The following is a 115,343-nucleotide window of genomic DNA, read 5'->3' on the forward strand; positions in this document are numbered from 1 at the left end:
GCCGCAGAAGCTACCGACCGGGCAAGCCGTAGGCAATATGGTCGCTGTCGAGCAGCTTCTCGACTTAGCCCAGCAGGCTCAAGCCCACGGAGACAAACGCTAGGATAACGCCGACGATGGACTCGCCGCCGAGCAGGCCGCTGGCGACAACCAGGCCCTGCTCCTGGAAGGCGGCGTCCTTGGCAGCCCTCTCCTCGTCAGAAAGACCAGCGGTGGCGTCGCGGTGGGCGGACCACTTGTCGTAGGCGAGCTTGACGCAGGAGCCCAGGAATGCCGTGAGTGACATGTAGAACGGCAGGTACACGCCCAGGCCGATCATCATGGCCGGAATGCCGAGCCAGTACATGACGATGCCGGCGATAAAGCCGCCGGCAAACCATGGCACGCTCGGAATGCCCGAGACCATGGTGGCGACCACGCTTGCCTGTGCGGCCACGAAGCTCTTGTCGGGACCAAAGGCGTCCGGACCATAGGCGGTAACCAGCGCGACCATGACGGCTGCGGCGACCAGGGCGCCCACGATGCCGCCGATGGCCTGGCCGATCCACTGCGCACGCGGGTTGGTGCCCAGCACGGCGCCGGCCTTAAAGTCGTTCATGACGTCGCCCGCAAGGCCGCACGCCACGGCCACGATGCCGGCGATAAAGAACAGCTTGACCTGAGCGATCTGAGCGAAGGCGGCCACGATGAGCATGACGATGAGGCCAAAGATTTCCATGGGGTCGATGCCCGTCTGGCCGCAGCTCTGTGCGCTCATGATGGTAGTGACAAAGGTGAACAGCGTCACGATGACGGCCGGGACGGGACCAAGGTCGAGCGCGATGGCGATGATCACGGCGATGGCGGCGGCGCCCAGGCCGATGATGCCGGCGTCGAGCTTAAGGGAGCCCGAGATGAGCGACTGCTCGTCGGTGTCGGTGGAGCTGTCGGCGGCGAGGCCGCGGACGATACCGGCGACCTGCGGCAGGATGTCCTTGAGGACGACGGCGACGCCAAAGCCCATCATGAGGCCCATGCCCAGGGACTTGACGATGCCCTGCGCGGTCACAACATCGAACAGACCGGCAGCGGTGCCGCCCACGATGATGCCAAAGTTGCCCAGCAGGGCGCCGGCAAACCAGAAGGCGACCGGGGCGAAGCCCACGAGGAAGCCGACGGAGAGCAGCATGGGCGAGTTGTAGATGCCAAAGGTCACGCCGGGGATGTTGAGCGTGCATAGCATGCTGGGCACCACGCCCAGGGCGTCGCGCAGCACGCTATAGATGCCGGCGATGGCCATGGAGCCAAAGAGCTGCTTGCCGGTCTTGCCGCCGGCCTCGGTCGCGCGCAAGGTCTGAGCTGCGGCGTTGCCGGTGGGGAACTCCAGCGCGGCGTCCACGATAAAGTGACGGTGGATGAGCGCGGTGGCCAGCAGGCCCAGGATGGTGCCGGCGAGCGCCACGATAAACATGTCGAGCCAGCTGATCTGGTCGGCATAGCCCAGCATCCAGGCGCCCGGGATGGTAAACGCCAGACCGCCGGCGACCATGGCGCCCGCGGACATGATGGTGTGGGTGACGTTTGCCTCGTTGAGGCTGGCGTTGCCCATGAGCTTAAGGAAGAACAGCGAGATGACGGCAGCGAAGACGATTGGCCAGGGGAGTGCGCCCATCTTGAGGGCGGTGTAGGCCGAGCTTGCCGTGATGATCACGCAGCCAAGGACGCCGATGACGACGCCGCGCAGCGTGAGTTGCCCGCGCATCGAAGCGCGGTTCGAGGGATTGCTCATATAAAACTCCTTTGCGTATATCCGCTTCCCCCGGGAGCGCCGTTACGGATACGGCGCGGGAAGTCGGGTTACCAAGGGCCGCCGCGTGAGCTCGCGCGCGGCCGCGCATCAGTATAACCGCAAGCCAGTCATTTTGGGATGACTGGTTTAGGTAGGCGATATACTGCTGGACAGACGAAAGGAGCGCCGACGATGCTTAATGGGTGCGCATATATATTGACGGTCGACGTGGGCAACACGTTCATTCGCTTTGGCCTGTTTGCCGAGGATTCGGCCGCGGCACAGGAATGCCCGCTTGCGACGTGCGAGATCACGACGCCGTCGAGCATTACGGCCGACGAAGCGCGTATGCGTCTCGCTCAAGTCATGGCCGCGCTGGCGGCCGATGCGGGCATGCCCGGCGCGCTCGTTCCCGCAGCTGCAGTCCTGAGTTGCGTGGTGCCGGCGCTCGAGCGTCCGTGGAAGGCGGCACTTTTTCGCACCTGCACGGGGCGCGTGCTCACCGTGGGGCCGGGCCTCAAGACCGGCATGCCCGTCCGCTACGACGACCCGGCCGAGATCGGCCCCGACCGCATCGCCGACGCCGTGGCGGCCCGTGCCGTCTACGGCTCTCCGTGCATCGTGATCGACTTGGGTACCACGACCAATATCGAGGTCATCGACGCGCGCGGCACCTTTGTGGGCGGCGTCATCGCGCCGGGTCTGGCGCTTGGCGCCCGCTCGCTTTCGGCTGCTGCGGCGCGTCTGCCGCAGGTCGAGCCCTCGGCACCCACGCATGTGATCGGCCGCAACACGCGCGAGGCCATGCGTTCGGGCGTGGTTCTGGGCGAGGTGGCCCGCATCGACGGCATGCTCGACATGGTGCTCGCCGAGATGCGCGCGACCAAGGCCGCGGGGGAGGGCGACGTGCCCATCGTCATTACCGGCGACGACGCCGAGGCGCTCGCGTCGCTGGTCGGTCACAGTCTGACGGTCGACGACGCGCTGACGTTGCGGGGTCTCGCCGAGCTCTACCGCATCAACCAAAAACCCCGCCGCGTGTAAAAGTGAGGGCGCCGGTGGGACAAACGCCCCCACCTTTCACCTGCTACAATGGGTCAAACTATTGCGATTACGGAGGTGTCTGCCATGTCGGACGATCTTCATCAAACTTCGTCAGGCAAGCGCCTGGACGTCATTAGCTGGGACGAGTTCTTTATGAGCGTGGCCATCGCCGCACAGCGCCGCAGCAAGGACCCCAACACGCAGGTGGGTGCGTGCATCGCCAGCACCAACCACCGTATCCTTTCGGTGGGCTACAACGGTACGCCCTCGGCGCTCAACGACGACTTTTTCCCGTGGGGTACGAGCGACGATCCGCTGCAGGACAAGCACAACTACGTGGTCCATGCCGAGGCCAACGCCGTGCTCAACTACCGTGGCTCGCTCAAGGACCTCGAGGGTTCCACGGTCTACGTCACGCTGTTCCCGTGCCACGACTGCGCCAAGATTTTGGCGCAGGTGGGTGTGGGCGAGGTTGTCTACCTGGACAACAAGTACGCCGACACCGACGACGGCCGCATCAGCCGCCGCATTCTCGACTCCTGCGGTATTAGCTACCGCCAGGTTATCGTCGATGTCCAGATTGGTACCGGGGGACAGGCTCGGCAGTAATATGCGTTGTCACTATCTGACGACGAACGCAGCTAAAAGAGCCCCGTCCCAAATTGGCTGCTCGTGAAAGTCGTGTCCGCGCGCATGGATGGCTCGTGAGCGGGTACATGGCTGTAGTAACATAGCCCCTGTCCGCGGGCGCGCCCGCGTTATTGTGAGAAAGGAGCCCCTGTGGCTGTTAACGAAGAGCTGCTTAAGAAGGTTCTTGAAGAGATTCGCCCCAACCTGCAGGCCGACGGCGGCGATATGGAGTATGTGGGCGTTGACGACGAAGGCGTCGTCAAGCTGGAGCTGCAGGGCGCTTGCGCCGGCTGCCCCATGAGCTCGCTGACCCTGTCCATGGGTATTGAGCGCATCCTGAAGGAGCATGTGCCCGGCGTTACCCGTGTCGAGCAGGTCAATGCCTCCGGCGAGACCGACGACCTGTACGACGAGTACGCGCCGTTCTAAGATGCGAAAGTTGCGGACGGCATACTCCGCATAGACGTTACGCCCAAATATGCGGCTGCGAGCGCAAGGCCCGCGGCCGCATTTGTATGTAGGGAGTAGGAGGGTCGACATGCTCAACGACTTCTACCATATGCTTGATCCCGTCGCCATTTCGGCGGGGCCCATCACCATCTACTGGTACGGCTTGGCCTATGTGGTCGGCGCCCTGCTCACGGCGGTCGTCATGTACCGCACGCAGCGTCGCTGGGGCTTTAACATCACGATTGACGACCTGACGAGTGTCGTGGTCGGCGTGGTCTTTGGCCTTATCATTGGCGCCCGTCTGTTCTACGTCATCTTTTACGGCGACGGCTACTACTGGGCGCATCCGCTCGAGATCTTTGCCACCAACGAGGGCGGCATGAGCTTCCATGGCGGTTTGGTGGGCGGCATTATCGGCGGCATCATCGTGTGCCGCATGTATAAACTCGACGCATGGACGTTGGCCGATCTTGCCGTCATTGGCGCTCCGCTGGCCCTGTGCCTGGGACGCTGCGCCAACTTTGTCAACGGCGAGCTGTGGGGCAAGCCGACCGATCTGCCCTGGGGTGTGGTCTTTGGCGGGACTGCGGGCGATATGCCGCGTCACCCCTCCCAACTCTACGAGGCATTTCTTGAGGGCATTGTGCTCTTCTGCATCCTGCAGGTGCTCAGCCGCAAAAAGCCGCTGCTGCCCCAGGGCACGTTTATGGGCGTGTTTGTGATGGGTTACGGCATCGTCCGCTTCCTCGTCGAGTTCGTGCGCGTGCCCGATGCCCAGCTGGGTTATCTGCTGGGCGGCGTCATCACGATGGGTCAGCTGCTGAGCCTTCCGCTCGTTATTGCGGGCCTGGCGCTCATCATCTTCGCCCGACACCGCAATCGCCCCCAGCGCATCTACCTCGACGCTTAACCACCACATACGACCACAAAGGGGGCAGGCACCTTTGTGGTGGTTTGCTGGGCAATGATGACAGAACCGTAACGTTTCCCCAGATAAAACCTGCCAAAATAAACCTGTCCCTTTTTGGCAGGTTTCTAGAAAGGCTTTCGGACTGTGAAGGATTCCGATCTCTCTACAACGGCTGCGCGCGACGCGGCCCGCATCGTCTGGTTTAAGCGCTACCCCGCCAAGCAGACGCTCATCGCATTTCTGCTCGCGCTGTTGGCGACCACGGCGTTTTCCATCGATCCCGCCCCGGTGTCGAGCAACGCAGTCTTGGCGATTGACCCCAAAGCCTCGGGCGTGCTGTACGTGTGCTACGAGGTGCTCCTCTCGTTTGCCGGCCATACCGACGCGGTCATGCTGCTTGCGCTTGCCTGCCTGCTCACGCTGCCGTTACGCTACGTGTTCTTTGGCCGTGGCGACACCTGGCGTCCATCGATCATTCTGCCGTCGCTGTTTTTCGCCATCTGCATGGTGTTCGGCCGCAGCTACGACCTCACCGACTCGGCCGAGATTGTTCTTGGCGACAAGGCCCGCATCATCTGCGCCTGGATTGGCGGCGCGGGCTGGATGCTCCTAGCGATTGTGGCCTTCTATCTGGCTTTTGAGTGTCTGGATTGGCTGAGCTCCCGACGCATCCCGTTTTCCGAGGCGCACTTTGGCCGCATATGGCGTGTGGCTCACGCCGTGCTCTCGGTCCATCCCTTTGCCGGGCCCTTCCTGGTGCTTATGATCGCCTGGGCGCCCACGCTCATCGCTTCGCTGCCCGGCCTTTTTATGGGAGATACGGGTGCGCAGATTCGCCAGTGGTTCAACTATCCCAACGGCACGAGCGACTACCTGCGCCTACTCAACCCCAACGTGCTGCTCAACGGGCATCATCCCGTAGTGCACACGGCCATTATCGGCTCGTGCGTTCAACTGGGGCTTTCGCTGTTCAACAGCGCTAACGCGGGCCTCATCATCTATACCTGCGCTCAATTTGTCATCACGGCTGCCTGCATGGCCTATTCCATTTCGTCGCTGCGCAAACTGGGCGTGAGCCTGCCGGTTCGCGGTGCGATCCTGCTGTTCTTTGCGTTTATGCCGATGTTCTCTAACTACGCGGCGTTGCTCACCAAAGACGTGCTCTTTGCCGACGCGTTTTTGGTGCTGCTGGTACAGACCGTCAAGCTCGTGGCATGTGGCTTGCCCCGTCGTGATGCCAATGCTGAGCGTGCGGGCGAACAGAGGCCCGTGCTCTTTGCGCGCCACGACTGGCTGTTGCTTGCGCTGGCTGCCATGGGTTCCACGTTTTTGCGCAATGGCGGTCTGGTCTTTCCGTTGGCGGCCTGCGTGATTGCGGCGGCGTTTTGCGCATGGGATGTACATGTCGCCCGTCGTGCGGCTAAGCAGACGGGCACCGCGGTCTCATGCGCCACGCCGCGCTTCCGCTGGGTTGGCGTCCTCGCGGTGCTCGCACTCTGCCTTGCCTCTAATATGTACTTCACCAAGGTCTTTATGCCGGCGCACGACATCACGCCTGGTTCCAAGCGCGAAATCCTCTCGATTCCGTTCCAACAGACGGCTCGTTTCGTCCAAAAGCACGACGGCCTCAACTCGGGCGTCAACCCCACGGTAAAGGAGGACGGCACCATCGTGGAGGCTCCTTGCGACGGCTTGGTGACCGACGAGGAGCGCGCCGTGATCGACCGGGTGCTCAAGTACGAGAATCTGGGCCGCCGTTACAACCCGGATAAGTCGGATGCCGTCAAGAACTGCTTTAACGAGTACGCCTCGCAGGAGGACATCAAGGCCTATTTTGAGGTCTGGGCGCAGATGTTCAAAAAGGATCCCGAGTGCTTTATCTCGGCGCTCATCAATAACTATTACGGCTACTTTTATCCGAGCGCGCGCGATGCCTGGGTCTACAGCACGGCGCGTAGTGCCGAGATCATGGCGCGTCCCGACAACCTCAAGTACTTCGACTTCCATCCGGTTGACAGCAACGTGGTGCGCTGGTGCGACCACCTGATCAATCTGTACCGTGTGGCGGTGCAGCGCATCCCGTTTATTTCGCTCACCATGAGCTCGGCCACCTATGTGTGGATTATGATCGCCGTGGTGGTCTACCTGCTGCGTCGTCATTCATGGCGTGCGCTGGCGATCTGGGTGCCGCTGTTGGGCGTGCTCGCCGTGTGCCTGATTGGTCCGTGCAACGGCTCGACCTACATGCGCTACCTGTATCCGGTCATCGCCTGCATGCCCTTCGCCATCGGCGCCACCGTCACCCGCAGTGACTTCCTCTGGTTCTAACCTGGTGCATTGGGGTCAGGTTTCTTTGCTGCACCAAAGGGGCCATCATCACGACGCCTTCATTTTGGGGTTTATCTTGCAGGCCAGTAGGTATATCATAACGACGTTTGTTTATATTGCCCGAGCATCTGCGCTGGGCTTTAGGTCGAAACCGATAGGAGACACGTATGTCCGGACACTCTAAGTGGGCCACAACCAAGCATCGTAAGGGCGCGCAGGACGCCAAGCGTTCCGCCCTCTTCTCCAAGCTCAGCCGCAACATCACCGTTGCTGCCCGTCTCGGCGGTGACCCGCTGCCCGAGAACAACGCCAGCCTCGCCGCTGCCGTTGCCAAGGCCAAGGCTCAGTCCATGCCTAAGGACAAGATCAAGTCCGCTATCGACAAGGCTTTTGGTTCGGGTGCTGACGCCGCCGTCTACGAGAACATCGTGTACGAGGGCTACGGTCCCGCCGGTGTCGCCGTCTACGTCGACTGCCTGACCGACAACCGCAACCGTACCGCCGCTGATGTCCGTTCCGCCTTCTCCCACGCTGGTGGCAACCTGGGCACCTCCGGCTCCGTCGCCTTCCAGTTTGAGCGCAAGGGCCAGATCGTCGTCGCCAAGGAGATCCTGGACGAGAACGCCAAGAAGGAGACCATGATCGCCAACGGTGCTGCCGGTGACGAGGATGAGTTCATGATGGCCATCGCCGAGGCCGGTGGCGAGGACTACGAGGATGCCGGCGAGGAGTGGATCGTCTGGACTGCTGCCAACGACGTCATGGCTGTCTCCAAGGCGCTCGAGGAGCAGGGCGTCCAGGTCAAGGGCTCCGAGACCACCATGGTCCCGACTACCCCGACCGAGGTCTCCGGCGCCGACGCCAAGAAGGTTCAGCGCCTCATCGACCGTCTTGAGGAGCTCGACGACGTCCAGGACGTCTACAGCACCATGGACATGACCGACGAGGTCATCGCTGCCCTCGAGGAGGAGTAGCGCCAGCACGGATTGAGCCGTGCATATCTGGGCATAATGAAGCGAGCATGCAAGCCTCGTGGAATAGATGAGCCGGATCCGCGTGCGTAGAGCACCGGACCCGGCTCTTTTATAATGATGCGAACCGTTCTGCATTTCGAGAGCCGAGATTTGAAAGGAGCGCCGCGTGCGCGTACTCAAACGAGCCCTAGCGATCGTGTATCTTGCCGCCACCATCGTGGCGCTGGGTACGCTTGTCTGCCAGTTTTGGGGGCCGTATACGTATCGCTTTATGCTGCTGATGCGCGACCCCATGCCGCGCATCGTCGTGACGGTGTGCGCCGGCGTCGTGGCGATCGGCGTACTGCTGAGCTTTTTCCGCCTGATGTTCGCCCGTCGCGAACCGTCCTGCGTGCATCCGGCGGGGGAGCGCAATATCGAGGTTACCCTTGCGGCGCTTTCTTCGTGCGCCAGGGCTGCTGCCGAGCGTGACGACCGCGTGATGGTCGAGCATGTCGAGGCCCGCGTCCAAGGCTCCGACGATTCGCACGTCCGTTTTAAGGTCGAGGCTATCGCGCTTGACGATAAGGACGTGACATCTCTGGCTACCGCGATGCAGCAGCGCATCGAGGAAGCTTGCGGCACCATGCTCGGCACGCCGGGTACGACCGCGCGTGTCCGTTTTTTGCCGTCCAAGACTACCGTCCAGACCGTGGAGGTTTCCGGTGAGTGATACCAATCAAGATAAGACCGCTCGTACGCCGCGCCTGACGATTGACCAGAGCGCCACGCCGGCGAGCGAACCTGTTGATTCCAAAGCAGAGGCAACCGAGTTACAAGAAGCGGCAGCCGCGGATTTTGACGAGGCTGTGGGTCTCATCAAGGGTACGGGCGCTGCCATCTGGAGCTATGCGGTGCGTCATCCCAACACCACACTCGGCGCCGTCGCCGGCTTTATCCTCGCCGTGTTGGTGCTCACGTTGGGCCTATGGGACACGCTCGTCATTGCATTCTTCGTGCTGATCGGCGCTGTGATCGGCCAAATTCGCGACGGCGAGAACGGGATCGTCAACTTCTTCGGCCGTTTGTTTAGCGGCCGCTAATATGTATTCGACTGTCGCATCCGCGGCAGGCATAAGGAGGAACCATGGCTTTTAATACGAAGGTCGATGTAGCCGATACCGAGCTCGAGGAGAACGAGGCGGTCGTCGCCGAAGCTGAGGATGTGACGCTCGAGGACGAGGCTCTCGTCGAGGCCGAGTCCGATACGGATGAGGACGACGAGGAAGCAGACGAGTCCGAGGACTCGCTGACCTATTCCAACGGCGTGATCGAGAAAATCGTCGCCATGGCCACCCGCGAGGTGCCGCACGTTCTGGGCATGAAGGGTAACCTCATGCACTTTGTGCAGGAGCAGTTTGGTGCCGAGAACCTGACCAAGGGCGTGACGGTCGAGGTCACCGACGACAACCGCGTGGTCGTCAACATCTCGGTCATCATCGAGTACGGCGCCTATGCGCCTGCGATCTTTGACGACGTTAAGGCGCGCGTCACCGAGCGTCTTGCCGCGATGACCGGCCTTGAGGTGGCAGGCGTCAACCTGCGCATCGAGGATGTCATCACTCCCGAGGAGTACGAGCACCGTACCAGCCAGCACGAATAACCTTCCAAAAAGGGACAGGTTTGTTTTGGCAGGTTTTATCTGCGAAAACGTTAAACGGCCGACCGCGCAAGCAAAAGCGTGGCCGGCCGTTTTTGTACGCTCCCGATGTAGTCATACCGCTCGTCTAACTAGGGGTTGCAATCCCCACGTTCCGCGTTACTCTAATGGGCGCATTGTTTCCAAATTGTTAACGAGGGGTTGCCGTAATGGCCGACGAGCACGAAACAGAAAGCAAGGCATGGGCAATTGAGGCCGCTGCGGCAGAGGCGGCGTCGCGTGCTGCCGAGGAGGTGCATCGTCCTCCCGTAGTGCCGATGGAGCGCGTGGTCGATCGCGATGTTATCGAGCGGGGCGAGCGCGCTGGTCGCAAGCGCAGCCAGGAGCCGGGCTTTCCGCGCTTTTTTGCCGAGCTCAATTTGGGCCTGATCCTCACGGCCTTTGCCATCGTCGCGTTTAAAACCCCTAATCACTTTGCTTTTGGCGGCACCTCGGGCGTGTCGGTCATTCTGTCCACGCTGTTCCCGACCCTGCCCGTCGGCGTCTTTATGTGGATTATCAATGCGGTCCTGGTCGTTCTGGGCTTTATCTTTTTGGAGCGCAAGGCAATCCTGTGGAGTGTCTTTGCCTCGTTTGCGCTGTCCGCCTATGTTTCGCTGTTTGAGCTCTTTATTCCGACCGATGTCTCGATGACGGGCGATATGTGGCTCGACCTGTGCTTTGCCGTGATTCTGCCGGCGCTCGGCAGCGCCATCGTCTTTGATATTGGTGCCTCGACGGGCGGCACGGACATCCTCGCCATGATTCTCAAACGCCGCACGACGCTTGAGATCGGCCGTGCGCTGCTGCTGGTCGATATCGGCATCGTGACCATCGCGGCCTTCTTGTACGGCCCGCGCGTCGGTCTGTATTGCGTGCTCGGCCTGTTTGCCAAGACGCTTGTGGTCGACAAAGCCATCGAGAGCATCCACCTGCGTAAAGTCTGCACGGTCATTTGCTCCGAGCCCCTTAAAGTCGAGGAGTTTATCGTCAAGCATCTCAACCGTACGGCGACTATCAGCCGCGGCTACGGTGCTTTCTCGGGCAAGTGCGTGACGGTGATTATGAGCGTGCTGAGTCGTCGCGAGGCCGTGCAACTGCGTCGCTACGCGCGCGAGATCGATCCGGGTGCCTTTATCACGATTGTCGACAGCTCCGAGATCGTCGGCAAGGGTTTCCGCGGAACGAACTAACGCGGTCGAGCTCATCAAACAATCGAATAGCGCCCTGCGCATTGCAAATGCGTCATGTTGGAGTATTTGTCCCCACATTGGGTGATAATGATGCCAAAGACATCGTTTGCGATCCAGATGATTCGCTCAAGATACGAAGGGATGATCTCGATGTTCTGTTCGCAGTGTGGTGCCCCCATGGGCGACAACGATAAGTTCTGTGGTGCGTGTGGTGCCCCCAATGCCGGTGCCGCAGCCTCTGCCCCTCAGGGTCAGCCCCAGCAGTTTGTTCCGCAACCGCCCGTGGCGAATGCGTCCAAGGGCTGTGTGGCTCAGGCGTTTGAGGACATGACCAAGACGCCGGGCGTGCTGCAGCGCGTGTGCCAGATCGCCTTTTTGCCGGCGCTCATCTGTGTCGTGTCAGTGCTCGTGCTGTTCATTCCCGTTATTGGCGGCATTGCGGCTGCCATCGGCTTTTTGGCAGCTTGCATTGCGAGCGTGTGCGGTTCCGGCTTTGGTATCGAGTGGGGCCGTGATCTTTCGCTCAAGGTCGATGACGGCATGGACCGTCCACTCATGCGTTCCACGTCGTTTGGCCTCGGAGTCTTTTCGAGCGTTATCTCGGTCGTGCTCGAGGTTATCGCTGCCATTCCCGTTATCGGTGTAGTGCTTTCGCTGGTGGAGAGCGTGGTAATTGGCGCCGCGGGCTCGTATTCGTATTACGGCTCCTATGCACTCGAGGCAGCGCTGTTTGGCTCGCTTGGCCTGCTTGTCCTGGCTATGATTGCCACGGCGGTCTTGGGGGTCTTCTTTAAGATGTTCGCCGACATTGCCGTGATGCACTTTGCGGTGACCGGTCGTGTCGAGAGCGCGTTTTCGCTCGACAAGGTCTGGGCGGCGTTTAAGCACAACAAGACCAAGCTGTTCTGCGCTTCGTTCCTTCCCGAGTTTTTGACGGGTCTGGTCGCCAACGTTGTCACATGGATCCTGACGCTCATCTTCGGCGCCATTGCCTCTGTCGGTATGTATAGCTACTACTACCGTCCTTCGGCTATTGAGGCGCTTGTTACCGGCGGTGGCATCACGCTCGTATTGTTCTTGGTGCTGACGGCGTTTGTCACGGTATTCCTTACGGTCTTTGGCAAGATGCTCAAGCATCGTGCCGTTGGCTATTGGGTAGCGCGTTATGCAGCTGAATGGGCTGATGAGGATAAGGATGACGTCCTGACCTTTGTGCTGCCGTTTGAGAAGAAGTCTGCTCCGGCTGGTTTTAGCACCGACGCAGCGCCCGTATCCGATTCCGCTGCGGCGCCGGCGCCTGCGCCCGAGCCCGAGCCCGAGCCCGTGCCTGAGCCTGAGCCTGTGCCCGCGCCCGTGCCCGTGCCTGAGCCCGACCCCGCGCCCATGTCGGAACCGGAGCCCGAGCCTGCGCCTGAGCCCGACCCCGCGCCAAGCTCCGACGAGGACCCGCAGGACGAGTAACCCTGCCACCTGCCATTTGGGGACGGGGTAGAAACGGTAGAAATAGCGCTTGACAAATAAGCGGGGGCGGACGCGTCGAAACGTCCGCCCCCGCTTTGATATCGCGATGTGGCTATGACTGCGAGATGGTCGTGGATCGACTACTCGTCGTGCTTCTCCTCGCGGCGGGCGGCGGCGCGAGCGTCGTGGATGCCCTTGATTGCGGCGTGTCGGGCGGTGCGGGCATCGTGCATGGCGTCGCGGGCCTCGGCGGCCGTGGCCTTGGCAGAGCGCAGTTTGGCTGCCAGGTCGGGATTGGTCTCGGCGACCGCGGCAATCGTGGGGCCGTCGAGCTCTTCTTGTGTGGGCTCGGCCAAAAAGTCGATGGCATATTGGGCGGCCACCATGGAGCCCTTGGCCAGTACCGACTCGTCAATCTTGTAGAAGCAAGAATGTTGGGCGTACGTGGCGCCAATCTGGGGGTTGCGCGTGCCAACAAAGGCGAGCACGCCCGGTACGCGGCGCAGGTACTCCGAAAAATCCTCACCCGAGAGTGTGCCGCGATAATGGCCTTGGCCGGTGGGGCCCAGGCATTTGATTACTGCCTGGCGGCAGCGCTCGCTCGAGGCGGCATCGTTTTCGACCTTGTAATTGGCGATGGTGTAGTCGGTGAGCTCTGCCTCGGCGCCCAAGGCGGCCGCGGTATGCTCCACGATGCGGCGCATGAGCTCCGGCATTTCCTCGTGGGTCGAATCTCCGTAGGTGCGCACCGTGCCGGCGAGGTAGGCCGTGCCGGCGATAACGTTGCGCGCGGTGCCGCCGTGCAGCTCGCCGACGGTAATGACGGCCGGCTCGTAGGGACTGATCTCGCGCGAAACGATGGTCTGCAGAGCGTTGACGATCTCGGCGGCAACCATAACGGCGTCGTGACCGCGCTGGGGCATGGCGCCGTGGCACGAGGTGCCGCGGACGTCGATGCGGAACCAGTCGGTATTGGCCATGCGCGGTCCGGGCTCGCAGCTCACGGTGCCGGCGTCGACCTCACTCCAGATGTGCGCGGCGTAGGCGCCATCGACGCCGTCGAGCACGCCCGTGCCGATCATGAGTTTGGCGCCCTGGCCGTTTTCCTCACTGGGCTGGAAGACGATGCGGACTTCGCCGTGGATGTCGTCGGTCATATGGCGCAGGATCTGCAGCGTGCCGAGCATCATGGCGATGTGGCAGTCGTGGCCGCAGGCGTGCATGCAGCCCTCGTTGACGCTGGCAAACTCCTCGCCGGTCTGCTCGGTGACGGGCAGGGCGTCGATATCCGCGCGCAGCAGGATGCGGCGGCGCGGCGTGCCGTCCTCGTGGTAGGCATCCGACGCGGTACCGCGAAGCGTTGCCACCAAGCCGGTCTTGAGCGGACGCTCGTAGGGGATATTCATGGCGTCGAGCTGGTTGGCGATGTCGGAGGTCGTGCGCTCCTCGGCAAGGCTCAGCTCCGGGTGCTTATGGAAGTGCCGGCGCTGCTTGATGATATAGGGTTCAAACTCGGTAGCGATATCTTTGATGGCTGCGGTGACGTCGTCAGCCGCGCGAGCCTCGGTCGCCGCCATAATCTGCTGTGCCTTGGTCTTCGTCATGGTCGATTTGCTCCTTGCTGGGTTGATCGCAAAATCGTACAGGCTCTCTCCAGTATGCCACCTGCCGCTAGGGCTGGTAAAGTTGCCGTTTGCCGCTTGGGGTTTTGTTACAAGGGCGGGGGAGTACACTCGGGGGTGTTGAATTTCCTGCCAGAGATGGGGATGCCCATGCAACATATCGATCGGATTATCCGCTCCAAGAACGTCTTTAACGCGCAAGACGGTATCGATACCGCCCGCGAGCTGGCGATTGCCATCGCAGGCGACCGTATCGTCGCAGTCGGTGCGCCCGATGACGTGATTGCCGCCGCTCCTGCCGCCACGTTGGTTATCGACTACGGCGAGCAGTTTGTCTGCCCCGGTTTCCACGATGCTCATCTGCATTTCTTCCATACCTCGGTCGGTTCCTCGCCGTACATGCTCATGGATATGGGCACGTCCGAGGCGGCGCTGGTGCAACATGCGCTCGAGTTTTCCCAGGACCTGCCCGACGACGCTTGGGTTGTGACGCAGGGCTGGCGCGATTACCGTTGGGACCCGCCCGAGCATCCAACCAAGGCGTCGCTCGATGCGGCTTTTCCTGATCGACCCTGTGTTATGTACTCGGGCGACGGGCATACGTTGTGGCTCAACAGCCGCGCGCTCGAGGCACTCGGCGTGACGCGTGACAGCGAGCCGCCGGCGGGTGGCAGCTACGACAAAGATGCAAATGGCGAGCTCACGGGTATTGCTCATGAGGCTGCGGCCATGCAGCTGCTGCCGCGCTGTCTTGAGTGGCTGGGTGAGGACCGTATCGCGAGCGCGTATGCCGACCAAATGAAACGCATGGCCGAGCAAGGCATTACCTCGATTTGCGACATGTCGCTCATGCCCATGCCGGGCTGCGATTTTATCCGCGATGATGTCTACGACAAGCTACAGGCAGCCGGCAAGCTGGGCATCCGAGCCCATCTGTTCCCCACGTTGCTGGATGACCAATCGCGCTTAGAAGAACTGCAGACCCGCTACGCGAACAACGCGCTGCTCTCGGCACCGGGCTTTAAGCAGTTCTTCGACGGCGTGTCGAGCGAACACACGGCGTATCTCACCGAGCCCTATACCAATCCGCGCTTCCCGGGCGACCAGGGCCGTCTGACGGTTCCCGCCGAGCGCATGCGCAAGCTAGTTCTGGCGGCCGCGGAGCGCGGCCACACCGTGCGCATCCACGTCATCGGCGACGGTGCCATCCATGCCGCGCTCGATATCTTTGAGGAGGCGGCAGAGCTCTACGGCCTGCCCCAACACGGCCATAATACGCTTGAGCATCTGGAGAATCTCCTGCCCCAGGACATCGATCGCCTGCGCAAGCTCAACGTGATTGCCTCGAGCCAGCCCTGTCACATTACGCTCGACCCGGGCGGCCCCGAGCGCGATTTGGGCATGGAGCGCAGCCGCATCATGTGGCCGTTTGCAACCTATAAGCAGCGCGGCATTCGCCAAGCCTTCGGTACCGACAGCCCCATCACGCCTGTTACCAGCATGAACGTGCTCTACACGGCTATCACCCGCCAAGACCCCCGCAGCCACTGGCCCGAGGGCGGCTGGCTGCCGAGTGAGCGCATCGATGCGGCAACGGCCCTGCGCAACTACACCCTGGGCAGCGCCTACGCGGCAGGCGACGAGCAAAACCTCGGCAGCCTGGAACCCGGCAAATACGCCGACCTGGTAGTCCTGGACCAAAACCCACTCACCATCGACCCCCAAGAACTCCAAGCCACCAAAGTCCAAGCCACCTACCTAGCCGGCAACCTGATCTACGAGCGCTAAGTAATCATGTCTTACCGTTAAACGCGGCTCGGGCAGCTTATTTTGGGATGGCGCTCGAGCCACGTTTGCGTTTCGGTGGGGATCCGCCATGAGCGTCCCTGCTCTGTTGGATTTGGGCGCGGGGTTGAGGTGCTGCTGCTCCGTGCGTTCAATTTGGACATCAGCAGTGCAACCTCATGTGTTTTGCATACTTCACATTACAGATTGCATAAAAAGGCCGGGATGTTCTTTCTGGCCCTGATGTACCCCCGCCTGGGCCGTGCAAAAAACGGAGTATTCAGCACCGCGAGCTCTGCCGGTGCCGCTGCGGCCGAGTAACGTTACGGAGATTGACGTCATTTTGTGCTCCGGTGCGGCGTGAGGCATGCCTTTCTGTCCTGACGGGGTTTGCCTGCCGACCAAAATCGCCGGCCGAAGGCGTCCTTGGGACCAATATGGTGTGTCCGGCACGTATGCAGCCGTCCTAGTCTGCTGAATACTCCCAAAAATGCACGGTGCTCCCCAGGGGACCCGTGCGCGCAGCGAAAACCATGCACATGTCGCTATCCGCATCGCCATTTTGCTGCACTGACTTTTCTGAATGCCGGGCCCGAATTAGTTAACCTGCCTCCCGTGTGGCTCCGGAGGGGCGGGGCATAAGGTTTATCGCGAGTTCCGCACGAGCCGAAGGCCACTTAATGTGGCCTTCGTGCGAGCAGGACTGCCCGAGCAGGAAACCTTATGCCCCGCCCCTCCGGAGCCACACGGGAGGCATCGCTAAGTTATCCCCCGGCATTCAGAAAATCTAAGTGTCAAAAAATAAGATTTTTTGACTCCGTGTTGTATAACCCGCCATTCGTGGGTACCATTCAACGCGTACGCAAACAAAAAGGGTTAATTCGCGTGGCATAACCACGCGGCCCAAAAAGGAGGAGACAAGCATGTCGTCTTTGAAGCCGCTTGCAGATCGTGTTCTGGTCAAGCCCGACGAGGCCGAGCAGAAGACCGCTTCTGGTCTGTATATCGCCAGCAACGCCCAGGAGAAGCCGCAGCGCGGCACCATCGTTGCCGTTGGCGCCGGCAAGGTCAACGACAAGGGTGAGCGCATCCCCATGGACGTCAAGGTCGGTGACGTTGTCATCTACGGTAAGTTCGGTGGCAACGAGGTCAAGGTCGACGGCGAGAAGTATCTGCTGATGCGCGCCGACGACATCTACGCTGTCGTCGAGGCCTAGTCTCGTCAGAATCTCTGATTCGTCTTTGAACGCGCCCGCCGCATAGGACTCGGAAGCGGCGACGCGAGTCACATTTCTTTTGGAGGATTACCTACCATGGCAAAGAACATTACGTTCAACACCGATGCCCGCGCTAAGCTTGCCAAGGGCGTCAACACTCTGGCCGACGCCGTTACCGTCACCATGGGCCCCAAGGGCCGCTACGTTGCGCTGCAGCGCACGTTCGGTGCTCCGACCATCACCAACGACGGCGTTTCTGTCGCCAAGGAGATCGAGCTCGAGGACAACATCGAGAACATGGGCGCTCAGCTGGTGAAGGAGGTCGCCACCAAGACCAACGACACCGTGGGTGACGGCACCACCACCGCAACCCTGCTCGCTCAAGCCATCGTCAACGACGGTCTGCGCAACGTCGCCGCTGGCGCCAACCCGCTGGCCATCCGTCGCGGCATCGACAAGGCCGTCAACGCCGCCGTCACCGAGATGAAGAAGCAGGCCAAGCCGGTCGAGACCAAGGAGCAGATTGCTTCCGTCGGTACCATCTCCGCCGGTGACCCCGAGGTCGGCGAGAAGATCGCCGAGGCCATGGAGGTCGTGGGCAAGGACGGCGTCATCACCGTCGAGGATTCCCAGACGTTCGACATCACCATCGACACCGTCGAGGGCATGCAGTTCGACAAGGGCTATGTCTCCGCTTACTTCGTCACGGATAACGACCGCATGGAGGCCGTGATGAAGGATCCGTACATCCTCATCACCGACCAGAAGATCTCCAGCGTCCAGGACATCATGCCTGTTCTCGAGGCTGTCCAGCGCGCTGGCCGTGGCCTGCTCATCATCGCTGAGGACATCGATGGCGAGGCTCTGCCGACCCTCGTCCTCAACAAGATCCGTGGCGCCCTCAACGTCTGCGCCGTCAAGGCCCCGGGCTACGGCGATCGCCGCAAGCGCATCCTGGAGGACATCGCCGTCCTCACCGGTGGCCAGGCTGCTCTGGACGAGCTGGGCGTGAAGGTCGCTGACATCACCGCCGATATGCTCGGTACCGCTAAGTCCGTCACCATCTCCAAGGACAACACCGTCGTCGTCGGCGGCGCTGGCTCCAAGGAGGCCATCGACGCCCGCATCGCTCAGATCAAGGGCGAGATGGAGAACACCACCTCTGACTTCGACCGTGAGAAGCTCCAGGAGCGCCTGGCCAAGCTCTCCGGTGGCGTTGCCGTCATCAAGGTCGGCGCTGCTACCGAGTCCGAGCTCAAGGAGATCAAGCACCGCGTTGAGGATGCCCTGCAGGCTACCCGCGCTGCTGTCGAGGAGGGCATTGTCGCCGGTGGCGGCGTCGCCTTCATGGACGCTGCTCCTGCACTCGACGCCGTTGAGCTTGACGACCCTGAGGAGAAGATCGGCGTCGACATCGTCAAGAAGGCTCTGACTGCTCCGGTCGCTACCATCGCCAAGAACGCTGGTTTTGAGGGCGCTGTCGTGGTCGACAAGGTTGCCGAGCTGCCCGCCGGCCAGGGTCTCAACTCTGCCAACGGCGAGTGGGGCGACATGATCGAGATGGGCGTCCTCGACCCCGTCAAGGTCAGCCGCGTCACCCTGCAGAACGCTGCTTCTGTCGCCAGCCTGATTCTCATCACCGAGGCCACCGTCTCCGATGTGCCCAAGAACACTCAGCTTGAGGACGCTATCGCTGCTGCTACCGCTGGTCAGCAGGGCGGCGGTATGTACTAAGGCCGACAAGGTCTAGAACTCCCACCGGGAATCCGGGGGCGTGACGGGGGCTTCTCTCCGGAACGTCCTCGGACATGCAAAGAGGCTCCGCATCGCGCTTCGCGCTGCGGAGCCTCTTTGCGTCCTGCGGAATGTTCCGGAGAGAAACCCCGTCACGCCCCCGGATTCCCTGCGTTTACGGCCTTGAGGTCGGCGTGGGCGGAGGACTTGGTTGTTGGGAATACGTGTCCCGGTCGCTGTTTCGCGGCTTTGCCGCGAAAGGCGCGCTACTTTGGGATGGGTGGGGAACGCGGCTGCTGCGGCAACTGATCCCCGCCACAAATTACCCTTGGCATACTTGCACGAACGATTGCTCGTGCTACACTTGCAATTGCTGTTTCAGGGCGGGGTGAAATTCCCCACTGGCGGTAAATCGGGCGGTGCCAAAGGGGTGCCGTGGCGTAGGCGAGGCGTCTGCGACCGAGCCGATGAGTCCGCGACCCGTGTGTGCGTTGGTTCGCATGCCGGCTGAACTGGTGAGATCCCAGTACCAACGGTTAGAGTCCGGATGAAAGAGGCAGGTGATCTTATGTCTGAACAGTCGCAGCATATCCATTTTGAGAACACGAATAGGTGGAGCACCAAACAGCTCGTTACCATGGCGCTGATGTGCGCCTTGGGCGCCCTGTTTATGTATGTGCAGCTGCCCATCCTTCCTTCGGCGCCGTTTTTGACGTATGACCCGTCGCTGGTACCGGCGATGGTGTGCGGTTTTGCGTATGGCCCCGGCGCCGGCACTGCTGTTGCCGCCATGGCGATCGTTATCCATGCGCTCACCACGGGTGACTGGGTCGGTGCGCTTATGAACCTGGTGGCTACGCTGGGTTATATTCTGCCCGCGGCTATCGTCTACCAGAAGATGCATACCTATAAGGGTGCCGTGATTGGTCTGGTGCTCGGCGTCATTGCCGCTACGGCGTTGTCTATGGTCGCAAACCTTACCATTGGCGTATGGTTCTGGTATGGCTCGGTCGATGTGATCGCCCCGCTTATGATTCCTGCCGTGCTGCCGTTCAACCTTATCAAGACCGTGCTTAACTCGGTGTTGACGCTAGCGGTGTATAAAGCAGTCTCCAACCTCATCACGCCTAAAAAGGACCAGGTCAAAGGCCGCGCATGATTGAGTGTCGGGGCGTTTCCTTTAGCTATGACGGTGCCGTGTCGGCACTCGACGGCATCGATCTGAACATCGAGGACGGGGAGTTTTTCTGCATCCTCGGTGGCAATGGGTCGGGCAAGTCGACGTTTGCCAAGCATCTGAATGCGCTGCTGCAGCCCGATGCGGGCACGGTACGTATCAACGGTATGGATGCGTCCGATCCCGAGCTGGTCTACGACATTCGTTCGACCGCAGGCATGGTGTTCCAGAATCCCGACGACCAGCTGGTGGCAACGCTTGTCGAAGATGACGTTGCGTTCGGTCCCGAAAACCTTGGCGTGCCATCGGCGCAAATTGCGCAGCGCGTACGCGAGGCGCTGAAGGGCGTGGGCCTGGTGGGCTTTGAGCGCCACGAGACCCATGCGCTTTCGGGCGGCCAAAAGCAGCGCGTGGCGCTTGCCGGCGTGCTCGCCATGGAACCGCGCGTGCTCATCTTGGACGAGGCTTCCTCGATGCTCGATCCGCGTGGACGCAAGGGCCTCATGAAGGCTTGCCGCGTGTTGCACGCTCGCGGCATGACCATCGTGATGATTACGCACTTTATGGAAGAGGCCGCCGAGGCCGATCGCGTTGCTGTCTTCCAAGCGGGCCGCGTTGCCATGCTCGGTACGCCCGAGGAGATCTTGACGCGGGCGGACGAGCTCGCGCGGCTGAACCTGGATATGCCGCCATCGTGCTGTCTTGGCAGGGCGCTTCGCGCGAAGGGCGTACCCATTTGCGCACAGGTGCGCGAGGCGGATATGGTCGCCGAGATTGCGCAGGCTTATGTTGAGCGAAATGTGGCGGGCGCCACGGAGCGGCCTTCCGTGCCCGATGCTCGCGTGCCCGACAATGCCTCCTCCGAGACCGACGAGACAAATGTTTCGGAGCCCGTTATCGAGATTTCCCACCTCTCGTATAGTTACTCGCTGAGCGCTCGCGAGCGTCGCCGCTGGCATAAGCGCTCGGCCGTTGCGGGCAAATCGAGCAAACAGGCTCTCTGGGGAAACGACCCCAGCAGCCCGTGGGCGCTGCGCGATGTATCGCTGACGGTGCGTCGCGGCGAGTTCCTGGGCTTAGCAGGCCATACCGGTTCGGGTAAGTCGACGCTGGTCCAGCATCTCAACGGTTTGATTCGCCCCCAGGAGGGTTCCGTTTACGCGTTGGGGCTCGACCTGGCAAACAAGAAAGATGCCGCCGCGGTTAAGGCCAAGGTCGGCGTGGTGTTTCAATATCCCGAGCGTCAGCTGTTTGCCGAAACCGTGACGCAGGACGTGGCGTTTGGCCCGCACAACCTTGGCTTGTCGCAGGCCGAGGTCGCGCGCCGCGTTGAGTCATCGCTCGCGCGCGTGGGCCTCGACTTGGCCACGGTGGGCGACAAGAGTCCCTTTGAGCTTTCGGGTGGCCAACAGCGGCGCGTGGCGTTTGCTGGCGTGCTTGCCATGGAGCCCGAGGTCCTGGTACTCGATGAGCCCATGGCGGGGCTCGATCCGGCGGCGCGCAGTGATTTCCTGGAGCTCATCGATCGACTTCACCATGGGGGCCTGACCGTCGTCATGGTCTCACACAGTATGGATGACCTTGCCAATTGCTGCGATCGTATTGTCGTGATGAACGAGGGCGCGGTGTTTGCTGAGGGCACGCCCGCTCAGGTTTTTGCGCATGCGGATGAGCTTAAATCAATCGGCTTGGGTGTTCCCGCTGCCCAGCGCATGGCGTTGGCGCTCGCGGAAGCGGGCGTGCCGCTGCATCGCGGCGGGCTCTATACGGTTGAGTCGTTGGCCGACGAGTTGGCAGATTTGCCGATCGGTCGCTCAGGCGGTTCTTCTAACGTCTCGGACAAGGCCAAATCCGAAACGGTCGCGCGAGAGGAGGGCTGCTAATGGAGGCGTTTTCGTTTGGCAGTTACTATCCCGGCGATAGTGCGATCCATCGCCTGGATCCGCGCACCAAGCTGCTCCTGGGCTTTGTGTTTTTGATCACGACGCTGACCGTCGGCGGCTTCCGCGGACTGGCCCCGGTCGCAATTTTCGTCGTGCTGATCTATGCCGTGTCCCGGGTGCCGTTGCGCCGGGTCCTATCATCGATGGCACCGCTGCTGGCAATCGTCGTCGTGGTCGCGGTGCTCAACTTGTTTACCGATCAGAGTGGGCGCATCCTGTGGCAGCTCGGCTTTCTGCAGATAAGCGAGGGCTCACTGCGTTCTGCCGCCTTTATGGCGTGCCGCCTGACGTTGATGATGTCCGGCATGAGCGCCATTACGCTCACCACGCCCACGCTCGACCTCACCGCGGGCTTTGAGCGCCTGCTCGCGCCGTTTGCGCGTGTGGGACTTCCTGCGCACGAGCTCGGCATGATCATGGGTATCGCGCTACGCTTTATGCCGCAGTTTGCCACCGAGATGAAGCAGACGGCCGATGCGCAGGCAAGCCGCGGTGCACGCGTGACGGGAGGTCCGCTCGGCGGCGTGCGTATGCTCGGCAGTGTGGCGATTCCGCTGTTCACGGGCGTTTTCCGCCATGCCGAGACGCTGTCTGCTGCCATGGATGCACGCTGCTATCACGGTGAGCAGGGCCGCACGCGCCTGCATGCGCTTGCATTTCGCCGCGGGGATGCGCTGGCTGCGGTGGTGACGGCGCTGCTGCTCATCTGTGTCATCGTCATCAACCTTCAACTTGTTTAGGCGCGATTCGAGCGCAAGAAAGGGGTCCCTATGACCGACAACGATCGCACGGCTCAGCTTGAGCGCGCCTGTTCATATCTCAGGCGCATTCCGGCGTGGTATCTGGCCACGATCGACGTGACGGACGGACATCAGCCGCGCGTGAGGCCGTTCTCGTTTGCCATGGTCGATGATGACAAGCTGTGGTTTTGCACCTCGCGCGATAAGGATGTGTGGGCGGAGCTGAGTGCGAATCCCAAGTTTGAGCTCTCGGGCTGGAAGCCGGGGGAATGTTGGATCGTATTGACCGGCGAAGCCGCACTTGAGGACGACGCAGTTGCGAGCGACAAGGTGCGTCAAGCGGGTTTTAAGCACATGGTGGGCATTGGCGAGGAACACGAGAGTGCCAACGACGGCCGCCTTGCTTTCTTTTCGGTCCGCAACATTGCCGCGCGCTTCTGTGATATCGACGGCAGCGAGGAGCGCCTGGAGCTCTAGCGCGTCTCAAATTAACTACCCGTTCCGAATTAGCTAGCGCCAGGAGGACACATGGACGGATTGAATACGGTGTTGGAGTATCTGACGTCGGTGCCGGCATGGTATTTGGCGACGAGCGTTGACGGACAGCCTCATGTGCGTCCGTTTTCGTTTGCGCAGATCCAGAATGGCAAGCTGTGGTTTGTAACAGCGCGCACCAAAGATGTGTGGCAAGAGCTGCTGCAAAACCAGCGCTTTGAGGCCACGAGTTGGTGGCCGGGCCATGGCTGGCTCATCTTGCGCGGGCGTGCCGGCTTGGATGACCGGGCTTTAGGCGAAATGCGCGAAGCCGGGTGGAAGCATCTAGAGCACCTGGGCGAGCACTATGAGGGGCCTAACGACCCCACGCTCGTCTTCTTTAGCGTCGAGGATCCCGAGGCTTTTATCTGCAATCACGACGAATGGGTGCCGGTCGAGCTCTAGCCAGCTGGCTCATCCTAACAACTTGGTTTTCGCATGGGCGGGCCCCGTATTGCCCGGCGCCGTTAGGAGCGCCGGTCAATACGGGGCCCGCTCCATTTGTCAATTCCTTCAAGCGAATGTGTCGGGAATGTTTCAATGCATGAATATGCAAGCCATTTACGTATTAATGCATCTTTTGGTGCTAAAGTTTCAACCCACTTCATAACGACCGCTGCGAAATGCGCATCGGTGCATAAATCGCAGACAAGGAGTCTGATATGTCTTTGAAGGTTGGAATCGTCGGCGCGGCTGGATATGCCGGAGCCGAGCTCATTCGCCTCGTCCTCGGTCATCCCGAGTTTGAACTTGCTGCCATTACGTCCAACGCCGATGCCGGCCAGCCGTTGTCTGCGGTGCACCCGAGCTTCACCGGCGTAAGCGATCTTGTCTTTACGACGCATGATGCCCCTGAGCTCAAGAACTGCGACGCGGTCTTTTTGGCCGTGCCGCACACGGCTGCCATGGCACAGGTGCCCGCGCTGCTTGCATCGGGCGTCTCCTGCTTTGATCTTTCGGCCGACTACCGTCTGAACGACGCGTCCGTTTTTGAGGCTTGGTATGCCGCCGAGCATACGAGCCCCGAGCTGCTCAAGACCCGTGCCTTCGGTCTGCCCGAGCTGTTCTGCCAGGACTTGGAGACCGCCGCATCCGACCATGCCGACGGCAAATCCGTGCTGGTCGCCTGCGCCGGTTGCTATCCCACCGCAACGAGCCTTGCCGCCGCGCCCGCCGTGCGCGCGGGCTGGGTGGCCGAGAACGGCCCCGTGATTGTCGATGCCATTAGCGGCGTGACGGGCGCCGGTAAGTCCTGCAACGCCCGCACCCATTTTTGCAGCGCCGACGAGAACTTGGAGGCCTACGGCGTGGGCAAGCATCGCCACACGCCCGAGATTGAGCAAATCCTTGGCCTGACCGATCGCGTCGTCTTTACCCCGCACCTGGCACCGCTCAAGCGCGGTCTGCTCTCCACGGTGACGCTGCCGCTCACGCCGCAGGCTCTCGATACCTTGACCCTTGAGGACGTTGTCGACCATTACAAGCAGTTCTACGCCGGTCGCACCTTTGTGCGCGTGCTCGATGCCGGCCAGCAGCCCAAGACGGCTTCGGTCGTCGGCACCAACGCTGCCCAGATTGGCCTCGCGCTCAACAAGCGCGCGGGCGTGCTGGTGGCGACGGGTGCTATCGACAATTTGTGCAAGGGCGCTGCGGGCCAAGCAGTCCAGTGCGCCAATATCGTCTTTGGCTTTGACGAGCGACGAGGCTTGCCCACAGTGGCGTGCCCGGTGTAGCACATTCGATTGTTAACGATTTGGTAGTCGGGCATCGAGTGGGGCGCCACTCTTAAGCTGGTTTCATGATCACGACTGGCATGGCGCACCAACCGATGTCCGTTTTTTGTTTGACATAAGGAGTCATAAAGACGATGAATACCGAGCTGTTTGATATCAAGATTCGCGCCGTCGAGGGTGGCGTTACGGCTGCGGCTGGTTTTAAGGCTGCAGGCATCCACGCTGGGTTCCGCAAGAACCCCGAGCGTCTGGATTACGCGCTCGTCGTGCCCGATAAACCCTGTCCCGGTGCTGGCGTGTTTACCACCAATCGCTTTTGCGCGGCGCCCGTGCAGGTGAGCCGTGCCAACCTGGGCGGTACCGACAAGGGGTACGGTATCATCGCCGGCATTTCGGTCAACTCTGGCAATGCCAACGCCGCCACGGGTGAGACCGGCCTTGCATGCGCGCGCGAGACGTGCAGCATCGCATCGCAGGTCATCGGCTGCGAGCCTCAGCAGATTCTGGTTGCCTCCACGGGTGTAATTGGCCAGATTCTGCCGATCGACACGTTTGAGACCGCCATTCCTGCTGCCTACGAGGCGCTCTCCGCCCACGGTGGCGCCGATGCCGCTCACGCCATCATGACGACCGACACGCACTCCAAGGAGTACGCCGTGTCCTACGTCAGTGAGGCTGCGGGTCATGCGGGCAATGTCTATACGGTAGGCGGAATGTGCAAGGGCTCGGGCATGATCATGCCCAACATGGCCACCATGATCGCAGTTATCACTACCGATGCCCCCGTCGAGCCTGCGGCACTTCATGCCCTGCTGCTCTCGACCGTCAAGCAGACCTTTAACAAGGTAACGGTCGATTCCGACACCTCGACCAACGACACCTGCACCATGCTTGCCTCCGGTGCCGCTGCCGCAGATGCCGAGCCTATCGTCGAGGGCTCCGATGCCTTTGACGAGTTGGCATTTGCCGTGCACGAGGTGTGCGAGAGCCTGGCGCGCAATATCGCCGCCGATGGTGAGGGCGCATCCAAGCTCGTTACGGTCAACGTTACCGGCGCCGCCAACGACGAGGAGGCCGATATCGCCGCCCGTGCCGTTGCCAACTCGCCGCTCGTTAAGACCTGCATCGCCGGCCACGACTGCAACTGGGGCCGCGTTGCTATGGCGCTTGGCAAGTGCGGCGTGAAGTTTAATCAGGAAGACGTTTCCATCGACATGATGGGCATGCCTGTCTGTCGCGACGGTCTGACTGTTCCCTTTGACGAGGACGAGGCTCTACGACGTTTTGAGGCGCCCGAGATCGTGATCTCGGCCGACCTGGGTGCAGGCAACGCGGCAACGACCGTGTGGACCTGCGACCTCACGCATGAGTACATCTCCATCAACGGCGACTACCGTTCCTAGATTCCAGACACGCTGCGCATCTTGCCGCGATTGCGGACAGCGGAGCACGGCGCGATAACGATACGAAAGACGAGGCAGATTATGAAATTCGCACGCGATTGTCGTTCGAGCGAATCCAACGAAGCAACCGCGCAGCTGCTGTTCGAAGCGCTGCCGTGGATTAAGAACCTGACCGGCAAGACGGTTGTTATCAAATATGGCGGAGCCGCCATGGTTGATGAGCAGCTGCGCCGCGACGTGATGAGCGACATCGTCCTCCTTAAGATCATCGGCATGCGCCCCGTCATCGTGCATGGTGGCGGCAAGGCCATCAACGAGGCGCTGAGCCACTACGACATCCCCGTCGAGTTTAAGAACGGCCAGCGCGTGACCACGCCGGCGACCATGGATATCGTGCGCGAGGTGCTGGGCGGTAAGGTCAACCAGGAGCTGGTCGCGGCGCTCAACCATCACGGCAACCTGGCCGTGGGCGTTTCGGGCAGCGATGCCGGTACGCTCATCGCCGAGCCGCTCGACCCCGAACTCGGCCGCGTAGGCAAGGTCACGCATGTCAACACCGACTATATCGAGCGCCTGCTCGATAGCGAGTACATCCCCGTCATCGCTACCGTCGCGGCGGGGGAGGACGGCGGTTTCTTCAACATCAACGCCGATACCGCCGCCGGTGCCGTTGCGGCAGCGCTCCACGCGCATAAGGCGATCTTTTTGACCGACGTCGACGGCCTGTACAAGGACTTTAGCGATAAAGACTCACTCATCTCCAACCTAACGCTCGACGAGGTTAACGAAATGCTCTACGGCGGCGAGGTCGATAAGGGCATGATTCCCAAGCTGCGCGCGGCCGTCGATGCGCTTGCCGGCGGCGTATTTCGTGCCCACATCATCAACGGCACCACGCCGCATTCGCTGCTGCTGGAGCTGCTGACCGATGCCGGCGTCGGCACCGTGATCCATTCCACCGAGACGGCCTACGAGTTCGATACGCATCCGCATCCGCTTTCGACGTTTGCTGCGCGTCTGACCGAGAACCTCGACGAGGTCGAGAAGCTTCAGACGGTCTAGCTGACCCGCAGCCGCCCCATTCCTGCACCCATAGGCCTGCGCCGTTCGGCGCTCAACGAAAGGCATCCCATGTCACTTGCAGCTCAGCAATCGCTTGAATCCAATTACGTTATGCATACCTTTGGCCGCTCTCCGGTCGAGTTTGTCGAGGGTCACGGCATGAAGCTCACCGGCGACGATGGCCGTGAGTACCTCGACTTTCTTGCCGGCATCGGCGTGTGCAGCCTAGGTCATGGCGACCCGGCTGTGCTCTCGGCGCTCGAGGCACAGACCAAAAAGCTCATGCATGTCTCCAATTACTTCTACATCGAGCAGCGTGGACAGGTCGCGGCGCTGCTGTCCAAGCTTGCCAACGATGACTTAGATGGTGCACGCGTGCTTGCCGATGCCATTGCCGCCGGCGATGAGACCACGGCAGCTGCTCTTGGTGCCCCGGCTGCGGATGAGCAGGTTTGGGAGACCTTCTTTGCCAACTCCGGCGCCGAGGCCAACGAGGGCTCGATGAAGCTCGCGCGCCTGTACGCCAAGCGTGCCGGTAACGGCGGCAACACTATCGTGTGCATGCGCGGCGGCTTCCACGGCCGTACGCTCGAGACCATTGCCGCCACCATGCAGGATTGGCTGCAGGATAGTTTCCGCCCGCTGCCGGGTGGCTTTGTGGCCTGCACGCCCAACGATATCGATGAACTGCGTGCGATCTTTAAACAGCTGGGGGGCGAAATTTGTGCCGTGATGCTCGAGCCGATTCAGGGCGAGAGCGGTGTGCACCCCATGACCGAGGAGTTTATGGCGGCAGCGCGCGACCTGGCACACGAAGTGGGCGCCGTGCTTATCGCCGACGAGGTCCAGTGCGGCATCTTCCGCTCCGGCAAGCCGTTTGCATTCCAAACCTATGGCGTGGAACCCGACATCATGAGCCTTGCCAAGGGCATTGCTGATGGCGTGCCCATGGGTGCCGTCGTAGCAAAGAAGGAGATTGCCGACGTGTTTAAGCCGGGCGACCACGGCTCGACCTTTGGCGGTAGCTGCTTGGCCGTCGCGGCGTGTGCCGCGACGCTCTCCGCGCTCGTGCACGGCGATTATGCCGACCATGTTGCCAAGGTAGGCGCCTATATGGAGGCAAAGCTCGCCAAGCTGCCGAACGTGACCGAGGTGCGTGGCCGCGGCTTGATGCTCGGCTGCGATCTGGACGATACTGTGGGTGATGCACACGACGTTGTGGCCCGTGCATTGGGGGCTGGTGCCGTGATTAACGCTACGGGTGCCCATACGCTGCGTTTCCTGCCGCCGCTCGTCTGCGAGGAATCCGACGTGGACAGTCTGATCGAGATCCTGTCGGACGTTTTGGCCTAACACAGCGAAATAACTTAACTTTGACCGAGTTCCGGACTGCGGATGTGCCATATGCGGCACGATTCGGCGGTCTGGAGCCCGTTTTGCCTTAGATTTGCTAAGGCGGGGAGACCTGCTGGTCAAAAAACATCAAATATGAGTACTGTTACCGATTTGGTAACAGCAATTTTGGACTAATAAGGCCAGATAGCTAGTCGAAATGGCGATGAATGTACGATTTTGATCCAATTGCTAGTCCTTATAATGGACATATGTTGCGTAACTTAAGCAAATATTATCTTCTGACATGTTGTAAGCAAGGTAGCAGTACTCATTTTTGCCATTTTCTGGCCACGGCCTTTGTGACAGACGTGCTGGCGGGTTCGAATCCCTCTGCACTGGGCCCAAAAAGGAAAGGCCCCCATCGCTGGGAGCCTTTTCAATCAAGTGGTGGGCGATGAGGGATGTCGCGTGCGGCTGACGCCGCCCGCTCTCGCTTCGGGCCTGCGGCCCTCGCGTGCTGCGCTGGAAAACGCTTCGCGTTTCCTCAGCTTCGCACCCTGTCGGGTTCGAATCCCATGCGCTGGGCCCGAAAAAGAAAAGGCCCCCATAGCTGGGAGCTTATCAAATCAGTGGTGGGCGATGAGGGATGTCCGCGTGCGGCTGGCGCCGCCCGCGCCCCGCTTCGTCGCTCCGTTCCTCGCGTGCTGCGCTGGAAAACGCTTCGCGTTTCCTCAGCTCCGCACCCTGTCGGGTTCGAATCCCATGCGCTGGGCCCAAACAAAAACGGTCCCCTTGCGAGGACCGTTTCCAATTCAATGGTGGGCGATGAGGGATTCGAACCCCCAGCCTTGTGCGTGTAAAGCACCTGCGCTAACCGTTGCGCCAATCGCCCGTGCGGAGAGAGTATAGCAAAACAATCGCCTCATTCATCTCATATCCATTAAAGGTAACCGGCGCGTGTCACAGCGGAGCTGATTCAGTTGAGATTGCCTGAACATTCCGCCCCTCTTTACGCCCTCGGGTATACTCAAAAGCTACTGATTCGATTTGATGCCCAGCAACAGCAGAGGGGATAGTATATGTGCGGTTTTGTCGGTTTTGTCGGTGGGACGGATAACCAATCCGAGGTGCTCACCAAGATGATGGACCGCATTGTCCATCGCGGTCCCGACATGGGCGGTCAGTTTATCGACGGCCGCGTTGCCCTGGGCTTCCGCCGCCTGTCGATCCTCGACCTGACCGAGGCCGGCGCTCAGCCCATGGCCAATGAGGACGGCAGCGTCGTTATCGTCTTCAACGGCGAGATCTACAACTTCCAAGAACTCCGTTCCGAGCTCGAGGCCAAGGGCTACAAGTTCCACTGCGGCGCCGACACCGAGAGCCTTCTGCACGGCTACGAGGAGTGGGGCGAGGCAGTACTCGATCGCTTGCGCGGTATGTACGCCTTCGTCATCTGGGACAAGAAGAAGAACAAGCTTTTTGGCGCCCGTGATATCTTTGGCATCAAGCCGCTCTACTACTATCCCATGGCCGATGCGGGCGACGGCGCTCCGGGCGTGCTCTTTGGTTCCGAGATCAAGAGCTTCCTGGACTACCCGCACTTCCACAAGGCGGTCAACAAAAAGGCCCTGCGTCCGTACATGACGCTGCAGTATTCGGCGACTGAGGAGACCTTCTTCGAGGGTGTCTACAAGCTGCCGCCGGCGCACTACTTTACCGTCGATATTCCGACCGGCAAGATGAACATCGAGCGCTACTGGGATTGCGATTACTCTGCCGTCGAGAAGCCGTTCGAGGAGTACGTCGACGAGCTGGACGAGGTCGTGCACGAGAGCGTCGAGGCCCATCGCATCGCCGACGTCAAGGTCGCGTCGTTCCTCTCCGGCGGCGTCGACTCCAGCTACATCGCCGCTTGCCTCATGCCCGACAAGACCTTCTCGGTGGGCTTTGACTACAAGAACTTCAACGAGACCAACTACGCCAAGGAACTTTCTGACAAGCTCGGCGTCGAGAATGTCCGCAAGATGATAACCGCCGACGAGTTCTTCGGTGCGCTCGAGGACATCCAGTATCATATGGACGAGCCGCAGTCCAACCTGTCTTCCGTGCCGCTGTGGTTCTTGGCCGAGATGGCCCGCAAGGACGTCACCGTCGTGCTTTCGGGCGAAGGCGCCGACGAACTCTTTGGCGGCTACGCCTACTACGAGGACACGGTCCCAGTCCGCAAGTACAAAAAGATGGTGCCGCTGCCCATCCGTCGCGCGCTCGGTAACCTGGCGCTGCATATGCCGTACTTCAAGGGACATAACTTCCTGGTCAAGGGTGCCGAGATCCCCGAGAAGTCGTTCCTGGGACAGGCTCTGGTATGGCCGGAGCGCGAGGTCGACGGCGTGCTCAAGCCCGAGTACAACACCGGCGATGGCGCCTTCGAGCTTGCCGCTCCCATCTATGCGCGCGTGAAAGGTCAGCCCGAGCTGGTCAAGAAGCAGTACCTGGACATGAACATGTGGCTCCCGGGCGACATTCTGCTCAAGGCCGACAAGATGTGCATGGCGCACTCGCTGGAGCTGCGCGTGCCCTTCCTGGACCGCAAAGTCATGGAGTTCGCCGAGCACATTCCCGACCGCTACCGCATCAACGAGAACGGCAACAAACAGGTACTCCGCCACGCTGCCAACAAGTCGCTGCCCGATGAGTGGGCCACCCGTCCCAAGGTGGGCTTCCCGGTGCCGATTGTCTACTGGCTGCGCGAGCAAAAGTGGTACGACTATGTCAAGGAGTACTTCACCACGCCGTGGGCAAGCGAGTTCTTCGATACCGACGAGCTCATGCACCTGCTCGATCTGCACTTTGCGGGCAAGGGCGATTTCCAGCGCAAGATCTATACGCCGCTCGTGTTCCTGGTGTGGTACAAGCGCTTCTTTATCGACGAGGACCAGCCCGCTGTTCAGGCTGCCTAGCCTCGGCTTACGAACGCCTGCGCGTAACGGCTCCTCCGGGAGCCGTTTTTGCGTGGGTGCGTTTCAGTTACTATAAAAACCGTCCCTGCCAAATGGCTGAGAAAGGCGAAAGATGCACCATTCGGATTCCGCGACCGTGACCACGGTCGATACGCTTGCCAAGCTTCTCGATGTGTGCGGCGAGCTGCGCGCATCAGAGCAGGTTGACGAGCGTGCCGTGACCGGCTGCTCGTTTGATTCGCGCGCGGTCTCGGCAGGTGACGTGTTCTTTTGCAAAGGCGCTGCCTTTAAGCCCGCGTTTTTGAGCATGGCGCTCGATGCGGGCGCCGTCGCATTTGTGTGCGAAGAGTCGCTGGTCGAGTCTCTGGAGCCGCTGGCGCAGGAGAGCGGTGCTGCGATGCTGGTTGTTGATAGCGTTCGCACGGCCATGGCCCTGTTGCCGCCGGAGGTCTACGACCGTCCCGACCACGACGTCAAGATCGTGGGCATCACCGGTACCAAGGGAAAGACCACGGCCGCTTTTATGCTCCAGTCGATTATCAAAGCGGCGGGCGAGTCCTGCGGCATGATCGGCTCGGTGAGTACCGACGATGGTATCGAGTGCTACGAGAGCACCAATACTACGCCCGAGGCCCCCGAGGTCTGGCGCCATATCGCCAACTGCCGCACGTCAGGTCGCCAGTCCATGGTCATGGAGGTCTCGAGCCAGGCGCTCAAGTACCAACGCGTCGAGAATCTGCCGTTTGACGTGGCGTGCTTCCTCAACATCGGCCGTGACCACATCTCGCCGATCGAACACCCCACGTTTGAGGATTATTTTGAGAGCAAACTCAGGATCTTTGACCAGGCAAAGACCGCCGTGGTGAATCTGGGCACCGAAGAGGTTGACCGTGTGTTGGAGGCAGCGTCGACGGCCGAGCGCTTGGTGACCGTTGGCGTCGAGCATCCCGAGGCAAGCCTGTGGGCGAGCGATGTGCGCATGGTCGGCTTTAACATCGAGTTTAACCTGCATGGCCTGTGTGCCGACGAGTCCGAGGCGGGGGAGAAGGTCCTGCTGGGCATCGCGGGCGACTTTAACGTGGAAAACGCGCTGGTCGCTATCGCCGCTGCGCGCGAGATCGGCATCGGTATCGAGGCTATCAAGAAGGGCCTCTCCAAACTGCGTGTACCGGGCCGTATGGAGGTCGTGGAGTCGAAGGACGGCCGCGTGATCTGCGTCGTTGACTATGCGCACAACCAGCTTTCGTTCCGTTCGCTTTTCTCGTCGGTCAAGCGCGCGTTTCCCGCTAGTCCAGTCATTGCAGTGTTTGGCGCTGCCGGCGGCAAGGCGCAGGAGCGCCGCGAGCAGCTTCCGCGCGAGGCCGCACCATATTCCGACCTGATGATCTTTGCCAACGAGGACCCGGCTCACGAGGACCCGATGAAGGTCTGTCGCGAGCTTGCCGAGCATGTTCCCGACGATACGCCGAACAAGATCATCCTCGACCGCGAAGCCGCTGTGCATGCGGCGTTCAAGGCGGCGCGCGAGGAGTACGTCAACCCCAATGCTCCCACCATTGTCTTGCTGCTGGCAAAGGGTGACGAGGAGCTCATGCACGTGGGCGACGAGTTCGTGCCCATCGAGAGCGACCTTTCGTTGGCCAATCGCCTGATCGATGTTACCCAGTTTGACTAATGAACCATGATGGCGAAGGCGCCCTGAGTGCGCTGTCGCCATAAACGTGTTCCCTCAATCAAAACATGCCGTCCAAGCCCAAACCCTTCTACGTAAACGGAGTAACCATGTCCCACAACACCCTGCCGACCATCGCCGAGCTTTCGGGCGAGATGCGCGAGCGCTTGGCCAAGGTTAAGTACGTCTTTACCGACCTGGATGCTACGATGCTCGCACCCGGCTCGTGCGTGCTGCGCGACAACGACGGCAACCCCTCGACCAAGCTCGTCGAGGCTGTCGTGGCACTTGCCCGCGCCGGCATCCAAGTGGTTCCCACCTCGGGCCGCAACCGCACCATGATCCACGAGGATGCACGCGTGCTCGGCCTCAACTCCTACATTGGTGAGATGGGTGGCCTGGTCATGTACGATCTCAAGGCCAACGATTGGGAGTATCTGACCGGCGATATGCCCTACGACCCATCTTGCGGTCTCACGCCGCACCAGGTGATCGAGCAGACTGGCGTGTGCGAGAAGATCCTCGCCCGCTGGCCGCACAAGATCGAGTATCACAACGACATGTCGACCGGCTACAAGTACCGCGAGGTTACCGTCGGCATGCGCGGCGACATCCCCGATGACGAGGCGCAGGCCATTCTCGACGAGGCCGGCTGCGGCCTGGTGTGGGCCTGTAACGGTCACCTGACGCATCTGTCCAAGCCGACGACGCTCGAGCTCGATCGCGTCGAGGACGGTCGCGCGTTCAACATCAACCCCGCGGGTCTCAACAAAGGCGTCGCCATTGCGCGCTTCTGCGAGCACCTGGGGATCGAGCGCGAGGAGACGCTCGCGCTCGGCGACTCCGAGTCCGACTTCTACATGGCCGATCACGTGGGCACGTTCTGCCTGGTCGAGAATGGCCTGACGAGCGCCGGCGCGCCCGAGTTCCTGGCTGCTTGCGAGAACGCTTTCGTTACGCGCGGCAAAATTGTCGACGGTTGGGCGGCGACGGCAGAGCTGCTGGTCGCGGCGCGTTCGTAGCGCGGCGTCGCCGCACTTGGACATGTCTTTTCGAGAGAGACTGGTGAGGTAATGTCCGATATCGAGAATCCGGCAGGCGACACGCGCCCGATTGGCGTGTTCGATTCTGGTTTGGGCGGTCTGACGGTTGCGCGCGCCATCGCGACGGCGCTGCCGCATGAGTCCGTCTACTACTTCGGCGACACCAAACGCTGCCCCTACGGCACGCGCACCGAGGATGAGGTGCGCTCGTTTGCGTTGCAGGCGGGCCGTTGGCTGTCGAAGCACGACGTCAAGATTATGGTCATCGCCTGCAACACGGCGACAGCTGCGGCCTTGCGTCTGGCCCAGCAGGTGCTCGACGTTCCCGTGATCGGCGTGATCGCGCCGGGTGCCCGTGCGGCAATCAACAGCACCCGCACGCGTCGCGTGGGCGTGCTCGCCACCAACCTCACCATTCGCTCGGGCGCTTACACGCGCGCCATTCAGGACCTAGATGCCGGCGTCGACGTATACGGCTGCCCCGCCTCGAGCTTTGTCGAGGTTGTCGAACACGAGCTCGCCTCGGGTGCGCATCTGCAAGAGCAGTGGCTTGAGAACGAGGACATCTTCGATACGCCTGCCGTGCGTGCGCTGGTGGGTGCCACGGTTGAGCCACTGCGCGACCACGGTATCGATACCGTGGTGCTCGGCTGTACGCATTTTCCGCTGTTGGTGGGACCTATCCGCCATGCGCTGGGGCCTGGGGTACGCGTCGTGAGTTCCGCCGAGGAGACCACGCGCGAGCTGACCGATATCCTCACGCGCCGCGAGCAGCTGGCGGGCGTCGCCGCCGAGCCGCAGCATCGTTTTGCCACGACGGCCGATAACATTGCCGAGTTTGCGGTGGCGGGCAGCTTTATCTTTGGTCAGCCGCTCAAGAGCATTGAGCATATCGATATCGATGAGCTGAAATAGATGTAAGGCCGCCGTCAGAGCCTTCGCCACACCTTTTGCCGAAAGGATTTTTCTATGGAGTACATGCAGGTCAACCGCGCCAACGGTCGCGCCGCCAACGAGTTGCGCCCCGTTAAGCTCACCCGTGGCGTCATGAAGCACGCCCACGGCTCGTGTTTTGCCGAGTTCGGTGACACGCGCGTGTTGTGCGCCGCCACAATCGAGGAGGGCGTGCCGGGCTGGCGAAAGGGAGCTAAGGTCGGCTGGGTGACCGCGGAATACGCCATGCTGCCGGCGTCGACCGGCAAGCGCTGCAAGCGCGAGCACGCCAACCGCAAGGGTCGCTCCATGGAGATCGAGCGCCTCATTGGCCGCAGCCTGCGTACCGTCGTCAACATGAAGGCGCTCGGCGAGTACACCGTCACCGTCGACTGCGATGTGATTCAGGCCGATGGCGGCACGCGTACAGCGAGCATCACCGGCGCCTGGGTGGCGCTGCACGACGCCCTCGCCATGTGGGTCGAGGCGGGCAAGATCGAGCGCATCCCGCTTACCGGCCAGGTGGCCGCCATCTCCATGGGCGTTGTCGACGGCAATACGCTGCTTGACCTCGATTATTCCGAGGACAGCCATGCCGAAGTCGACATGAACCTCGTCGCCACCGACACCGGTGAGATGATCGAGCTCCAGGGCACTGGCGAGCAGGCGCCCTTTGACCGTAAGCGCCTCAACGCCCTGCTCGACTTGGGCGACAAAGGCATCGCCGAGCTCATCGAGCTTCAGCGCCAAGCCATCGCCTAACCTGCCAAAAAGGGACAGGTTTATTTTGGCAGGTTTTATCTGGGAAAACGTCGAAGTATAAGACTGCCGTTGATTGAGAGGGGAGAGGCGGAGGCCCTCGTCGCCCTCGGCGCGGCATTGCTATAGAGACAAGGAGACCACTCATGGCACTTGAGAAGATCGACATCGACACCCTCGACCCGGCGGCGACCATTGTCGTGGCAACGGGCAACGCCCATAAGCTCACCGAGATCGAGGCCATTTTGGGCAAGGTCATGCCCGAGGTGCGCTTTGTGGCGCTCGGCCAGCTGGGCGAATTTGAGGACCCCGAGGAAAACGGCACGACGTTTTTGGAGAACGCCATCATCAAGGCGCAGGCTGCCGTCGAAGAGACGGGGCTCATGGCCATTGCCGACGATTCGGGCCTGGTCGTCGACGCGCTGGACGGTGAGCCCGGTGTGTATAGCGCGCGCTACGCGGGCGTTCACGGCGACGATGCCGCCAACAATGCCAAGCTGCTCGTGAATCTGGAAGGCGTGGCAGACGAGGACCGCACCGCGCGCTTTATGAGCGTCGTTGCGCTCATCGATACGGACGGCCTGGTCACCTATGGCGAGGGCGCCTGTGAGGGCGTTATCGCGCACGAGGGCCGCGGCGATCACGGCTTTGGCTACGACCCGCTGTTCCTGCCGGTCGATACGCCGGGCAAGACTATGGCCGAGCTGACGGCGGACGAGAAGAACGCCATCAGCCATCGATTCCATGCGCTCGAGCACCTATCCGCCAAACTGACGGGCGAGGAGTAGGCCGTGCGTGCGGTGGTTCAGCGCGTGCTCAACGCCGGCGTGACGGTCGACGGCGAGTACGTGGGCAAAATTGGGCGCGGCTATCTGGTGCTGTTGGGCGTGGGCCACGGCGACACGCGCGCCGAGGCTGATAAGCTGTGGGGCAAGCTCCGCGGCTTGCGCATTAACGAGGACGAGAACGGCAAGACCAACCTGGCACTTGCCGATGTCGACGGCGAGGTTCTCGTAGTGTCGCAGTTCACGCTGTTCGCCGATTGCCGTCACGGCCGCCGCCCATCGTTTACCGATGCCGGCGCCCCCGATGTTGCCAACGAGCTCTACGAGTACTTCTTGACGCTCGTTCGCAAAGATGTCGAACACGTGGCGCACGGCATCTTTGGCGCCGATATGAAAGTCGACTTGGTCAACGACGGTCCGTTCACCATCGTCCTCGATACCGACAATCTGTAAGTAGCCAAATTAGCTACTTGCGCGTGGTCGCAACAGGGTGCTATAGTATTAGAGTTTTGTCTATCTTAGGGGTATTATCCCCTTTTTGAATTGCATCTTCTGGAGGCCCTGTTCATGGAAGAGATGGAAGTCAATCACGTCGACGACATCCACGAGAAGCTGACCGATATGGTGGGCGATCGCGTCAAGGTGAAGGCCAACATGGGCCGCACCCGCGTCGTCGAGCGCATGGGCACCATCAAGAGCGTCCATCCGGCAGTCTTTATCGTCGAGGTTGACGAGCGCCGCGGCCGCAAGTCGCGTCAGTCCTACCAGTATATCGATGTCCTCACCGGGCAGGTCGAACTGTTTGACCCCGAGAGCGGCGAGCATATCTTTACCCCGCTCGGCAATCAGCTCGAGGAGCACTAGCGGTGACCGATTGGTCCCTGACCCTTTCCGCGCCGGCAAAGATCAACCTCTATCTGGGGGTTCATACCGAGCGTGACGACCGCGGCTACCATAAGGTCGATTCCCTGATGGCAGCCGTCGGTCTTGTCGATACCGTGACGGTTACGCCGGCACAGGCGCTGACCGTCCAGACGATTCCGACATCCGACTTTCCCATGCAAAAGAATACGGCGTATCGTGCTGCGCTCGCTATGGCCGAGCATTATAGTCGTGAAGCCAACGTCTGCATCACGATCGAGAAGTGCATTCCGTTGTGTGCCGGCCTGGGCGGTCCTTCGACGGATGCCGCGGCGGTCATTGTCGCCTTGGCAGAGCTGTGGGGTATCGACCGTGCCGATCCCGCGCTGGACAACATCGCGCGCGGCATTGGCGCCGACGTTCCCTTCTTTTTGCATGCCAGCCCTGCATTTTACGTGGGTGGGGGAGACGTGCTGGCAACCGAGTACCCCGCACTTCCCGCGACACCCGTCGTGCTGGTTAAGCCGCGCGAGGCAAGCGTTTCAACAATTGAAGCCTATCGACGTTTTGACGAGACCCCAGCGCCTGCGGACAAGCCCGGAGCGATCGCATCTGCCCTTCGCTCGGGAGACGCAGAGGCGGCCTACGCGCTCGTCCACAACAACCTGGGTGTCATTTCCGCGCAGATGGAGCCGCGGATTCAAACGGTGCTCGACTGGCTTCGTTCACAGGACGGTACCATTGCCACAAACGTGTGCGGTTCGGGTGCCTGCTCGTTTGCTCTCTGCGATAGCGCCGCCACGGCAGCCAATCTTGCGGCGACGGCTCAACAAAACGGCTGGTGGGCTTATGCAACGGAGCTCGTTTCCGACACGGTTCGCATTGAAGCGCCAAAGAAATAAAAATTTATCTAGCACGCGGCGAAAATCTTTGTTACTATAGTCGAGCTAACGGGTTGTGGCTCAGTTTGGTAGAGCACTGCGTTCGGGACGCAGGGGTCGCTGGTTCAAATCCAGTCAACCCGACCAGAGCATGAGGAGGGACCGCTTCTTGCGGTCCCTTTTTTTAGCTATTGTTGTGATACCGCGATACCCGCGGTATACTCATTCGAGCTTGTCTCGCTGTATTGTGGAGGTCTACATGTTTGGACTGAGGGCTCCTGAGCTCATCATTATTCTCGTCGTTGTCCTGATTATCTTCGGGCCCAAGAACCTGCCGAAGCTCGGCAAGTCCCTCGGCTCTACCGTCAAGAATATCCGTGAGGGTATGGAGGGCGACGATAAGGCCGAGACCAAGCAGGCCGAGGAGGTCGTGGTCGAGCAGTCCGAGGAGGACAAGGAGATCGCTGAGCTCGAGGCCAAGCTCGCTGCTGCCAAGAAGAAGCAGGCAGAGGACAGCGACGCGGACGCAGAGTAGTCCCATCCCTTTGGGGTGAGCACCTGACCGGCTTGCCCGCAGGCTAGCCGGTCTTTTTCGTTTTGTTGACAGTTGATTGTTTGATCAGAGTTGGGGAGATATCCGTATGGACGCAAGCCAGATCGTACTGACCGCTGAGGGCCGCCAGAAGCTCGTCGAGGAGCTCGCTTGGCGTGAGGGCGATTACGCCAAGGAGATCGTCGAGGACATCAAGGAAGCCCGCGCGTTCGGCGACCTTTCGGAGAACTCCGAGTACGACGCCGCTAAGGACAAGCAGGCCCAGAACGCCGCTCGTATTGCCGAGATCCAGGCCATCCTCGCCAACGCTCAGGTTGCTGCCACCACGGGCGATCTGACCGTCTCCATCGGTTCCACCGTTTCTCTGATTGATCCCAACGGTGAGGTCATGGAAGTCACGCTTGTCGGTACCACCGAGACCAACTCGCTCGAGCGCAAGATTTCCAACGAGTCTCCGGTCGGTCACGCCATCATCGGTCACGGCGAGGGCGACTCCGTCGAGGTCGTTACGCCTTCCGGCAAGACTCGCGTCTACACCATCGCCAAGATTGCACGCTAGACCACGGTCCCGCGTAAAGGTATGTTTTCGCTCCCTGGGACCGAATCCTGGGGAGCGTTTTAGTTTGAGGAGCTAACTTATGGCAGAGAACCAGAACGCCGCAGATCAGGCATCGACGCTCAACGACGAGCGCGCCACCCGCCTGGCCAAGCGCGCCGCCCTGTTCGAGGCGGGCCAGAACCCCTATCCCGAGCACTCTGAGCTTGAGGACTACGTTGCCGATATCGAGGCTAAGTATGCCGAGCTTGCCGATGGCGAGGACACCGAGGACGTCGTGAAGATCGCCGGCCGTGTGGTCGCCAAGCGCGGTCAGGGCAAGATCATGTTCATCGTCGTGCGCGATGCGACTGCCGAGATTCAGCTATTCTGCCGCATCAACGACATGGACGAGGCTGCCTGGAATACGCTCAAGTCCCTCGACCTGGGCGACATCCTGGGCGTGACCGGCGTGGTTGTGCGCACCCAGCGCGGTCAGCTTTCCGTTGCCCCTAAGAGCGCGACCCTGCTTGCCAAGGCCGTTCGTCCGCTGCCCGAGAAGTTCCACGGTCTTTCCGACAAGGAGACCCGCTATCGCCAGCGCTATGTTGACCTGATCGCCAACGACGACGTTCGCGAGACGTTCCGTAAGCGTTCGCAGATTCTCTCCACCTTCCGTCGCTTTATGGAGTCCGACGGCTACATGGAGGTCGAGACCCCCATCCTGCAGACCATCCAGGGCGGCGCTACTGCCAAGCCGTTCATTACCCACTTCAACGCGCTCGATCAGGAGTGCTACCTGCGCATTGCTACCGAGCTGCACCTCAAGCGCTGCATCGTCGGCGGTTTTGAGCGCGTGTTCGAGATCGGCCGTATCTTCCGTAACGAGGGCATGGACCTTACCCACAACCCCGAGTTCACCACGATGGAGGCCTATCGTGCCTTCTCCGACCTCGAGGGCATGAAGGCGCTCGCCCAGGGTGTCATTAAGGCGGCTAACAAGGCCATCGGCAACCCCGAGGTCATCGAGTACCAGGGCCAGACCATCGACCTTTCTGGTGAGTGGGCCAGCCGTCCCATGACCGACATCGTTTCCGACGTGCTCGGCAAGCAGGTCACCATCGACACGCCGGTCGAGGAGCTTGCTGCCGCCGCGCGCGAGAAGGGCCTGGAGATTAAGCCCGAGTGGACCGCCGGCAAGATTATCGCCGAGATCTACGATGAGCTGGGCGAGGACACCATTGTCAACCCCACGTTCGTTTGCGATTACCCCATCGAGGTCAGCCCGCTTGCCAAGCGCTTTGAGGACGACCCGCGCCTGACGCACCGCTTTGAGCTGGTTATCGCCGGTCACGAGTACGCCAACGCGTTCTCCGAGCTCAACGACCCGGTCGACCAGGCCGAGCGCTTTGCCGCCCAGATGGCCGAGAAGGCTGGCGGCGACGACGAGGCCATGGAGTACGACGAGGACTACGTGCGCGCCCTCGAGTACGGTATGCCTCCCGCGGGCGGCATCGGCATCGGTATCGACCGCGTGGTCATGCTGCTCACCAACCAGGCTTCCATCCGCGACGTGCTACTGTTCCCGCACATGAAGCCCGAGAAGGGTTTCCAGTCCGGTGCCGCTGCCGCCAAGGCTGCCGAGGCCGGCAACACCGCGAGCCCGTTCGTCAAGCCGCTCAAGCCCACGGTTGATTACTCCAAGATCGCCGTCGAGCCGCTGTTTGAGGAGTTCGTCGACTTTGATACCTTCTCCAAGAGCGATTTCCGCGCTGTGAAGGTCAAGGCGTGCGAGGCCGTCAAGAAGTCCAAGAAGCTGCTGAACTTTACGCTCGACGACGGCACTGGCACCGACCGCACCATCCTCTCCGGCATTCACGGTTATTATGAGCCCGAGGACCTGGTCGGCAAGACCTTGCTCGCCATCACCAATCTGCCGCCGCGCAAGATGATGGGCATTCCCAGCTGCGGCATGCTCATCAGCGCTATCCACGAGGAGGATGGTGAGGAGCGTCTCAACCTGATCCAGCTCGACGCCTCCATCCCCGCCGGCGCAAAGATGTACTAACTAGTTACGCGGTTCTACGAACCGCGTAACGGCTCGACGCTGCGCGGGCCGCATTTGGACAATCTGACGTTCAACTTCAAGGGCGCGACCAGAAGGTCAGCGCCCTTTCGTTTCACGTCACCTTGTCTCAAATGCGGCCCGCTCGCTGACTTATGCTCAACCTGCGGCGCCATTTTGCTTGAAGGCACCTTGCTCGCTCTGGCGGGCTTTCGCTGTCCGTCCTCTATCTGCGGTGTTGCCCTGGTTGGCACTTAGGGACGTTCCTTTTCTGCCGGCACTTGGGGACAGTCCTAGTCGTTGGGGATCTATCGACGCATTGGGGGTTTGCGCCTTCTATGCATGACGGTCGTCTCTTTTATGTTTCCTTTAGTCGTTGCTGCCTAGGATGGGGGTTAGTCGGTAGGAAGGGAGCGTCTATATGGACGACGCGAGCGAGCGTGCAATCGAAGAGGACATGCTCGATCAGTTCAATTACTTTGACGATGAGGATGAGGAGCTAATCGATCGTCGCGAGCCGGCATCGCTTGACTCATTTGATCTGGTCGATGAAGAGACTGATGAGGTTGAGGACGAATCAACGGAGCCCCCACAGTCTTCGCGCCTTGACTCGCTGCTTTCGAGAGCCCCCATGCACCACGGTGTTCGTGCCGGCGCACTCCATATGAAAACAGACTGGCACCAGATCGTGACGGCAGGCGATGAGCTTGCCGTCGATGCGCCGCTCACCGATAAGTCATCCATCATCTGCCGCACCGGTATGCTTATGCTCGCGAGCGGAACGGGTGCCTGGCGTGTACGCGATACCATGAATCGCGTTGCCGCCGTACTCGGTGTCACCGTCCACGTTGACTTAAGTCTTCTGTCGTTTGAGTGCACCTGCATCGAAGATGGCCACTGCTTTAACGAGGTTGTCAGCCTGCCCACAACGGGAGTCAATACCCATCGCATTTGGATGATGGAGAGCTTCCTAAAGGAAATCGAGACGTATGGGCGCCGGTTTACCGTGCACGAATACCACGAGATGCTCAAGACCGTTGAGAGTTCAAAACCCGATTACTCTCCCTGGCAACAGGGCCTTGCGGCAGCTTGTGCTTGCGGCGCCTTCGTCTTTTTGCTCGGCGGCGGCCCTATCGAGATGGCCTGCGCATTCGTAGGCGCTGGTGTTGGCAACTTCGCTCGCTCTCATATTCTCAAGCAGGGTCTTGGCCAGTTTAGCGCGCTGACGATTGGCGTTGCGCTCGCTTGCGTTTCGTATCTGCTGGCATTGCTCGGCCTTGGCCAGGTCGTACCGGGGGCAATGTCGCACCAAGAAGGCTATATCGGCGCCATGCTCTTTGTGATTCCCGGCTTTCCCCTCATTACGGCAGGCCTCGACATCGCTAAGCTCGATATGCGAAGCGGCATTGAGCGTCTTTCGTATGCCGTGTCGATTATTGTGATGGCGACCCTTGTGGGCTGGATGGTTGCCGAGTGTGTGGGGCTGGCACCGGATGATTTTGCCCCGCTCGGCCTTTCGCCGCTTGCCCTTACGCTCCTGCGCGTGGTGATGAGCTTCGTTGGCGTATTCGGCTTCTCGGTGATGTTCAACAGCCCGGTAAAGATGGCCGCGGCAGCTGGGCTGATCGGCGCCGTGTCCAATACCTTGCGCCTTACGCTCGTCGATGCGCCGGCGCTGTTTCCCTTCCTGGGCCTGAGCGTAGGTATGCCTCCCGAGGCGGCAGCGTTTATTGGCGCGCTGGTATCGGGGCTGCTCGCGAGCTTAGCCGAAATCAAGCTCACCTACCCACGTATCGCCCTCACGGTGCCATCGATTGTCATTATGGTGCCGGGCTTGTATCTGTATCGCTCGATGTATTACATGTGCACATTCGACACGGTCAATATGCTCGGCTGGTTTGTGCGTGCAGTGCTCATCGTGGCGTTTTTGCCCGTTGGCCTGGGTGTGGCGCGTACGCTCACCGACCCTCGCTGGCGCCACACCAGCTAATTGGTGCAAATGAAACTGATCCGCAAAACATGAACGTGGAAAATCTCCCGTTTTTGGCTTGTTTACGGGCTCAAAACGGGAGATTATCCACGCTCGTGGAATGGGTGTCCGAAAATCCACGCTCGTTGGGCCGATGCAGACGCACCTGGCAATTCCTTTTTTGTAGACGTTGTCGTATGGCTGCATGCGGAAAAGGCCCCAGCGGTTAACATATACTCCATATGGGTAAAGAGACCAAAGCGCCGCCACGAGTGGCGCTTTGCGTTTGAAAAAAACTAGCTCGTCTAAGAGGAACTAGCATGTTAGACCGTTTTACCGATCGCGCGCGCAAGGTCATGTCCATGGCCAAGCAGGAGGCGCTCGATCTTCATTCAAATAAGGTGGGTACCGAGCATCTGTTGCTTGCGCTCGCCAAGGAGGACGAGGGCATTGCCGCTGAGGCGCTGCGCTCGCTCGATATCTCCTACGACGACATCATGGATACCCTCAAAGAGGTCCAGACCACGGTTCCCGAGCCCAGCGAGGAGACCGAGGCTGCCAAGCTTGCCTTTACGCCGCTCGTCATTAGCGTGATGGAGCGCTCCTTCCGCGTGGCGCGTGAGAACAACCAGACCTACGTGTCGACCGAGCACTTGCTGATCGGCATCGTCGAAGAGGGCAACGGCATGGCCATGGACATCCTCATGCGCCTGGGTGTGTCGTCCGCCTCCATCAAAAAGGCTATCGAGAAACTCACCGCCAAGGATCAGGACAAGAAGCGTCCGCTCGCCGGAGCCGGCGCCGGTCGCCCCGGTGCGGGCTTGCCGTTCTTTAGCGGCTCGGATGCCTCTCAGCAAAGGGGGGGCGGCACCGACACGCTCAAGCAGTTCGCCACCAACCTCACGCAGAAGGCGCGCGACGGCGAGCTCGATCCCGTGATTGGCCGCGAAAAGGAAGTCCAGCGCATGATGGAGATCCTTTCGCGCCGCACCAAGAACAATCCGCTTATCCTGGGCGATCCCGGCGTGGGCAAGACGGCTATCGTCGAGGGCCTGGCGCAGCAGATTGCTGCTGGCAATGTGCCCGAGAATCTTATGAACCAGAATATCTGGACGCTCGATCTGCCGGGTCTTGTCGCGGGTGCCAAGTATCGCGGTGAGTTTGAGGAGCGCCTCAAGAACGTGATCCAGGAGGCGACCGAAGCCGACGACGTCATCTTGTTTATCGACGAGATGCACACCATCATCGGTGCCGGTTCTGCCGAGGGTTCTATCGATGCGAGCTCTATGCTCAAGCCCGTGCTCGCGCGCGGTGCTTTCCAGATCATTGGTGCCACCACGGCCGAGGAGTTCCGTAAGTACCTCACTAAAGATCCGGCCTTTGAGCGCCGCTTCCAGACCATCGATGTCGAGGAGCCGAGCGTCGAGGACACGGTCAAGATCCTGACCGCGCTCAAGCCGCGCTACGAGGAGCACCACCATGTGCGCTATACGCAGGGTGCTATCGAGGCCGCCGCGAACCTTTCCAACCGCTACATTCAGGATCGCTTCCTGCCCGATAAGGCCATCGACCTCATTGACGAGGCCGGTGCCCGCGCCCGCATCGCCGCCAACCGCGCGCCCGAGCCGGTGCGCGAGGCCGAGCATCGTATAGAGGAGCTCAAGGCCGCCGCGCAGGAGGCCACCGAGGGCGATGACATGAACAAGGCCGCCGAGATCACCGAGCAGCAGAAGGCCGCCGAGATTGAACTCGCCGAAGCCAAGGCCGCCTGGACCGCCGAGCTCGACGCCAGCCCGCTCACCATCGACGTGAGTCAGATTGCCGACATCGTGTCCGTGACCTCTGGCGTGCCGGTTTCCTCGCTCACCGAGAGCGAGAGCCGTCGCCTGCTGCAGACCGAAAGCGTGCTCAAGACCCGCATTATCGGCCAGGACGAGGCCGTCGAGGCCGTCGCCAAGGCCGTGCGCCGCAGCCGCTCGCCGCTCAAGGACCCGCGTCGTCCCGGCGGCAGCTTTATCTTCCTGGGTCCCACCGGCACGGGCAAGACCGAGCTCGCCAAGACGCTCGCCGAGTATCTCTTTGGCAGCAAAGACGCGCTCATCAGCTTCGACATGTCCGAGTTCGGTAGCGAGTTCGAGGTCTCCAAGCTCATCGGTAGCCCTCCGGGCTACGTCGGTCACGACGAGGGCGGCCAGCTCACCAAGGCCGTTCGTCGCCACCCGTACTCGGTCGTGCTGTTCGACGAGATCGAGAAGGCGCACCCCGATATCTTCAACATCTTGCTGCAGGTGCTGGAGGAGGGCCGCCTGACCGATAGCCAGGGCAAGACGGTCGACTTCCGCAACACCGTGATCATCATGACGTCCAATGTGGGCGCCCGCGAGATTGCGCAGGATGCGAGCGTGGGCTTTGGCACCACCGGCGAGCAGGGTCTCACGTCGAGTGAGATCCGTGGTCGCGCGATGGGCGAGCTCAAGCGCCTGTTCCGCCCCGAGCTGCTCAACCGTATCGACGACATCGTGGTGTTCCAGAAGCTCTCGGGCGAGAATCTCACCAAGATCGCGCACCTGCTGGTGGACGACCTGCGCCAGCGTCTGATTGCCAACGGCATGAACATCAAGCTCACCGATGCGGCCTATGACAAGATCGTGGCCGAGGGCACCGACCTCACCAACGGTGCGCGTCCGCTGCGCCGTGCTATTCAAAAGCTCATCGAGGACCCGCTGTCCGAGGAACTTCTGGCCGGCGAGTGGGGCGAGGGCGATACCGTCCTGTGCGACGTGGCCGATGGCAAGTTTGTCTTTAGCCACGGCACGGGCGAGATTCCGGCACCGCGTCCGGCAGGTACGCTCGGTGGCGATACCACCCCGGCGGCACCGCACACTGGCAGCGCCGCGCCCGTGAGCGGCGGCGTGACCTCGGGCCCCGGCGGCATGATGCAAGCCGGTTCCGGCGCGCTGTAGGGCGTAACAAAACCTTGTGTCCACGAGGGCGTTCCAAAGGAGCGCCCTTTTTCTGTTGGAAAGCCCCCTTCGTTCAAAGTAGATCTCATTAAACATATCAATGGCGTATGCATAAACGTTGATCAAGCGTTGAGGTTGGTTGAAGGGTCCAACGTTCCTTCGGCGCGGCCCGTCTAACCTGCTTTACCTTAATAAAGTGGCGTCTCCCCACCGTTAGCCGATGATGCAAGGGCGCTCGGCGTTTTCGACTGGTTTATGCACGCAAAGTCTGGGAATATACAAGGCGCATGTCTTACTGTCTAACCAGTTGCGCCAAGGAGGCACCATGGATTACAAGATCACCGGCTACGAGCCCGCCCAGCTGTTCCATTTCTTTGAGGAGGTCAGCGCGATCCCCCGTGGGTCTGGCAACGAGAAGGGCATCAGCGATTTCCTGGTTGCGTTTGCCAAGGAGCGCGGCCTCGATGTGTACCAGGATGAGGTCTACAACGTCATCATTCGCAAGCCCGCTTCTGCCGGCGCCGAGAATGCCCCGACTGTGATGCTGCAGGGCCACATCGATATGGTGTGCGACAAGTTGGGCTCTGTTGAGCACGACTTTACGACCGACGGTATCGACCTGGTCGTGAAGGACGGCGTCCTCACCGCTAACGGCACCACCCTGGGCGCCGACAACGGTATTGCTGTCGCTCTGATGCTTACTGTGCTCAACGACGATTCGATTGCTCACCCCGCCCTCGAGTGCGTATTCACCACCGACGAGGAGACTGGCCTGGTCGGCGCCGAGACGCTCGACAAGTCCCAGATCAGCGCCCGCACCATGATTAACCTTGACTCCGAGGAAGAGGGCGTTGCCACCGTCAGCTGCGCCGGTGGCGTCGTCGTTACCTACACCTGCCCCATCGTACGCGAGCACAAGACCGGCAGCACCCTCACGCTCGACATCTCCGGCCTACTGGGTGGTCATTCCGGCAACGATATCAACCTGGAGCGCGGCAACGGCAACCTCATCATGGCCCGCATCATCGACCGCCTGATGGTCGCCGGCGAGCCCGCCATCGTTAGCTTTAACGGCGGCACTAAGGACAACGCCATCAACCGTGAGTGCAAGGCCGAGCTGGTTTACGCCGACCACGCTGCCGCCGAGGCCGCGGCCCAGATCGCAAAGGGCATCATCGCCGACGTCACTGCCGAGCTCGAGGTCTTCGACCCCGGCTTTACCTGCACCGTCGAGATTGCCGACGACGCCGAGGTCGAGGCCATGGATCAGAAGTCCGCGCTTGCCCTCATCCGCGCCCTGCGTCTTGCCCCTAACGGCGTGATTCGCCGCAACGTCGCCACCGACGGCTCCGTCGAGGTTTCCTCCAACATCGGCGTGGTCGCCACTTCCGACGACCAGGTCAAGATCATGCTGTCCCCGCGCTCCTCGATCACCTCGCTGCAGAACGAGTTCAAGGACCGCCTGCAGACGCTGGCCGATGTCTTGGGCTTCGACGCCAAGTTCGAGTTCGAGTATCCCGGCTGGAGCTATGCCGAGCATTCGCCGGTCCGCGACGTTTTTGTCGAGAGCTATCGCGAGCTCTTTGGCTCCGAGCTGCGCATCGAGTCCATTCACGCCGGCCTTGAGTGCGGCCTGTTTGCTGAGGCCCTGCACGGCCTGGACGCCATCGCCGTGGGCCCGACGCTCTCCGATGTCCACACCCCGGACGAGAGCATGGAGCTCGCTTCTGCCGAGCGCTTCTACGAGCTGCTCATCGACGTCCTCAAGCGCCTCGCTGCGTAAAGGTCGCGCTAGCAGCAGTTCGAGCCACGTGCTAGCGGATTGCAAATGACATTACGAGAGGGGGCATCCGAACTTTTGCGACGGGTGCCCCCCTCTTCTTTTAAGAAATGTGGATTGATTGGCGCCTAGCCCATATCCGCCTTGATGAGGTCGAGGGTGCGCTGGCAGTTTTCGCGGACGGGGCCGAGCATGTGCTCGCGCAGGTCCGCCATGCCGGGCAGGTCGGCGTATTCGTCCATGATCTCTTCCATGCAAATGGGCACCTCGTAGGCGAGGTCCATCATGGTCGCAAAGCAAAACTTCTCGGATAGCCCGGCATCGGTGAGCGCCGCCTCCAGCGCGGGGTCGCCCATACCGTGGTATCGGCGGATAGCGCCTGGACCGATGCGCCCCACTCGATTTTCGCCGCCAACGCTCATGGCAAGGCGCGCCCGGCGGCGCATACGCTCATACGCCAAACCCGAAGCGACATCGTACATTCGAGCCATCATGGCTGCGCCGTCGTTTCCAAGGAGCAGGGAATAGTTTTTCGCGTGCGCATCCGGTGCGCCGATAATGGCGTTGAAGAACAGTATCTGCGTAAACAGATACAGGTTAAGTTGATGGTGGCTCGTATTTACGAGGAGCTCTTGAATGTCGCGTGTGGTCGGGCCGCCGTCTGCCGTGTACTTTTGGGCGGGCATCACCCCAAGTGCCTGACAGAGGTCTTCTTGATGTAGGCGCCTGATCGTTCCGTCTTTGACTTTCACGCGGTCATAGCGCTCAACAATGAGGGCAGGTTCGTCCTCAAACATACGATATTCGACGTTTGCCGTTGCGATACCGGCGCGCTGGGCGCTTTTCATGCAGACAAACTCATTGAGAGCCTCGAGTTTAAATCCGATAACGCCATTTTTGAAAATATGCGTCGTGGGCGAGGACCCCATGCATTCGCACCAGCGGTCGTTTGTGAACGCGAGCGCGAACTTGCCCTGGTTGCCTCCAAGTGACCAACTTTCATCTAGACCCATCCACGATGCATCGCGGTCATCTCTGATTGACTTGAGACGGAGAGCAATTTCGTGGTCGTCTATAGGGCGGTATTCGCCGGAGCGATGCAGGACGGCGTCGATATCTTCTTCGGCACAAAATTGCACTCCGCCCGGACAGTCGAGTCCGATACGGCTGAGCAGTGCAACGGGATTGTTGGGCCTAACGTCGAATTCGGCGGCAATCGCTTTTCGTTGGTTCTCGCTGTCGGGTAGAAGGCCAAACAGGTACGGATTCATGACCTGTTGGCCGTATGTGCGATTTGATACGGGTATGTTGGTCGATAGGGCTGGCCCGTCGTAGTCTTGGTCGTAGGAAAAGCTGATAAGACCTTTCTCATCCTGTGCGAGCGTTCCCGCAGGTACGCCGCAAATAATAGTCCGAAGCGTTTTTCTGACCATAGACTATTTCCCTTCAGACTTGGCTTGGGCGGGTGCGTTAGCGGCAATCGAGACTCCGAGATTGGACATGGCGAAATCGGCGAAGGCCCTGTCGTAGAGCTCGGACGTAAGGGGGGTATCTGCAAGAGCCGGAATAGTTGTGCTGCGACGGTTGCGATGATGAAGACGTTGAGCGTGATGGCGTCTGGAGGTGCTGCAAGGTTGATCGGCATGCGGGGCGTCGACTGGCTGCTCATTTTTCGTTTCGCCTATATCCCCTTGTGCTGCGAGCGCCAGTCCAAGAGCGTCGAAAATCGCCAACAACTTGTCGAGCCGAATACCCGTGGCGTCTCCTAGCTCGAGCGATGCGAGCAGGCGCTCCGAAACGCCGGCTTTTTTAGCGAGGGCCGCACGGGTGATTTCCTGCGACTCGCGTGCCTGACGCACATAGATGCCAGCTTGGCGTGGTGTGGTGATGGGAAGGGTATCCATGGCGATCTCCAACATGCAGACTTTTGCATATCAGTATGACATGCAAAAGTCTGCACGAAAAGGCCTCATGCAAAACTTTGCATGAGGCCTTGTACTGGCGTTGAGTTTTGAGCGATTGCGTTTGGCGTTACAGCGCCAAAATCCCCAGATGCTCAAGCAAGATCTTAAGTCCGATGAGGATGAGCACGATGCCGCCCACGATGGTGGCGGGTTTTTCGTAGCGTGCGCCAAAGGTGTGGCCAATCGCCACGCCGGCGACAGAGAAGATAAACGTTGTGACGCCGATAAGCGATACGGCGGGAACGATGTCGACCGAGAGTGCCGCAAACGAGATGCCTACGGCTAGGGCATCAATCGAGGTGGCGATGGCAAGGATTAGGTACTCGCCCAGGTCAATCCTCTCGGCATTCTTGTTGTCGCCTTCGTCCTCGTCCTCGGTAAAGGCCTCCCACAGCATTTTGCCGCCGATGAAGGCGAGCAGAATAAGGGCGATCCAGTGGTCGATGGGTCCGATGATGCCCATGAATTGACTGCCAAGCGCCCATCCGATTACGGGCATGCCGGCCTGAAAGCCGCCAAAGAACAGGCCGAGCACCGCGGCGACTTTAAGGTTGATCTTCTTCATGCCAAGGCCCTTGCAGATGGATATGGCAAAGGCGTCCATCGAAAGGCCAACGGCGAGCAGCACGAGCTCTGCGAGTCCCATAGTCTGGCTCTCTCTCTGCGGGCGGGCCCGCGTGTACCTCTTGGGGGAGTAACAAAAAAGACCCGTGGCGTACGCGTTGCGCGCACAGCCACGAGTCTCGTTCATTAAGGCAAGCCAGGCCGCATCGGCCAGTGTGTTGACTTACCGCGCCACCGGAGGCGAACCCGGTCACGCGACTACTCCCTCATTCATGTGAACCCCGATGCTACCACATAAGCAGCTCATTTGGGTTGGGGCTCTTTTGACTACCTCAGCGGTGTTCGCTCATTCTGTAAGCATCGGATTTCGCAAGCGCTGCGGGGACAAACCGTGAGAAACTATTTAGCGTTTATGGAGCGTATACGATGGGAGCGATGCCTTGGATAAGAACGAGCTGCAAAAGCGTATGGAACAGGCTATTCGCCTGACTGCCCCCGGCCAGCCGATCCGCACCGCCCTCGACATGATCATTGCTGGTCACCTGGGTGCCCTTATCTGCGTCGGCGACACCGAAAACGTACTCGCTGCCGGTAACGACGGCTTCCCGCTCAACATTTCGTTTACCTCGAACCGCCTGTTCGAGCTTTCCAAGATGGACGGCGCCATCGTCATCGATGGCGACCTCACCCAGATCCTGCGCGCCAACTTCCACCTCAATCCCGATCCCTCGCTCGCCACGAGTGAAACGGGCATGCGTCACCGTACTGCCGCTCGCATGTCGGTGCTCACCGACGCCATCGTGATCTCGGTTTCGGCTCGTCGTGCCGTCGTCAACGTGTACGTCCACGGTAAGAGCTACGAGATCCAGCCTGTCACCACCATCATGAGCTCGGTCAACCAGCTCGTCGCCACGCTCCAGACCACCCGTCAGTCGCTCGACCGCTCCCTGCTGCGTCTGACGGCCCTCGAGCTCGATGACTACGTTACGCTCGCCGACATTACCGGGATTTTCTCGAGCTTCGAGATCATGCAGCAGGCAAAGACTGAGCTTAAGGATTGCATTGTCAAGCTGGGCAACCAGGGCAAGCTCGTGCAGATGCAGCTCGAGCAGCTCGCCGGCTCCAGCATGGATACCGAGTACGACCTGATGATTCGCGACTATGCGAGCGATTCCTCCGAGGCCAATGCCGAAAAGATCCGCGCCAACCTGAGCCGCATGACGCCCAAGGACTTGTCCGACCCGCAGCATGTGGCGGCGGTTCTGGGTTACGACGACCTGGACGAGGACTCCGTCATGACGCCGCTGGGCCTGCGCACGCTTTCTCGCGTGTCCGTCGTGCGCGACGGCGTGGCCGAGAAGATCGTCGACGAGTACGGCTCGTTACAGGAGCTCATGGATGACATCAGCGAGGATCCGGAGCGCCTGGGCGACTTTGGCGTCAACAACCCTGCCATTCTTGCGGACTCGCTGTACCGCATGAAGGGCACCAAACAGGGGAACGCATAATGGCGCCCGTATGCGCCGTGGTCGTTGCCGGCGGCAGCGGCCAGCGTTTTGGAAATCCCGGCGGCAAGCAGCTCGTTAACGTGGCGGGCCGTCCGCTCATGAGCTGGTCCATCCGTGCGTTCGATCGGAGCGACAAGGTCGGCCACATCGTGGTGGTGTGTCCTGCCGAGCGCCGCGCCGAGATGCGCCGCCTGGCCATCAGCCCGTATTCGTATAACACGCCCATCAGCTTTGCCGATGCCGGCGAGACCCGCCAGGATTCCACCCGCGCAGGCGTGCACGCGGTGCCGGCGGGCTTTGAATACGTCGCCATTCACGATGGCGCCCGTCCGCTCATTACGACCGAGGCCATCGATCACGCTATCGACGTGCTTGTGGGCGACCGTGCCCTCGACGGTGTCGTGTGCGGCCAGCCTGCCATCGACACACTCAAGATCGTCGATGGCGACAACATCGTCGAGACGCCGCCGCGCGAGCTCTATTGGGCCGCGCAGACGCCGCAGATCTTTAGCGTCGACGCCATGAAGCGCGCCCATGCCGCGGCGATTGCCGAGGGCTTTATCGGCACCGACGATTCATCGCTGGTCGAGCGCATGGGTGGGCGCGTCCGCTGCGTCCAGAGCCCGCGCGATAACCTTAAGGTGACGGTACCCGAGGACCTGCGTCCCGTAACCGCGATTCTGCTTGGCCGCATGGCCGAGGGAGAGGACCTTCCCCATGTTCAGTAACCTGCGCATTGGCCATGGCTACGACGTTCACCGTCTGGTGGAGGGGCGTCGATGTATCATCGGCGGTGTCGACATTCCCTACGAGCGCGGCCTGCTGGGCCACTCGGATGCCGATGTGCTCGCGCACGCCTTGGCCGACGCCATTCTGGGCGCCTGCCGCGGGGGAGATATCGGCAAGCTATTCCCCGACACCGATCCCGCCTACGAGGGTGCCGATTCGATGGTGCTGCTCGCCCGCGTGATGGACTATGCGCGCGAGCTGGGCTTTGAGTTTGTCGATGCCGATTGCACCATTGCCTGTCAGCAACCCAAGGTCACTCCGCACCGCGATGCCATGCGCGCCAACCTTGCCCATGCCCTGGGCGTCGACGTGGAAAACGTGGGCGTCGCCGCCACCACGACCGAAAAGCTCGGTTGGGAAGGCCAAGGCGAGGGAATTGGCGCCTGGGCCGTCTGCCTGCTACAGAAAACCGTTAAGGAGTAACGAATGCGTATCTACAACAGCGCTACCCATAAAAAGGAAGAGTTTCAGCCCATCGAGTCCGGGAAGGTTCGCATGTACGTGTGCGGCCCCACGGTCTACGACAACATCCACATCGGCAATGCCCGCACGTTCATCAGCTTTGACGTGATTCGTCGCTGGCTCATCGCGAGCGGCTACGAGGTCACGTTCGCCCAGAACCTCACCGATGTCGATGACAAGATCATCAAACGCGCCAACGAGCAGGGCCGCACTGCCGCCGAGGTCGCGACGGAGTTCTCCGACAAGTTCATCGGCGTCATGCGCGCCGCCAACGTGCTCGATCCCGATGTGCGCCCCCGCGCCACCAAGGAGATCGGCCCCATGATCGCTATGATCAAGACGCTCATCGAGCAGGGCCACGCTTACGCAGCCGATAACGGCGACGTGTACTTTGCCGTGCGCAGCGATCCCAACTATGGTCAGGTCTCGGGCCGCAACATCGATGACCTTATGGTTGGCGCGCGCATCGAGGAGAACGAGGACAAGAACGACCCGCTCGACTTTGCCTTGTGGAAGGCCGCCAAGCCCGGCGAGCCCAGCTGGCCGAGCCCCTGGGGCGAGGGCCGTCCCGGTTGGCACACCGAGTGCGCCGCCATGGTGCACCGCTACCTGGGCACCCCGATCGACATTCATGGCGGCGGCTCCGACCTTGCCTTCCCGCATCACGAGAACGAGTGCGCCCAGGCCACCTGCGCCTGGCACCAGGGCTTCTCCAACACTTGGATGCACACGGGCATGCTGCTGGTAGACGGCGAGAAGATGTCCAAGTCGCTCGGCAACTTCTTTACGCTGGCCGAGGTCCTCGAGCAGCACTCCGCTGCCGCCCTGCGCCTGCTGATGCTGCAGACGAGCTATCGCTCGCCGCTTGACTTCTCCTGGGAGCGTCTGGATGGTGCCGAGAACTCGCTCACACGCATTGCCGGTACGGTCGAGAACCTGCGTTGGACTGCGAACCATGCGACGGCCGATGCCGATGCGGCTGCCGCCGAGGCGTTTGCCGCCAAGGCCGCCGAGACCCGTGCCACCTTTAAGGAGTGCATGGACGACGACTTTAACACCGCCGGTGCCATGGGTGCTGTCTTTGGCTTTGTCACCGAGTGCAACCAGTACCTGGAGCAGGCGGGCGATGCTGCCGACAAGGCCGCAGCCCTGGCTGCCGCCGATACGCTGGTCGAGCTGCTCGATACGTTTGGCGTCGAGCTTCCCGAGCCCAAGGTCGAGTTGCCGCTGGGCCTGCTGGGCGTTGCCGCCGGTTTGGTTGCCTACACTGGTGACGACGTAGATGAGGCCGCTGCCAAGATTCTCGAGGCCCGCGCCGAGGCCCGTGCCGCCAAGAACTGGGATCTGGCCGACGCCATCCGCGACCAGCTCAAGGACCTCGGGCTGACGATTGAAGATACGGCCGCGGGTACTCGTATTAAGAGTCTCTAGTATTTGTCGACCGTTCGAGGTGCGGCAGATTGCCTTGAAAGAGGAGGGCATAGACCTGGTGGTCATGCCCAACGATTGAAAGGCAAGGTGCCGTGGCTCGGACGGTCGATTCTTGTTCGTTATCTATTTAAGGAGGCCGTTTTATGGCCGACAATCGCAAACGTGCACCGCGTGGAGGCAAGCAGGCTGCTTCTGGCTCGCGTCCGATTCGCCGCAACGACCGCGCTGCCACTCCCAAGGGCCAGCGCGAGCGCTCCCAAGCCCAGGCTGCGCGTTCGCAGCGAGATCGCAACCGTGACAACGTTCAGGTTCCCAAGGGCGAGTTTATCGAAGGTCGTCGTGCTGCCGCCGAGGCACTGCGTACCGGCTTTCCCGTCAAGTGCGCGCTCATCGCCGAGGGCGGGGAGCGCGATGCCGCCTTGTCGCGTCTGGTCGACGACCTCAACGCCGCGGACGTCCGCATTAAGTATGTGCCGCGCACGCAGCTCGATGCGCTGTCGAGCCATGGCGCTCACCAGGGCATTGCGCTCGAGGTGGGCAATTTCCCCTATGCCGATGTCGCCGATATTCTCGATCGCGCGGGTGAAGGACCGGCGCTCGTCGTCGTGCTCGACCATGTGACCGACGATGGCAATTTTGGTGCGATCGTGCGCTCTGCCGAGGTCGTGGGCGCAGCGGGCGTCATCATTGCCAACAAGCGCGCCGCCGGTGTGACCGTGGGCAGCTACAAAACCTCCGCTGGTGCCGTCATGCACCTGCCCATCGCGCAGGTTCCCAATATCGCCCGAGCGCTTGACGACCTCAAGGCCGCCAGCTTTTGGGTGGGCGGTGCTTCCGAGCACGCCGAGGGCAGTTGCTGGGATGCTCCCTTCGAGGGCCGCGTTGCGCTCGTCATGGGCTCCGAGGGCGACGGCATCTCGCGCCTGGTGCTCGAGAAATGCGACTTTTTGACCAAGCTTCCCCAGCGCGGCATGACCGAGAGTCTCAATGTGGCCCAGGCGACCACCGCGCTGTGCTTTGAGTGGCTGCGCCGCAATGCCGGCGAGCTCATGGGGGAGGAGTAGCGCATGTCCAAGAAGAACCGCGCCAAGTCCAAGGCCAAGCGCTTTGGCGAAGGCTCGGCCAAGCCGATTGTTTCGGCCGCGACCTATGGCGTGGGCGGCAATGCGTTTGCGCAGGCCATCGCCGACCCGGTCTCGACGGTGCACTCCAATAAGCCCGAGCTGCTGGTGGTCGACGGCTACAACGTGATCCACTGCACGCCGCGCTACGAAAAGCTCGTCTACGACCATTCCGATGATCCGTATTCCAGCGACGTTCACGATATGGCGCGCACGGCACTCATCAACGATGTTGCCGCGTTTGCCCAGGGCCGCTACGAGGCCGTAATCGTGTTCGACGGCGCGGGCAATATCTCCAGCGAGCGCCCCAACCTGCCGGCCCGCGGCGTGCGCATCGAGTTTTCGCCGACGGGCGTATCGGCAGATACTGTGGTGCAGAAGCTCTGCATCGAGGCGCGCGAGGAAGGCCGCGCGTGCTCCGTGGTGTCGAGCGACGGCACGATCCAGGCCGTCGTCATGGGTAAGGGCGTTACGCGCATCTCGAGCCGCATGCTGGTGGACGAGATCAAGCAGATAGATAACGACGTTCACGAGGCAGAGGAAGCTCCGCAGATCAAGATGACCCTGGGCAGCCGCCTGAGCCCCGATGCCCTGGCCAAGCTCAAGGCCCTGCGCGGGAGGTAGGGGATTATCCATAGAGACCCGTTTCCCAATTGGCCGGCCCGTTGATTTGTAATCAACGGACTGTGGGTTGCCGTCGCCAAAACGAATAGTTTTTGGTTTTGGCGAACGGATAAAACTATTCGTTCTGACGAATAGTTTTGAGATATGGTCGGTCGAAGGGTCTGTTGCGCCTCGTCCGCAATTCCTTTATTCTTAACTGGCTTCGCGCGAAAGCGCCAAGTGTGCCAGTGTGGCGCAACGGTAGCGCAACTGATTTGTAATCAGTGGGTTGCAGGTTCGATTCCTGTCACTGGCTCCATGAAAGTTTCGGGCTCTGTTCCTTGTGGGACAGGGCCCGTTTCTATTTATGTCGGTAAGTCAGCGGGTTTGGCGCCCATCCCGTTTTTGGTTTGTCTCGTCCTCCAGTTTGTCTAAATCTGTAACACCAAGACCGATATTCGGCATCTAACTGTTACAGATTGAGATGAAACTTAGGGTGTTTTAGGAATATCTTGATCTGTAGCATATAGAAGCGGAATAGGCCTCTTGCTGTTACAGATCGAGACAAGGGCGGGCGCGGATCTGGATGTCCTGCTCGAGCGTGGATTTCTGGATACGCGAGCGAAGAAAATCTCCCGACCGGAGAACGAGCGTGGATAATTAACTTGGATAGGGAGCTAAGGTAAACACCGATTGTCTATCGACGGCTTTAGAAACAACGACCCCGATTTCATTGTGGAATCGGGGTCGTTTGTGCCTCAGGAATCCGAATGGATTAATCGAGCTCCTAAGGAACTTCTTGGGTTCTTGCTAATGGTCTGCCGAGGATGTCCCCAATGCAAACAGCGGGCATCTACTCAATATAGCTGGGGTTCTTCTTGATGATCACGCGTGCAGCGATGAAGGAGACGACGATGGCGATGATGGCGACAACGCATGCCAGCACGAAGTTACCCATGGACCCATCGGGAGCAATAAAGATGAGTGCCGAAAGAAGGCCGGGGCATGCTCCCGCAACATACTCTTTCAGAACAAAGATGCCTGCAGGGAGTCCAGCGCAGAGCGCGCCGATTGCCGTGCCGACAAGCAGGCGGGGACGCTCGATGAGGCAACCGTAGAACGCGGGTTCGGTTACGCCACAGAGTGCGGTGACGGCAACCGTGGTGACCATACCCCTCTTCTCTTTGTTTCCCTTCATGGCAGTTGCCAGGGCGAGGCTCGTGCCGCCAATGCAGAGGTTCGAGATGAATCCAAAGATAATGGGTGCCCAACCGAGCTGCGCCAGGCTCGTAACTTCGATTGCGATGTAAGCCTTATCGAGACCGAGCATGACGAAATAGGGGTTAAGGGCTGCCAGGATCGGAGTAGCGATAAATGCCACGTTGTCCATAAGCCACGTGACGGCATCGCTCAGCGCGTAGCCCATCATGCTGCCGGCGGGGCCAAGGATAATAAGCTCGACGGGCACGACGATGATCATGGTGAGCAGCGGCTTCAAGAACAGTTTGGTAACGTCGGGAATGATCTTCTGAAGGCCGCGGTCGACAAAGTACATGAATACAACGCCCAGTACGATGGGCACTACCGTACTCGAATAGTCGTTCGTCGGGATGGGAATACCAAGAAAGTCGAGACCCTCGGCACCGCTAATGGACGAGCTGATCATGATCGCGCCCAGCAATGCGCCCATGATGGGCTGCATCTTCATGACGGCCGCGAGCTGATAACCAAGATAAACGGGTAAGAAGCTAAACGAAGCGCTAAAGATCGCCAACAGGACCTGGGCGGTTCCGCTATCGGTGCTCAATCCGCAATAATTGACCAGGAGATTCTTGATCGAAAGAATGAGTCCGCCAACGATGAGCGCCGGGACGATGGGCATGAATACCTGTGCAGAGACGTTCCCGAATTTCTCAATCAAGCCCATGGCGGTGTTACCGCTTTTAATGCCTTCTGCAATGTCTTTGGCGGTTTGGGCATCGTCGGCAACCGTGCCACCGCCGACTTCGATTCCCGCGAAGTCGAGGAAGTCGTTGTAAGCCTCGGTGACGTTGGGGCCGATGATCACCTGAAGCTGGCCACCGCTGACTACTGCCCCGAGCGCCTGATCGGCCGATTTGGCGAGCTGGAGATCGATGATCGAGGTGTCTCGTGCGTCGATGCGAAGGCGCGTCGCACAATGAGTTACCGATGTAATGTTCTCTTTGCCGCCAACAGCCTTTAGGACTGTTTCGGACATTGCCTGATATTTCATCTCTTTCTCCTAACCTTCCTGCTCCTGATACTTCGAGATAAGGTCTCGGTACCAATACCAGCTCTTTTTGGGGGTGCGCTCCAGATTGTTCTCGAAGTCGATATGGACAAGTCCGTATCGTTTTTCGTAGCCGTTGATCCAGCTATACAGATCCATCGTCGACCAGAGGTAGTAGCCCTCAACGCGCGCGCCGTCGCGCTTAGCCCTCATCATGTGCTCGATGAACTGGCCCAGAAGCTCGATGCGGTCATCATCGTGGATCATTCCGTCTGCGTCTGGTTGCTCATAGGCGCCATGTCCGTTTTCCGTAATAAAGATGCGGGGCGCGTCATAGCGCTCGTGGACATCCATGATGGTTGAATACATGCAACCTGGGAGTATTTCGCGGCCCCATTTATTGCGGGGAACATTGCTGTCGCGGGCGCTTTCAAACAAGGGCGCAATGCATTTTCCTTCGACCTTTTTGCTCGAACCGCCCTTATTGTTCGCCGAAACGGCAAGCTCTCCACCGTGCCAGTCGGTTACATACTCTCGGCAATACACGTTGAGTCCAATAAAATCGACTTTACCGTCTCTGAATTCTTCTACGTCATTTGGGGATCGATAGAGCGAGACGCCAAGTTTTTCAAGGATTTCGTCCATTTCTGGCGGCAGTTGACCCTGAAGCGCTGGTGCCAGAATCATGCGATTGGCGAAAAAGTCTGCGTATCGAAATACGTCATCAGGGTGCTCGGTTGCCGGGTCGAGTTCGACAACGCCGCCATCGTGGACGGCGCCGATGATGCCGTCGTAGCCCATTTGACGATATGTTCGGACTGCGAGTGCGCTCGCGCGCATCAGGTTGTACTGAAACTGCATGTACGACTGAACGTCGAGCGATCGATTGGGGGGATAGTTGCCCAACATGTTTACGCAGTAGCTGTAGAAATGCGGCTCGTTAACGGTAGCCCAGATTTTGACGCGGTCTCCAAAGCGCTCAAAGCAAATCTTGGCGTATTTGCAGAACCACTCTGCCATGTCGTTGTTCAGCCATCCGCCTTTGCAAGCAAGCGTGAATGGTAGATCGTAATGGAACAGCGTAACGTTGGGCTCTATGCCATTTTCGAGGCAACAATCAATGACCCGATTATAAAAATCGATACCCTCTTCATTCACTTCGCCGATACCCGTGGGGATGATTCGACTCCATGAAAGAGAGAAGCGATAAGTGTTTTGTCCGCCTTCTTTCATCATGCGGATATCTTCTTCATAGCGATGGTAGAAGTCGCAAGATACATCACCGTCAACATGGTTGATGTTCTTATTGCTTGTGTGGCTAAAGAAATCCCACTCGCCAAGGCCTTTGCCGTCTTCGTTCCAGGCACCCTCGCACTGATAAGACGCCGTGGCGGAACCCCAGAGAAACGGCATGTTGTTCACGTTGTCCATGAATCCCCTTTCCATCATTCAACACGGTGGATACGTGTGGCGGAATTACGATTAAGATGACGTCAACTGATTTGAATCATAGGAGAACGACCAAAGCTGTTTGATTCAATAAATGAACCATGATTTCGAGGAGAGCGGAAAGAGGGATCACGTGAATATCAATGACTTCGATGTGCTCAATCGCATTAGCTCAATCATCAACAGCGAGTTTGGGTCAAACGATGCCGCCATCGCTCGATATCTCATCGCTCACATTAGGCGTTCGAGCGAAATCAATGTTGCCGCAATAACCCGCGATGCATTCGTGACCCGTTCCGCTGTTCGTCGTTTCTGCAATCGATTGGGCTACCAGTCTCTTAGCGATTTGAAAGAATCATTTACTCAATCAGTCTTTCCAAGCGACTTAAGCCATCGAGAGGAGGAATTTGGCTACGAGGAGTACAGGGCAGAGCTCGACGTTCGCATGATCGAGATGTTCGCTGAGGTTGAAAGCGGCGTGTCCGATATCGCTATTAAGCACCTTGCCGACGAAATTGATGGCCATAAAAACGTTGAAATCTGGTGCACCAATAATGTGAGCGCCAATCTCGTACGATTTCAGCAGGAAATGTTTTATGCGGGCAAGATAGTTCGCATAGTTGCTGGGGCTAACGTCGCGGAATTGAAAAACATGGGAGACGTTTCGCAGTCATTGATAATTCTCGTATCGGTCTCCGGGCTATTTGCGTCACAGGCACGTGAGTATCTTGATTGCCGTTCGGGCAGGAAGATTCTAATTACTGCGTTTAGCAACGATGACAAATCGAGGTCTTTTGACCGTGTATATCGTCTTGGTAATGCGGGAAACGGAATTGACCGACTCGGCGTTTATTCGAAATATGCCATGACTTATTTCTTCGACTTGCTATCGTCGTGTTACTTGAGTCGCTACCCCTGCACCAAGGGGGAGCCGCTCTATGGGTCTACTTTGGCCTGGCCCGAGTAGTTCGGCTCTATAGTTCTCCCGCCTAGAGAATGAGCGTGGATAATCTGCCACTTTGGCCTCAGAAACACGCCAAAAGTGGGAGATTATCCACGCTCGATGTCAACCGGGAGAAAATCCACGCTCGATTGTGCCGTGGAAGCCCGATTGCAACTTATGTAATAGTGCAAGAGGGTCGTTATCGAAGTTCGTTCCAGCCAGCGTACTCCACTACGCCAAAGTGTTCCCTCGGGAAATGTCACCACTACATGCAAATTCAGCGTCCTTCATATCCAAACCCGGCAAAACCGCAGGTCACGGCTATATAGATACGCCCGGCACCGTGTATCTAGAGGTTTTCGTTGACAGCCCCCAAGGTTGCATCGTATTATCTTTTTCGTTCGCGGGGGCGGCGGTCCAAAAGACCAAAGGACCTGCGGATACTTGAACGATTGGGAGTTTGCCCGAGTGGTTAATGGGGACGGGCTGTAAACCCGTTGGCTCTGCCTACATAGGTTCGAATCCTATAGCTCCCACCCGTCAAGTGCCTGTATAGCTCAGTCGGTAGAGCACTTCGTTGGTAACGAAGAGGTCACCAGTTCAAGTCTGGTTGCAGGCTCCATCCGGCGGTGTAGCTCAGTTGGTTAGAGCACACGGTTCATACCCGTGGCGTCACTGGTTCGAATCCAGTCACCGCTACCATAGGTAACACGGTGGCTTCTCAATAGTATGTTGAGAGGCCACTATGGTATAAAGGCAAAGTCCCGTCCGGGGACGACCTGTTTAGAGGAGGGCTTTATGGCCAAAGAGAAGTTTGAGCGCACTAAGCCGCATGTTAACATCGGCACCATTGGTCACGTCGACCACGGCAAGACCACGCTGACCGCCGCCATCACCAAGGTTCTCTCCGAGACCGAGGGCTGCAAGGCTGACTTCACTGCGTTCGAGAACATCGACAAGGCTCCCGAGGAGCGCGAGCGCGGCATTACGATCTCCGTCTCCCACGTCGAGTACGAGACTGCTGCCCGTCACTACGCTCACGTTGACTGCCCGGGCCACGCTGACTACGTCAAGAACATGATCTCCGGTGCTGCTCAGATGGACGGCGCTATCCTGGTCATCGCCGCTACCGACGGCCCCATGGCTCAGACCCGCGAGCACATCCTGCTCGCCCGTCAGGTCGGCGTTCCTTACATCGTCGTCTTCCTGAACAAGTGCGACATGGTTGACGATGACGAGCTCATCGACCTCGTCGAGATGGAGACCCGTGAGCTCCTCTCCGAGTACGATTTCCCCGGCGACGACATCCCCGTCATCCGTGGTTCCGCTCTGGGCGCTCTCGAGGGCGACGCTAAGTGGATGGACGCTATCCGCGAGCTCATGAACGCCGTCGACGAGTACATCCCGACGCCTGCTCGTAACAACGACCTCCCGTTCCTGATGGCCGTTGAGGACGTTATGACCATCTCCGGCCGTGGTACTGTTGCTACCGGCCGTGTCGAGCGCGGTGAGCTCAAGCTCAACGAGCCCGTCGAGATCGTCGGCATCAAGGATACCCAGAACACCGTCGTTACCGGTATCGAGATGTTCCGTAAGTCCATGGACTTCTGCGAGGCTGGCGACAACGTCGGTCTGCTGCTCCGCGGCATCAAGCGCGAGGACATCGAGCGCGGCCAGGTTCTCTGCAAGTCCGGTTCGGTTACCCCGCACACCAAGTTCACCGGTGAGATTTACGTTCTGACCAAGGAGGAGGGCGGCCGTCACACCCCGTTCTTCGATGGTTATCGTCCTCAGTTCTACTTCCGTACCACCGACGTTACCGGTACGGTCAAGCTCCCCGAGGGCACCGAGATGGCTATGCCTGGTGACCACATCACCATCGAGGGCGACCTCATTCACCCGATCGCCATGGAGGAGGGCCTGCGCTTCGCTATCCGCGAGGGTGGCCACACCGTCGGTTCGGGCATCGTCTCCACGATCATTGAGTAAATAAGCTCTTTGATATAGCTGACTTAGAGAACCCGGCACTTATAGGGTGCCGGGTTCTTTTCTACGCGGGGCTTATTCCCTGCCGATTGCGCTTAGCTCGCCCATAAGCCAAGCGCGAGGGATTGATTAGATCTCGCTGGCCCCATTGATGTGTTCCAAATATGAATGGATCCACCGAGAACCAATTGATTCGAGGTTTTCATTGACAGCACTTACATAGAGCTGATAAAGTACCATCTCGTGCCCGTACGGGGCGGAAATGAAAGGTTCAGGATACATGCGTACTCTAGTTACTCTTGCGTGCACTGAGTGCAAGCGCCGCAACTATACGACCACCAAGAACAAGGCGAACATGCCTGATCGTATGGAGATCAAGAAGTATTGCCCCTGGTGCCGTCACCACACGCTGCACAAAGAGACTCGCTAGTCTCTAGTCACATACGCCAGTAGTTCAATTGGTAGAGCATCGGTCTCCAAAACCGAGTGTTGAGGGTTCGAGTCCTTCCTGGCGTGCCAGTCATTATTCCGTAAGCTCCCAATTGGGGGCTTACGGTTTACTCATGTATAAGCGCATTGCGCGGAGGTAACCCAAATGGCCAACAAGAAGAACAAGAAGAAGGCCCAGCAGCCGGCGCCAGCCAACAACGCTGCCGCCAACTCCAAGGTTGAGGCCAAGAAGGCCGTTGCCAAGAAGAACGAGAAGGCTGCGAAGTCCAAGAAGAACGAGAAACCTGGTTTCTTTGCCCGCACCAAGAAGTATTTCGCTTCGGTGAAGTCCGAGATGAAGCGTGTCACGTGGCCCGATAAGAAGGAGCTCGTGAACTACTCGGTCGTCGTTTGCGCTTCTCTGATCGTCGTCGGCGTCGTCATCGCTCTGCTCGATGCTGGCTTTGGCGAGGCTCTTGCTCTGTTCTCTGGATTGAGGGGCTAAACCATGTCTAAGCGTTGGTACGTCGTTCACACTTACTCTGGATACGAGAACCGCGTTAAGTCCGATCTCGAGCATCGCATCGAGACTATGGGCATGCAGGACCGTATCTTTGATATCGAGATTCCTATGGAGCGCGTCACCGAGATTAAAGAGGGTGGCAAGCGTGAGACCAAGGATTCTAAGATCTTCCCGGGTTATGTCCTGGTTCGCATGGAAATGGATGACGACGCTTGGACGTGCGTTCGTAACACGCCTGGCGTCACCGGTTTCCTGGGCGGCAACGGCAAGCCCGCTCCGCTTTCCCGCGACGAGTACAACAAGATGACTCGTCGTCCCGGTAAGGGCGATTCGCCCAAGCGCACCTCGGTTGATATTCAGGTCGGCACGTCCGTCCGCGTCACCGATGGCCCGCTTACCGACTTTGATGGCAAGGTCTCCGAGGTTAACACCGAGGCTGGCAAGCTTAAGGTCACGCTGATGATCTTTGGCCGCGAGACGCCGGTCGAGCTCGACTTTAACCAGGTCGCTGTCATCGCTTAAGTTTTCGTACGTTCGCGCGAGCGTGCTTCTTCTGTGACTGCTCATCTCAGGAGTGCTTCTAACACGTGCGTGCTTACGATATAGCAAGTACTTCACACTCGTGATTCGAAAGGAATGACCATGGCTGAGAAGAAGGTTGCCAACGTCATTAAGCTCCAGATTCCTGCTGGTGCCGCTAACCCCGCTCCTCCCGTCGGCCCCGCCCTGGGCGCTGCTGGCGTTAACATCATGCAGTTCTGCCAGGCCTTTAACGCCGAGACGCAGGACAAGAAGGGCGACATCATCCCCGTTGAGATTTCTGTCTACGAGGATAAGTCCTTCTCCTTCATCACCAAGACCCCGCCGGCAGCTCACCTCATCAAGAAGGAGCTGAACCTCAAGTCTGGTTCCGCTAAGCCCCAGGCCGACAAGGTTGGTCAGCTCTCTCAGGAGCAGCTCACCAAGATCGCCGAGATCAAGATGCCGGACCTCAATGCCAACGACATTGATGCCGCCAAGAAGATCATCGCCGGAACCGCCCGTTCCATGGGCGTCACCATCGCTGAGTAGCGATTTCTTATGGTAACGACGGGTGCTCCGACCTGGGCGCCCGTTAAATGTGTGCAATAGGGCACACGATACGATGTGGGAGGGCTCACGCCCGTTTAACCACAGGAGGTAATGCACATGGCTAAGCATGGTAAGAGCTATAACGCCGCTGCCGAGAAGATCGATCGCGCCACGCTCTACACCCCCCTTCAGGCTGCCAAGCTCATTAAGGAGCTCGACACCGCCAAGTTCGACGAGACCGTCGAGGCCCACTTCCGTCTGGGCATCGATACTCGTAAGGCTGACCAGAACATCCGCGGTTCCATCTCCCTGCCCCACGGCACCGGCAAGACCGTTCGTGTTGCCGTCTTCGCCGAGGGCGAGAAGGCCCGCGAGGCTGAGGCTGCCGGCGCCGACATCATCGGTTCCGACGAGCTTGTCGCCCAGATTCAGAAGGGCGAGATCAACTTCGACGCCGCTATCGCTACGCCGAACATGATGGCCAAGGTTGGCCGCATCGGTAAGATCCTTGGTCCCCGTGGCCTCATGCCGAACCCCAAGCTCGGCACCGTGACCATGGACGTCGCCAAGATGGTCTCCGAGCTCAAGGCTGGCCGCGTTGAGTACCGCGCCGACCGCTACGGCATCTGCCACGTGCCCCTGGGCAAGAAGTCCTTCACCGAGCAGCAGCTCGTCGAGAACTACGCTGCCCTGTACACCGAGATCCTGCGCGTCAAGCCCTCTTCTGCTAAGGGTAAGTACGTCAAGTCTATCTCCGTGTCTTCCACCATGGGCCCTGGCGTCAAGGTCGATCCCGCTGTCCAGCGTGACTTCCTGGCTGAGTAACTTTTAGTTACTGCCTGAGCAAAGCAAGCATTGCTAAAGAAACCCGGTTCTGCCTCGTGCAGGACCGGGTTTCTTGCTATCTCGGGCCAAAACCACCATAAAGGTGCCTGTCCCCTTTGTGGTGGTTACCAGGGTGTTCTGGCGGTTGAGGACTCGATTGCCTCGTGGCGCTTGAGCTCGCGGCGCATGGTTTGCGAGTTGAGCCAGGCTGCCTGCCAGCCACGGATGGGGTAGCGCGCTTCATCCAGCTCAAACTGCGTATAGCCGCAGGCGTTGATGATCGTTGTCCCGCATGAATGCTGGCGCTCACGCTGAAAGTCGCGACCATAGCATTGGTGCACATGCCCGTGCACCATGTAGTCGGGGTTCCAGGATTCGAGCGCTGTGTTAAAGCATTCGAATCCTCGATGTGGCAGATCATCCAGATCGCCCACGCCGGCGGCGGGTGCATGGGTGAGCAAGATATCGCAGCCGCCGACCATCCTCACTTTGCGGGACAGCTTGCGCATACGCTTGGTCATCTCGCGCTCGGTGTACATGTTGGCACCGTCTCGATAGCGCATGGAGCCGCCAAGCCCCGCAATGCGGACGCCGCGATACACGTACACGGTGTCTTCGACACAGATGCAGCCGCCCGGTGCATGACGTGCGTAGCGGTCATCGTGGTTGCCGCGCACGTAGATGAGCGGCTTGTTGATGACCGTAACCAAAAACTCAAGATAGTCCGGGTCCAGATCTCCTGCGGATAAAATCAAATCGATACCCTCAAAGCGCTCCTTGCGAAAGCACTCCCATAGGCATCGTTCTTCGGTATCGGCTATGGCAAGGATTTTCATAGGGCGCGGACTTTCGGCTCATCGTCGAGTTGCGGAATGGTGCCCACCACATTGTCGGCCAGCCAGTTCATCTCGACAATCTGCGTGCTCGGCAGCGGGGGAAAGCCCTCGATCTGCACCACGCCGTCTTGGCTATGGAGCTCGCCGCCAAAGGGGTTGATGGAGCCCTCGACGATGCCATTGCGGAGTAGCTGAACAAGCTTGCGCGTCTGATAGGGCAGGCCCGGAGCGTAGCGAATGTCGATAACGCCCGAGCTCATGCCGTACCAGTAGTTGACGGCGCGAACCTGACTGTCGTCACTGGTCTCATCCCAGGTGCCATGCAGCAGGCTTCGCACGATAAGCTCGTAGTATCGGCCCCAGTTCCATACCGGCATGGCGATGCCGACGACCTTGTCATCGACCAGGCGGTGAAGCCCGTAGGCGGTGGGATCCTCGAGAGACTTGGACATATCGGCGCCGGTCATGACGCTCACGCCCTCGCGACACATGGCTTCGGCAAGACCGCCGGCGGGAACATCGCCCCAAGTGAGGATAATCTGCGCACGAGGGTCGAGCAGCGAGGCGCCAATGGCGAAGGCGTTGATTTCGCTAAGCGCGCCCGAGGCGAAGACCGACGCATGGTAGCCAATACGGTGGTTGTCGGCCATACTGGCGGCAAGGGCGCCCAGCAGGAACTTGGCCTCGTACATCTTTCCAAAGTACGAGCGGACGCTTTGGTGGGGAAGGCCGATTGAGCAGTTAAGGAACCGCACCCGGGGATACTCGACCGCCGCCCTGAGTGTGTATTCCATGAGCCGGTGTGAGGTCGAGAAGATGACGTTCGCCCCGTGCTTTACGGCTGTCTCGACGGCGGCGTAGAACACGTCCGGATCGTGGCAGTCCTCGAACGCTTCGGTGCGCACGATGCCACCAAAGTGCTCATCAAGATACTGGCGGCCCTGGTCGTGCAGGCTGTCCCAGCTCGACGTGGCACAGGGAAACTCGTGGATAAAGGCGATTCGCATGGGATTGGCGGTGGAGTAGACGGTCTTGCTCATAAAGAAGTTGAGCACGCCCGAGGTAGATTTTGTCGGTGCGTCCTCTTCCTCGTTGGGCTGCGGCGCTTCGACAAGATCGACCTTGTCCTCGTCGCTTTTGCCGGCAATGACAAGCTCGCGCCAAATCTTGCACAGGCGGTTGACGACGATATCCGTCGGCGTATCCAGCAGGCGGTCCTGGTTGTAGACGTTGAGGTAGACGAGCATGGCATCGGCAGGTGTAATGTCCAAGTGGTCGCCGCCTGCGCGAAGATAGGCGCGCTTAAAGAGCAGGAAGGTGTGACGTAGATAGTCGACCTTCTTTTGAGGCCATTTTTCGACAAGATCTTGGCCGAGCATCTTGGCAAGCATCTCGTAGCTGCCCTCGCGCGAGAACTCGATCTCGTACAGGGGGCATACGTACCAAAAGGCGCAAAACTCACCGTATAGGCGGCTCTCGACGGAATACCACTTGCCGGGGTACAGGCGCGTTACCTTGGCCGAAACCGTCGGAGCGTCGAGGAATTTGAGGACACTGACACGCTTGTTGCCCTCTTGGACGTAAAAGCGGTGCATGAACTCGGTGACGATGATGGGGTCGCGATAGCCCTCGGTCACCTGGATGTCGTAGAGGTTGGACCACTTGCGGGCGAACTCGGTGCTAAATGGCAACAGGGGCATAAAGTTGCACGAAAAGGCAGACTGACGGCCCTTGGTGACCGTGCCGACGACCATTTCGAGTGGAATATCCCGCAGGCCGACGCTCTCTCGCTGACCTAAGGGGAGCTGAGCAACCAAACTGTCGAGGTCCGTAAGGTATGGATGCTCGCTTTGGCTGATGGCGCGTCGACGTCCCTGCTCGCCGCGCTTGCGTGCTTGACGATAGGCCTCTTCCATGGTGTCTACTCCCTTAGTCGTTTAAACAACGATATGAACCATGGTACCACGATGCGAAACCACCACAAAGGTGCCTGTCCCCTTTGTGGTGGTTTAGGCGATGATGGGGGCGATGGCACGAATGCAGGCGTCGGCTGCCGTAAAAGTGGTGCTATCGTCGCTGACGATAAAGATAATTTTGCCCTTAATGCCAAAGTCGCCAATCTCGCTAAAGAGCACGTACGGCTCCTTGTCAAAGCCAGAGATGGGCGAGACGGCCGTTTTGGTTGCGCTCGTGAGCTCGTCTGCCAGCGCGTCAAGGGAAGCCCACTTAGACGTGTCCTTTACGGCAACGGGCACGGCCACGCGCCCAAAGGGCATCAGATGTACGAGCGTGTTCTTGGAGATGTTGGAGTTGGGCACAATGATGGTCTGCCCGCAGGCGTCCTCGATGGTCGTGTGGCGCCAGGTGATGTCTTGGACCACGCCCGACACGCCGCCGACCTCGATATTGTCGCCGGGTTTGATAATGCCCATAAAGGTCACCTGCATACCGCCGATAAGGTTCGACAGCGTGTCCTGAAAGCCGAGCGAGATGGCGATGCCGCCGACGCCAAGAGCGGCGACGAGGGCGTTTGCATTAATGCCAAAACAGTTGTCGAGGATAAAGCTGCCGCCGATCATCCAGATGACGGCGCGCGCGATGTTGATGAAGATGCTCGATGCTGGGAGCGGGTTATCATCGCGGTTAAGCAGGTGGTGCAGGGTCTTGGACGCGATTTTGGCGGCAACGGCGGTGCCGATGGCCAAGATACCGGCCCAGATGATGTTGTGGACCCATCGTTGTGCAAAGAAATGAAGAATTGGCTCAAACAATTCCATGTAGGGAAACCTCCTCATGATCATCCAACCATGATACCCACCAAGAAGCCCGTCCGATCAAATTCGGACGGGCTTCTGTGCTCGATATAAGGTTTACGCGGCGGGGCTGCAAGGCCCGGCGGTGTAGCTTAGCGTCGACGCTTCCAGATAATGCCGAGAATGATGATGACGATGCCGCCGATGAGGCATGCGCCTACCACAGCCAGCGTGCGGTCTCCCGTTGCGGCGAGCTTACCGGTGGCTTTCTTGGTGATGACCGTCGTGGTCGTCGTGTCCGTCTGTGGCGAGGGTTCAGGCGTCGGGGCCGGTGTGGGCGTGGGGTCCACGGCAGCGGAGCCAAAGCTGATGGTGCCCGCGAGCGAGGCCATCTTGCTCTCCCAGCCGTTCTGCCCAATTAGCGCCCTTAGCGCTGACTCGCAGGTACCCCACTCGGTGTGCTTGGTGGCGTTTGCGAAGGTGGGGAAGTCGGTCGTGTTGGTGATGATGTAGTTGTTGGTGGCGACGGTGTAGGTCTTGGCGGGGTCGAGTGTGCTGCCATCCTTGGTGAGCGTGGCGCTCACGATGCGCTTGCCTTCGGGCTGCGTCCAATCGATTGTCACGTTGATTCCGCCGAAGGAAAGGACGCTGCCGGAGTCGTCGCGCCACTTGTACATGTCTTGCGCCTCCTGCTCGGTGTGGCCGGCCGCTACGTAGGCTTGCTGAAGCTCGTAGCTGTGATTGCACTCGTCGCTGATCTGCAGCGAGTGCTCGAGCGCTGCCAGGAAGTCCGCACCGGTCATGGTCCAGGTCTCCACGGTGTTGCCGTAGGGCGAGATAGCGATGACGTTGCCGGCGGTCACATCGCCCGCAGCGATGCCGCCGCGGATGCCGCCCGCGTTCTCGATGGCAAGGTCCGCGCCCGTCAGGTCAAGATAGGAGCCGCAGATCACATGTCCGATGGTCTGGGCCTTGGTGGTGTCGCCCTCCTTGCTGGGGCGGAAATCGGTGGTGCGCACCATCTCCCAGCCGTGCGTGCCAGATGCGTTCTCGCCGTAGAAATAATTGGTAGAGCTCGTGCCGAGCACCTCGCTCGATGCGGCGCTAAAGGCATCGTCGAGCGGCTTGATCTTGTTGTTGTGGACCTCATCAAGGATGCTCTGATAAGTGGAGCCCTTGTTGGGGTCGGTCAAAAGAACGTTTACGTCCTTGGCGGTATAGAGCTTCTCGTCGCTTTTGCCTGCGTATACCGCCACCGTGTCATCGTCGGTCGTCTCGGTGCCATTCGTGTCGTACTTGTACGGAATGGAAAGCAGCCCCACCTCGGCAAAGGCGCTGCCCGCCTCGACGACGCGGACCGACTTGCCGTCAGCCCCCGTCACGTTTTCGTCTAAGTTGATGTGCTCGTGGCCCGCGACCAGTGCATCGACCCCAACGAGCTTTGCAGCAAAGGTCTTGGCGTTGAGCGTGTGCGCGATACAGACGACAACGTTGCAGCCCTCTGTCTCGCGCAGTCGCTTGGCCTCGGCATTGATGGCGTTCGCGGCACTCGAGAACGACGTACCCGCGACCAGGTCCGCGCGCAGCGAGGATTCCAGCGACTCATCCATGGCACCCACGACGCCGACCTTGATTTTGTAGTCGAATGTGGAGTGATCTTCGCTATCCTCCCAGGTGCGATCGAGCGTCTTGGTGATACTCGAGCTCCATACGCCGCTCGTAGACTTCGCGTTCGCGCAGAGCATGGCGAAGGGCGTGCCGGTGGGGCTGTAGCCGGTCATGGTGCGGAGCTTGTCCGCGCCGTAGCTCCAGTCGTGGTTGCCCGGCGTGGTCGCGTCGTAGCCGTCTGCATAGAAGGTGTCCATGAGCTCGGCGATGCTCTTGCCCTCGCTCATGGTGGCAAAGGACTGCCCGTGGAAGGTATCGCCCGCATCGAGCAAAAGATCGGGGGCGCTGCTTTGGGCGCTATAGAGAACCGCCAGTCCGTCAAAGCCCACAGCGCCGGTGCCCTTGCTTGCGTTGTAGCTGTACTTGTAGCTGCCGTGGATATCGTTGGTGTGCATGACGGCCACGGAGCCGTCAATAGCGGCGGGCAGGTTCCCCGCGAAAGCGAGGCTTGGGATGCCTGCGAGCGAGCCGGCAAACAACGCGGCGGCTAACGCAAGGCGGGGGAGTCTTTTCATGGCAGTTTCCTTAGTCCTTAGCCAGAAAGTCTGGTTGAATATCGGATTATCGACATCATATGCGAAAACCGCCGCAAGGGCGTCTGTCCCTTTGCGGCGGTTTTGACGTTTGCGCAGATAAAACCGGCCAAAATAAACCTGTCCCTTATTGGCAGGTTTTAGCTCAGCAGCATGCGGTCGTTGGCGAGCTCGCCGCCCGAGACCTCCTCGAACTTCTGCAGCAGGTCGGCGACGGTGAGCGACTTCTTCTCGTCGCCCGCCACGTCGTAGATAACGTGGCCCTCGTGCATCATGATCAGGCGATTGCCCAGACGGATGGCGTCATTCATGTTGTGCGTGACCATGAGCGTGGTCAGGTGGTTCTCGTCGACAATCTCCTCGGTCAGATTGAGCACCTTAGAGGCGGTCTTGGGGTCGAGTGCCGCGGTGTGCTCGTCGAGCAGCAGCAAGCGCGGCTTGGTGAGCGTGGCCATGAGCAGCGTGAGTGCCTGGCGCTGGCCACCCGAAAGCAGGCCGACCTTGGCGTTGAGGCGCGTGTCCAGGCCAAGGTCCAGGCGCTTGAGCAACTCAACGTACTCGTCCTTCTCGGCCTTGGTGACGCCCCACGAAAGGCCGCGACGCTGGCCGCGACGCTTGGCGAGGGCCAAGTTCTCGGCAATCTGCATGTCGGCTGCGGTGCCGCGCATGGGATCCTGGAACACGCGGCCCAGGTACTTGGCGCGCTGCGACTCGCTCAGGCGCGAGATGTCGGTGCCGTCGAGCTCGATAACGCCCGAATCGAGCGGATATACGCCGGCAATCATGTTGAGCAGCGTGGATTTGCCGGCGCCGTTGCCGCCGATCACAGTTACAAAGTCGCCGTCGTTGAGGGTAAGGTCGACGCCGGTGAGCGCGCGCTTCTCGGTGACGGTGCCCTTGTTAAAGGTCTTCTTGACGTGCGAGAGCTTAAGCATCTGCCTCATCTCCCTTCGTGTAGGAGCTGCGGAGCTTATAGCGCTCCCAAACCACGGGAACGCACAGGGCCACGGCGACGATCACGGCGGAGAGCAGCTTCATGTCGTTGGCGTCCATGCCCAGTTGCAGCACGATGGCGCGGATGAGGAAGTACACCACGGAGCCAAAGACGGCGGAGGCCAGACGGACGGAGAACTGCGTGAGACCGCCGGGCAGCAGGCGGCCGAGCACCTCGCCGATGACGATGGCGGCAAGACCGATAACGATGGCGCCGGTACCCATGCCAATGTCGGCATACTTCTGGCTCTGGCAGATGAGCGCACCCGAAAGGCCAATGAGGGCGTTGGAGAGCACGAGGGCGATCATTTTGGTGGAGTTGGTGTTGACGCCTAGGGCGCGGATCATGTACTCGTTGTTGCCGGTGGCACGCAGCGCCGAGCCGATCTCGGTGCCAAAGAACCAGTACAGGATGGCGACGATGGCCACGGCCAGCACAATGCCTAGGATAATGGCAACAGTGGACTGCGGCAGGCCCGTCATGTTGCTGACGGATGAGAAGATAGTGCCCTTGGCAAGGATGGGCGTGTTGGACTTGCCCATGATGCGCAGGTTGATGGACCACAGACTGATCTGCGTAAGGATTCCGGCGAGGATTGCGGGAATCTCAAAGACGGTGGTCAAGATGCCCGTGACGGCGCCCGCGATGGCGCCGGCGCACATGCCGGCCAGCACGGCGAGCAAGGGGTCGACGTTATTGTTGACGATGAGTACGGCGCAGACACAGCCGCCGAGGGCAAAGCTGCCGTCGCAGGTCATATCGGGGATGTCGAGCAGGCGGAACGTGATAAACACGCCAAGCACCATAATGCCCCAGAGGACGCCCTGCGAAACGGCGCCCTGCAATGCAATGAGCATGCTTCATACCTCCTAGGATAGGGTGGACACGTGATTTTCCATAATAGCGGTACCAATGCATAAAAGAGCTGCGGACGGATGTTTTGTCTCATCCGAAACAAGCAGGGCGAACGCCGGTCTTTAGCGTTCGCCCCAAGGACTCAGATATTGAATAACGCGGCTGTGGCGCGCGTGCGGGCCCTAGACGCGTTACCGCGCATGGCGCTACTCGTCCAGAGCGGAAAGGTCGATACCCAGAGCCTCGGCCATCTCGTCGTTCTTGACGACGACCAGGTCCTTGCTCGAGAGGTGCTTGATCGGCATATCCTCGGGCTTGGCCTCGCCCTTCAGGATCTTAACGGCCATCTCGCCCGCGGCGTAGCCCAGGTCCTTATAGTTGATGGAGAGGGTGAACAGGCCGCCGGCCATGCACATACCCTCCTCGCCGGTCACGAAGGGGAGCTTATTCTCCTTGCAGATCTGGCCGACCTGCGAAGCGCCCGCGGCGATGGTGTTGTCAGTGGGGGAGTACAGCGCGTCGACCTTGCCCACGGAGGACTCGACGACGGACTGAATCTCGTTGGAGCTCGAGACGGTGAAATCGGTGTACTCGAGGCCCAGCTTGTTGAGCTCCTTCTTGGCGGCTTTGATCTGGACGTCGGAGTTGGACTCGGCGGTGCAGTAGAGCAGGCCGACCTTTTTAACGTCGGGCAGGACCTTCTGCATCATCTCGAGCTGCTCGGCGACTGGGGTGAGGTCGGAAGCGCCCGTGACGTTGGTGCCGGGCTTGTCGTTGTCCTGGACCAGGCCGGAGGCGGCGTAGTCGGTGATGGCACAGCCCACGATGGGGATATCGGCCGTGGCGCCGGCGGCAGCCTGCGCGGCGGGCGTGGCGATGGCATAAATCAGGTTGACGTTGTCGCCCACAAACTTGTCGGCAATGGACTTACACGTGGACTGGTCGTTCTGGGCGTTCTTCTGGTCGATCTTGACCTTAAGGCCGCTCTCCTTGATGGCCTTGACAAAGCCGTCGTTGGCGGCATCGAGTGCGGAGTGCTCGGTGAGTTGCAGAACGCCGATGGTGTAGTCGGAACCGGCGGCAGCAGAGCCGGAACCAGAGTTGCCGCCGCATCCGGCGAGCGGGGCGAGCGCGAGCAGACCGGCGGAGACCAGAAGGCTCCTGCGGCTGATGGTGATGTCCTTCATATCATTACCCCCAGTATAAAAATGGCTGGAAACACTGCACTGGGACAAAGTGCAAGTGGAACTATAGTAGCGCTGATGTCCATTTTTACAACAGCCTGGCGGGTTTTTTAATACAGAATCGGATGGGCGGTACGGGTAGTCGAATGGGCGGCGGAGGGTCTTATGCGGCGGAGGAGGCATCGTCCTCGTCCAGGACGGCGAAGAGCTTCTTGCCGTCAAGGAGACGTGTGGTGACGTTTCTCATGCGGCCGATCTCAACGGTACGCAGCGTGTCGTCGGCGCCTCGCGCGTCATAGACCGTTCCCAGCAAATACGAGATGCCGTCTCGTTGCTTGATGGCAAAGGGCCGGAGTGTCATCCGCGCCACTTCGACCTCTCCGCGTGCCGTGACACTCGAAATATCAAAACTCACCGTGGTTCCGTGGTCGATGGCCTGCTCGATGAGCTCGCAGGCATCGATGCGCTTGACGGGCGTGCGTGTGGCCTTGGTGGATTTGTCGCCTGCGCTTGGAGCAGGCTCGGGTGCATCGAGGTAGCCGCGAACGTCGGCACTCGCCATGGCGACCAGGTGCTGCGCTATGCTCTTTCGAATGGCGATGGGCGTGGAGCGGTTGCGCATGACCATGCCGTGGAGCCGGATGATCTCTTCGTCGGTGAGCGGACGGGTCAAGAGTCGATAGCCAACGCCGCGCTTGTACTCAATTTCGTATCCGGCATGGCGAAGTGCGGAGATGGCGGTGTAGATGCTGCGCCGCGCCGCCGAGATGGGCATGCGGGCGGGGTCGTCGGGATGGGCGAGACGCCGGATCAACTCATCGGAAAGCATGGCCTTGTCCTCGCCGGTGTTTTCGCTTAATAGTTGCAGGATGCGAACGGCGCGATAGGCTGCCATCGAGGCGGCGCCCCTCGTCGTGGTCTCGTAAGTTTCAACAGCGGTTTCGGTCATGGCGTCCACGTCCTTTCCGTTTTGGGTGGCGACGGTATGGAGCCTAGGGCGCGGGGCTTTCCCAGGGGTGCAGGACGCTCCGGGCGGTCGGTAGTCGTCGGCAAGCGGCGGGTCGAGTTTTCAACAGCCCTGCTCAACTGACCAAAATCTTGCCAAAAGCTTGACGGATACTGTTGAAAAAAGCGCCCCTCGGCTTGCCGAGAGGCGCTGGCGTGATGCGCTGGAACGCGTTTGGTGGCGCTGTGGCGATTAGAAGTCGGCGTTGCCCACGGTGCGCGGGTGCGGCAGGACGTCGCGGATGTTGCCCACGCCGGTCAGATACATGACCAGGCGCTCGAAGCCCAAGCCGTAGCCGGCGTGCTTGCAGGAACCGTAGCGGCGCAGGTCAAGGTAGTACTTGTACTGCTCGGGATTCATGCCCAGGTCCTTGATGCGGGCCTCGAGCAGATCCAGGCGCTCCTCGCGCTGGGAGCCGCCGATAATCTCGCCGATACCGGGAACCAGGCAGTCGGCGGCGGCGACGGTCTTGCCGTCCTCGTTCATGCGCATGTAGAACGCCTTGATCTCGGCCGGGTAGTCGGTTACGAAGGTCGGTCGCTTAAAGTGCTCCTCGGTCAGGAAACGCTCGTGCTCGGTCTGCAGGTCGATGCCCCAGCTGACGGGGTAATCAAACTGGTGGCCAGCAGCGACTGCCTGCTCCAGGATTTCGACAGCCTCGGTGTAGGTAACGCGGGCAAAGTCGGAGTTTGCCACATGGTCCAGGCGCTCGATCAGGCCCTTGTCCACAAACTTGTTGAGCATATTGAGCTCGTCGGGGCAGGTGGCCATAACGTCCTTAAGGACGTACTTGAGCATGGCCTCGGCGTTATCCATGTAGTCGTTCAGGTCGGCAAAGGCCATCTCGGGCTCGATCATCCAAAACTCGGCGGCGTGGCGCGTGGTGTTGGAGTTTTCGGCGCGGAAGGTGGGGCCAAAGGTGTACACGTCGCCAAAGGCCATGGCAAAGTTCTCGGCATTGAGCTGGCCGGACACGGTAAGGCTCGCGTGCTTGCCAAAGAAGTCCTGGCTCCAGTCGACCTCGCCGGACTCGGTGAGGGGCGGATTTTTGGGGTCGAGCGTGGTCACGCGGAACATCTCGCCGGCGCCCTCGCAGTCACTCGTGGTGATGATGGGGGTGTTGACGTAGACAAAGCCCTGCTCCTGGAAGAAGCGGTGGATGGCGGCAGCCGCGACAGAACGGATGCGGAACACGGCGCGGAACAGGTTGGTGCGCGGGCGCAGGTGCTGCTGGGTGCGCAGGAACTCGACGGTTGCGCGCTTCTTCTGCAGCGGGTAATCCGGGGCGCTGACGCCCTCGACCTCGATGGAGGTGGCAGAAAGCTCGAAGGGCTGGGGCGCATCGGGGGTCAGCTTGACGGTGCCGGTGCAAATGAGTGCGGCCGAGACGTTTTGATGGGCGATCTCGTCGTAGTTGTCGAGTGCCTCGCGGTTCATGACGACCTGCAGGTCGCGGAAGCAGCTGCCGTCGTTGAGCGTAACAAAGCCAAAGTTCTTCATGTCGCGGATGGACTTGACCCAGCCGGCGACGGTGACGGTCTGGCCGCCAAGCGACTCGGCATCGGCGTAAAGCTGCGCGATTTTGGTGCGGTTCACGTATCCTCCCATAACGGTTGAATGATAGTTATCCATACAGTTCGATATTCTAGCAGCTCGGCTCATTTGGGCTATACAGATAAGGCATTGGCGGGATGGTTTTTCAAACGAAAAGCGCCCGCGGCAAATGCTCGTGGGCGCTTTTCGTGTTGCCTTTTGGCTGTGTGGCGCGGGGCCTGGCTACTTGGTCTTGGCTACCAGCAGCGGGTCGCCCAGCTTGACGAGCGGGTTGCCGCCGATAAGCGTTCCGGACTCGCCGACATGGTCGATGCTCTTAAGACGATCGAGCTCGGAGATGATGACGGTCACGATGTCCTCGTGGCCGGCGGCCTTGATGGCCTCGCGATCGAAGCTGATGAGCGGCTGGCCGGCCTTGACCGTGTCACCCATCTCGACAAAGCGGGCAAAACCCTTGCCGTTCATTTCCACGGTGCCCAGGCCAACATGGATGAACACGCGAAGACCGTCCTCGGTGATCATGCCGATGGAGTGGTTGGTGACGGTGGTGGCGCCGATACGGCCGTTAGCGGGGGCGTAAATGGTGCCGGTAATGGGCTCGATGCCGTAGCCCTGGCCGAGCATGCCCGAGGCGATGGTCTCGTCGGGAACCTCACCCAGATTGACGAGCACGCCGTTGACAGGAGCGTAGATGACGCCTTCGCGGGTGGCGAAGCTTGCTGCGGGCGGAACGGACGCCTCGCCCGACGAAGTGAACGTGGACTTGAGCGAATCGAGCAGACCCATAGATGCCTCCAACGTATCAGGCGCGCATGTTGCACGCGTGTGGTTTGCCGGAAACGTTTCGTACGTGTTTCCCAGCACGGTCAGCGCTCCTATTTTACGCTGTCCAACGATACCTCTGAACAGCGATTTTGTGATATATCAGTTGAAGGCCAACTTATTGCGGGGGTGTTTCTGCGCCGCGGGCTCAAGTGGGGTACGCTAAGGTGCGAAAAACGAGTGCGCACGAATCGCACGGAGGGAGCACCTATGATTATTGAGAACCATGCGCTGTGGGGCGAGGAGCCGACCGAGGATTATCCGGCGACGTTTACGTATCTGGGTGCCGAGCCGCTGCCCGACATGCCCAATGGCCGCCGCCCCGCGGTGATCATCTGCGGCGGAGGCGGGTTTACGCATATCGCTCCGCACGAGCAGGACCCGGTGGCGTTTGCGTTTTTGGACCGCGGCTACCAGGCCTTTGTGCTCAACTATGTGACGAGCGCCACGGGCGACGTGAGCTTTCCGCACCCGCAGGCGGACCTCGCCAAGATGGTCGCTACCGTGCGCGCCAACGCCGACGAGTGGCATGTCGATCCCAAGCGCGTGTGCATCGTGGGTTTCTCGGCGGGCGGCATGATCTGCGCCTCGTTGGCAACGCAGTGGAAGACCGGACCTTTCGCGGGCCTTGCCGGGGCTCGTCCGGAGGATATTCGTCCCGACGCCGTGGTGCTGGGCTATCCGTTGCTCGACCTTGCCTATGTGCGCGATATGCAGACGCGCGACCCGCGCATCGACCTGCGCGTGCCCAAGACGGGTGGCAAGACGGGGCGCGATTTGCTCAACGACTATCTGTCGATGGTGACGGGCGGCGAGGCGACCGATGAGCACCTGGCCGACATTTGCCCTACCACGCACGTTTCGCGCCAGATGCCTCCGACCTTTGTGTGGGGCGTTTCGGACGACAAGACGGCGCCGATTGCGCAGGTCTATCCGTTTGCGCAGCGCATGGCCGAGGAAGGGGTCGCATGCGAGATGCACGTCTTTGACCAGGGTGGCCACGGCCTTTCGCTCGGCAACGCCAATACCGCGGTCGACAACGAGGACAAGCAAGTGGCAGTCCGTCCTTGGATCCGCCTGGCCTTCCGCTTCCTGGAGCGCCATATGTAAAAGTAGACTACTTGCCCGTTTCAAAAAGTCTGCTTAGAGGAGGAGCCATGCTTGAGGGTACGTATGTGGTTTTGGCCCAGACGCCGGTGGGGAGCAAACGCGGCGAGGTGACGTTTTCACATGGGGTGAACGGCGCGCTCAGGGCAGTACTAAACGTCAGGGGTCTCAATATCGCTCTCTCGGGTGCCCGCGCTGAGGGCGATTTCTTTGAGTTCTCGGGCACTATCTCCCACGTCTTGATGGGCAAGGCGCCCTTTACATGCACGGGGTCGGTTGAGGGTGATCGACTCACTGCTACCGCGCGGTCGGGTTCCATTTCGATCTCGCTGAGCGGTATGCGCAAAGAGCTTTCGGGGCGCACCGCATAAAGTTTGCGCAGGTAAACATCGGTATTTGACTTTATATAATAGTTCAGAGCGCTATCATTTGTCGTTACGAGTTGGTTAGCCCCGGTAAACGGTTAACCGCGTCTAACGAAAGGATGAGCGCGTGAAGCTCGATACACTCGAGATTGGAAAGGACGCCGTTGTCGCATCGGTGGCATCGGACGATCAGGCACTCCGACAGCATATTTTGGACATGGGCCTAACGCCGGGCACCGAAGTCACCATGATGAAGTACGCTCCTATGGGCGACCCGCTCGAGATTCGCCTGCGTGGCTACGAGTTGACGCTGCGCAAGGACGATGCTGCTCGCATCGAGCTCGTGGGTGTTCACGACACAGACACGGGTCCGCGCACTAACGCCGCAATCGGCATGACGGAGCACCCGGCACTTGGCGAGGGGACGTATTCGCCCCGTGCGGCAAAAACGGCCGTGCCCGAGGGCGCACCGCTGCATTTTGCCCTCGCCGGCAACCAAAACTGCGGTAAGACCACGCTGTTCAACCAGCTTACGGGCTCCAACCAGCACGTCGGTAACTTTCCCGGCGTGACGGTCGACCGCAAGGACGGCACCATCCGTAACCATCCCGAGGCAAGCGTTACCGACCTGCCCGGCATCTATTCGCTGTCTCCGTACACGGGCGAAGAGATCGTCAGTCGCCAATTTATCCTGGACGAAAACCCCGACGCCATCATCGACATCATCGACGCTACTAATATCGAACGCAACCTGTACCTGACGCTGCAGCTTATGGAGCTCGACCGCCCCATGGTCATCGCGCTCAACATGATGGACGAGGTGACGGCCAACGGCGGCGCCGTGGACGTCAACCTGCTCGAGAGCCTGTTGGGCGTGCCTGTTGTCCCCATTAGCGCTGCCCGCAACGAGGGTATCGGCGAGCTGGTGGATCATGCCTTGCACGTGGCACGGTTCCGCGAGCGCCCCGGTCGCCTGGACTTCTGTGCGCCCGATGGCTCGGACGGCGGTGCACTGCATCGCTGCATCCACGGCATTGCCAACCTGATCGAGGACCATGCCGTGACGGCGCACATTCCGGTGCGTTTTGCGGCGACCAAGCTGGTTGAAGGCGACGAGCTGGTGACCGAGGCGCTTCACTTGGATCGCAATGAGCTCGACGCTATCGAGCACATCATTACCCAGATGGAGGGCGAAGCCGGCACCGACCGCCTGTCCGCGCTGGCCGATATGCGCTTTAGCTTTATCGGCGACGTGTGCGGGCGCTGCGTCGTCAAGCCGCATGAGAGCCGCGAGCACGTGCGCTCCGTCAAGATCGACCGCATCCTGACGGGTCGCTACACGGCCATTCCGGCGTTCCTGGTGATCATGGGCCTCGTCTTTTGGCTGACGTTTGGCGTGATCGGCGCGGCGTTGCAGGGACTCATGGAGGACGGCATCGCTGCCGTCATCGCCTCGGCCGATGCGGGCCTCAAGGCGTTCGGCACCAACGACGTGGTACGCTCGCTGGCTGTCGACGGCGTGCTTACGGGCGTGGGCAGCGTGCTGACCTTCCTGCCGATTATCGTCGTGCTCTTTTTGTTCCTCTCCATTCTGGAAGACTCCGGCTACATGGCGCGCGTGGCCTTTGTCATGGATAAAGTGCTGCGTCGCTTTGGCCTGTCGGGCCGCAGCTTCGTGCCTATGCTCGTCGGTTTTGGCTGCACCGTGCCGGCTATCATGTCAACCCGTACGCTCCCATCCGAGCACGACCGCAAGATGACCGTCATGCTCACGCCGTTCATGAGCTGTTCGGCCAAGTTGCCGGTCTACGGTCTGCTGTGCGGGGCGTTTTTCCCGCAGGCGACGGTTCCCGCCATGGTCTCGCTCTATTTGATTGGCATTGCGGTCGGTTGCATCGCGGCTTTGGTGCTCAATCGCACGGCATTTAAGGGTGACCCGGTGCCGTTTATCATGGAGCTTCCCAATTACCGTCTGCCGAGCGTCAAGACGACGGTGATGCTGGCATGGGATAAGGCCAAGGACTTTATTACCAAGGCCTTCACCATTATCTTTGCCGCCACCGTGGTCATCTGGTTCCTCCAGACGTTCGATATTCGCTTTAACGTGGTCGCCGATCAGTCGCAAAGCCTGCTTGCCAGTTTGGGTAGCATCATCGCGCCGGTGCTGGCGCCGCTCGGCTTTGGCGACTGGCGTGCGTCGACGGCTCTCGTCACCGGACTTATCGCCAAGGAGAGTGTCATCTCGACCCTCACGGTGCTTCTGGGCGCAACCTCGCCCGCTGCACTGTCGACTATGTTCTCGCCGTTCACCGCCTATGTGTTCCTGGTCTTTACGCTGCTGTACCCGCCCTGCGTGGCGGCCATCGGCGCCGTCAAGAGCGAGCTGGGCGCGCGCTACGCCGTGGCCGTGTTCGCGTTCCAAGTGACGGTTGCCTGGATTGTGGCGTTTGTCGTGCATTCGGCAGGCATATTGCTGGGGTTGGCTTAGTTATTTATTGATGGCGCAACCTCTGTGTATTGAGTTGATTACGGCCCCGCATCTGTTGCTGACGGATGCGGGGCCGTTGCTATATAATCGCCCATCGCTCAAGACAATCGGAGAGGGTTCCTACATGACTCAGGCAAGACAAGATGGCATCTCGCTCAAGCAGTGGCTCCCGCTTATCGGGCTCGCCTGCTGTGCGTTCGTATTCAACACGTCGGAGTTCATGCCCATCGGCCTTCTGACCGATATCGCCGCGTCGTTCTCGCTCACCGAGGCCCAGGCAGGCATCATGATCTCGGTCTACGCCTGGGGCGTCATGTTGCTGTCGTTGCCGCTTATGGTGTTTGCCTCGCGCTTCGAGTTCAAGCGTATGCTGCTCGGCGTGCTTGCCGTGTTCTCGCTGGGTCAGTTCCTGTCCGCCGTGGCGCCTACCTATCCTATTTTGGTTTGCGCGCGTCTGGTGGTCGCCTGCGCGCATGCCGTGTTCTGGTCGGTCGCCTCAATCATGGCCTCGCGCCTGGTTGACAGTCGCCACGGGGCGCTCGCCATTAGCATGATCGCCACGGGCTCGTCCATCGCGCAGATCTTTGGCCTGCCGATCGGCCGCGCCATCGGGCTGGCCGTGGGCTGGCGTATGACGTTTGCCGTGGTCGGAGCTTTTTCTGCCGTCGCGGTCGTCTACCAGGCCGCGGTGTTCCCGGCCATGCCGGTGGGCGAGCGCTTTACCGTTAAGCAGCTGCCCGAGCTGCTCAAGAATCCGTTCCTGATTGCGCTCTACGCGGTCACGGTCTTTATGGCGACCGGCTATTATGCGGGTTACAGCTATATCGAGCCGTTCCTGGCGCAGGTCGCGCACGTCGACGCAAGCGCTATTACCATGACGCTGACGGCGTTTGGCTGCTCTGGTCTGCTCGGAAGCTGGCTGTTCGGCCGACTGTTCGATGGCCATCGCTTTCCGTTCTTGGCTATCACACTCTCCGGCGTGCCTGTGGCTCTGCTGCTCATGGGTCCGGTTGCACCGTCGCTCGTCGCCGTTCTCGCTGTTTGCGCGCTATGGGGCTGCTGCTCCACGGCCTTTAACGTGGCGTTTCAGGCCGAGCTCATCAAGTACACGCCGGCGGATTCGTCGGCCGTCGCCATGTCGATCTTCTCGGGCCTGTTTAACCTCGGCATCGGCACGGGCACCGCGATCGGCGGCGCCGTGGTTTCGGGTCCCGGTATCTCCTGGATTGGCTTCGCGGGCGGGGCGATTACCGTCGTGGGCGTCATCCTCGCCATCACCGTACTGTTCCCGGCCATACGCCGCGCCAAGCCCGTCGCCTAATCACGTTCCCTCATCAGTTGCGGTGAAATACGGACTGTTTGCCCGGTTTATTGGCCCCAACAGTTCCTATTCCACCGCAGCTTATTTTGGGGGAGAGGATACAAGCCGGCATACAATGGATGTCGTTGTGTTGAGCTTACCGGGAGGTTGCTATGTGGGCATACGAGACGACGTTCTACCAGATCTATCCGCTGGGCTTTTGTGGAGCTCCGCGCGAAAACGCCGCGCCCGTTGCCGAGGATGAGCTCGCCCAGGCTGCCAACGCTGCGCCCAACCCCGATGCGCCCATCATGAAGATCGCCCAATGGGCCGACTACCTGCAAGAGCTCGGCATCGGTGCTGTGCTCATTAACCCGCCGCTCGAATCCGACAGCCATGGCTACGACACGCGCAGCCTGCGCCATATCGACCGTCGCCTGGGTGGGGATGCCGATTTTGCCGCCGTGTGCGAGACGCTGCGCGCCCATGGCATCCGCGTGGTGCTCGATGCGGCCTTCAACCATGTGGGCCGTGGCTTTTGGGCCTTCCGCGATGTGCAGGAGCGCAAGTGGGACTCGCCCTACAAGGATTGGTTCCACATCAGCTTTGACGGCGACTCCTGCTATGGCGATGGCTTTTGGTACGAGGGCTGGGAAGGCCATTTTGAGCTCGTGAAGCTCAACCTGCAAAACCCCGCCGTGGTCGATTACCTGCTCGAGTCCGTGCGCCGTTGGGCCGACGTCTTTGGCGTCGACGGCCTGCGCCTGGACGTTGCCTATATGCTCGACCGCGACTTTATGCGCCGCCTGCACGCCTTTGCCCGTGAGCTCAAGCCCGACTTTGTGCTGATCGGCGAGACGCTCCACGGCGACTACAACCAGATCGTCAACGACGAGATGCTCGACTCCTGCACCAACTACGAGTGCTACAAGGGCCTGTACTCCAGCTTTAACTCGGTCAATATGTTCGAGATCGCGCACTCGCTGCACCGCCAGTTTGGCGGTGACCCGTGGTGCATTTATCGCGGCAAGCATCTGCTGTCGTTTGTCGACAACCACGATGTGCCGCGCCTGGCGAGCATCCTCACCGACAAGTCGTGCCTGCGTCCCGTCTATGGCATGCTCTTTGGCATGCCGGGCATTCCGTGCGTCTACTATGGCAGCGAGTGGGGGATTGCCGGCGAAAAGGGCGGCCCCGATGGTGACTGGGCGCTGCGACCTGCGCTCGATGAGCCTGCGCCCAACGAGCTGACGGCGTTCATCACGCAGCTTGCGCACCTTCGCTCGGCCGATGACGCGGCGGCCTGTGCTCTCAACTACGGTGCCTATCGCAACGTGGTGATCCAGAACAAGCAGCTGCTGTTCGAGCGCGCCTGTGATGACGCGACGGTGCTCGTGGCGGTGAACGCCGTGGGCGAGCCTTACACCTTTGGCGGCGGCGAGCTCAACGGGTCCTTTGTCGACCTGCTTGCCGACGATGCGCCCACGGTCGAGCTGACGGGTACCCTTGAGCTTGCACCCTACGAGGTGCGCTATCTGTTGAGAGCCTAGCCCATGGCCGTGTCTGACGAGGACTATCAACATATTGAGCATGGGTTTGAGCCTGTGTTCGACCAGCGCTCGCGCGTTTTGGTGCTGGGGTCGTTTCCCTCGGTGCTCTCGCGTGCAAATGCCTTTTATTACGGCAACCCTCAGAATCGCTTTTGGCGTGTGATGGCTGCGTGCCTCGGTGTGCCTGTGCCGCCCAACGAGGGCGATCCTTTGGCAAGCGGTGAGCCCGCGACGCTCGATGCCTCCATTGCTGCCAAGCGATCTATGCTGCTGAACGGCGGCGTGGGCCTGTGGGATGTGATCGAGAGTTGCGACATTAAGGGCTCGAGCGACGCGAGCATTCGCAACGTTGTGCCGGCACATATCGAGCGCATTACCGATGCCGCGCCGATCGAGGTCGTTGTCTGTAACGGCGGTACGGCAGGGCGACTCTACAAACGCTACTTGCAAGATCGGACGGGGTTGCCCGCCGTCGTCCTGCCCTCGACAAGTCCTGCCAATGCCGCCTGGCGACTGGAGCGTCTTGTCGAGCGTTGGCACGAAGCCGTTGACTGGGCTGTTATTTAATTTAGATTTTTGTTTGAGCGTGGGCGCCCAGACGTTTCAGAACGCCTCGCCAGATCGGCGCGGGCACGGCTGGCTCGGCGCAAACCATGCCGTCGGCGTCGACGTTGGCGGCATTGCCGCCGCCAAGTCGCTGTGCATGCTCGACGGAGCAGCCCATGCGCACGGCGCCCACGAGCTTGTCCATGGCCTCCGAAAACGGTCGCCGCAAGAGTCCCATGCGCGGGGAATGGCGAAGCGCTGCGATGCCGCTGCCGGCGCAGATGGCAACGCCGCCACACCACAATTGGTCATGGCGCTCACATGCCTTGTGCAGGCGAACGGCGGTCCCACGCGCCTGCTCAGTGCCCTCTTGTGCGGCTCGAATCGCGGCATAGACGCGCGTTCCCGTACCGCCAAAGCGCTCAAGCGCCTGCTCGATAGCAGTCAACGTCTCATCGTCAGCCACATCTTCAATGGCCAGCACGATGCCATCGGCAACGCTGCCGGCGTCATTTGCCTTCAAGTCGACCGGGCGGGGGAGTGCGGTGCCGGAAAGTTGAGCATAGGCGGCGATGGCATCCTGCAGGTCCCAGAGCAAAAAATCAAGATCGGCGCTATTGGGAATACTGATATACGCAATGGTGTGCAGTGTTTTTGGTAAGTCGCCGCGCGCGGTCGTCTCCATGCCATCTCCTTTCCGGCTCGTTTCCGTTTAGGTTACACCGTCTGGTGGCGCCCCGCCGCGCTATCCTAGTGCAACCCTTACGAAAGGAACGCCATGCGTCTGCCCATGAATACCTCGCTTGCCATGCTCAAGCCCTCCGGTATCCGCCGGATTAACGCGCTCGCCGCCCAGCATCCGGGGTGTATCGCGCTCGCGCTCGGCGAGCCCGATTTTCCCACGCCCGATGTGATTAGCGCCGAGGTGACCGCCGCGCTGGACCGCGGTGACACGCACTATCCGCCCAACAACGGTCGCCCCGCCCTGCGTGATGCACTGTCCAAATATATGGATGACGCGGGCCTGGCGTTTTCCGCCGATGAGGTCATCCTGACCGACGGCGCGACCGAGGCACTGTCGGCAACATTTATGGCTATGCTCAACCCCGGTGACGAGGTCATCATCCCCACGCCGGCCTTTGGCCTGTACGAGAGCATCGTCGTGGCCAATCACGCCAAGGCTGTCTTTTTGGATACGGAGCCTGCGCAATTCCAGATTGACGAGGATGCGCTTCGCGCCTGTGTGACCCCGGCGACCAAGGCCATCGTCATCTGCTCGCCCAACAATCCCACGGGTTGCATCCTCGACACGGCATCGCTCGACGCCGTGGCGCGCGTGGCAGAGCAGGCGGGCATCTACGTAGTCTGCGACGACGTATACAACCGTCTGGTCTATGTGGATGGCTACGAGCGCTTTGCCCAGCGCCACCCGGAGCTGCGCGACCAGACGGTGGTCATCGAGAGCTTCTCCAAGCCCTGGGCCATGACCGGCTGGCGCTTGGGCTGGCTCGCAGCGGCAGCCCCCGTCATCGCCGAGATCGCAAAGGCTCACCAATACTTAGTATCGAGTGCTGTCTCCTTCGAAATGGACGCCGCAGCCCGAGCCCTGACCGTCGACCCAACCTCCATGCTCAAAGTCTACCGAGCCCGCCGCGAACGCGTACTCGCAGCCTTAAACGCCATGGGCCTCGACGTAGTAGAGCCCGCAGGAGCCTTCTACACTTTCCCGAGCATCAAAAAGTTCGGCCTAACCAGCGAAGACTTCTGCATCAAAGCCATCGAAGAGGCAAACGTAGCCCTAGTCCCGGGCGACTGCTTCGGCACCGAAGGCCACGTCCGCCTCAGCTATTGCGTTTCCGATAAAGACCTGGACGAAGGCCTCCGCCGCCTGTCCACCTTCCTTTCAACCTTGTAGCCATCAGGGACGCAACATATCAGCCCACCGACTTAAGGCTTATGAGTGGGGGCGCCGGCCAACGGGAAACCGGGCTGCCCCAAAGTCACCGCAGGCCGCGCCGCCGAAGGCCAGGCGCAAGGTTTTCGTAGATTCCGCACGAGCCGAAGAGCACTTAATGTGCTCTTCGTGCGAGCTCAGGACCTGACCGAGCGAAAACCTTGCGCCTGGCCTTCGGCGGCGCGGCCGGATGGTGGAATTGTGTGCAGCCCGGTTTCCCGTTGACCGACGCCGGGGTCCCCGCCATAATACTTTCGGTTCACGCACGAATCCGCTGCCAGAGACAGCCGGTGCAAACGGGCATCGCCCGCGAGCTTAATGGGATATCCCGCCAGCCGAGGTGGTCGAGTAGATATGTCTTCTCGCCCCCGTCGCTCATGCAGCGCGGGGGCTTTCTTTTTGGACATGCCCCCGTCACGTCCTTGTGGCGGACCGTGCCCGGAAAGGATTCGAGGAGGTGTAATTCATGCCCCAGCAGTACAAAATCGACAAGGTTGCAGAGATCGAGTCCCGTATCGCCGAGAACGCCGGTCTGTTTGTCGTCAACTACAACGGTCTGACGGTTAAGCAGGCTCAGGAGCTGCGTCATCAGCTTCGTGAGTGCGGCGCCGAGATGAAGGTCTACAAGAACAACCTGGTCAAGATCGCTCTCAAGAACCAGGAGCAGCCCGAGATCGACGAGATCCTCGCCGGCCCCGTCGCTTATGTGTTCTACGAGACCGAGCCGGTCGAGGCCGCTAAGGCCCTTAAGGATTTCTCCGCTAAGTCCAAGGGCGTCCTTGAGATCAAGGGCGGTATCTCCGACGGCAAGGCCGTTTCCGCTGATGATGTTAAGGCTATCGCCGAGCTGCCCACCAAGGATCAGCTTCTCGGCCAGATCGCCGGTCTCATCTCCGGTTTCGCTCGCGACATCGCTGTCTGCGTCAACGGCGTTTCCTCTGGTCTCGCTCGTTCGATCCAGCAGGTCTCCGAGCAGAAGGCAGCCTAGTCGCTGTTTTCACCCGCGGCGGCAACGCCGCACCCTTGGCGCATTCGCGCCGTGTTTTAACTGATCTCCGTGCATCCGCACGGAAACCGAAAGGACTTAGAAATGGCTAAGCTTACCACCGATGAGATCATCGATGCTCTTAAGGAAATGACCCTTCTCGAGGCTTCCGAGCTCGTTAAGGCTATCGAGGACACCTTCGGCGTTTCCGCCGCTGCTCCTGCCGCTGTTGTCGCCGCTCCCGCTGCTGGCGCTGCTGAGGCCGAGGAGAAGACCGAGTTTGACGTCGTGCTCGAGGGCTACGGCGACAACAAGATCCAGGTCATCAAGGCCGTCCGTGAGCTCACCAACCTTGGCCTGAAGGAGGCCAAGGAGGTCGTCGAGGGCGCTCCCAAGGCTGTTCTCGAGGGTGCCAAGAAGGAGGACGCCGAGGCTGCCAAGGAGAAGCTCGAGGCTGCTGGCGCTGCTGTCACCCTCAAGTAATCAGGCTTTCTCGCCAGATTTCTTTGCAGACGGGGTTCGCATTGCGAGCCCCGTCTTTTTTGTTTTTAGGTCCCTCGGTATCGGTTGCTCAAACTGCCATGTTCTGTGATTTGCGTCGTATCGGGTGTCCTGCCGTTGGGTAATAAAATTGCACCATTCGAGCAATAATTTGCGTTGACCTGCTGAAGAATTGTCCCTGCCTTGTAGCGACATATAGTTCCAGCGGTAAGATGCTTGGGTATCGCAATTTGGTCTGCGGCTGTGTGCCGCACGCATGGGGCGCTTTTGCGCCTGCGAAAGGATCTTTGAATAACATGAAGGCAATCATCCCCGCCGCCGGTCTTGGCACGCGTTTTCTGCCTGGCACCAAGTGCACGCCCAAAGAGATGCTGCCGGTGCTCGACAAGCCCGTCATTCAGTACGTCGTCGAGGAGGCGCTCGACCCCGAGGAAGTCGACGACGCCATCATCGTTACTTCTCCCGGTAAGCCCGAGCTACTGAACTACTTCCAGCCCGATCGCTCGCTCGAGAACCTGCTGCGCGAGCGCGGCAAGAACGCCTATGCCGATGCCGTCGCCCACGCTGGCGGTATGCCGGTCGACTTCCGTTATCAGTACGAGCCCAAGGGCCTCGGCCATGCTATCCGCTCTGCTGCCGACGCCGTAGCAGGGGAGAACTTCCTGGTTCTTCTGGGCGACTACGTTGTGCCTAATCGCGACATCTGCGACAAGATGCTCGCCGTTTCCAAGGAGCACGGTGGCGCTTCGGTTATCGCCGTCGCTGCTTGCTCGCCCGAGGAAGTCAGCCGCTACGGCGTTATCGCCGGTGAGCGCGTCGGTTCGCTCGAGGGTGCCGAGGACGTTGCCGATGCAGAGCCGGGCGCTGTCTGGCGTATCGGCGGTCTGGTTGAGAAGCCCGCTCCCGAGGCTGCTCCGTCCAACCTGTACATCGTCGGTCGCTACCTGCTGAGCCCGCTAGTCATGGACCTGCTGGCCGATCAGCAGGCCGGTAAGGGCGGCGAGATCCAGCTCACCGACGCCATGGCCCGTTCGCTCGACCGCGAGGCCATGTACGCCGTCGTCATCGACCCGCTGTCGGGCTACGACACCGGCACTCCCTCTGGTTGGATGGCCACTAACGCCCTCATGGCTGCAAACGACCCCCGCTTTGCCGATGCCTTCTGGGACGCCATCGACGAGCGCGGCGGATTGATGCGCAAGTAAGCCTTCGGGCACCGACATTTACGGGCGTGGACCTCGGTTCGCGCCCGTTTTTTATAAGAGCTGCGATTGCCGGCTCTCTGTTCACAGAAAATATATGAACAGATGTTCGATACACATACATCTACCTGCGTGTTTTCTGTCGGAAAACTTTGCTACTCCAAAAACTCAATCGCGTCAAGGCTTTTCTTGCCCAACGGTCGGTACCTGATAAACTATTAGGTTGCGATAACTGGCGAAGCTATGCCTCGCCAACCCACCGAGCATTTCCGTGAAGGAGGAAAAACCTGGTGACCTACGCATACACTGCCACTGAGCGCAAGCGCGTCAGCTTCGGGAAAATCCCGGAGGCCATGGAGCTCCCCAACCTTATCTCTGTTCAAAGGGAATCCTTTGAGCGTTTTAAGGACGAGGGTCTTCGTGAGGCGTTCAAGGAATCCAGCCCCATCCAGAGCCAGAACCATGTTCTCGAGGTTACCTTCGGCGAGCATCAGTTCGGCGACCCCGCGCACACCGTCGAGGAGTGCCGCGAGAAGGATATGACCTATCAGGCTCCGCTTCTGACCGACGTCCGTCTCACCAACAAGGAGACCGGCGAGATCAAGGAGCAGCTCGTCTTTATGGGCGACTTCCCCATGATGACCGATCAGGGCACCTTCATCATCAACGGTACCGAGCGTATCGTCGTCTCGCAGCTCGTCCGCTCCCCGGGCGTGTACTACAGCTCCGAGATGGATTCGGGCAAGCAGATCTACAAGGCCCAGATCATCCCGTCCCGCGGTGCCTGGCTTGAGTTCGAGGTCGACAAGCGCGACCAGCTCATGGTCTCCATCGACCGTAAGCGCAAGCAGAGCGCCACGATGTTCCTGCGCGCCCTTGGCATCGCCGTCACCAACGACGACATCATCGAGCTGCTCGGCAACTCCGATGTGATCAAGCGCACCCTGGAGCGCGACACCGCTCTCACTCGCGAGGACGCCCTCATCGAGATCTACCGTCGTCTGCGCCCGGGCGAGCCTCCCACCGTGGACGCTTCCCGCAGCCTGCTCGAGGGCCTGCTCTTCAACCCGCAGCGCTACGACCTGGCCCGCGTCGGTCGTTACAAGGTCAACAAGAAGCTCAACCTCACCACCGAGGAAGAGGTCACGGTGCTTACCGACGAGGATATCGTTGCGACGCTGCGCTACCTCCTGTCCCTCGCTGCCGGCGAGCAGGGCTTCAAGGTCGACGACATCGACCACTTTGGCAACCGCCGTATCCGTACCGTCGGCGAGCTCGTCGCCAACCAGTTCCGTATCGGCATGAGCCGTATGGAGCGCGTCGTCCGTGAGCGCATGAGCTCCCAGGACATCGACGAGATCACCCCGCAGTCGCTCATCAACATCCGCCCGATCGTGGCCTCCATCAAGGAGTTCTTCGGTTCCTCGCAGCTCTCGCAGTTCATGGACCAGGCGAACCCCCTGACCGGTCTGACCCACAAGCGCCGTCTGTCCGCACTCGGCCCTGGTGGTCTTGCCGGCCACAAGTCCGGCTCCAGCCGCCGCACCAACGTGCCGACGGCCGTCCGCGACGTTCACAACTCGCACTACAGCCGCATGTGCCCGATCGAGACCCCCGAAGGCCCCAACATCGGCCTGATCGGCTCGCTCGCCCTCTACGCCCGCGTCAACGAGTATGGCTTCATCGAGGCCCCGTTCCGTCGCGTCGAGAACGGCGTTGCCACCGACCAGATCGACTGGATGACCGCTGACGAGGAAGAGAAGCACGTCATCGCGCCGGCCAACACGCCGCTCGATCCCAAGACCAACGAGTTCATCACGACCGATGCCGAGGGCAAGCTTGTCCGTCCGCACACCGTGATCGCCCGTACCCGCGACTTCGACGGCTCCTTCGGTGCTCCCGCCGACGTGCCCGTCGAGGACGTCGACTACATGGACGTCTCGCCGCGTCAGATGCTCTCCGTCGCAGCCACGCTGATCCCGTTCCTTGAGCACGACGACGCCAAGCGTACGCTGATGGGCGCTAACATGCAGCGTCAGGCCGTGCCGCTGGTTCACCCCGCCGCTCCCTATGTCGGTACCGGCATGGAGCGTCGCGCCGCTCTGGACTCCGGCGAGGTCACCCTGGCCAAGAATGCCGGCGAGGTCATCTTTGCCGACGCCGCCAAGATCATCGTCAAGCATGCCGGCGGCATGGACGAGTATCACCTGGCCAAGTACCAGCGCTCCAACCAGTCCACCTGCATCAACCACCGTCCGCTCGTGCGCGTCGGTGACACCGTTGAGCAGGGCGAGCCCCTGGCCGACGGTCCTTCGACCGATCATGGCGAGCTTGCACTGGGTCAGAACCTCACCGTGGCATACATGCCGTGGGAAGGCTTTAACTACGAGGACGGTATCGTCGTGTCCGAGCGCCTGGTGGCCGAGGACCTGCTGACGACCATCAACATCACCCGTCACGAGATCGACGCCCGCGACACCAAGCTCGGTCCCGAGGAGATCACCCGCGAGATCCCGAACCTCTCCGAGGACATGCTTGCCAACCTCGACGAGGACGGCATCATCCGCATCGGCGCCGAGGTCGGCCCTGGCGACATCCTGGTCGGCAAGGTCACACCTAAGGGCGAGAGCGCTCTGACCGCCGAGGAGCGCCTGCTGCGCGCCATCTTCGGTGCCAAGGCCCACGACGTCCGCGATACCTCCCTTAAGATGCCTCACGGCGCTTACGGCCGCGTCATCGATGTCGTCCGCTTTAGCCGCGAGAACGGCGACGACCTGGCCCCCGGCGTCAACGAGCAGGTGCGCGTCTACGTCGCCCAGCGTCGTAAGATCCAGCAGGGCGATAAGATCGCCGGCCGCCACGGCAACAAGGGTGTTATCTGTAACGTTCTGCCGGTCGAGGACATGCCCTACATGGCTGACGGTACCCCGATCGACGTTATCCTCAACCCGCTGGGCGTTCCTTCGCGTATGAACGTCGGCCAGCTGCTCGAGTGCCACCTTGGCTGGGCTGCTGCCTGCGGTTGGGATACCGAGCAGGCCGACTCCGACAAGTACGTCCCCGGTCCGTTCTTCACCGCCACGCCCGTCTTCGACGGCGCCAAGGAGGACGAGATCGCCGAGGTCATTCGTCGTGCCAACAAGAACATGCTCAACAAGGCCACCGCTGCCTTTGGCGATCACATGCGCCCCGAGTTCGTCACCCAGCTTGACGAGCGCGGCAAGACCCGTCTGTTCGACGGCCGCACCGGCGAGGAGTTCCGCGAGCCCATTACCGTGGGTACGTCCTACATCCTCAAGCTCGGCCACATGGTCGACGACAAGATCCACGCCCGTTCGACCGGCCCTTACAGCCTGGTTACCCAGCAGCCTCTGGGCGGCAAGGCCCAGTTCGGCGGCCAGCGCTTCGGCGAGATGGAAGTTTGGGCACTGTACGCTTACGGTGCTTCCAACGTCCTGCAGGAGATCCTGACCGTCAAGTCCGACGATACCGTGGGCCGCGTCAAGACCTACGAGTCCATCGTCAAGGGCGAGAACGTTCCTGTCCCGGGTATCCCCGAGTCCTTCAAGGTTCTCGTCAAGGAGATCCGCTCCCTCGCGCTGGACATCGAGCCCATGCACGATGCCGACGAGGACGCCTCCGCCCCTGTGACCGCCGAGGAGACCTCTGCTCTCGACGACCTGGCTGCGCTCGCCGGCGTTGACACCGACGTCGAGGCCGAGGATGCCGAGACCGCCGAGGCACCCGAGGCTGTCGCCGCCACGACCACTGATAAGGAGTAGTTGACTGTGGCAGATTTCGAAGCTACTGATTTTGACTCGGTAAAGATCTCCCTTGCCTCCGCCGACCAGATCCGTTCCTGGTCGCACGGTGAGGTCAAGAAGCCGGAGACCATCAATTACCGTACCCTCAAGCCCGAGAAGGACGGCCTGTTCTGCGAGAAGATCTTCGGTCCCGCCAAGGACTGGGAGTGCTCCTGCGGCAAGTACAAGGGCATCCGCTTTAAGGGCATCGTCTGCGAGCGCTGCGGCGTCGAGGTCACCTCGGCCAAGGTGCGTCGCGACCGCATGGGCCACATCGAGCTCGCCGCTCCCGTGTCCCACATCTGGTACTTCAAGAGCCCCACGAGCTTCCCGATGAGCCGTATGCTCGACATCAAGTCCAAGGACCTCGAGAAGGTTCTGTACTTTGCCAGCTACATCATCACCGAGGTTGACTATGAGGCCCGCGAGGCCGACGCCGACGACCTGCGCGAGGAGCTCGCCGCCGATCTGGAAGAGATCGATGCCGAGTGCGCCCGCCAGATCGAGTCCCTCAAGGAGCAGGGCGACCCCGAGAACTTTGACGAGTTCTCCGACGAGGAGCCGCTGACCCCCGAGGAGATCGCCTCCGGCATCGTCGACATCGAGGAAGAGTGCAAGGATGAGAAGCAGCTCCGCACGGATGCCTTCAACGCCTTCATGAAGCTCACCGAGCGCGACCTCATCTCCGATGAGCCGCTGTTCCGCGAGATGACCCGTTACTACTCCATGTACTTCAAGGGTGGCATGGGTGCTGAGGCCGTCCGCGAACTGCTCGCTGCCATCGACCTCCCCTCCGAGGCCGAGAAGCTCAAGGCCATCATCGCCGACGAGGATTCCCAGAAGCAGAAGCGCGAGAAGGCCGTCAAGCGCCTTGAGGTCGTTGACGCCTTCCTGAAGGGCGGCAACAGCCCCGCGAACATGATCCTGGACGTCATCCCGGTCATTCCGCCCGATCTGCGCCCGATGGTCCAGCTCGACGGCGGCCGTTTCGCCGCGTCCGACCTTAACGACCTGTACCGTCGCGTGATCAACCGTAACAACCGACTCAAGCGCCTGCTCGACCTGGACGCCCCTGCGATCATCGTGAACAACGAGAAGCGCATGCTCCAGGAGTCCGTGGACGCCCTGTTCGACAACGGCCGTCGTGGTCGCCCGGTCTCTGGCCGTGGCGGTCGCCCGCTCAAGTCGCTCGCCGAGGCCCTCAAGGGTAAGCAGGGTCGCTTCCGTCAGAACCTGCTGGGTAAGCGTGTCGACTACTCCGGCCGTTCGGTAATCGTTACCGACCCCAAGCTGCTGCTGCACCAGTGCGGTCTGCCCAAGACCATGGCGCTGGAGCTCTTCAAGCCCTTCGTCATGAAGCGCCTGGTCGAGCTCGGCAAGGTCGAGAACATCAAGGGCGCCAAGCGTGCTATCGACCGTGGTGCCACCTTTGTGTGGGACATCCTCGAAGAGGTCATCGACGGCCGCGTCGTGCTGCTCAACCGTGCACCGACCCTGCACCGTTTGTCCATCCAGGCCTTTGAGCCGGTGCTGGTCGAGGGCAAGGCCATCCACCTGCACCCGCTGGTCTGCTCGCCCTTCAACGCCGACTTCGACGGCGACCAGATGTCCGTCCACGTGCCGCTGTCCAGCCAGGCTCAGGCCGAGGCTCGCGTGCTCATGCTCTCTGCGAACAACCTGCGCTCGCCGGCATCCGGCAAGCCGGTCAACATCCCCTCGCAGGACATGATTATTGGTGTGTACTACCTGACCCAGGTCCGCGACGGTCTGCCGGGCGAGAACCACGTGTTCGCCAGCTTCGACGACGCGCTGCACGCCTATGACTGCCGCTCCGAGGTCGACATGCAGGCCAAGATTCAGGTCCGCGTGTCCGCTGCCGACGCCAATGTCATCAACGAGGACGGCACCCGTATCTTCCGCGTCAAGAACGGCAAGAACGAGTTCGTCGACTACGACGTCACCGGCAACAAGACCGCGCGCTTCGAGACCTCTATCGGCCGCATCATCTTCAACCGCCAGTGCCTGCCCGAAGACTATGAGTTCATGAACTACAAGATGGTCAAGGGCGACGTGGCCAAGCTGGTTGCGGACTGCTGCGATCGTTACCCCGAGGCCAAGGTCGGTCCGATCCTCGACGCCATCAAGTACTCCGGCTTCCACTACGCTACCCGCGCCGGCCTCACCATCTCGGTGTGGGACGCTCTCATCCCTGCCGAGAAGCAGGAGCTGCTCGATCGCGCCCAGGCCAACGTCGACCAGATCAACGAGTACTTCGAGGAGGGCTTCATCAACGAGACGGAGCGCCACATCGAAGTCGTTAACGAGTGGACCGCTTGTACCGATAAGGTCGCAGCGCTCATGCTCGACTTGTTCGACGAGGAGAACCCGCTCTACATGATGGCCGACTCCGGCGCCCGTGGTTCTAAGACCCAGCTGCGTCAGCTCGGCGGCATGCGTGGCCTGATGGCAGACATGTCCGGCGAGACGATCGACCTTCCCATTAAGGCGAACTTCCGCGAGGGCCTGCTGCCGCTCGAGTACTTCATTTCGACCTACGGCGCCCGTAAGGGCCTGGTCGATACCGCATCCCACACCTCGGACTCTGGTTACCTGACCCGTCGTCTGGTCGACGTGGCCCAGGACGTCATCGTCCGCGAGGAGGACTGCGGTACGCACGAGGGCGTCACCTACAACCTCATCATCCCCGGCACCACCGACCTCAACACCGACCTCGTCGGCCGTTGCTTCATCGAGGACGTCGTGGCCCCCGATGGCACCGTGCTCTTTGAGCAGGACGGCTACATCGAGAAGGTCGCCGACATCCAGAAGATGGTCGATGCCGGCCTCAAGAAGGTCAAGCTTCGCGCACTGCTCACCTGCCGCTCCAAGTACGGCGTGTGCCAGAAGTGCTACGGCTGGGATCTTTCCACCCGTCGTCCGGTCGCCATCGGTACTGCCGTCGGCATTATTGCCGCCCAGTCCATCGGCGAGCCCGGTACGCAGCTTACGATGCGTACCATTCACTCCGGCGGCGTCGCTGGCGTCGACGATATTACGCAGGGTCTGCCTACGGTCAGCCGTATGTTCGATATCGTCGGCAACGTCAACGAGAAGATTCTGGGTCGCGAGGCCGAGCTGGCTCCGTACTCCGGCCACCTCTCGATTAAGCCCGAGAAGTCCGAGTACGTGCTGACGCTCACCGACTCCGAGGATCACACCCGCGTCCTCGACGAGCGTCGCGTCCCCGCATCGGTGCGCTTTATGCCCGAGATCGAGGACGGCTGCGAGGTTCGCGCCGGCGACCAGATCACCAAGGGCTTCGTCAACTTCCGCAACCTGCGCAAGCTGACCGACATCGAGTCGACGATGCACACCTTCGTCGAGAGCGTCAAGGACGTCTACACAAGCCAAGGCGTCGACCTGAACGACAAGCACATCGAGGTGCTCGCACGTCAGATGCTGCGTCGCGTTCAGATCACCAACCCCGGCGACTCCAAGTACCTGCTTGGTCAGTACGTCGACCGCTACGAGTTCGCTGACGAGGTCGAGCGCGTTGCCCGTCTGGGCGGTCAGGCTCCCGTGGCCGAGCCCGTCATCCTGGGTACGCTCAAGGTCGCGTCCAACATCGACTCTTGGCTGTCGAGCGCTTCGTTCATCCGTACCGCCGGCGTCCTTACTGAGGCTGCCATCGAGGGCAAGGTCGACCACCTGCTCGACCTTAAGTCCAACGTCATCGTCGGTAAGAAGATCCCTGCTGGTACCGGCCTTAAGCCGTATGCCAACGCCAAGTTGACGTATCGCACGGCCGACGGCTATGTCGACATCGACGGTCCGGCTTCGCCCAACGCCAAGTCGCTGCCCGAGTGGGCTCCGGTTGAACTCAAGGATCTGGACGAGCAGCTCCCGCAGCAGCTCGACTGGGCCGGCTACGACGAGTTCGGTGGTGCTGACGGTTCGTTCACCCGCAACGGCCATACCATCTCCGCCGAGAAGGCTCGCCTGTACCTGTTCGACGACCTGGGCGTGTCGCAGCGTTGGACCAACAAGTTCAGCGAGGTCGGCATCGAGACGGTCGGCGACCTGGTCGGCAAGTCCGAGGAGGATCTGCTGCGCATCGATGGTATCGGTGCCAAGGCGATCGAGGAGCTCCGTGACGGCCTGGAGGCCCACGACCTGCTCTACATCCTCGAGAACAACGACGACGTTGCCGACGAGGAAGACCTCTCGCAGCTGCTGCAGATGGTCTTTAGCCCCGACGGTCCGGACGATATCCTGCTGGGTACCTCCGCTCCGACGCATCACGCCGACGCCGACGAGGAGCTCCTGGGCGCCCCGATCGACGACAAGAAGGCTCCCGCCAACGGCGCGATCAACGAGGACATGGCTTCTCTCGACGAGCTGCTCAACCAGCTCGTGGACACTGACGACGCCGAAGAGGCCAAGGACAACGACGAGGAATAATTTCCTAGTACGTTAACCGCCCTTCCAAAGACCCGCTTCCCAACAGGGGAGCGGGTCTTTTTTGATGAGGAACGTTGCCCCGACGAGTACGTCGGATTCCCGGAACGGGCCGCCCGCTGTTTAAGTTTGTCGCGAGTTCCGCACGCAAAGGAAAGCACTTAATGTGCTTTCCGTCTTGCGCAGGACTGTAGAGCAGCAAACTTAAACAGCGGGCGGCCCGTTCCGGGAATCTGCCCCCGCGCACAGAAGGGGATTCCTTTTGCCAAAAAGGGACAGGTTTATTTTGGTAGGTTTTTCCTGCTTGGATTTGAAACATTTCGTTCGGCCAAAGCGTATCTATGGTGAGGACCTCATCAAGAACCATCAGCGTCACCGGGAGGTGATTATGGAAGAACAAGCTTTCAGACAGGCGGTTGAAGACCACCGTGATGTCGTGTTTCGGATCGCCTTGACGTATCTGCGCGATCGCGCTGACGCCGACGATGTCGCTCAAGACGTCTTTCTAAAGTTACTCAAAAGCGATACGCATTTTGAAAGCTGGGAGCATCTTCGTCGATGGCTCATCCGGGTCACGATCAATGAATGCAAATCTCTCTTTCGAAAGCCGTGGAGGCGCGTGGAGGATATTGAAAGTCTGACCGATTCGCTCTTGACGGCGCAGGACGAGACCAAGGCCGTCCTATTAGACGTCATGCGGCTTCCGGAACGATTCCGTATCTCCATCGTGCTCTATTACTATCTGGGCTTCTCGACTTCAGAAATTGCCGAGTTACTGCATGTGCCAGCCGCGACCGTTCGAACGCGTTTAGCTCGCGGCAGATCGAAGCTCAAGTTCATCCTAGAGGAGGGCGACCGTGAAATCCAACCAGATCAAGCAGGCCTTCGAGTCCGTCCAAGCCGATAGCGATCTTGCTGACCGTGTTCTTTATGCCGCTGCTGGCGAGCCGCTTCGCCGAAAGGGTCACGCGAAGCCTCTGTATGTTGCCGTAATCGGATGTCTTGCCGGAGTGCTGGCGACCGGAGGGGTCGCCTACGCTGTTGTCAATTCCAGTTATTTTGCCTCTGCCTGGGGAAACCATGGCAACGGAGAGTCCGTTACCTGGACAAATGGCGGCTCGTCGGGGACGAAATATACCTACACCAGAGAGTTTGGTGATGGTATCGCGCCCCAAAGCTTGGAGGGTTCAGTACAGAAGGTCAATCTGTCCGTCGAGGGCAACGGCTATACGCTCGACATTCATGAGATGGCAATCGACGAGAACGGTTGCGGTGCTGTGACGTTTACATTGTCCAATCCGAATGGCGTTAACTACTACAAGCCGGCGGCAGAGCTTGGCGAACTTGTTCTCTATGGTGAAGAAGAAGGGGGCGTCAGTACACCCAGCATGAACTTCGGCGAGGAATGGGCTGATACACGCTGCACCATTGATAAAGACACATCAAGCGACACGGTCATTAACGGCACGATGTACTTTGCATCTTGGAATCGCGATCGAGATTTACGACATGCGGTCACCTGGAATATCAGTTGGACGGAGGGCAAAGGTGAGGATGCGAAGGTGATCGAGGTGTCGACGCCCGAGTTTAGCATCGGAGCGTACGTCGATACAAAGAAGCTGAGCTCTGACGACTCACCTCTTGAAATCAGCCCGTTTTCCATCCAGACGCACATCGATGATCTGGGCGATGAAGCAGTCGATCATAAACTGACCGTCATCTACAAGGATGGATCGGAGCAGGTTATCAAAGACGATGCCGCGGGCGCGTACAACTTCTATGTTTCACTGGCGCGCAATAACGGCGAGAACATCTGGGTGCCGACAAAGCTGATCGATGTCGATCAAGTAGTCTCGGTAACCCTTGAGGGCACGAGGTGCACATCGACAGGGGAGACTCAAACGCAAGAACCCTTTACCATCATCTATTCGTAAGGTCTGAGGCCGCTTCCCACCAGGGGAAGCGGCCCATTTTGCGCTAAAGCGACGTTTCCCCAGATAAAACCAACCAAAATAAACCTGTCCCGTTTTGGCAGGTAACGTTGCCCCGACGAGCACGTCGGATTCCCGGCCCGGGCGGCCCGCTGTTTAAGTTTGTCGCGAGTTCCGCACGCAAAGGAAAGCACTTAATGTGCTTTCCGTCTTGCGCAGGACTGTAGAGCAGCAAACTTAAACAGCGGGCCGCACGGGCCGGGAATCCGCCCCCGCGCACAGAAGGGGATTCCTTTTGTGTAGGCTTTGCGGAAATGTGCCAATTTTGGGATACGCCCGGCGGCGTGGTCTGTTGACGGCACAGCTAACGCCACGTATCCTATCGAACTGCGTGTTTCGTAGGGGGATGCTGACCCCTCGATTCAAGCCGTTGCACTTTACAGAAAGCTGGAATCATTCGAGAAGGAGTACGCTTTGCCTACTATTAACCAGCTGGTTCGCCAGGGCCGTCGTTCCGTGCCCAAGAAGTCCAAGAACGCTGCTCTGCAGCACAACTCCCAGAAGCGCGGCGTGTGCACCCGCGTCTTCACCACGAGCCCCAAGAAGCCGAACTCGGCTCTTCGTAAGGTTGCCCGTGTTCGCCTTGTCAACGGCATCGAAGTTACCGCTTACATCCCGGGTGAGGGCCACAACCTGCAGGAGCACTCCATCGTGCTCGTCCGCGGCGGTCGTGTCCGTGACCTCCCTGGTGTCCGTTATCACGTCATCCGTGGCGCCTACGACGCTGCTCCGGTCCAGAACCGTATGCAGGCCCGTTCCAAGTACGGTGCTAAGCGCCCCAAGGCTAAATAAGCCAGATAACGTTTTGATACTTTCGCCGTGTGCCGCCTAAGCGCCGCACGGTAGACACTTAAGGAGATTTCACATGCCGCGTCGTGCAGCAGCTAATCGTCGTGAGGTTCAGCCTGACGCCGTTTACAACAACCGCCTGGTGACTCAGCTCATCAACAAGGTCCTTCTTGACGGCAAGAAGGCCACCGCTGAGCGCATCGTTTACACCGCTTTCGAGATCGTTGCCGAGAAGTCCGAGGGTGGCGACGCTCTCGCTACCTTCAAGAAGGCTATGGACAACGTCAAGCCCACGCTCGAGGTTAAGCCCAAGCGTGTCGGTGGCGCTACCTATCAGGTCCCGATGGAGGTCAACTCCCGTCGTTCCACCGCTCTGGGTATCCGCTGGATCGTCAACTTCTCCCGCGCTCGCAAGGAGAAGACCATGGCCGAGCGTCTCGCCAACGAGATCCTCGACGCCTCCAACGGCCTGGGCGCTTCCGTCAAGAAGCGTGAGGACGTCTTCAAGATGGCCGAGGCCAACCGCGCGTTCTCTCACTATCGTTGGTAAGTTAAGGTAAGGAACTAACATGGCTAAGCCTAAGTACAAGCTTTCCGATACCCGTAACATCGGCATCATGGCTCACATCGATGCCGGTAAGACCACCACGACCGAGCGTATTCTTTACTACACCGGTAAGACCCACAAGATCGGTGAGGTTCATGAGGGCGCTGCCACCATGGACTGGATGGTTCAGGAGCAGGAGCGCGGCGTAACCATTACCTCCGCTGCTACCACCTGCTTCTGGAACAAGGACGGTAAGGACTACCGCATCCAGATCATCGACACCCCGGGCCACGTTGACTTCACCGCCGAGGTCGAGCGCTGCCTGCGCGTCCTCGATGGCGCTGTTGCCGTCTTTGACGCCGTTGCCGGCGTTCAGCCCCAGTCTGAGACCGTTTGGCGTCAGGCTTCTACTTTCAACGTCCCCCGCATCGCCTTCATCAACAAGTATGACCGCGTGGGCGCTGACTTCTTCAACGCTATCGAGACCATGAAGGATCGTCTCGACGCTAACGCCGTGGCCGCTCAGGTCCCGATGGGCGCCGAGGACAACTTCTGGGGCGTCATCGACCTCGTTACCATGACTGCATGGGACTTCAAGGCCGACGAGAAGGGCATGACCTACCCTGAGCCGATGGACGAGATCCCGGCTGAGTTTGCCGACATCGCTGCCACCAAGCGCGAGGAGCTCCTCGACGCTGCTGCCAGCTTTGACGACGAGCTCATGGAGAAGATCCTCATGGAGGAGGACTTCACCGTCGAGGAGCTCAAGGCTGCTCTGCGCAAGGGCGTTCTGGCCAATGAGCTCAACCTCGTCTTCGTGGGCTCCGCCTACAAGAACAAGGGCGTCCAGGAGCTGCTCGACGCTGTCGTCGACTACCTGCCCAGCCCGCTCGACGTCGAGGCTGTCACCGGTACCGATCCGGACACCGGCGAGGAGATCCAGCGTCATCCTTCCTTCGACGAGCCCTTCTCCGGCCTGGTCTTCAAGATCATGACCGACCCGTTCGTCGGTAAGCTCACCTACGTCCGCGTTTACTCCGGCCGCGCCGAGTCCGGCTCCTACGTGGTCAACGCTTCCAACGGTCAGCGCGAGCGCCTCGGCCGCATCCTCGAGATGAACGCCGCCGAGCGTATCGACCGTGACGACGCTGCCGCCGGCGACATCGTCGCTTGCGTCGGCTTCAAGAACTCCACCACCGGTGACACCCTGTGCGCCGAGGGCAAGGAGATCGTCCTCGAGAAGATCGAGTTCGCTAAGCCCGTTATCGACGTTGCCATCGAGCCCAAGACCAAGGCCGAGCAGGACAAGATGTCCCTGGCTCTGACCAAGCTCGCCGAGGAGGACCCGACCTTCCAGGTGTCCACCAACCACGAGACCGGCCAGACCATCATCGCCGGCATGGGCGAGCTGCACCTCGAGATCATCGTCGACCGTCTGCTCCGCGAGTTCAAGGTTGACGCTAACGTCGGTAAGCCCCAGGTCGCCTACCGCGAGACCGCTGGTCACGACGTCGAGAAGGCTGAGGGCAAGTTCGTCCGTCAGTCCGGTGGTCGCGGTCAGTACGGCCACGCCGTCATCAAGCTCGAGAAGATGGAGGAGGGCTTCGGCTACGAGTTCGTCAACGCTATCGTCGGCGGCGTCGTGCCCAAGGAGTACATCCCGTCCATCGACAAGGGCATCCAGGAGGCCCTGAACACCGGTGTTATCGCCGGCTTCCCGGTCCTCGACGTCAAGGTCACCCTGTTCGACGGTTCTTACCACGAGGTCGACTCCTCCGAGGCCGCCTTTAAGATCGCCGGTTCCATGGCTATCAAGGACGCCCTCAAGAAGTCCGACCCGCAGCTGCTCGAGCCGATCATGGCTGTCGAGGTCGAGACCCCCGAGCAGTACATGGGCGACGTTATGGGCAACCTCTCCGGTCGCCGCGGCAAGATCGAGGGCATGGAGGATCGCAAGAACAGCAAGCTCATCCGTGCCAAGGTGCCGCTGGGCGAGATGTTCGGTTACGCTACCGACCTTCGCTCCCAGACCCAGGGCCGTGCATCCTACACGATGCAGTTCGACTCTTATGAGCCCGCGCCCAAGTCCATCGTGGACGAGGTCATGAGCAAGAACGCCTAAGTTCGAGCTCCCTGTTACGTAATCCGCGAGAGCATCTCTCGCACTCTTTGGAGGTTTAAGTTGGCTACCCAGAAGATCCGCATTCGCCTCAAGGGCTATGATCACGAGGTCGTCGATCAGTCCGCGAAGCTCATCGTCGAGACCGCTCAGAAGACCGGCGCTCGCGTTTCCGGTCCTGTCCCCCTGCCCACCGAGCGCAACCTGTACACGGTTATCCGCTCGCCGCACGTGAACAAGGACTCCCGTGAGCAGTTCGAGATGCGCACCCACAAGCGTCTCATCGACATCCTTGACCCCACCTCGGGCACCGTTGATTCGCTCATGCGTCTCGACCTCCCCGCTGGCGTCGACATCGACATCAAGCTCTAAGCGATATCGCTCATAGCTTAAAGGGCCCCGCTGCCGTTACGGTAGCGGGGCCCTTTTGTTTTGAGCTTAGGTTTTAAGAGGCGAATAATGCTGCTGAGAGGATGGCTTTGGCACCCTATGCGCTCAAAGGGCGCAAGGATGCTTCTTCGAAGTGGAATGCGCGGAGCCCGCCCTCCGTCTCGATGTTCGCGCGACCATAATCGTCGACCGTTCTGAATATTCCTCGCGCCAGCTCTTCTCCAGCGGGGGAGCGGGCAATTACGTGGTTCCCAATCCAATTGAGGCGGGCGACATAATCATCGAGGATGGGCGCAAGCGGGCCGACGCTACTCTCCATTGTATTAAGGCACTTCTCCCAAGTGTCTACACCCTCAACGACCGCATGGTAGACCGCATCGAGCAGCGTATCGACCGTGGGAACATTCTTGTTGAGATCCGAGAGGCCGATTGCCGCCAGCCCGCCATCGGGAACCTCCGAGGGCACATAGTTCACATTGACGCCAATGCCGCAGACGGCGAAGGGTTTGCCTTCGTTATCGCGTGCTGCCTCGACTAAGATGCCGCCAAGTTTGCGCCCTCGAGCGACCAAGTCGTTGGGCCATTTGAGGCCAATCTCGTTTGCAAGACCCTGTTTTTCGAGCGCCTCGAGCACCGCTAGGCCGCTGACGGCAGCAAGACCAGAGTACTTCGCAGGATTAACGCATGGACGCAGGACAATCGAAAGCAATAGGTTGCCGGCGGTTGAATCCCACTTGTGGCCGCGCCGGCCGCGTCCTGCTGTCTGAGCCCGGGCGGCAAGTCCTGTGCCGTGCGGCGCTCCCTGTTTTCCTGCTTCGAGCAGGTCATCGTTGGTCGATCCGGTTACGTCGACTATCGTTAATTTGGCATCCATAACGGCTGCTACCTCCTTAATGAATAAGTGAATAACGCAATGGTGTCGAGAGAGACACAATGTGAAGCCTTTGTCGCATTTGGACAATTTAATGTTAACACGTTAACAACGACTGAAATGCGCTATCCTCTCTTGGTCGATGTAAACACGTCAACAACTCAAAGGAGGTTAGTGATGGGTTTCACGATTCTTGGAACAGGCTCGGCGCTTCCTAAGCGCAGTGTTTCCAATGACGAGCTGTCCGAGTTCCTCGATACCTCGGATGAGTGGATTTTTACCCGCACAGGTATCAAGAGCCGCCATGTATGCACCACCGAGTCACTTGACGACCTTGCCGTAGCGGCGAGCGAGCGGGCACTCCGGGTGCCCGGAATCGACGCGAGCCAGCTGGATTTGATCGTCTGCTCGACGACGACGGGTGACCACCTTGTTCCCGCCGAGGCGTGTGCCGTTGCTGAGCGACTGGGCGCGACGTGCCCTGCCTTCGATGTCTCGGCTGCCTGCGCCGGCTTCGTATTTGCGCTCGATGTTGCCGAGGGCTATATCGCCCGAGGACGAGCCAAGCATGTGCTTGTCGTTGCCGCCGAGCAGATGACGCGCGCGCTCGACTGGACCGACCGCGCCACCTGTGTGCTCTTTGGCGATGGGGCAGGCGCCGCGGTGATTGAGGCTGGGGGAGACAGCCCCCTTGCCGTTGAGCTTTCGACGGCGCCCGACGTCAAGACGTTGTGCGTTCCCGGTCTGGTCGGCACCTCGCCGTTTAAGGCCTCCGCAGATAGCGAGAGCGTGCTGTCCATGAATGGCCGCCGCGTGTTCAAGTTCGGCGTCAACGCGATTTGCGACACGGTCCATAAGCTTGCGAGCGATGCGGGCATTTCGGTCGAGGACATCGACCATTTTGTATTCCATCAGGCTAACGAACGAATCCTGAGTCAGGCGGTCAAGCGCCTCGGTGTGCCAGACAAGCGCGTGGTTCGAACGCTGCGCGAGACCGGCAACATTTCGAGCGCATGCATTCCCTTTGCGCTTGATCGGCTGGCGCGCACCAACGCACTGAATGCGGGCGACACCATCGCCCTCGTTGGATTTGGCGCCGGCCTGGATATAGGTGGCTATCTGCTTCGTTGGAAGTAGTCGCACATAGGAAATAAAAACGCCCCTAGGGCACAAACAAAGGAGAACTACCATGGCAGATCAGAAGACCTTCGAGCGCGTTTGCGATGTTATCCGCGAGACCGCCGGTCTTGACGACGTCGAGATGAAGCCCGAGTCCACGCTCGAGGAGATTGGTCTCGACAGCCTGGGCACCGTCGAGATCCTCGTCGCCGTCGAGGATGAGTTTGGCATCCAGCTCGATACCGAGGAGAACCCCAGGACGGTCGGCGAGTTCGCCGATACGGTCGAGGCGGCATTGGAGAAATAGTGATGCTCAAGTCTCCTCTCTGCGATCTACTCGGCATCGAAAAGCCCGTGTTCCAGGGCGGTATGGCCTGGATTGCCGACGCCTCGCTGGCATCTGCCGTGTCCGAGGCGGGCGGCTTAGGGATTATCGCGGCCATGAACGCCGACGCTAACTGGCTGCGCGACCAGATTCACGAGCTGCGCGCCAGGACGGATAAGCCCTTTGGCGTCAACGTTATGCTCATGAGCCCGTTTGCCGACGAGGTCGCGCGGGTCGTGATTGACGAGCGGGTGCCGGTCGTCGTGACGGGTGCCGGCAATCCCACCAAGTACATGAAGGCGTGGAACGAGGCGGGCATCAAGGTCATCCCGGTTGTTGCATCTGTGGCGCTGGCGCGTCTCGTGGCGCGTCGCGGAGCCACTGCCGTGGTTGCCGAGGGCACCGAATCAGGCGGCCATATTGGCGAGACCTCGACGATGGCACTGGTGCCGCAGGTTGTCGATGCGGTCGATATTCCCGTGGTTGCGGCTGGCGGTATCGCTGATGGCCGCGGCGTGGCGGCCGCCTTTATGCTGGGCGCCGCCGGCGTGCAGGTGGGTACGCGCTTTCTGATCGCAGATGAGTGCACCGTATCGGAGCAGTACAAGGAGATGGTCCTGAAGGCCAACGACACCTCGACGCGTGCGACCGGCCGCTCGACGGGACACCCGGTGCGTGCCCTCAAGAGCCCCTTCACCAACGCCTACGCCAAGAGCGAGGCGGCGGGCGTAAGCGTCGAGGAGCTCGGGGCCATGGGCACGGGCGCCCTTCGCAAGGCCGCCAAGGACGGCAATTACGAAGAGGGCTCGTTTTTGTGTGGACAGATTGCCGGCATGGTCAACGAGCGCCAAAGCGCACGTGAAATCGTCGACGACCTGGTCGATGGCGCCGAGCACGTCCTGAAGGGTGCGTGCGCATGGGTGGCGTAGCGTTTCTGTTTGCCGGCCAGGGCGCCCAGCACCCCGCGATGGGCGTCGACCTGATCGAGGCATCGCCGGCGGCCGCCGAGGTGTTCGCCATTGCCGACGAGGTGCGCCCGGGGACCAGTGAGCAGTGCCGAAGCGCCTCCAAGGAGGAGCTCTCGCAGACCGAGAACACGCAGCCGTGCGTGTTCGTTCACGATCTGGCAGCGGCTGCCGCCCTGCGTGAGCGCGGCGTGGTACCTGCCGCCTGTACGGGTTTTTCGCTTGGCGAGGTCGCCGCGCTCACCTTTGCGGGGGCGTTCGATACGCGAGCGGGCTTTGAGCTCGTGTGCGAGCGCGCGGCGCTGATGGCCGCGGCTGCCGAGCGCCATCCGGGCGGCATGCGCGCCGTCATCAAGCTCGATGCGGCGCAAGTCGAGAACCTGGCAAAACAGGCCGGCGAGGACTGCTGGCCGGTCAACTACAACAGTCCGCAGCAGACGGTTGTTGCCGGACCGCCCGAGGCGCTGCAGGAGCTCGACGCCCTGGTAAAAGAGGCTGGCGGCCGCGCTATGAAAGTCGCGGTGTCGGGCGCATTTCATAGCCCCTATATGGCCGAGGCGACTGAGGGGCTGGCGACGTATATCCAAGCCGGCCACGCGCCGTCACCGCTGCTGATTCCGGTCATGGCAAACATGACGGCGGCGCCCTATCCGGCGGACCCGCGAGCGGCATCGGATGTCTTGGCCAATCAGGTGAGTCATGCCGTTCGTTGGGTCGACACGCTGCATGCTCTGCAGAATCAGGGCATCGACACGTTTATTGAGGTCGGCCCTGGCAAAACGCTGTCGGGCCTGGCCAAGCGTACGCTGAGCGACGTTCGCGTGTATTCGTGCGAAACGGCCGAGCAGGTCGCAGCTATTGCCGACGAGCTCGCATAGTCCACAGGGCTGTAACCCGAAAGGAATGACATGGGCAACTTGAACAACGGCGCGCTCGAGCGCAACGACTCACGTCGCGTGGCACTGGTCACGGGCGGCTCGCGGGGTATCGGCCGCGCCTGCGCTGTCGGTCTGGCGGAGGACGGCTTTGATATCGCCGTCGTCTATGCCGGCAGCGTCGATGCGGCGCGCGAGACGTGCGAAGCCTGTGAGGCGGTTGGCGCCACGGCACGCGCATATCAATGCGACGTGGCCGATCCCGCTGCCGTCAACGCGTGTGTGGAAGCGGTCCTCAACGACTTTGGTTCCATTTGGGCGCTCGTCAACAATGCCGGCATCACCCGCGATGGCCTGCTCATGCGCATGGGCGATGACGCATTCGATCGCGTGCTCGATGTCAATCTCAAGGGAACATTCAATATGACGCGCGCGCTCACCAAGACCTTTATGCGCCAGCGCGGCGGTTGCGTCGTCAACATGAGCTCGGTCGTGGGCCTGATGGGCAATGCCGGGCAAGCCAACTACGCTGCTTCCAAGGCGGGCGTGATAGGGCTTACCAAGGCGGTGGCGCGCGAGCTTGCGCCTCGTGGCGTACGAGCGAACGCGGTCGCCCCCGGGTTTGTCGAGACAGATATGACGGCAAAGCTCTCGGAGAAGGTGCGTACGGCAACCGAGGAACAGATTCCCCTTAAGCGCATGGCACGCCCCGAGGAAGTGGCCGGCGTGGTGCGCTTTTTAGCGAGTGATGCGGCTGCCTACATTACGGGCGAGGTCGTGCGCGTCGACGGCGGAATGGCGATGTAGAAACCAGGGCCGAAGAACGGCTTGGATGAGGAGACCATGATGGAACAGAGAGTTGCAATCACCGGCATCGGTGCCGTATCGCCGCTCGGCAACACGGCGCTTGCCACCTGGGCGGCTATGTGCGCCGGCACGTGCGGTATCGGCCCGATCACGCACTTCGATACGGATGCGTTTGCCGTTAAGGTGGCGGCCGAGGTCAAGGGCTTTGACGGCAACGAGTACTTTGGCAAGCGTGACGCCAAGCATCTCGACCCCTGCGTTCAGTTTGCGATGGCGGCGTCGGACGAGGCCATGCACGATGCGGGCTTTGATGTCGAAGGCGCCATCGATCACGAACGCCTGGGCGTCTACGTGGGCTCGGGCGTGGGCGGCATGCAGACACTTGTCGACAACGTCCACACGATCGCCGATCGAGGGCCTAGCCGCGCATCGCCCTATATGATCGCGATGATGATCCCCAACATGGCTTCGGGCAATATCGCGATCCGCCACAAGGCAAAAGGCCCGACCCTGCCCGTGGTGACCGCGTGCGCGACCTCGGCCCATGCCGTGGGCGAGGCGTTCCGCGCCATCAAGCATGGCTATGCCGATGCGATTCTCGCCGGCGGAGCCGAGGCCGCAATTATCCCCGATGCCGTTGCGGGCTTTACGTCCTGCCGTGCGTTGACCACCAACCCCGATCCCGCGACTGCCTGCCGCCCGTTCGATGCAGACCGCGACGGCTTTGTGATGGGCGAGGGCGCCTGCGTGCTCGTGCTCGAGAGCATGGAACATGCGCAGGCGCGCGGTGCGCACATTTACGCCGAGGTCGTGGGCTACGGCAACACCGATGATGCCTATCACATCACGAGCCCCGATCCCGAGGCTGCCGGCATTGCCCGCGCGATATCGCTGGCGGTGGCCGAGGGCGATGTCAAGCCTTCCGAGGGTCTCTACATCAATGCCCACGGCACCTCGACCAAGCTCAACGATTCGTCCGAGACGGCGGGCATCAAGCGAGCACTCGGCGAGGACGCGGCGCGCGCCGCACATGTCTCGTCGACCAAGTCGATGACCGGTCACATGATCGGTGCTACGGGCGCCATCGAGGTCATGGCCTGCGCCATGGCGCTCGAGCAGGGCGTGGTGCCGCCGACCATTAACTACCACACACCCGATCCCGCCTGCGATCTTGACTACACGCCCAATCGCGCGGTTCGCGCCGACCTTACCTGGGCGCTTTCGACCAACCTGGGCTTTGGCGGGCACAACGCCGCCATCGCGCTGCGTAGATATACGAGGAGCTAGAGCATGGATTCCAAAAGACTTGCCGAGATAGCCGATGTTATGGAGGACCGCGGCCTCACGCGCGTACGCGTTGAGGAGCCCGATGGCACCGCGGTCGAACTCGAGCGCGCGAGCGCCGCGCAGCCGGTTGCCGTGCCCATGCCTATGCCGGGTGCCGTGACTGCTCCGGCGGTGGCTCCTGTCGCCATGCCTGCCGCCGCACCGGAGCCCGCCGCGCAGGCGCCTGCCGCCGCACCGGAGCCCAAGGGCACCGAGGTGACCGCTCCCATGGTCGGCGTTTTCTATGCTGCCCCGGCGCCGGGCGACGAGCCGTTTGTGCACGTGGGCTCCAAGGTCAAGGCCGGTGAGACCCTCTGCATCATCGAGGCCATGAAGGTTCTCAACGAGGTGACGGCCGAGGCAGACGGCGAGGTGCTCGAGATCTGCGTGGCCGACGGCGACCTCGTGGAGTTCGGCAGTTGCCTTATGAGGATCGGATAGGTGATATCCATGAACAAAGAAGAGCTTAAAGAACTGTTGCCGCATCGCGAACCGATGCTTTTGCTCGACGAGGCCGAGCTGGTGGGCGACGAGGCCCACGGCAAGATCACGATCACGGGCGACGAGTACTTTTTGCAGGGGCATTTTCCGGGAAACCCGGTCGTCCCCGGCGTGATTCAGTGCGAGATGCTCGCCCAGAGCTGCTGCGTGCTGCTGATGGGCGATGAGGAGGCACGCGGCGCGACGCCGTTCTATACGAGTCTCGATAAGGTGCGCTTTAAGCGTCCGGTGCGCCCGGGCGACACGGTTGATCTGGTGTGCACCATCACGCGTGCGCGCGGACCGTTCCGCTTTGCGACGGGTACTGCGAGCGTCAACGGTGAGGTTTGCTGCCGTGCCGATATGTCTTTTGCACTCATGCACGAAAGTTAAGGAAGGCTTCATGTTCGACAAAGTGCTCATCGCCAATCGAGGCGAAGTCGCGGTCCGTGTTATCCGCGCGTGCCGCGATATGGGCATCAAGACCGTCGCCGTTTATTCCACGGCCGATGCGGACGCGCTACACGTGCAGCTTGCCGACGAGGCGTATTGCATCGGCGGCCCGCGTCTTGCCGAGAGCTACCTCAACGACGATGCCGTGCTCACCTGTGCCGTAAAGTCGGGCGCCAAGGCAATTCATCCCGGGTATGGCTTTTTCTCCGAGAAGGCGAGCTTCGTGCGCGACTGCGACAAGTATGGCCTGACGTTTGTCGGTCCTTCGGCCGAGGTGATCGACAGCATGGGCGACAAGGACGCCGCGCGTCGAACGGCTGCCGCGGCGGGCGTGCCCATCGTACCGGGCTGCGATTTGCTCAAAAGCCCCGAGGAGGCGACGGCCGAGGCCGAGCGCATCGGCTGCCCCGTGCTCATCAAGGCGCGTGCGGGTGGCGGCGGTCGCGGCATTCGCAAGGTCGAGCGCGTGGAAGATGCGGCAAAAGCGTTTATCGAAGCGCGTGCCGAGGGCGAGGCCGTTTTTGGCGACGGTGAGTGCTACATGGAGAAGTTCGTCGCGCCGGCGCACCATGTCGAGGTGCAGATTATGGCCGATAAGCAGGGCCATGTGTTTTCGCTCGGCGAGCGCGAGTGCTCGGTACAGCGTCGCAACCAAAAGCTGATCGAGGAGAGCCCCGCGCCGTGCCTCGACGGACACGACGACATTCGCGCGCGCATGCACAAGGCCGCGCGCGACCTGGCTCGTGCCGTTGGCTATGAGGGCGCCGGCACCATCGAGTTTTTGTACTCAGATGACGGCAATTTCTACTTTATGGAAATGAACACGCGCTTGCAGGTGGAGCATCCGGTTACGGAGTTTGTGACCGATACCGACCTGGTTAAGTGGCAGCTGCGCGTGGCTGCCGGCCAGCCTCTGCCCTTTGAGCAGGAGGACGTACCGGTCCGCAACCACGCCATGGAGTGCCGCATCAATGCCGAAACGCCGGACTTTCTGCCGTCATGCGGAACGGTCACCGCATTGCGTGTGCCGGGTGGTCCGCGCGTGCGCTGGGATTCCGCCATGTTTACCGGTGCGAACGTTCCGCCGTACTACGACTCCATGCTCGGCAAGCTCATCGTGTGTGCGCCCACGCGTGACGGCGCCATTCGCAAGATGCGCTCGGCCCTGGGCGAGCTCGTGATCGAGGGCGTGAGCGAAAACAGCGAGCTTCAGCTCGACGTGCTGGCAAACGACGAGTTCTTGTCGGGCATGTATCACACCGATCTGATGGGGCATCTCTATGCTGATGAATAGAAAAGCGAAGACGGTCAACGTCCTCGAGGGGCCGATGACCGAGTCGTGCGCCGAGTTTCCCGCGCGCCACGTGTTTATCAAGTGCCCGGAGTGCCGCCGTGTGATCGATGAGGCGCGCCTGCACGACAACCTCGAGGTCTGCCCTCGTTGCGGCAAGCACTTTCGCGTGAGCGGGCGCGACCGTATGCGCATGACGGTCGACGAGGGCACGTTTGAGGAATGGGATGCTAATCTGGCGTCGGAGGACTTCCTCTCGTTTCCCGGTTATGCCGACAAACTCAAGAGCGTGAGCGAGCGTTCGGGCGAGCGCGATGCCGTTGTGTGCGGCAGGGGCAAAATCTGCGGTTGCGATACAGCTCTCTTCTTTATGGATGCCAACTTTATGATGGGCTCGATGGGTTCCGTGGTGGGCGAGAAGATCTGTCGCACATTTGAGCATGCGACCGAGCTGGGATTGCCAGTTGTCGGCTTTACCGTTTCGGGCGGTGCGCGCATGCAAGAGGGCGTGACATCGCTTATGCAGATGGCCAAGATTTCTGCGGCAGTTAGGCGCCACAGCGAGGTGGGCGGCCTGTATATCACGGTGCTCACCGACCCCACGACCGGAGGCGTAACCGCGAGCTTTGCCATGGAGGGCGACATTATCCTGGCAGAGCCGGATGCCCTGACGGCATTTGCCGGCCCGCGCGTGATCGAGCAGAACATGCACAAGCGCCTGCCCAAGGGATTCCAGCGCTCCGAGTTTTTGCTGGAGCACGGCTTTTGCGATGCCGTTGTTCCGCGTGGCGAGATTGCGCTCACGGTAGGCGAGCTGTTGGCGCTGCACGAAGGGCACGCGCCCGGCCTGGGGGCACCGCATGAGATCGTGCATACGGGTCGCCGCGGCAAAAAGTTGGGACACTTGTTCAAGCGCTCGGCCGCACCAAAAACCGCGCTCGAGATTGTTAAGCAGACCCGCTCGGCAGATCGCGCCACGGCAGGCGAGATGATCTCGCTGGGCCTGGATGGATTTGTGGAGCTGCACGGCGACCGCTACTTTGGCGACGACGCTGCTGTGGTGGCTGGCATTGGCTGGAAAGACGGATGCCCCGTAACGGTCATCGCCATCGAACGCGGCACCACGACCAAAGAGCGCATGCGTCGCAACTTTGGTATGGCACATCCCGAGGGCTACCGCAAAGCGCGTCGCCTTATGCGCCAGGCCGAAAAGTTTGGTCGACCGGTTCTGTGCCTGGTCGATACTTCGGGCGCGTTTTGCGGCATCGGTGCCGAGGAACGCGGCCAGGGCGAGGCGATTGCCCAGAATCTCATGGAGATGAGCGGCCTTAAGACGCCGATTGTCTCGGTGGTGACAGGCGAGGGCGGCTCTGGTGGCGCGCTGGCGCTGTCCGTGGCCGACCGCATCCTGATGCTCTCGAGCTCGGCCTATTCGGTCGTGAGCCCCGAGGCCTGTGCGTCGATCCTGTGGAAGGATACCGAGCGCGCGAATGAGGCCGCTGAGGCGCTTAAGCTCACGGCCCCCGATCTGTTGGCGCTCGGCATCATCGACGGCATTGTTGACGATAGGGGCCTGTCGCATGAGGAGATCGCCGGTGTCGTCATGTCCTCGGCATTTGATGCCTTCGATACGCTTGGGCAGCTCGACGACGCGACCCTCACAAACCTCCGCTACGAAAAGTACCGCGCAATCGGTCAGTACCGCACGATGTGACAAAGGGACAGTCCGCATGTCACATTGGGAAAGGCGTTCCATGTCACAAGTTTCTAACACCTCGTTTACAACGACGGTTTCATCAAACGCCATGGCCGTGGTGGACTATCTGTCCAAAAGCATGATGTCGGCGTTGCCGTTTATTGTCTGCGCGGCGCTGTTCCGCACCGTTGCCGTCATTATGGGCGAAGGCATGCTTGGTCTATGGCCTGCCGATTCCGAAATCTATCGCCTGTTTTACAGCTGGCTGTATAACGCTGGCTATTACTTTTTGCCCATCTATCTTGGTTGGGCCGCTGCCCGCCAGCTCGGTTGCTCGGAGCAGCTGGGCATGATGCTGAGCGGCGTATTGATTGTGCCCGATCTGCTTAAGCTCGTTGATGCCGCATCGACGACGGGGGCATCGATGACTTTCGTG

99 protein-coding genes, 7 tRNA genes and 1 riboswitch (1 of these 107 only partly in view) are annotated in these 115,343 nt (G+C 60.5%); of the genes, 86 read left to right on the plus strand and 20 right to left on the minus strand.

The window, feature by feature from the left end:
• Positions 1-64 precede the first annotated feature (64 nt).
• Positions 65-1,768, minus strand: a complete 1,704-nt coding sequence (locus DXA43_RS01590; protein WP_117806076.1) for an OPT/YSL family transporter — start codon at positions 1,766-1,768, stop codon at positions 65-67.
• A 192-nt stretch (positions 1,769-1,960) separates the two neighbouring features.
• On the opposite strand from DXA43_RS01590, the gene DXA43_RS01595 reads away from it, so the two are divergent.
• The 11 genes from DXA43_RS01595 to DXA43_RS01645 all read left to right on the plus strand — a co-directional run bounded on the left by DXA43_RS01595 (position 1,961) and on the right by DXA43_RS01645 (position 12,436).
• Entirely contained in the window at positions 1,961-2,812 is an 852-nt protein-coding gene (locus DXA43_RS01595; RefSeq protein WP_117637653.1) for a type III pantothenate kinase, read from the plus strand.
• A gap of 84 nt (positions 2,813-2,896) precedes the next feature.
• Complete coding sequence (locus DXA43_RS01600; RefSeq protein WP_117640262.1) at positions 2,897-3,421, plus strand: dCMP deaminase family protein; 525 nt, start codon at positions 2,897-2,899, stop codon at positions 3,419-3,421.
• A 171-nt stretch (positions 3,422-3,592) separates the two neighbouring features.
• Positions 3,593-3,871 (plus strand): NifU family protein, encoded by a 279-nt coding sequence (locus DXA43_RS01605; RefSeq protein ID WP_099432127.1) that lies wholly within the window; start codon positions 3,593-3,595, stop codon positions 3,869-3,871.
• Between the two features lie 109 nt (positions 3,872-3,980).
• Positions 3,981-4,802 carry a prolipoprotein diacylglyceryl transferase gene (lgt, locus tag DXA43_RS01610; protein WP_117806077.1) on the plus strand — a complete coding sequence of 274 codons (822 nt, stop codon included), beginning with the start codon at positions 3,981-3,983 and terminating at the stop codon, positions 4,800-4,802.
• A 144-nt stretch (positions 4,803-4,946) separates the two neighbouring features.
• Positions 4,947-7,130 carry a DUF6020 family protein gene (locus DXA43_RS01615; protein ID WP_233539993.1) on the plus strand — a complete coding sequence of 728 codons (2,184 nt, stop codon included), beginning with the start codon at positions 4,947-4,949 and terminating at the stop codon, positions 7,128-7,130.
• Between the two features lie 167 nt (positions 7,131-7,297).
• Positions 7,298-8,104: a YebC/PmpR family DNA-binding transcriptional regulator gene (locus DXA43_RS01620; protein WP_117734266.1), complete on the plus strand. Its 807-nt coding sequence runs from the start codon at positions 7,298-7,300 to the stop codon at positions 8,102-8,104.
• Between the two features lie 166 nt (positions 8,105-8,270).
• Positions 8,271-8,816 carry a hypothetical protein gene (locus tag DXA43_RS01625; RefSeq protein WP_117806078.1) on the plus strand — a complete coding sequence of 182 codons (546 nt, stop codon included), beginning with the start codon at positions 8,271-8,273 and terminating at the stop codon, positions 8,814-8,816.
• The gene (locus DXA43_RS01630; RefSeq protein ID WP_117806079.1) at positions 8,809-9,186 is read left to right on the plus strand and encodes a DUF2273 domain-containing protein; all 378 of its coding nucleotides are present in this window, start codon (positions 8,809-8,811) and stop codon (positions 9,184-9,186) included. The genes DXA43_RS01625 and DXA43_RS01630 overlap by 8 nt, the downstream gene beginning before the upstream one ends.
• A gap of 44 nt (positions 9,187-9,230) precedes the next feature.
• Positions 9,231-9,746, plus strand: coding sequence for an Asp23/Gls24 family envelope stress response protein (locus DXA43_RS01635; protein ID WP_055251999.1), 516 nt, complete (start codon positions 9,231-9,233; stop codon positions 9,744-9,746).
• 206 nt (positions 9,747-9,952) lie between these two features.
• Entirely contained in the window at positions 9,953-10,975 is a 1,023-nt protein-coding gene (locus tag DXA43_RS01640) for a YitT family protein (RefSeq protein WP_082435553.1), read from the plus strand.
• Positions 10,976-11,125: 150 nt separating this feature from the next.
• On the plus strand, positions 11,126-12,436 hold the full coding sequence (locus DXA43_RS01645; RefSeq protein ID WP_158571019.1) for a zinc-ribbon domain-containing protein: 1,311 nt from the start codon (positions 11,126-11,128) through the stop codon (positions 12,434-12,436).
• Between the two features lie 140 nt (positions 12,437-12,576).
• Here DXA43_RS01645 and DXA43_RS01650 read toward each other — a convergent pair whose 3' ends face one another.
• Entirely contained in the window at positions 12,577-14,040 is a 1,464-nt protein-coding gene (locus DXA43_RS01650) for a M20 family metallopeptidase (RefSeq protein WP_055252003.1), read from the minus strand.
• A gap of 168 nt (positions 14,041-14,208) precedes the next feature.
• On the opposite strand from DXA43_RS01650, the gene DXA43_RS01655 reads away from it, so the two are divergent.
• The 12 genes from DXA43_RS01655 to DXA43_RS01710 all read left to right on the plus strand — a co-directional run bounded on the left by DXA43_RS01655 (position 14,209) and on the right by DXA43_RS01710 (position 28,739).
• Positions 14,209-15,846, plus strand: a complete 1,638-nt coding sequence (locus DXA43_RS01655; RefSeq protein ID WP_233539994.1) for an amidohydrolase — start codon at positions 14,209-14,211, stop codon at positions 15,844-15,846.
• Between the two features lie 920 nt (positions 15,847-16,766).
• Positions 16,767-17,060, plus strand: a complete 294-nt coding sequence (gene groES, locus DXA43_RS01660) for a co-chaperone GroES (protein WP_022094351.1) — start codon at positions 16,767-16,769, stop codon at positions 17,058-17,060.
• A 96-nt stretch (positions 17,061-17,156) separates the two neighbouring features.
• Positions 17,157-18,794 carry a chaperonin GroEL gene (gene groL / locus DXA43_RS01665; RefSeq protein ID WP_117806081.1) on the plus strand — a complete coding sequence of 546 codons (1,638 nt, stop codon included), beginning with the start codon at positions 17,157-17,159 and terminating at the stop codon, positions 18,792-18,794.
• A 370-nt stretch (positions 18,795-19,164) separates the two neighbouring features.
• Positions 19,165-19,357, plus strand: a riboswitch (FMN riboswitch).
• A 5-nt stretch (positions 19,358-19,362) separates the two neighbouring features.
• Positions 19,363-19,953: an ECF transporter S component gene (locus DXA43_RS01670; protein WP_055252299.1), complete on the plus strand. Its 591-nt coding sequence runs from the start codon at positions 19,363-19,365 to the stop codon at positions 19,951-19,953.
• Entirely contained in the window at positions 19,950-21,854 is a 1,905-nt protein-coding gene (locus tag DXA43_RS01675; RefSeq protein WP_117806082.1) for an energy-coupling factor transporter ATPase, read from the plus strand. Before DXA43_RS01670 ends, DXA43_RS01675 begins: the two co-directional genes overlap by 4 nt.
• Complete coding sequence (locus DXA43_RS01680) at positions 21,854-22,654, plus strand: energy-coupling factor transporter transmembrane protein EcfT (RefSeq protein ID WP_117806083.1); 801 nt, start codon at positions 21,854-21,856, stop codon at positions 22,652-22,654. The genes DXA43_RS01675 and DXA43_RS01680 overlap by 1 nt, the downstream gene beginning before the upstream one ends.
• A gap of 30 nt (positions 22,655-22,684) precedes the next feature.
• Positions 22,685-23,131 (plus strand): pyridoxamine 5'-phosphate oxidase family protein, encoded by a 447-nt coding sequence (locus DXA43_RS01685; RefSeq protein WP_117806084.1) that lies wholly within the window; start codon positions 22,685-22,687, stop codon positions 23,129-23,131.
• A 51-nt stretch (positions 23,132-23,182) separates the two neighbouring features.
• Complete coding sequence (locus DXA43_RS01690) at positions 23,183-23,593, plus strand: pyridoxamine 5'-phosphate oxidase family protein (protein ID WP_117756885.1); 411 nt, start codon at positions 23,183-23,185, stop codon at positions 23,591-23,593.
• A gap of 257 nt (positions 23,594-23,850) precedes the next feature.
• On the plus strand, positions 23,851-24,921 hold the full coding sequence (gene argC / locus DXA43_RS01695; RefSeq protein ID WP_117770107.1) for an N-acetyl-gamma-glutamyl-phosphate reductase: 1,071 nt from the start codon (positions 23,851-23,853) through the stop codon (positions 24,919-24,921).
• Between the two features lie 134 nt (positions 24,922-25,055).
• Entirely contained in the window at positions 25,056-26,324 is a 1,269-nt protein-coding gene (gene argJ, locus DXA43_RS01700; RefSeq protein ID WP_199580507.1) for a bifunctional glutamate N-acetyltransferase/amino-acid acetyltransferase ArgJ, read from the plus strand.
• Between the two features lie 81 nt (positions 26,325-26,405).
• Positions 26,406-27,386, plus strand: coding sequence for an acetylglutamate kinase (gene argB / locus DXA43_RS01705; RefSeq protein WP_117806086.1), 981 nt, complete (start codon positions 26,406-26,408; stop codon positions 27,384-27,386).
• A gap of 69 nt (positions 27,387-27,455) precedes the next feature.
• Complete coding sequence (locus DXA43_RS01710) at positions 27,456-28,739, plus strand: aminotransferase class III-fold pyridoxal phosphate-dependent enzyme (RefSeq protein ID WP_117806087.1); 1,284 nt, start codon at positions 27,456-27,458, stop codon at positions 28,737-28,739.
• A gap of 798 nt (positions 28,740-29,537) precedes the next feature.
• Here the strand turns inward: DXA43_RS01710 and DXA43_RS01715 are convergent.
• Positions 29,538-29,613: transfer RNA gene (locus DXA43_RS01715), tRNA-Val, on the minus strand.
• 187 nt (positions 29,614-29,800) lie between these two features.
• On the opposite strand from DXA43_RS01715, the gene asnB reads away from it, so the two are divergent.
• From asnB to DXA43_RS01795, 16 genes are all read left to right on the plus strand, one after another.
• On the plus strand, positions 29,801-31,681 hold the full coding sequence (asnB, locus tag DXA43_RS01720) for an asparagine synthase (glutamine-hydrolyzing) (RefSeq protein ID WP_117806088.1): 1,881 nt from the start codon (positions 29,801-29,803) through the stop codon (positions 31,679-31,681).
• Between the two features lie 112 nt (positions 31,682-31,793).
• Complete coding sequence (locus DXA43_RS01725) at positions 31,794-33,356, plus strand: Mur ligase family protein (protein ID WP_117806089.1); 1,563 nt, start codon at positions 31,794-31,796, stop codon at positions 33,354-33,356.
• A gap of 107 nt (positions 33,357-33,463) precedes the next feature.
• Positions 33,464-34,375 carry an HAD family hydrolase gene (locus DXA43_RS01730; RefSeq protein WP_117806090.1) on the plus strand — a complete coding sequence of 304 codons (912 nt, stop codon included), beginning with the start codon at positions 33,464-33,466 and terminating at the stop codon, positions 34,373-34,375.
• Positions 34,376-34,426: 51 nt separating this feature from the next.
• Positions 34,427-35,311 (plus strand): glutamate racemase, encoded by an 885-nt coding sequence (murI, locus tag DXA43_RS01735; protein ID WP_117806091.1) that lies wholly within the window; start codon positions 34,427-34,429, stop codon positions 35,309-35,311.
• Positions 35,312-35,365: 54 nt separating this feature from the next.
• Complete coding sequence (gene rph, locus DXA43_RS01740) at positions 35,366-36,091, plus strand: ribonuclease PH (protein WP_117774376.1); 726 nt, start codon at positions 35,366-35,368, stop codon at positions 36,089-36,091.
• A 143-nt stretch (positions 36,092-36,234) separates the two neighbouring features.
• On the plus strand, positions 36,235-36,876 hold the full coding sequence (gene rdgB, locus DXA43_RS01745) for an RdgB/HAM1 family non-canonical purine NTP pyrophosphatase (protein WP_117635961.1): 642 nt from the start codon (positions 36,235-36,237) through the stop codon (positions 36,874-36,876).
• Between the two features lie 3 nt (positions 36,877-36,879).
• Positions 36,880-37,326, plus strand: a complete 447-nt coding sequence (gene dtd, locus DXA43_RS01750) for a D-aminoacyl-tRNA deacylase (RefSeq protein WP_117563802.1) — start codon at positions 36,880-36,882, stop codon at positions 37,324-37,326.
• Between the two features lie 114 nt (positions 37,327-37,440).
• Entirely contained in the window at positions 37,441-37,737 is a 297-nt protein-coding gene (locus DXA43_RS01755; protein ID WP_006234957.1) for a Veg family protein, read from the plus strand.
• 2 nt (positions 37,738-37,739) lie between these two features.
• Positions 37,740-38,636 (plus strand): 4-(cytidine 5'-diphospho)-2-C-methyl-D-erythritol kinase, encoded by an 897-nt coding sequence (gene ispE, locus DXA43_RS01760; protein ID WP_233539995.1) that lies wholly within the window; start codon positions 37,740-37,742, stop codon positions 38,634-38,636.
• 49 nt (positions 38,637-38,685) lie between these two features.
• A tRNA-Pro gene (locus DXA43_RS01765) sits at positions 38,686-38,762 on the plus strand.
• A gap of 112 nt (positions 38,763-38,874) precedes the next feature.
• Positions 38,875-39,150: a twin-arginine translocase TatA/TatE family subunit gene (gene tatA, locus DXA43_RS01770; RefSeq protein ID WP_022094895.1), complete on the plus strand. Its 276-nt coding sequence runs from the start codon at positions 38,875-38,877 to the stop codon at positions 39,148-39,150.
• A 106-nt stretch (positions 39,151-39,256) separates the two neighbouring features.
• On the plus strand, positions 39,257-39,727 hold the full coding sequence (gene greA / locus DXA43_RS01775) for a transcription elongation factor GreA (protein WP_117806092.1): 471 nt from the start codon (positions 39,257-39,259) through the stop codon (positions 39,725-39,727).
• Positions 39,728-39,806: 79 nt separating this feature from the next.
• The gene (lysS, locus tag DXA43_RS01780; RefSeq protein ID WP_099432105.1) at positions 39,807-41,771 is read left to right on the plus strand and encodes a lysine--tRNA ligase; all 1,965 of its coding nucleotides are present in this window, start codon (positions 39,807-39,809) and stop codon (positions 41,769-41,771) included.
• A gap of 418 nt (positions 41,772-42,189) precedes the next feature.
• Complete coding sequence (locus DXA43_RS01785) at positions 42,190-43,758, plus strand: threonine/serine exporter ThrE family protein (RefSeq protein WP_199407875.1); 1,569 nt, start codon at positions 42,190-42,192, stop codon at positions 43,756-43,758.
• Between the two features lie 299 nt (positions 43,759-44,057).
• A complete protein-coding gene (locus DXA43_RS01790) occupies positions 44,058-46,700 on the plus strand; it encodes an ATP-dependent Clp protease ATP-binding subunit (protein WP_117806093.1) in 2,643 nt (880 codons plus the stop codon).
• A 325-nt stretch (positions 46,701-47,025) separates the two neighbouring features.
• Complete coding sequence (locus DXA43_RS01795; protein WP_117806094.1) at positions 47,026-48,483, plus strand: aminoacyl-histidine dipeptidase; 1,458 nt, start codon at positions 47,026-47,028, stop codon at positions 48,481-48,483.
• A 125-nt stretch (positions 48,484-48,608) separates the two neighbouring features.
• Here DXA43_RS01795 and DXA43_RS01800 read toward each other — a convergent pair whose 3' ends face one another.
• The 3 genes from DXA43_RS01800 to DXA43_RS01810 all read right to left on the minus strand — a co-directional run bounded on the left by DXA43_RS01800 (position 48,609) and on the right by DXA43_RS01810 (position 51,090).
• A complete protein-coding gene (locus DXA43_RS01800; RefSeq protein ID WP_117806095.1) occupies positions 48,609-49,913 on the minus strand; it encodes a type II toxin-antitoxin system HipA family toxin in 1,305 nt (434 codons plus the stop codon).
• 3 nt (positions 49,914-49,916) lie between these two features.
• The gene (locus tag DXA43_RS01805; RefSeq protein ID WP_117806096.1) at positions 49,917-50,384 is read right to left on the minus strand and encodes a helix-turn-helix transcriptional regulator; all 468 of its coding nucleotides are present in this window, start codon (positions 50,382-50,384) and stop codon (positions 49,917-49,919) included.
• Between the two features lie 127 nt (positions 50,385-50,511).
• Complete coding sequence (locus DXA43_RS01810; RefSeq protein WP_117806097.1) at positions 50,512-51,090, minus strand: manganese efflux pump MntP family protein; 579 nt, start codon at positions 51,088-51,090, stop codon at positions 50,512-50,514.
• Between the two features lie 385 nt (positions 51,091-51,475).
• Between DXA43_RS01810 and disA the strand changes: the two genes are divergently transcribed.
• The 7 genes from disA to DXA43_RS01845 all read left to right on the plus strand — a co-directional run bounded on the left by disA (position 51,476) and on the right by DXA43_RS01845 (position 57,241).
• Positions 51,476-52,516 (plus strand): DNA integrity scanning diadenylate cyclase DisA, encoded by a 1,041-nt coding sequence (gene disA, locus DXA43_RS01815; RefSeq protein ID WP_369831362.1) that lies wholly within the window; start codon positions 51,476-51,478, stop codon positions 52,514-52,516.
• Positions 52,516-53,244, plus strand: a complete 729-nt coding sequence (gene ispD, locus DXA43_RS01820) for a 2-C-methyl-D-erythritol 4-phosphate cytidylyltransferase (protein ID WP_117806098.1) — start codon at positions 52,516-52,518, stop codon at positions 53,242-53,244. The genes disA and ispD overlap by 1 nt, the downstream gene beginning before the upstream one ends.
• A complete protein-coding gene (gene ispF / locus DXA43_RS01825; RefSeq protein WP_089572523.1) occupies positions 53,234-53,728 on the plus strand; it encodes a 2-C-methyl-D-erythritol 2,4-cyclodiphosphate synthase in 495 nt (164 codons plus the stop codon). The genes ispD and ispF overlap by 11 nt, the downstream gene beginning before the upstream one ends.
• Positions 53,729-53,731: 3 nt before the next feature.
• Positions 53,732-55,198 (plus strand): cysteine--tRNA ligase, encoded by a 1,467-nt coding sequence (cysS, locus tag DXA43_RS01830; RefSeq protein ID WP_117806099.1) that lies wholly within the window; start codon positions 53,732-53,734, stop codon positions 55,196-55,198.
• A 143-nt stretch (positions 55,199-55,341) separates the two neighbouring features.
• The gene (rlmB, locus tag DXA43_RS01835) at positions 55,342-56,262 is read left to right on the plus strand and encodes a 23S rRNA (guanosine(2251)-2'-O)-methyltransferase RlmB (RefSeq protein WP_089572521.1); all 921 of its coding nucleotides are present in this window, start codon (positions 55,342-55,344) and stop codon (positions 56,260-56,262) included.
• Between the two features lie 3 nt (positions 56,263-56,265).
• Positions 56,266-56,943, plus strand: a complete 678-nt coding sequence (locus tag DXA43_RS01840) for an NYN domain-containing protein (RefSeq protein ID WP_006234978.1) — start codon at positions 56,266-56,268, stop codon at positions 56,941-56,943.
• A gap of 223 nt (positions 56,944-57,166) precedes the next feature.
• Positions 57,167-57,241, plus strand: a tRNA-Thr gene (locus DXA43_RS01845).
• A gap of 534 nt (positions 57,242-57,775) precedes the next feature.
• Here the strand turns inward: DXA43_RS01845 and DXA43_RS01850 are convergent.
• Both DXA43_RS01850 and DXA43_RS01855 read right to left on the minus strand, forming a co-directional pair.
• Positions 57,776-59,176 carry a PTS transporter subunit EIIC gene (locus DXA43_RS01850; RefSeq protein WP_117806100.1) on the minus strand — a complete coding sequence of 467 codons (1,401 nt, stop codon included), beginning with the start codon at positions 59,174-59,176 and terminating at the stop codon, positions 57,776-57,778.
• 9 nt (positions 59,177-59,185) lie between these two features.
• Positions 59,186-60,604, minus strand: a complete 1,419-nt coding sequence (locus DXA43_RS01855) for a glycoside hydrolase family 1 protein (protein ID WP_117646059.1) — start codon at positions 60,602-60,604, stop codon at positions 59,186-59,188.
• Positions 60,605-60,755: 151 nt separating this feature from the next.
• Here DXA43_RS01855 and DXA43_RS01860 point away from each other — a divergent pair, with 151 nt between their 5' ends.
• From DXA43_RS01860 to rplA, 11 genes are all read left to right on the plus strand, one after another.
• Complete coding sequence (locus DXA43_RS01860; protein WP_158550121.1) at positions 60,756-61,589, plus strand: MurR/RpiR family transcriptional regulator; 834 nt, start codon at positions 60,756-60,758, stop codon at positions 61,587-61,589.
• Between the two features lie 430 nt (positions 61,590-62,019).
• Positions 62,020-62,101, plus strand: a tRNA-Tyr gene (locus DXA43_RS01865).
• A 10-nt stretch (positions 62,102-62,111) separates the two neighbouring features.
• Positions 62,112-62,187: transfer RNA gene (locus DXA43_RS01870), tRNA-Thr, on the plus strand.
• 3 nt (positions 62,188-62,190) lie between these two features.
• A tRNA-Met gene (locus tag DXA43_RS01875) sits at positions 62,191-62,267 on the plus strand.
• Positions 62,268-62,363: 96 nt separating this feature from the next.
• Positions 62,364-63,554 carry an elongation factor Tu gene (gene tuf / locus DXA43_RS01880; protein WP_117806101.1) on the plus strand — a complete coding sequence of 397 codons (1,191 nt, stop codon included), beginning with the start codon at positions 62,364-62,366 and terminating at the stop codon, positions 63,552-63,554.
• 277 nt (positions 63,555-63,831) lie between these two features.
• Positions 63,832-63,981, plus strand: coding sequence for a 50S ribosomal protein L33 (rpmG, locus tag DXA43_RS01885; protein ID WP_102372646.1), 150 nt, complete (start codon positions 63,832-63,834; stop codon positions 63,979-63,981).
• Between the two features lie 13 nt (positions 63,982-63,994).
• A tRNA-Trp gene (locus tag DXA43_RS01890) sits at positions 63,995-64,070 on the plus strand.
• Positions 64,071-64,146: 76 nt separating this feature from the next.
• Positions 64,147-64,485, plus strand: coding sequence for a preprotein translocase subunit SecE (gene secE, locus DXA43_RS01895; protein WP_117583102.1), 339 nt, complete (start codon positions 64,147-64,149; stop codon positions 64,483-64,485).
• A 3-nt stretch (positions 64,486-64,488) separates the two neighbouring features.
• Complete coding sequence (nusG, locus tag DXA43_RS01900; RefSeq protein WP_006234984.1) at positions 64,489-65,025, plus strand: transcription termination/antitermination protein NusG; 537 nt, start codon at positions 64,489-64,491, stop codon at positions 65,023-65,025.
• Between the two features lie 120 nt (positions 65,026-65,145).
• Positions 65,146-65,574, plus strand: coding sequence for a 50S ribosomal protein L11 (rplK, locus tag DXA43_RS01905; protein WP_022093893.1), 429 nt, complete (start codon positions 65,146-65,148; stop codon positions 65,572-65,574).
• Positions 65,575-65,691: 117 nt separating this feature from the next.
• A complete protein-coding gene (gene rplA / locus DXA43_RS01910) occupies positions 65,692-66,399 on the plus strand; it encodes a 50S ribosomal protein L1 (RefSeq protein ID WP_117806102.1) in 708 nt (235 codons plus the stop codon).
• A 125-nt stretch (positions 66,400-66,524) separates the two neighbouring features.
• On the opposite strand, the gene DXA43_RS01915 is transcribed toward rplA, so the two are convergent.
• From DXA43_RS01915 to DXA43_RS01960, 10 genes are all read right to left on the minus strand, one after another.
• The gene (locus DXA43_RS01915) at positions 66,525-67,235 is read right to left on the minus strand and encodes a metallophosphoesterase (protein WP_117806103.1); all 711 of its coding nucleotides are present in this window, start codon (positions 67,233-67,235) and stop codon (positions 66,525-66,527) included.
• Positions 67,232-69,151, minus strand: coding sequence for a BMP family ABC transporter substrate-binding protein (locus DXA43_RS01920; RefSeq protein ID WP_117806104.1), 1,920 nt, complete (start codon positions 69,149-69,151; stop codon positions 67,232-67,234). Before DXA43_RS01920 ends, DXA43_RS01915 begins: the two co-directional genes overlap by 4 nt.
• Before the next feature lie 93 nt (positions 69,152-69,244).
• Positions 69,245-70,012 (minus strand): mechanosensitive ion channel family protein, encoded by a 768-nt coding sequence (locus DXA43_RS01925; protein ID WP_117806105.1) that lies wholly within the window; start codon positions 70,010-70,012, stop codon positions 69,245-69,247.
• Between the two features lie 128 nt (positions 70,013-70,140).
• Positions 70,141-72,171, minus strand: coding sequence for a bifunctional UDP-sugar hydrolase/5'-nucleotidase (locus DXA43_RS01930; RefSeq protein WP_117806106.1), 2,031 nt, complete (start codon positions 72,169-72,171; stop codon positions 70,141-70,143).
• A gap of 158 nt (positions 72,172-72,329) precedes the next feature.
• Positions 72,330-73,124: an ABC transporter ATP-binding protein gene (locus DXA43_RS01935; protein ID WP_022093887.1), complete on the minus strand. Its 795-nt coding sequence runs from the start codon at positions 73,122-73,124 to the stop codon at positions 72,330-72,332.
• Positions 73,117-74,040 carry an ABC transporter permease gene (locus tag DXA43_RS01940; RefSeq protein ID WP_117655043.1) on the minus strand — a complete coding sequence of 308 codons (924 nt, stop codon included), beginning with the start codon at positions 74,038-74,040 and terminating at the stop codon, positions 73,117-73,119. Before DXA43_RS01940 ends, DXA43_RS01935 begins: the two co-directional genes overlap by 8 nt.
• A gap of 204 nt (positions 74,041-74,244) precedes the next feature.
• Entirely contained in the window at positions 74,245-75,225 is a 981-nt protein-coding gene (locus DXA43_RS01945) for an ABC transporter substrate-binding protein (RefSeq protein WP_117799698.1), read from the minus strand.
• Positions 75,226-75,385: 160 nt separating this feature from the next.
• A complete protein-coding gene (locus DXA43_RS01950) occupies positions 75,386-76,171 on the minus strand; it encodes a hypothetical protein (RefSeq protein WP_089572510.1) in 786 nt (261 codons plus the stop codon).
• A 249-nt stretch (positions 76,172-76,420) separates the two neighbouring features.
• Positions 76,421-77,824: an asparagine--tRNA ligase gene (gene asnS, locus DXA43_RS01955; RefSeq protein WP_117563868.1), complete on the minus strand. Its 1,404-nt coding sequence runs from the start codon at positions 77,822-77,824 to the stop codon at positions 76,421-76,423.
• 180 nt (positions 77,825-78,004) lie between these two features.
• Positions 78,005-78,568, minus strand: a complete 564-nt coding sequence (locus DXA43_RS01960; RefSeq protein WP_117563782.1) for a PTS glucose transporter subunit IIA — start codon at positions 78,566-78,568, stop codon at positions 78,005-78,007.
• 246 nt (positions 78,569-78,814) lie between these two features.
• On the opposite strand from DXA43_RS01960, the gene DXA43_RS01965 reads away from it, so the two are divergent.
• The 6 genes from DXA43_RS01965 to DXA43_RS01990 all read left to right on the plus strand — a co-directional run bounded on the left by DXA43_RS01965 (position 78,815) and on the right by DXA43_RS01990 (position 85,981).
• Positions 78,815-79,714 (plus strand): alpha/beta hydrolase, encoded by a 900-nt coding sequence (locus tag DXA43_RS01965; protein ID WP_117806107.1) that lies wholly within the window; start codon positions 78,815-78,817, stop codon positions 79,712-79,714.
• Between the two features lie 47 nt (positions 79,715-79,761).
• Positions 79,762-80,082: a hypothetical protein gene (locus DXA43_RS01970; protein ID WP_089572507.1), complete on the plus strand. Its 321-nt coding sequence runs from the start codon at positions 79,762-79,764 to the stop codon at positions 80,080-80,082.
• 121 nt (positions 80,083-80,203) lie between these two features.
• Complete coding sequence (gene feoB / locus DXA43_RS01975; RefSeq protein ID WP_117773471.1) at positions 80,204-82,564, plus strand: ferrous iron transport protein B; 2,361 nt, start codon at positions 80,204-80,206, stop codon at positions 82,562-82,564.
• A gap of 124 nt (positions 82,565-82,688) precedes the next feature.
• Positions 82,689-83,885, plus strand: coding sequence for an MFS transporter (locus tag DXA43_RS01980; protein WP_117806108.1), 1,197 nt, complete (start codon positions 82,689-82,691; stop codon positions 83,883-83,885).
• Positions 83,886-84,037: 152 nt separating this feature from the next.
• The gene (locus tag DXA43_RS01985) at positions 84,038-85,414 is read left to right on the plus strand and encodes an alpha-amylase family glycosyl hydrolase (protein ID WP_117806109.1); all 1,377 of its coding nucleotides are present in this window, start codon (positions 84,038-84,040) and stop codon (positions 85,412-85,414) included.
• Between the two features lie 3 nt (positions 85,415-85,417).
• Positions 85,418-85,981, plus strand: a complete 564-nt coding sequence (locus tag DXA43_RS01990) for a uracil-DNA glycosylase family protein (protein WP_117563776.1) — start codon at positions 85,418-85,420, stop codon at positions 85,979-85,981.
• Position 85,982: 1 nt separating this feature from the next.
• Here DXA43_RS01990 and DXA43_RS01995 read toward each other — a convergent pair whose 3' ends face one another.
• Positions 85,983-86,645 carry a hypothetical protein gene (locus DXA43_RS01995; protein WP_117563775.1) on the minus strand — a complete coding sequence of 221 codons (663 nt, stop codon included), beginning with the start codon at positions 86,643-86,645 and terminating at the stop codon, positions 85,983-85,985.
• A 93-nt stretch (positions 86,646-86,738) separates the two neighbouring features.
• Here DXA43_RS01995 and DXA43_RS02000 point away from each other — a divergent pair, with 93 nt between their 5' ends.
• The 12 genes from DXA43_RS02000 (at position 86,739) to rpsJ (ending at position 104,681) form a co-directional block, all read left to right on the plus strand.
• A complete protein-coding gene (locus DXA43_RS02000) occupies positions 86,739-87,875 on the plus strand; it encodes a pyridoxal phosphate-dependent aminotransferase (RefSeq protein ID WP_117806110.1) in 1,137 nt (378 codons plus the stop codon).
• A 505-nt stretch (positions 87,876-88,380) separates the two neighbouring features.
• Positions 88,381-88,902: a 50S ribosomal protein L10 gene (gene rplJ, locus DXA43_RS02005; RefSeq protein ID WP_055250258.1), complete on the plus strand. Its 522-nt coding sequence runs from the start codon at positions 88,381-88,383 to the stop codon at positions 88,900-88,902.
• Between the two features lie 102 nt (positions 88,903-89,004).
• Positions 89,005-89,382 (plus strand): 50S ribosomal protein L7/L12, encoded by a 378-nt coding sequence (gene rplL, locus DXA43_RS02010; RefSeq protein WP_117806111.1) that lies wholly within the window; start codon positions 89,005-89,007, stop codon positions 89,380-89,382.
• Between the two features lie 314 nt (positions 89,383-89,696).
• Positions 89,697-90,605, plus strand: coding sequence for a UTP--glucose-1-phosphate uridylyltransferase (locus DXA43_RS02015; RefSeq protein WP_117806112.1), 909 nt, complete (start codon positions 89,697-89,699; stop codon positions 90,603-90,605).
• 350 nt (positions 90,606-90,955) lie between these two features.
• Positions 90,956-94,384: a DNA-directed RNA polymerase subunit beta gene (locus DXA43_RS02020; RefSeq protein WP_233506176.1), complete on the plus strand. Its 3,429-nt coding sequence runs from the start codon at positions 90,956-90,958 to the stop codon at positions 94,382-94,384.
• Positions 94,385-94,390: 6 nt separating this feature from the next.
• Complete coding sequence (locus DXA43_RS02025; protein ID WP_199580508.1) at positions 94,391-98,866, plus strand: DNA-directed RNA polymerase subunit beta'; 4,476 nt, start codon at positions 94,391-94,393, stop codon at positions 98,864-98,866.
• A 385-nt stretch (positions 98,867-99,251) separates the two neighbouring features.
• Positions 99,252-99,770, plus strand: a complete 519-nt coding sequence (locus DXA43_RS02030; protein WP_187361806.1) for an RNA polymerase sigma factor — start codon at positions 99,252-99,254, stop codon at positions 99,768-99,770.
• Positions 99,721-100,797, plus strand: a complete 1,077-nt coding sequence (locus tag DXA43_RS02035; protein WP_117806114.1) for a DUF4179 domain-containing protein — start codon at positions 99,721-99,723, stop codon at positions 100,795-100,797. Before DXA43_RS02030 ends, DXA43_RS02035 begins: the two co-directional genes overlap by 50 nt.
• Before the next feature lie 471 nt (positions 100,798-101,268).
• On the plus strand, positions 101,269-101,646 hold the full coding sequence (rpsL, locus tag DXA43_RS02040; protein ID WP_006235012.1) for a 30S ribosomal protein S12: 378 nt from the start codon (positions 101,269-101,271) through the stop codon (positions 101,644-101,646).
• 73 nt (positions 101,647-101,719) lie between these two features.
• A complete protein-coding gene (gene rpsG / locus DXA43_RS02045; protein ID WP_006235013.1) occupies positions 101,720-102,193 on the plus strand; it encodes a 30S ribosomal protein S7 in 474 nt (157 codons plus the stop codon).
• A 19-nt stretch (positions 102,194-102,212) separates the two neighbouring features.
• On the plus strand, positions 102,213-104,312 hold the full coding sequence (fusA, locus tag DXA43_RS02050; protein ID WP_022094183.1) for an elongation factor G: 2,100 nt from the start codon (positions 102,213-102,215) through the stop codon (positions 104,310-104,312).
• A gap of 60 nt (positions 104,313-104,372) precedes the next feature.
• Complete coding sequence (gene rpsJ / locus DXA43_RS02055) at positions 104,373-104,681, plus strand: 30S ribosomal protein S10 (RefSeq protein ID WP_022094184.1); 309 nt, start codon at positions 104,373-104,375, stop codon at positions 104,679-104,681.
• Between the two features lie 115 nt (positions 104,682-104,796).
• Here the strand turns inward: rpsJ and DXA43_RS02060 are convergent, their stop codons facing one another.
• Positions 104,797-105,573 (minus strand): biotin--[acetyl-CoA-carboxylase] ligase, encoded by a 777-nt coding sequence (locus DXA43_RS02060; RefSeq protein WP_117806115.1) that lies wholly within the window; start codon positions 105,571-105,573, stop codon positions 104,797-104,799.
• Positions 105,574-105,747: 174 nt separating this feature from the next.
• Between DXA43_RS02060 and DXA43_RS02065 the strand changes: the two genes are divergently transcribed.
• The 11 genes in view from DXA43_RS02065 to DXA43_RS02115 are tightly spaced (at most 52 nt apart) and all read left to right on the plus strand, a layout consistent with a single transcriptional unit that may run on beyond the window.
• Positions 105,748-106,707 (plus strand): 3-oxoacyl-ACP synthase III family protein, encoded by a 960-nt coding sequence (locus DXA43_RS02065; RefSeq protein ID WP_117806116.1) that lies wholly within the window; start codon positions 105,748-105,750, stop codon positions 106,705-106,707.
• A gap of 52 nt (positions 106,708-106,759) precedes the next feature.
• Positions 106,760-106,996 (plus strand): acyl carrier protein, encoded by a 237-nt coding sequence (locus tag DXA43_RS02070; protein WP_117806117.1) that lies wholly within the window; start codon positions 106,760-106,762, stop codon positions 106,994-106,996.
• Positions 106,997-106,998: 2 nt separating this feature from the next.
• Positions 106,999-107,943, plus strand: a complete 945-nt coding sequence (fabK, locus tag DXA43_RS02075; protein WP_117806118.1) for an enoyl-[acyl-carrier-protein] reductase FabK — start codon at positions 106,999-107,001, stop codon at positions 107,941-107,943.
• Positions 107,931-108,857: an ACP S-malonyltransferase gene (locus DXA43_RS02080; protein ID WP_117806119.1), complete on the plus strand. Its 927-nt coding sequence runs from the start codon at positions 107,931-107,933 to the stop codon at positions 108,855-108,857. Before fabK ends, DXA43_RS02080 begins: the two co-directional genes overlap by 13 nt.
• A 30-nt stretch (positions 108,858-108,887) precedes the next feature.
• On the plus strand, positions 108,888-109,661 hold the full coding sequence (fabG, locus tag DXA43_RS02085) for a 3-oxoacyl-[acyl-carrier-protein] reductase (RefSeq protein ID WP_117563766.1): 774 nt from the start codon (positions 108,888-108,890) through the stop codon (positions 109,659-109,661).
• A gap of 39 nt (positions 109,662-109,700) precedes the next feature.
• The gene (gene fabF, locus DXA43_RS02090; protein WP_117806120.1) at positions 109,701-110,948 is read left to right on the plus strand and encodes a beta-ketoacyl-ACP synthase II; all 1,248 of its coding nucleotides are present in this window, start codon (positions 109,701-109,703) and stop codon (positions 110,946-110,948) included.
• Positions 110,949-110,951: 3 nt separating this feature from the next.
• Positions 110,952-111,428 (plus strand): acetyl-CoA carboxylase biotin carboxyl carrier protein, encoded by a 477-nt coding sequence (gene accB, locus DXA43_RS02095; RefSeq protein WP_117765060.1) that lies wholly within the window; start codon positions 110,952-110,954, stop codon positions 111,426-111,428.
• Between the two features lie 9 nt (positions 111,429-111,437).
• Entirely contained in the window at positions 111,438-111,860 is a 423-nt protein-coding gene (gene fabZ, locus DXA43_RS02100; protein WP_117806121.1) for a 3-hydroxyacyl-ACP dehydratase FabZ, read from the plus strand.
• Positions 111,861-111,870: 10 nt separating this feature from the next.
• Positions 111,871-113,214 carry an acetyl/propionyl/methylcrotonyl-CoA carboxylase subunit alpha gene (locus DXA43_RS02105; RefSeq protein ID WP_117806122.1) on the plus strand — a complete coding sequence of 448 codons (1,344 nt, stop codon included), beginning with the start codon at positions 111,871-111,873 and terminating at the stop codon, positions 113,212-113,214.
• Complete coding sequence (gene accD / locus DXA43_RS02110; RefSeq protein WP_117806123.1) at positions 113,201-114,925, plus strand: acetyl-CoA carboxylase, carboxyltransferase subunit beta; 1,725 nt, start codon at positions 113,201-113,203, stop codon at positions 114,923-114,925. Before DXA43_RS02105 ends, accD begins: the two co-directional genes overlap by 14 nt.
• 40 nt (positions 114,926-114,965) lie before the next feature.
• Positions 114,966-115,343, plus strand: partial view of a PTS fructose transporter subunit IIB gene (locus tag DXA43_RS02115; RefSeq protein WP_147344712.1) — the start only. It continues 837 nt past the right edge of the window; the window shows 378 of its 1,215 coding nt (coding positions 1-378); its start codon is at positions 114,966-114,968; the stop codon falls past the right edge of the window.

The sequence above is a fragment of the Collinsella sp. OF02-10 genome, assembly GCF_003463445.1.
Classification (GTDB): Bacteria; Actinomycetota; Coriobacteriia; order Coriobacteriales; family Coriobacteriaceae; genus Collinsella.

Excerpts from the sequence above, each read along its gene's own strand:
- DXA43_RS01590 (WP_117806076.1), bottom strand. The coding sequence starts at position 1,768 with ATGAGCAATCCCTCGAACCGCGCTTCGATGCGCGGGCAACTCACGCTG.
- DXA43_RS01595 (WP_117637653.1), top strand. The coding sequence starts at position 1,961 with ATGCTTAATGGGTGCGCATATATATTGACGGTCGACGTGGGCAACACG.
- DXA43_RS01600 (WP_117640262.1), top strand. The coding sequence starts at position 2,897 with ATGTCGGACGATCTTCATCAAACTTCGTCAGGCAAGCGCCTGGACGTC.
- lgt (WP_117806077.1), top strand. The coding sequence starts at position 3,981 with ATGCTCAACGACTTCTACCATATGCTTGATCCCGTCGCCATTTCGGCG.
- DXA43_RS01620 (WP_117734266.1), top strand. The coding sequence starts at position 7,298 with ATGTCCGGACACTCTAAGTGGGCCACAACCAAGCATCGTAAGGGCGCG.
- DXA43_RS01635 (WP_055251999.1), top strand. The coding sequence starts at position 9,231 with ATGGCTTTTAATACGAAGGTCGATGTAGCCGATACCGAGCTCGAGGAG.
- DXA43_RS01640 (WP_082435553.1), top strand. The coding sequence starts at position 9,953 with ATGGCCGACGAGCACGAAACAGAAAGCAAGGCATGGGCAATTGAGGCC.
- DXA43_RS01645 (WP_158571019.1), top strand. The coding sequence starts at position 11,126 with ATGTTCTGTTCGCAGTGTGGTGCCCCCATGGGCGACAACGATAAGTTC.
- DXA43_RS01650 (WP_055252003.1), bottom strand. The coding sequence starts at position 14,040 with ATGACGAAGACCAAGGCACAGCAGATTATGGCGGCGACCGAGGCTCGC.
- DXA43_RS01655 (WP_233539994.1), top strand. The coding sequence starts at position 14,209 with ATGCAACATATCGATCGGATTATCCGCTCCAAGAACGTCTTTAACGCG.
- groES (WP_022094351.1), top strand. The coding sequence starts at position 16,767 with ATGTCGTCTTTGAAGCCGCTTGCAGATCGTGTTCTGGTCAAGCCCGAC.
- groL (WP_117806081.1), top strand. The coding sequence starts at position 17,157 with ATGGCAAAGAACATTACGTTCAACACCGATGCCCGCGCTAAGCTTGCC.
- DXA43_RS01670 (WP_055252299.1), top strand. The coding sequence starts at position 19,363 with ATGTCTGAACAGTCGCAGCATATCCATTTTGAGAACACGAATAGGTGG.
- DXA43_RS01675 (WP_117806082.1), top strand. The coding sequence starts at position 19,950 with ATGATTGAGTGTCGGGGCGTTTCCTTTAGCTATGACGGTGCCGTGTCG.
- DXA43_RS01680 (WP_117806083.1), top strand. The coding sequence starts at position 21,854 with ATGGAGGCGTTTTCGTTTGGCAGTTACTATCCCGGCGATAGTGCGATC.
- DXA43_RS01685 (WP_117806084.1), top strand. The coding sequence starts at position 22,685 with ATGACCGACAACGATCGCACGGCTCAGCTTGAGCGCGCCTGTTCATAT.
- DXA43_RS01690 (WP_117756885.1), top strand. The coding sequence starts at position 23,183 with ATGGACGGATTGAATACGGTGTTGGAGTATCTGACGTCGGTGCCGGCA.
- argC (WP_117770107.1), top strand. The coding sequence starts at position 23,851 with ATGTCTTTGAAGGTTGGAATCGTCGGCGCGGCTGGATATGCCGGAGCC.
- argJ (WP_199580507.1), top strand. The coding sequence starts at position 25,056 with ATGAATACCGAGCTGTTTGATATCAAGATTCGCGCCGTCGAGGGTGGC.
- argB (WP_117806086.1), top strand. The coding sequence starts at position 26,406 with ATGAAATTCGCACGCGATTGTCGTTCGAGCGAATCCAACGAAGCAACC.
- DXA43_RS01710 (WP_117806087.1), top strand. The coding sequence starts at position 27,456 with ATGTCACTTGCAGCTCAGCAATCGCTTGAATCCAATTACGTTATGCAT.
- asnB (WP_117806088.1), top strand. The coding sequence starts at position 29,801 with ATGTGCGGTTTTGTCGGTTTTGTCGGTGGGACGGATAACCAATCCGAG.
- DXA43_RS01725 (WP_117806089.1), top strand. The coding sequence starts at position 31,794 with ATGCACCATTCGGATTCCGCGACCGTGACCACGGTCGATACGCTTGCC.
- DXA43_RS01730 (WP_117806090.1), top strand. The coding sequence starts at position 33,464 with ATGTCCCACAACACCCTGCCGACCATCGCCGAGCTTTCGGGCGAGATG.
- murI (WP_117806091.1), top strand. The coding sequence starts at position 34,427 with ATGTCCGATATCGAGAATCCGGCAGGCGACACGCGCCCGATTGGCGTG.
- rph (WP_117774376.1), top strand. The coding sequence starts at position 35,366 with ATGGAGTACATGCAGGTCAACCGCGCCAACGGTCGCGCCGCCAACGAG.
- rdgB (WP_117635961.1), top strand. The coding sequence starts at position 36,235 with ATGGCACTTGAGAAGATCGACATCGACACCCTCGACCCGGCGGCGACC.
- DXA43_RS01755 (WP_006234957.1), top strand. The coding sequence starts at position 37,441 with ATGGAAGAGATGGAAGTCAATCACGTCGACGACATCCACGAGAAGCTG.
- tatA (WP_022094895.1), top strand. The coding sequence starts at position 38,875 with ATGTTTGGACTGAGGGCTCCTGAGCTCATCATTATTCTCGTCGTTGTC.
- greA (WP_117806092.1), top strand. The coding sequence starts at position 39,257 with ATGGACGCAAGCCAGATCGTACTGACCGCTGAGGGCCGCCAGAAGCTC.
- lysS (WP_099432105.1), top strand. The coding sequence starts at position 39,807 with ATGGCAGAGAACCAGAACGCCGCAGATCAGGCATCGACGCTCAACGAC.
- DXA43_RS01785 (WP_199407875.1), top strand. The coding sequence starts at position 42,190 with ATGGACGACGCGAGCGAGCGTGCAATCGAAGAGGACATGCTCGATCAG.
- DXA43_RS01790 (WP_117806093.1), top strand. The coding sequence starts at position 44,058 with ATGTTAGACCGTTTTACCGATCGCGCGCGCAAGGTCATGTCCATGGCC.
- DXA43_RS01795 (WP_117806094.1), top strand. The coding sequence starts at position 47,026 with ATGGATTACAAGATCACCGGCTACGAGCCCGCCCAGCTGTTCCATTTC.
- DXA43_RS01800 (WP_117806095.1), bottom strand. The coding sequence starts at position 49,913 with ATGGTCAGAAAAACGCTTCGGACTATTATTTGCGGCGTACCTGCGGGA.
- DXA43_RS01805 (WP_117806096.1), bottom strand. The coding sequence starts at position 50,384 with ATGGATACCCTTCCCATCACCACACCACGCCAAGCTGGCATCTATGTG.
- DXA43_RS01810 (WP_117806097.1), bottom strand. The coding sequence starts at position 51,090 with ATGGGACTCGCAGAGCTCGTGCTGCTCGCCGTTGGCCTTTCGATGGAC.
- disA (WP_369831362.1), top strand. The coding sequence starts at position 51,476 with ATGGAACAGGCTATTCGCCTGACTGCCCCCGGCCAGCCGATCCGCACC.
- ispD (WP_117806098.1), top strand. The coding sequence starts at position 52,516 with ATGGCGCCCGTATGCGCCGTGGTCGTTGCCGGCGGCAGCGGCCAGCGT.
- ispF (WP_089572523.1), top strand. The coding sequence starts at position 53,234 with ATGTTCAGTAACCTGCGCATTGGCCATGGCTACGACGTTCACCGTCTG.
- cysS (WP_117806099.1), top strand. The coding sequence starts at position 53,732 with ATGCGTATCTACAACAGCGCTACCCATAAAAAGGAAGAGTTTCAGCCC.
- rlmB (WP_089572521.1), top strand. The coding sequence starts at position 55,342 with ATGGCCGACAATCGCAAACGTGCACCGCGTGGAGGCAAGCAGGCTGCT.
- DXA43_RS01840 (WP_006234978.1), top strand. The coding sequence starts at position 56,266 with ATGTCCAAGAAGAACCGCGCCAAGTCCAAGGCCAAGCGCTTTGGCGAA.
- DXA43_RS01850 (WP_117806100.1), bottom strand. The coding sequence starts at position 59,176 with ATGAAATATCAGGCAATGTCCGAAACAGTCCTAAAGGCTGTTGGCGGC.
- DXA43_RS01855 (WP_117646059.1), bottom strand. The coding sequence starts at position 60,604 with ATGGACAACGTGAACAACATGCCGTTTCTCTGGGGTTCCGCCACGGCG.
- tuf (WP_117806101.1), top strand. The coding sequence starts at position 62,364 with ATGGCCAAAGAGAAGTTTGAGCGCACTAAGCCGCATGTTAACATCGGC.
- rpmG (WP_102372646.1), top strand. The coding sequence starts at position 63,832 with ATGCGTACTCTAGTTACTCTTGCGTGCACTGAGTGCAAGCGCCGCAAC.
- secE (WP_117583102.1), top strand. The coding sequence starts at position 64,147 with ATGGCCAACAAGAAGAACAAGAAGAAGGCCCAGCAGCCGGCGCCAGCC.
- nusG (WP_006234984.1), top strand. The coding sequence starts at position 64,489 with ATGTCTAAGCGTTGGTACGTCGTTCACACTTACTCTGGATACGAGAAC.
- rplK (WP_022093893.1), top strand. The coding sequence starts at position 65,146 with ATGGCTGAGAAGAAGGTTGCCAACGTCATTAAGCTCCAGATTCCTGCT.
- rplA (WP_117806102.1), top strand. The coding sequence starts at position 65,692 with ATGGCTAAGCATGGTAAGAGCTATAACGCCGCTGCCGAGAAGATCGAT.
- DXA43_RS01915 (WP_117806103.1), bottom strand. The coding sequence starts at position 67,235 with ATGAAAATCCTTGCCATAGCCGATACCGAAGAACGATGCCTATGGGAG.
- DXA43_RS01920 (WP_117806104.1), bottom strand. The coding sequence starts at position 69,151 with ATGGAAGAGGCCTATCGTCAAGCACGCAAGCGCGGCGAGCAGGGACGT.
- DXA43_RS01925 (WP_117806105.1), bottom strand. The coding sequence starts at position 70,012 with ATGGAATTGTTTGAGCCAATTCTTCATTTCTTTGCACAACGATGGGTC.
- DXA43_RS01930 (WP_117806106.1), bottom strand. The coding sequence starts at position 72,171 with ATGAAAAGACTCCCCCGCCTTGCGTTAGCCGCCGCGTTGTTTGCCGGC.
- DXA43_RS01935 (WP_022093887.1), bottom strand. The coding sequence starts at position 73,124 with ATGCTTAAGCTCTCGCACGTCAAGAAGACCTTTAACAAGGGCACCGTC.
- DXA43_RS01940 (WP_117655043.1), bottom strand. The coding sequence starts at position 74,040 with ATGCTCATTGCATTGCAGGGCGCCGTTTCGCAGGGCGTCCTCTGGGGC.
- DXA43_RS01945 (WP_117799698.1), bottom strand. The coding sequence starts at position 75,225 with ATGAAGGACATCACCATCAGCCGCAGGAGCCTTCTGGTCTCCGCCGGT.
- DXA43_RS01950 (WP_089572510.1), bottom strand. The coding sequence starts at position 76,171 with ATGACCGAAACCGCTGTTGAAACTTACGAGACCACGACGAGGGGCGCC.
- DXA43_RS01960 (WP_117563782.1), bottom strand. The coding sequence starts at position 78,568 with ATGGGTCTGCTCGATTCGCTCAAGTCCACGTTCACTTCGTCGGGCGAG.
- DXA43_RS01965 (WP_117806107.1), top strand. The coding sequence starts at position 78,815 with ATGATTATTGAGAACCATGCGCTGTGGGGCGAGGAGCCGACCGAGGAT.
- DXA43_RS01970 (WP_089572507.1), top strand. The coding sequence starts at position 79,762 with ATGCTTGAGGGTACGTATGTGGTTTTGGCCCAGACGCCGGTGGGGAGC.
- DXA43_RS01980 (WP_117806108.1), top strand. The coding sequence starts at position 82,689 with ATGACTCAGGCAAGACAAGATGGCATCTCGCTCAAGCAGTGGCTCCCG.
- DXA43_RS01985 (WP_117806109.1), top strand. The coding sequence starts at position 84,038 with ATGTGGGCATACGAGACGACGTTCTACCAGATCTATCCGCTGGGCTTT.
- DXA43_RS01990 (WP_117563776.1), top strand. The coding sequence starts at position 85,418 with ATGGCCGTGTCTGACGAGGACTATCAACATATTGAGCATGGGTTTGAG.
- DXA43_RS01995 (WP_117563775.1), bottom strand. The coding sequence starts at position 86,645 with ATGGAGACGACCGCGCGCGGCGACTTACCAAAAACACTGCACACCATT.
- DXA43_RS02000 (WP_117806110.1), top strand. The coding sequence starts at position 86,739 with ATGCGTCTGCCCATGAATACCTCGCTTGCCATGCTCAAGCCCTCCGGT.
- rplJ (WP_055250258.1), top strand. The coding sequence starts at position 88,381 with ATGCCCCAGCAGTACAAAATCGACAAGGTTGCAGAGATCGAGTCCCGT.
- rplL (WP_117806111.1), top strand. The coding sequence starts at position 89,005 with ATGGCTAAGCTTACCACCGATGAGATCATCGATGCTCTTAAGGAAATG.
- DXA43_RS02015 (WP_117806112.1), top strand. The coding sequence starts at position 89,697 with ATGAAGGCAATCATCCCCGCCGCCGGTCTTGGCACGCGTTTTCTGCCT.
- DXA43_RS02020 (WP_233506176.1), top strand. The coding sequence starts at position 90,956 with ATGGAGCTCCCCAACCTTATCTCTGTTCAAAGGGAATCCTTTGAGCGT.
- DXA43_RS02030 (WP_187361806.1), top strand. The coding sequence starts at position 99,252 with ATGGAAGAACAAGCTTTCAGACAGGCGGTTGAAGACCACCGTGATGTC.
- rpsG (WP_006235013.1), top strand. The coding sequence starts at position 101,720 with ATGCCGCGTCGTGCAGCAGCTAATCGTCGTGAGGTTCAGCCTGACGCC.
- fusA (WP_022094183.1), top strand. The coding sequence starts at position 102,213 with ATGGCTAAGCCTAAGTACAAGCTTTCCGATACCCGTAACATCGGCATC.
- DXA43_RS02060 (WP_117806115.1), bottom strand. The coding sequence starts at position 105,573 with ATGGATGCCAAATTAACGATAGTCGACGTAACCGGATCGACCAACGAT.
- DXA43_RS02065 (WP_117806116.1), top strand. The coding sequence starts at position 105,748 with ATGGGTTTCACGATTCTTGGAACAGGCTCGGCGCTTCCTAAGCGCAGT.
- DXA43_RS02070 (WP_117806117.1), top strand. The coding sequence starts at position 106,760 with ATGGCAGATCAGAAGACCTTCGAGCGCGTTTGCGATGTTATCCGCGAG.
- fabK (WP_117806118.1), top strand. The coding sequence starts at position 106,999 with ATGCTCAAGTCTCCTCTCTGCGATCTACTCGGCATCGAAAAGCCCGTG.
- DXA43_RS02080 (WP_117806119.1), top strand. The coding sequence starts at position 107,931 with ATGGGTGGCGTAGCGTTTCTGTTTGCCGGCCAGGGCGCCCAGCACCCC.
- fabG (WP_117563766.1), top strand. The coding sequence starts at position 108,888 with ATGGGCAACTTGAACAACGGCGCGCTCGAGCGCAACGACTCACGTCGC.
- fabF (WP_117806120.1), top strand. The coding sequence starts at position 109,701 with ATGGAACAGAGAGTTGCAATCACCGGCATCGGTGCCGTATCGCCGCTC.
- accB (WP_117765060.1), top strand. The coding sequence starts at position 110,952 with ATGGATTCCAAAAGACTTGCCGAGATAGCCGATGTTATGGAGGACCGC.
- fabZ (WP_117806121.1), top strand. The coding sequence starts at position 111,438 with ATGAACAAAGAAGAGCTTAAAGAACTGTTGCCGCATCGCGAACCGATG.
- DXA43_RS02105 (WP_117806122.1), top strand. The coding sequence starts at position 111,871 with ATGTTCGACAAAGTGCTCATCGCCAATCGAGGCGAAGTCGCGGTCCGT.
- accD (WP_117806123.1), top strand. The coding sequence starts at position 113,201 with ATGCTGATGAATAGAAAAGCGAAGACGGTCAACGTCCTCGAGGGGCCG.